The sequence below is a fragment of the Pedobacter hartonius genome (assembly GCF_900107535.1).
Lineage (GTDB): Bacteria > Bacteroidota > Bacteroidia > Sphingobacteriales > Sphingobacteriaceae > Pedobacter > Pedobacter hartonius.
The window spans coordinates 1-115,343 of record NZ_FNRA01000001.1 but is presented as its reverse complement, the minus strand read 5'-3'; the positions used below and the strand labels follow the sequence as shown (position 1 = coordinate 115,343).

At 41.9% G+C, this 115,343-nt stretch carries 110 protein-coding genes and 4 pseudogenes (1 of these 114 running past the window's edge); 54 read left to right on the top strand and 60 right to left on the bottom strand.

Annotated features, from left to right (window positions below):
- Together BLW16_RS00565 and BLW16_RS00560 are read left to right on the top strand one after the other, a co-directional pair.
- Nucleotides 1-1,219, top strand: the 3' portion of a protein-coding gene (locus BLW16_RS00565; RefSeq protein ID WP_090554185.1) for an N-acetylmuramoyl-L-alanine amidase. 239 nt of this gene lie to the left of the window's left edge; only the last 1,219 of its 1,458 coding nucleotides appear in the window; its start codon lies beyond the left edge, outside the window; it ends in the stop codon at nt 1,217-1,219.
- Nucleotides 1,216-3,447: an outer membrane beta-barrel family protein gene (locus BLW16_RS00560; protein WP_090554183.1), complete on the top strand. Its 2,232-nt coding sequence runs from the start codon at nt 1,216-1,218 to the stop codon at nt 3,445-3,447. Before BLW16_RS00565 ends, BLW16_RS00560 begins: the two co-directional genes overlap by 4 nt.
- A gap of 30 nt (nt 3,448-3,477) precedes the next feature.
- Here the strand turns inward: BLW16_RS00560 and BLW16_RS00555 are convergent, their stop codons facing one another.
- The gene (locus BLW16_RS00555; protein WP_090554182.1) at nt 3,478-3,912 is read right to left on the bottom strand and encodes a toxin-antitoxin system YwqK family antitoxin; all 435 of its coding nucleotides are present in this window, start codon (nt 3,910-3,912) and stop codon (nt 3,478-3,480) included.
- 214 nt (nt 3,913-4,126) lie between these two features.
- Between BLW16_RS00555 and BLW16_RS00550 the strand changes: the two genes are divergently transcribed.
- Both BLW16_RS00550 and BLW16_RS00545 read left to right on the top strand, forming a co-directional pair.
- Nucleotides 4,127-4,690 carry a YceI family protein gene (locus tag BLW16_RS00550; protein ID WP_090554180.1) on the top strand — a complete coding sequence of 188 codons (564 nt, stop codon included), beginning with the start codon at nt 4,127-4,129 and terminating at the stop codon, nt 4,688-4,690.
- 280 nt (nt 4,691-4,970) lie between these two features.
- A complete protein-coding gene (locus BLW16_RS00545; RefSeq protein ID WP_090554179.1) occupies nt 4,971-5,159 on the top strand; it encodes a DUF3606 domain-containing protein in 189 nt (62 codons plus the stop codon).
- Nucleotides 5,160-5,200: 41 nt separating this feature from the next.
- Here BLW16_RS00545 and BLW16_RS00540 read toward each other — a convergent pair whose 3' ends face one another.
- Nucleotides 5,201-5,458: a hypothetical protein gene (locus BLW16_RS00540; protein WP_090554177.1), complete on the bottom strand. Its 258-nt coding sequence runs from the start codon at nt 5,456-5,458 to the stop codon at nt 5,201-5,203.
- A 44-nt stretch (nt 5,459-5,502) separates the two neighbouring features.
- Between BLW16_RS00540 and BLW16_RS00535 the strand changes: the two genes are divergently transcribed.
- The 4 genes from BLW16_RS00535 to BLW16_RS00520 all read left to right on the top strand — a co-directional run bounded on the left by BLW16_RS00535 (nt 5,503) and on the right by BLW16_RS00520 (nt 6,654).
- Nucleotides 5,503-5,685 carry a hypothetical protein gene (locus BLW16_RS00535; RefSeq protein ID WP_090555158.1) on the top strand — a complete coding sequence of 61 codons (183 nt, stop codon included), beginning with the start codon at nt 5,503-5,505 and terminating at the stop codon, nt 5,683-5,685.
- Nucleotides 5,686-5,737: 52 nt separating this feature from the next.
- Nucleotides 5,738-5,875 (top strand): hypothetical protein, encoded by a 138-nt coding sequence (locus BLW16_RS23120; RefSeq protein WP_175470445.1) that lies wholly within the window; start codon nt 5,738-5,740, stop codon nt 5,873-5,875.
- A gap of 180 nt (nt 5,876-6,055) precedes the next feature.
- Entirely contained in the window at nt 6,056-6,385 is a 330-nt protein-coding gene (locus tag BLW16_RS00525; protein ID WP_090554174.1) for a hypothetical protein, read from the top strand.
- Between the two features lie 41 nt (nt 6,386-6,426).
- Complete coding sequence (locus BLW16_RS00520) at nt 6,427-6,654, top strand: hypothetical protein (RefSeq protein WP_090554173.1); 228 nt, start codon at nt 6,427-6,429, stop codon at nt 6,652-6,654.
- A 150-nt stretch (nt 6,655-6,804) separates the two neighbouring features.
- Here the strand turns inward: BLW16_RS00520 and BLW16_RS22895 are convergent, their stop codons facing one another.
- The 8 genes from BLW16_RS22895 to BLW16_RS00485 form a co-directional block, all read right to left on the bottom strand.
- Complete coding sequence (locus BLW16_RS22895; RefSeq protein ID WP_139298226.1) at nt 6,805-6,987, bottom strand: hypothetical protein; 183 nt, start codon at nt 6,985-6,987, stop codon at nt 6,805-6,807.
- A 77-nt stretch (nt 6,988-7,064) separates the two neighbouring features.
- Nucleotides 7,065-8,747 carry an arylsulfatase gene (locus BLW16_RS00510; RefSeq protein ID WP_245735090.1) on the bottom strand — a complete coding sequence of 561 codons (1,683 nt, stop codon included), beginning with the start codon at nt 8,745-8,747 and terminating at the stop codon, nt 7,065-7,067.
- A gap of 215 nt (nt 8,748-8,962) precedes the next feature.
- Entirely contained in the window at nt 8,963-10,513 is a 1,551-nt protein-coding gene (locus BLW16_RS00505; RefSeq protein ID WP_090554170.1) for a RagB/SusD family nutrient uptake outer membrane protein, read from the bottom strand.
- A gap of 27 nt (nt 10,514-10,540) precedes the next feature.
- Nucleotides 10,541-13,621, bottom strand: coding sequence for a SusC/RagA family TonB-linked outer membrane protein (locus BLW16_RS00500; protein ID WP_090554168.1), 3,081 nt, complete (start codon nt 13,619-13,621; stop codon nt 10,541-10,543).
- 306 nt (nt 13,622-13,927) lie between these two features.
- Nucleotides 13,928-14,896: a sterol desaturase family protein gene (locus BLW16_RS00495; protein WP_090554167.1), complete on the bottom strand. Its 969-nt coding sequence runs from the start codon at nt 14,894-14,896 to the stop codon at nt 13,928-13,930.
- Nucleotides 14,897-14,907: 11 nt separating this feature from the next.
- Nucleotides 14,908-15,093 carry a hypothetical protein gene (locus BLW16_RS00490; protein ID WP_090554165.1) on the bottom strand — a complete coding sequence of 62 codons (186 nt, stop codon included), beginning with the start codon at nt 15,091-15,093 and terminating at the stop codon, nt 14,908-14,910.
- Nucleotides 15,093-15,263, bottom strand: a complete 171-nt coding sequence (locus BLW16_RS23115; protein ID WP_175470444.1) for a hypothetical protein — start codon at nt 15,261-15,263, stop codon at nt 15,093-15,095. The genes BLW16_RS00490 and BLW16_RS23115 overlap by 1 nt, the downstream gene beginning before the upstream one ends.
- A 459-nt stretch (nt 15,264-15,722) precedes the next feature.
- Nucleotides 15,723-16,226 (bottom strand): RNA polymerase sigma factor, encoded by a 504-nt coding sequence (locus tag BLW16_RS00485; RefSeq protein ID WP_090554164.1) that lies wholly within the window; start codon nt 16,224-16,226, stop codon nt 15,723-15,725.
- Between the two features lie 630 nt (nt 16,227-16,856).
- On the opposite strand from BLW16_RS00485, the gene BLW16_RS23970 reads away from it, so the two are divergent.
- Entirely contained in the window at nt 16,857-17,105 is a 249-nt protein-coding gene (locus BLW16_RS23970) for a DUF72 domain-containing protein (protein WP_139298250.1), read from the top strand.
- On the opposite strand, the gene BLW16_RS00480 is transcribed toward BLW16_RS23970, so the two are convergent.
- The 5 genes from BLW16_RS00480 to BLW16_RS00460 all read right to left on the bottom strand — a co-directional run bounded on the left by BLW16_RS00480 (nt 17,102) and on the right by BLW16_RS00460 (nt 26,161).
- Nucleotides 17,102-18,010, bottom strand: coding sequence for a metallophosphoesterase family protein (locus BLW16_RS00480; RefSeq protein ID WP_090554162.1), 909 nt, complete (start codon nt 18,008-18,010; stop codon nt 17,102-17,104). The two genes, BLW16_RS23970 and BLW16_RS00480, sit on opposite strands and share 4 nt — an antisense overlap.
- A gap of 464 nt (nt 18,011-18,474) precedes the next feature.
- The gene (locus tag BLW16_RS00475; protein ID WP_245735089.1) at nt 18,475-18,957 is read right to left on the bottom strand and encodes a DNA/RNA non-specific endonuclease; all 483 of its coding nucleotides are present in this window, start codon (nt 18,955-18,957) and stop codon (nt 18,475-18,477) included.
- Between the two features lie 486 nt (nt 18,958-19,443).
- Entirely contained in the window at nt 19,444-21,510 is a 2,067-nt protein-coding gene (locus BLW16_RS00470) for a family 43 glycosylhydrolase (RefSeq protein ID WP_090554161.1), read from the bottom strand.
- A 19-nt stretch (nt 21,511-21,529) separates the two neighbouring features.
- Nucleotides 21,530-23,143 carry a RagB/SusD family nutrient uptake outer membrane protein gene (locus BLW16_RS00465; RefSeq protein ID WP_245735088.1) on the bottom strand — a complete coding sequence of 538 codons (1,614 nt, stop codon included), beginning with the start codon at nt 23,141-23,143 and terminating at the stop codon, nt 21,530-21,532.
- 9 nt (nt 23,144-23,152) lie between these two features.
- Nucleotides 23,153-26,161, bottom strand: coding sequence for a SusC/RagA family TonB-linked outer membrane protein (locus tag BLW16_RS00460; protein ID WP_090554160.1), 3,009 nt, complete (start codon nt 26,159-26,161; stop codon nt 23,153-23,155).
- Between the two features lie 204 nt (nt 26,162-26,365).
- On the opposite strand from BLW16_RS00460, the gene BLW16_RS00455 reads away from it, so the two are divergent.
- The gene (locus BLW16_RS00455) at nt 26,366-30,337 is read left to right on the top strand and encodes a hybrid sensor histidine kinase/response regulator transcription factor (RefSeq protein ID WP_245735087.1); all 3,972 of its coding nucleotides are present in this window, start codon (nt 26,366-26,368) and stop codon (nt 30,335-30,337) included.
- Between the two features lie 103 nt (nt 30,338-30,440).
- On the opposite strand, the gene BLW16_RS00450 is transcribed toward BLW16_RS00455, so the two are convergent.
- The 4 genes from BLW16_RS00450 to BLW16_RS00435 form a co-directional block, all read right to left on the bottom strand.
- Entirely contained in the window at nt 30,441-31,709 is a 1,269-nt protein-coding gene (locus tag BLW16_RS00450; protein ID WP_090554157.1) for a dipeptidase, read from the bottom strand.
- Nucleotides 31,710-31,769: 60 nt separating this feature from the next.
- Nucleotides 31,770-33,140: a hypothetical protein gene (locus BLW16_RS00445; protein WP_217631489.1), complete on the bottom strand. Its 1,371-nt coding sequence runs from the start codon at nt 33,138-33,140 to the stop codon at nt 31,770-31,772.
- A gap of 139 nt (nt 33,141-33,279) precedes the next feature.
- Nucleotides 33,280-34,368, bottom strand: a complete 1,089-nt coding sequence (locus BLW16_RS00440) for an acyltransferase family protein (protein WP_090554155.1) — start codon at nt 34,366-34,368, stop codon at nt 33,280-33,282.
- Nucleotides 34,369-34,541: 173 nt separating this feature from the next.
- The gene (locus BLW16_RS00435) at nt 34,542-34,949 is read right to left on the bottom strand and encodes a GNAT family N-acetyltransferase (protein ID WP_090554153.1); all 408 of its coding nucleotides are present in this window, start codon (nt 34,947-34,949) and stop codon (nt 34,542-34,544) included.
- A gap of 295 nt (nt 34,950-35,244) precedes the next feature.
- Here BLW16_RS00435 and BLW16_RS23965 point away from each other — a divergent pair.
- Nucleotides 35,245-35,535: pseudogene (locus tag BLW16_RS23965) on the top strand (hypothetical protein).
- 219 nt (nt 35,536-35,754) lie between these two features.
- On the opposite strand, the gene BLW16_RS00425 reads toward BLW16_RS23965, so the two are convergent.
- From BLW16_RS00425 to BLW16_RS23920, 3 genes are all read right to left on the bottom strand, one after another.
- Nucleotides 35,755-36,339, bottom strand: a complete 585-nt coding sequence (locus tag BLW16_RS00425) for an HD domain-containing protein (protein WP_090554152.1) — start codon at nt 36,337-36,339, stop codon at nt 35,755-35,757.
- Between the two features lie 152 nt (nt 36,340-36,491).
- Nucleotides 36,492-36,608, bottom strand: a complete 117-nt coding sequence (locus tag BLW16_RS23925) for a DinB family protein (RefSeq protein WP_139298224.1) — start codon at nt 36,606-36,608, stop codon at nt 36,492-36,494.
- Between the two features lie 21 nt (nt 36,609-36,629).
- Nucleotides 36,630-36,869, bottom strand: a complete 240-nt coding sequence (locus tag BLW16_RS23920) for a DinB family protein (protein ID WP_139298223.1) — start codon at nt 36,867-36,869, stop codon at nt 36,630-36,632.
- Between the two features lie 871 nt (nt 36,870-37,740).
- On the opposite strand from BLW16_RS23920, the gene BLW16_RS00410 reads away from it, so the two are divergent.
- The 3 genes from BLW16_RS00410 (at nt 37,741) to BLW16_RS00400 (ending at nt 44,000) form a co-directional block, all read left to right on the top strand.
- Nucleotides 37,741-40,965: a SusC/RagA family TonB-linked outer membrane protein gene (locus BLW16_RS00410; protein ID WP_090554149.1), complete on the top strand. Its 3,225-nt coding sequence runs from the start codon at nt 37,741-37,743 to the stop codon at nt 40,963-40,965.
- Between the two features lie 17 nt (nt 40,966-40,982).
- Nucleotides 40,983-42,692 carry a RagB/SusD family nutrient uptake outer membrane protein gene (locus BLW16_RS00405; RefSeq protein WP_090554147.1) on the top strand — a complete coding sequence of 570 codons (1,710 nt, stop codon included), beginning with the start codon at nt 40,983-40,985 and terminating at the stop codon, nt 42,690-42,692.
- 123 nt (nt 42,693-42,815) lie between these two features.
- Entirely contained in the window at nt 42,816-44,000 is a 1,185-nt protein-coding gene (locus tag BLW16_RS00400) for a cytochrome c3 family protein (RefSeq protein WP_090554145.1), read from the top strand.
- 36 nt (nt 44,001-44,036) lie between these two features.
- Here the strand turns inward: BLW16_RS00400 and BLW16_RS00395 are convergent, their stop codons facing one another.
- Nucleotides 44,037-44,984: a hypothetical protein gene (locus tag BLW16_RS00395; RefSeq protein WP_090554144.1), complete on the bottom strand. Its 948-nt coding sequence runs from the start codon at nt 44,982-44,984 to the stop codon at nt 44,037-44,039.
- A gap of 633 nt (nt 44,985-45,617) precedes the next feature.
- On the opposite strand from BLW16_RS00395, the gene BLW16_RS00390 reads away from it, so the two are divergent.
- The 3 genes from BLW16_RS00390 (at nt 45,618) to BLW16_RS00375 (ending at nt 48,894) form a co-directional block, all read left to right on the top strand.
- Entirely contained in the window at nt 45,618-47,282 is a 1,665-nt protein-coding gene (locus BLW16_RS00390; RefSeq protein ID WP_090554142.1) for an ATP-binding protein, read from the top strand.
- Nucleotides 47,283-47,294: 12 nt separating this feature from the next.
- Nucleotides 47,295-47,960 (top strand): response regulator, encoded by a 666-nt coding sequence (locus BLW16_RS00385; RefSeq protein ID WP_090554141.1) that lies wholly within the window; start codon nt 47,295-47,297, stop codon nt 47,958-47,960.
- Nucleotides 47,961-48,702: 742 nt separating this feature from the next.
- Entirely contained in the window at nt 48,703-48,894 is a 192-nt protein-coding gene (locus tag BLW16_RS00375; RefSeq protein WP_090554139.1) for a hypothetical protein, read from the top strand.
- 104 nt (nt 48,895-48,998) lie between these two features.
- On the opposite strand, the gene BLW16_RS00370 is transcribed toward BLW16_RS00375, so the two are convergent.
- Nucleotides 48,999-49,793, bottom strand: a complete 795-nt coding sequence (locus tag BLW16_RS00370; protein WP_090554137.1) for an SDR family oxidoreductase — start codon at nt 49,791-49,793, stop codon at nt 48,999-49,001.
- A 156-nt stretch (nt 49,794-49,949) separates the two neighbouring features.
- On the opposite strand from BLW16_RS00370, the gene BLW16_RS00365 reads away from it, so the two are divergent.
- Entirely contained in the window at nt 49,950-50,303 is a 354-nt protein-coding gene (locus tag BLW16_RS00365) for a winged helix-turn-helix transcriptional regulator (protein ID WP_090554136.1), read from the top strand.
- Between the two features lie 86 nt (nt 50,304-50,389).
- Here BLW16_RS00365 and BLW16_RS00360 read toward each other — a convergent pair whose 3' ends face one another.
- The 4 genes from BLW16_RS00360 to BLW16_RS00345 form a co-directional block, all read right to left on the bottom strand.
- The gene (locus BLW16_RS00360) at nt 50,390-50,677 is read right to left on the bottom strand and encodes a hypothetical protein (RefSeq protein WP_090554134.1); all 288 of its coding nucleotides are present in this window, start codon (nt 50,675-50,677) and stop codon (nt 50,390-50,392) included.
- A gap of 10 nt (nt 50,678-50,687) precedes the next feature.
- Nucleotides 50,688-51,281, bottom strand: coding sequence for a sigma-70 family RNA polymerase sigma factor (locus BLW16_RS00355; RefSeq protein ID WP_090554133.1), 594 nt, complete (start codon nt 51,279-51,281; stop codon nt 50,688-50,690).
- Nucleotides 51,282-51,490: 209 nt separating this feature from the next.
- On the bottom strand, nt 51,491-52,279 hold the full coding sequence (locus tag BLW16_RS00350) for an SDR family NAD(P)-dependent oxidoreductase (RefSeq protein WP_090554131.1): 789 nt from the start codon (nt 52,277-52,279) through the stop codon (nt 51,491-51,493).
- Nucleotides 52,280-52,477: 198 nt separating this feature from the next.
- The gene (locus BLW16_RS00345) at nt 52,478-53,194 is read right to left on the bottom strand and encodes a peroxiredoxin family protein (protein WP_090554130.1); all 717 of its coding nucleotides are present in this window, start codon (nt 53,192-53,194) and stop codon (nt 52,478-52,480) included.
- 156 nt (nt 53,195-53,350) lie between these two features.
- Here BLW16_RS00345 and BLW16_RS00340 point away from each other — a divergent pair, with 156 nt between their 5' ends.
- The gene (locus BLW16_RS00340) at nt 53,351-54,652 is read left to right on the top strand and encodes a spondin domain-containing protein (RefSeq protein WP_090554128.1); all 1,302 of its coding nucleotides are present in this window, start codon (nt 53,351-53,353) and stop codon (nt 54,650-54,652) included.
- A gap of 191 nt (nt 54,653-54,843) precedes the next feature.
- Here the strand turns inward: BLW16_RS00340 and BLW16_RS00335 are convergent, their stop codons facing one another.
- The 5 genes from BLW16_RS00335 to BLW16_RS00315 form a co-directional block, all read right to left on the bottom strand.
- Nucleotides 54,844-55,500, bottom strand: a complete 657-nt coding sequence (locus BLW16_RS00335; RefSeq protein ID WP_090554126.1) for a flavin reductase family protein — start codon at nt 55,498-55,500, stop codon at nt 54,844-54,846.
- A 1-nt stretch (nt 55,501) separates the two neighbouring features.
- Entirely contained in the window at nt 55,502-56,218 is a 717-nt protein-coding gene (locus BLW16_RS00330) for an SDR family NAD(P)-dependent oxidoreductase (RefSeq protein ID WP_090554125.1), read from the bottom strand.
- A gap of 115 nt (nt 56,219-56,333) precedes the next feature.
- Nucleotides 56,334-57,215: a hypothetical protein gene (locus BLW16_RS00325; protein WP_175470443.1), complete on the bottom strand. Its 882-nt coding sequence runs from the start codon at nt 57,213-57,215 to the stop codon at nt 56,334-56,336.
- Nucleotides 57,200-57,406 (bottom strand): hypothetical protein, encoded by a 207-nt coding sequence (locus BLW16_RS00320; RefSeq protein ID WP_139298221.1) that lies wholly within the window; start codon nt 57,404-57,406, stop codon nt 57,200-57,202. Before BLW16_RS00320 ends, BLW16_RS00325 begins: the two co-directional genes overlap by 16 nt.
- Before the next feature lie 188 nt (nt 57,407-57,594).
- Nucleotides 57,595-58,368, bottom strand: a complete 774-nt coding sequence (locus tag BLW16_RS00315; protein WP_090554120.1) for an AraC family transcriptional regulator — start codon at nt 58,366-58,368, stop codon at nt 57,595-57,597.
- Nucleotides 58,369-58,485: 117 nt separating this feature from the next.
- On the opposite strand from BLW16_RS00315, the gene BLW16_RS00310 reads away from it, so the two are divergent.
- Nucleotides 58,486-60,075, top strand: coding sequence for an MFS transporter (locus tag BLW16_RS00310; RefSeq protein ID WP_090555153.1), 1,590 nt, complete (start codon nt 58,486-58,488; stop codon nt 60,073-60,075).
- Nucleotides 60,076-60,135: 60 nt separating this feature from the next.
- On the opposite strand, the gene BLW16_RS00305 is transcribed toward BLW16_RS00310, so the two are convergent.
- Both BLW16_RS00305 and BLW16_RS00300 read right to left on the bottom strand, forming a co-directional pair.
- Nucleotides 60,136-60,957, bottom strand: coding sequence for a helix-turn-helix domain-containing protein (locus tag BLW16_RS00305; protein WP_090554118.1), 822 nt, complete (start codon nt 60,955-60,957; stop codon nt 60,136-60,138).
- Nucleotides 60,958-60,975: 18 nt separating this feature from the next.
- Nucleotides 60,976-61,722 carry an aldo/keto reductase gene (locus tag BLW16_RS00300; RefSeq protein WP_090554116.1) on the bottom strand — a complete coding sequence of 249 codons (747 nt, stop codon included), beginning with the start codon at nt 61,720-61,722 and terminating at the stop codon, nt 60,976-60,978.
- Between BLW16_RS00300 and BLW16_RS00295 the strand changes: the two genes are divergently transcribed.
- From BLW16_RS00295 to BLW16_RS00270, 6 genes are all read left to right on the top strand, one after another.
- Nucleotides 61,632-62,183: a C40 family peptidase gene (locus BLW16_RS00295; RefSeq protein ID WP_245735086.1), complete on the top strand. Its 552-nt coding sequence runs from the start codon at nt 61,632-61,634 to the stop codon at nt 62,181-62,183. The genes BLW16_RS00300 and BLW16_RS00295 overlap by 91 nt on opposite strands.
- Nucleotides 62,168-62,671, top strand: a complete 504-nt coding sequence (locus tag BLW16_RS00290; protein ID WP_139298220.1) for a hypothetical protein — start codon at nt 62,168-62,170, stop codon at nt 62,669-62,671. The genes BLW16_RS00295 and BLW16_RS00290 overlap by 16 nt, the downstream gene beginning before the upstream one ends.
- A gap of 241 nt (nt 62,672-62,912) precedes the next feature.
- Nucleotides 62,913-64,328, top strand: coding sequence for an aminotransferase-like domain-containing protein (locus BLW16_RS00285; RefSeq protein WP_090554112.1), 1,416 nt, complete (start codon nt 62,913-62,915; stop codon nt 64,326-64,328).
- 82 nt (nt 64,329-64,410) lie between these two features.
- Nucleotides 64,411-64,683: a helix-turn-helix domain-containing protein gene (locus tag BLW16_RS00280; protein ID WP_090554111.1), complete on the top strand. Its 273-nt coding sequence runs from the start codon at nt 64,411-64,413 to the stop codon at nt 64,681-64,683.
- Nucleotides 64,684-64,687: 4 nt separating this feature from the next.
- A complete protein-coding gene (locus BLW16_RS00275) occupies nt 64,688-65,365 on the top strand; it encodes a hypothetical protein (protein ID WP_090554109.1) in 678 nt (225 codons plus the stop codon).
- 370 nt (nt 65,366-65,735) lie between these two features.
- Nucleotides 65,736-66,335, top strand: coding sequence for a hypothetical protein (locus tag BLW16_RS00270; protein WP_090554108.1), 600 nt, complete (start codon nt 65,736-65,738; stop codon nt 66,333-66,335).
- Nucleotides 66,336-66,413: 78 nt separating this feature from the next.
- On the opposite strand, the gene BLW16_RS00265 is transcribed toward BLW16_RS00270, so the two are convergent.
- Complete coding sequence (locus BLW16_RS00265) at nt 66,414-66,635, bottom strand: hypothetical protein (RefSeq protein WP_090554106.1); 222 nt, start codon at nt 66,633-66,635, stop codon at nt 66,414-66,416.
- A gap of 244 nt (nt 66,636-66,879) precedes the next feature.
- On the opposite strand from BLW16_RS00265, the pseudogene BLW16_RS00260 reads away from it, so the two are divergent.
- A pseudogene (locus BLW16_RS00260) lies at nt 66,880-67,365 on the top strand (chemotaxis protein CheB); the annotation flags it as partial.
- 405 nt (nt 67,366-67,770) lie between these two features.
- Nucleotides 67,771-68,850, top strand: a complete 1,080-nt coding sequence (locus BLW16_RS00255; protein WP_090554103.1) for a sensor histidine kinase — start codon at nt 67,771-67,773, stop codon at nt 68,848-68,850.
- Nucleotides 68,851-68,950: 100 nt separating this feature from the next.
- Here BLW16_RS00255 and BLW16_RS00250 read toward each other — a convergent pair whose 3' ends face one another.
- Nucleotides 68,951-69,598 (bottom strand): PRC-barrel domain-containing protein, encoded by a 648-nt coding sequence (locus tag BLW16_RS00250; RefSeq protein ID WP_090554102.1) that lies wholly within the window; start codon nt 69,596-69,598, stop codon nt 68,951-68,953.
- A 283-nt stretch (nt 69,599-69,881) separates the two neighbouring features.
- Nucleotides 69,882-71,372 (bottom strand): PAS domain S-box protein, encoded by a 1,491-nt coding sequence (locus BLW16_RS00240; protein WP_175470442.1) that lies wholly within the window; start codon nt 71,370-71,372, stop codon nt 69,882-69,884.
- Between the two features lie 270 nt (nt 71,373-71,642).
- Here BLW16_RS00240 and BLW16_RS00235 point away from each other — a divergent pair, with 270 nt between their 5' ends.
- The 3 genes from BLW16_RS00235 to BLW16_RS00225 all read left to right on the top strand — a co-directional run bounded on the left by BLW16_RS00235 (nt 71,643) and on the right by BLW16_RS00225 (nt 73,448).
- Nucleotides 71,643-71,987 carry a hypothetical protein gene (locus tag BLW16_RS00235; RefSeq protein ID WP_090554097.1) on the top strand — a complete coding sequence of 115 codons (345 nt, stop codon included), beginning with the start codon at nt 71,643-71,645 and terminating at the stop codon, nt 71,985-71,987.
- Complete coding sequence (locus BLW16_RS00230; protein ID WP_090554095.1) at nt 71,956-72,543, top strand: PQQ-dependent sugar dehydrogenase; 588 nt, start codon at nt 71,956-71,958, stop codon at nt 72,541-72,543. Before BLW16_RS00235 ends, BLW16_RS00230 begins: the two co-directional genes overlap by 32 nt.
- A 167-nt stretch (nt 72,544-72,710) precedes the next feature.
- Nucleotides 72,711-73,448, top strand: coding sequence for a DUF3891 family protein (locus tag BLW16_RS00225; protein WP_090554093.1), 738 nt, complete (start codon nt 72,711-72,713; stop codon nt 73,446-73,448).
- Nucleotides 73,449-73,566: 118 nt separating this feature from the next.
- On the opposite strand, the gene BLW16_RS22875 is transcribed toward BLW16_RS00225, so the two are convergent.
- From BLW16_RS22875 to BLW16_RS00205, 4 genes are all read right to left on the bottom strand, one after another.
- A complete protein-coding gene (locus BLW16_RS22875) occupies nt 73,567-73,716 on the bottom strand; it encodes a protein-tyrosine phosphatase family protein (protein ID WP_139298219.1) in 150 nt (49 codons plus the stop codon).
- 177 nt (nt 73,717-73,893) lie between these two features.
- Nucleotides 73,894-74,439, bottom strand: coding sequence for a sigma-70 family RNA polymerase sigma factor (locus BLW16_RS00220; RefSeq protein WP_090554092.1), 546 nt, complete (start codon nt 74,437-74,439; stop codon nt 73,894-73,896).
- A gap of 569 nt (nt 74,440-75,008) precedes the next feature.
- The gene (locus BLW16_RS00210; RefSeq protein ID WP_090554088.1) at nt 75,009-76,073 is read right to left on the bottom strand and encodes a PAS domain-containing sensor histidine kinase; all 1,065 of its coding nucleotides are present in this window, start codon (nt 76,071-76,073) and stop codon (nt 75,009-75,011) included.
- A 36-nt stretch (nt 76,074-76,109) separates the two neighbouring features.
- Nucleotides 76,110-76,766 carry a response regulator transcription factor gene (locus tag BLW16_RS00205; protein ID WP_090554087.1) on the bottom strand — a complete coding sequence of 219 codons (657 nt, stop codon included), beginning with the start codon at nt 76,764-76,766 and terminating at the stop codon, nt 76,110-76,112.
- Between the two features lie 370 nt (nt 76,767-77,136).
- Between BLW16_RS00205 and BLW16_RS00200 the strand changes: the two genes are divergently transcribed.
- From BLW16_RS00200 to BLW16_RS00185, 4 genes are all read left to right on the top strand, one after another.
- Nucleotides 77,137-77,931, top strand: coding sequence for an SDR family NAD(P)-dependent oxidoreductase (locus BLW16_RS00200; RefSeq protein ID WP_090554085.1), 795 nt, complete (start codon nt 77,137-77,139; stop codon nt 77,929-77,931).
- Between the two features lie 316 nt (nt 77,932-78,247).
- The gene (locus BLW16_RS00195) at nt 78,248-79,312 is read left to right on the top strand and encodes a DUF748 domain-containing protein (protein ID WP_175470441.1); all 1,065 of its coding nucleotides are present in this window, start codon (nt 78,248-78,250) and stop codon (nt 79,310-79,312) included.
- Nucleotides 79,313-79,794: 482 nt separating this feature from the next.
- On the top strand, nt 79,795-80,589 hold the full coding sequence (locus tag BLW16_RS00190) for an alpha/beta fold hydrolase (RefSeq protein ID WP_090554082.1): 795 nt from the start codon (nt 79,795-79,797) through the stop codon (nt 80,587-80,589).
- Between the two features lie 18 nt (nt 80,590-80,607).
- Complete coding sequence (locus BLW16_RS00185; protein ID WP_175470440.1) at nt 80,608-81,642, top strand: PAS domain-containing protein; 1,035 nt, start codon at nt 80,608-80,610, stop codon at nt 81,640-81,642.
- Nucleotides 81,643-81,918: 276 nt separating this feature from the next.
- Here BLW16_RS00185 and BLW16_RS00180 read toward each other — a convergent pair whose 3' ends face one another.
- Entirely contained in the window at nt 81,919-82,269 is a 351-nt protein-coding gene (locus tag BLW16_RS00180) for a winged helix-turn-helix transcriptional regulator (protein WP_217631488.1), read from the bottom strand.
- A 137-nt stretch (nt 82,270-82,406) separates the two neighbouring features.
- On the opposite strand from BLW16_RS00180, the gene BLW16_RS00175 reads away from it, so the two are divergent.
- The 7 genes from BLW16_RS00175 (at nt 82,407) to BLW16_RS00145 (ending at nt 87,958) form a co-directional block, all read left to right on the top strand.
- On the top strand, nt 82,407-82,919 hold the full coding sequence (locus BLW16_RS00175) for a zinc-binding dehydrogenase (RefSeq protein WP_245735084.1): 513 nt from the start codon (nt 82,407-82,409) through the stop codon (nt 82,917-82,919).
- Nucleotides 82,920-83,357: 438 nt separating this feature from the next.
- Nucleotides 83,358-83,630, top strand: coding sequence for a PleD family two-component system response regulator (locus BLW16_RS00170; RefSeq protein WP_090554079.1), 273 nt, complete (start codon nt 83,358-83,360; stop codon nt 83,628-83,630).
- A 249-nt stretch (nt 83,631-83,879) separates the two neighbouring features.
- On the top strand, nt 83,880-84,254 hold the full coding sequence (locus BLW16_RS00165; protein WP_090554077.1) for a DUF892 family protein: 375 nt from the start codon (nt 83,880-83,882) through the stop codon (nt 84,252-84,254).
- 60 nt (nt 84,255-84,314) lie between these two features.
- Complete coding sequence (locus BLW16_RS00160; RefSeq protein ID WP_090554075.1) at nt 84,315-85,844, top strand: FAD-dependent oxidoreductase; 1,530 nt, start codon at nt 84,315-84,317, stop codon at nt 85,842-85,844.
- Nucleotides 85,845-85,901: 57 nt separating this feature from the next.
- On the top strand, nt 85,902-86,087 hold the full coding sequence (locus tag BLW16_RS00155) for a hypothetical protein (RefSeq protein WP_090554073.1): 186 nt from the start codon (nt 85,902-85,904) through the stop codon (nt 86,085-86,087).
- 375 nt (nt 86,088-86,462) lie between these two features.
- Entirely contained in the window at nt 86,463-87,101 is a 639-nt protein-coding gene (locus BLW16_RS00150; RefSeq protein WP_090554072.1) for a type IV toxin-antitoxin system AbiEi family antitoxin domain-containing protein, read from the top strand.
- On the top strand, nt 87,098-87,958 hold the full coding sequence (locus BLW16_RS00145) for a nucleotidyl transferase AbiEii/AbiGii toxin family protein (RefSeq protein WP_090554070.1): 861 nt from the start codon (nt 87,098-87,100) through the stop codon (nt 87,956-87,958). The genes BLW16_RS00150 and BLW16_RS00145 overlap by 4 nt, the downstream gene beginning before the upstream one ends.
- A 131-nt stretch (nt 87,959-88,089) precedes the next feature.
- Here BLW16_RS00145 and BLW16_RS00140 read toward each other — a convergent pair whose 3' ends face one another.
- The 3 genes and pseudogenes from BLW16_RS00140 to BLW16_RS23815 form a co-directional block, all read right to left on the bottom strand.
- On the bottom strand, nt 88,090-88,575 hold the full coding sequence (locus tag BLW16_RS00140; protein WP_090554068.1) for a hypothetical protein: 486 nt from the start codon (nt 88,573-88,575) through the stop codon (nt 88,090-88,092).
- A gap of 84 nt (nt 88,576-88,659) precedes the next feature.
- Complete coding sequence (locus BLW16_RS23600) at nt 88,660-89,286, bottom strand: zinc-dependent alcohol dehydrogenase family protein (protein ID WP_245735083.1); 627 nt, start codon at nt 89,284-89,286, stop codon at nt 88,660-88,662.
- 48 nt (nt 89,287-89,334) lie between these two features.
- Nucleotides 89,335-89,541, bottom strand: a pseudogene (locus BLW16_RS23815) (alcohol dehydrogenase catalytic domain-containing protein); the annotation flags it as partial.
- 248 nt (nt 89,542-89,789) lie between these two features.
- Between BLW16_RS23815 and BLW16_RS00130 the strand changes: the two are divergent.
- On the top strand, nt 89,790-90,137 hold the full coding sequence (locus BLW16_RS00130) for a winged helix-turn-helix transcriptional regulator (RefSeq protein ID WP_090554066.1): 348 nt from the start codon (nt 89,790-89,792) through the stop codon (nt 90,135-90,137).
- Nucleotides 90,138-90,284: 147 nt separating this feature from the next.
- Here BLW16_RS00130 and BLW16_RS00125 read toward each other — a convergent pair whose 3' ends face one another.
- From BLW16_RS00125 to BLW16_RS00115, 3 genes are all read right to left on the bottom strand, one after another.
- Nucleotides 90,285-91,115, bottom strand: a complete 831-nt coding sequence (locus tag BLW16_RS00125) for an Rpn family recombination-promoting nuclease/putative transposase (protein WP_090554065.1) — start codon at nt 91,113-91,115, stop codon at nt 90,285-90,287.
- A gap of 280 nt (nt 91,116-91,395) precedes the next feature.
- Complete coding sequence (locus tag BLW16_RS00120) at nt 91,396-91,941, bottom strand: dual specificity protein phosphatase family protein (RefSeq protein ID WP_090554063.1); 546 nt, start codon at nt 91,939-91,941, stop codon at nt 91,396-91,398.
- A gap of 2 nt (nt 91,942-91,943) precedes the next feature.
- Nucleotides 91,944-92,831 (bottom strand): diacylglycerol/lipid kinase family protein, encoded by an 888-nt coding sequence (locus BLW16_RS00115; RefSeq protein ID WP_090554062.1) that lies wholly within the window; start codon nt 92,829-92,831, stop codon nt 91,944-91,946.
- 647 nt (nt 92,832-93,478) lie between these two features.
- On the opposite strand from BLW16_RS00115, the gene BLW16_RS00110 reads away from it, so the two are divergent.
- The 3 genes from BLW16_RS00110 to BLW16_RS00100 all read left to right on the top strand — a co-directional run bounded on the left by BLW16_RS00110 (nt 93,479) and on the right by BLW16_RS00100 (nt 96,700).
- Nucleotides 93,479-94,333, top strand: a complete 855-nt coding sequence (locus BLW16_RS00110; RefSeq protein ID WP_139298218.1) for a helix-turn-helix domain-containing protein — start codon at nt 93,479-93,481, stop codon at nt 94,331-94,333.
- Nucleotides 94,334-94,408: 75 nt separating this feature from the next.
- Nucleotides 94,409-95,101, top strand: a complete 693-nt coding sequence (locus BLW16_RS00105) for a ferredoxin reductase domain-containing protein (protein WP_090554059.1) — start codon at nt 94,409-94,411, stop codon at nt 95,099-95,101.
- Nucleotides 95,102-95,140: 39 nt separating this feature from the next.
- Nucleotides 95,141-96,700 carry a DHA2 family efflux MFS transporter permease subunit gene (locus BLW16_RS00100; RefSeq protein ID WP_175470439.1) on the top strand — a complete coding sequence of 520 codons (1,560 nt, stop codon included), beginning with the start codon at nt 95,141-95,143 and terminating at the stop codon, nt 96,698-96,700.
- Nucleotides 96,701-96,763: 63 nt separating this feature from the next.
- Here the strand turns inward: BLW16_RS00100 and BLW16_RS23590 are convergent, their stop codons facing one another.
- The 5 genes from BLW16_RS23590 to BLW16_RS00070 all read right to left on the bottom strand — a co-directional run bounded on the left by BLW16_RS23590 (nt 96,764) and on the right by BLW16_RS00070 (nt 102,123).
- Nucleotides 96,764-97,315, bottom strand: a complete 552-nt coding sequence (locus BLW16_RS23590; RefSeq protein WP_245735081.1) for a hypothetical protein — start codon at nt 97,313-97,315, stop codon at nt 96,764-96,766.
- Between the two features lie 105 nt (nt 97,316-97,420).
- Nucleotides 97,421-98,194, bottom strand: a complete 774-nt coding sequence (locus BLW16_RS00085; RefSeq protein WP_090554052.1) for a molybdopterin-dependent oxidoreductase — start codon at nt 98,192-98,194, stop codon at nt 97,421-97,423.
- Nucleotides 98,181-98,879, bottom strand: a complete 699-nt coding sequence (locus tag BLW16_RS00080; protein WP_175470438.1) for a cytochrome b/b6 domain-containing protein — start codon at nt 98,877-98,879, stop codon at nt 98,181-98,183. Before BLW16_RS00080 ends, BLW16_RS00085 begins: the two co-directional genes overlap by 14 nt.
- 79 nt (nt 98,880-98,958) lie before the next feature.
- Nucleotides 98,959-99,762: a DUF1223 domain-containing protein gene (locus BLW16_RS00075; protein ID WP_090554051.1), complete on the bottom strand. Its 804-nt coding sequence runs from the start codon at nt 99,760-99,762 to the stop codon at nt 98,959-98,961.
- Between the two features lie 228 nt (nt 99,763-99,990).
- Nucleotides 99,991-102,123 (bottom strand): galactocerebrosidase, encoded by a 2,133-nt coding sequence (locus BLW16_RS00070; RefSeq protein ID WP_217631486.1) that lies wholly within the window; start codon nt 102,121-102,123, stop codon nt 99,991-99,993.
- 558 nt (nt 102,124-102,681) lie between these two features.
- Here BLW16_RS00070 and BLW16_RS00065 point away from each other — a divergent pair.
- From BLW16_RS00065 to BLW16_RS23100, 5 genes are all read left to right on the top strand, one after another.
- On the top strand, nt 102,682-103,206 hold the full coding sequence (locus BLW16_RS00065; RefSeq protein ID WP_090554048.1) for an AAA family ATPase: 525 nt from the start codon (nt 102,682-102,684) through the stop codon (nt 103,204-103,206).
- A gap of 371 nt (nt 103,207-103,577) precedes the next feature.
- Nucleotides 103,578-103,742, top strand: a complete 165-nt coding sequence (locus tag BLW16_RS23105; protein ID WP_175470437.1) for a hypothetical protein — start codon at nt 103,578-103,580, stop codon at nt 103,740-103,742.
- A 12-nt stretch (nt 103,743-103,754) separates the two neighbouring features.
- Nucleotides 103,755-104,252 carry a cupin domain-containing protein gene (locus BLW16_RS00060; protein ID WP_090554046.1) on the top strand — a complete coding sequence of 166 codons (498 nt, stop codon included), beginning with the start codon at nt 103,755-103,757 and terminating at the stop codon, nt 104,250-104,252.
- 31 nt (nt 104,253-104,283) lie between these two features.
- On the top strand, nt 104,284-105,105 hold the full coding sequence (locus BLW16_RS00055) for an SDR family oxidoreductase (RefSeq protein ID WP_090554045.1): 822 nt from the start codon (nt 104,284-104,286) through the stop codon (nt 105,103-105,105).
- An 81-nt stretch (nt 105,106-105,186) separates the two neighbouring features.
- Nucleotides 105,187-105,339 carry a hypothetical protein gene (locus BLW16_RS23100; RefSeq protein WP_175470436.1) on the top strand — a complete coding sequence of 51 codons (153 nt, stop codon included), beginning with the start codon at nt 105,187-105,189 and terminating at the stop codon, nt 105,337-105,339.
- Between the two features lie 260 nt (nt 105,340-105,599).
- Here BLW16_RS23100 and BLW16_RS00050 read toward each other — a convergent pair whose 3' ends face one another.
- The 3 genes from BLW16_RS00050 to BLW16_RS00040 form a co-directional block, all read right to left on the bottom strand.
- Entirely contained in the window at nt 105,600-106,031 is a 432-nt protein-coding gene (locus BLW16_RS00050) for a hypothetical protein (RefSeq protein WP_090554043.1), read from the bottom strand.
- A 243-nt stretch (nt 106,032-106,274) separates the two neighbouring features.
- Entirely contained in the window at nt 106,275-106,598 is a 324-nt protein-coding gene (locus BLW16_RS00045) for a nuclear transport factor 2 family protein (RefSeq protein WP_090554042.1), read from the bottom strand.
- 50 nt (nt 106,599-106,648) lie between these two features.
- Nucleotides 106,649-107,413 (bottom strand): SDR family oxidoreductase, encoded by a 765-nt coding sequence (locus BLW16_RS00040; protein ID WP_317039917.1) that lies wholly within the window; start codon nt 107,411-107,413, stop codon nt 106,649-106,651.
- 191 nt (nt 107,414-107,604) lie between these two features.
- On the opposite strand from BLW16_RS00040, the gene BLW16_RS00035 reads away from it, so the two are divergent.
- On the top strand, nt 107,605-107,961 hold the full coding sequence (locus tag BLW16_RS00035; RefSeq protein WP_090554040.1) for a winged helix-turn-helix transcriptional regulator: 357 nt from the start codon (nt 107,605-107,607) through the stop codon (nt 107,959-107,961).
- Nucleotides 107,962-108,344: 383 nt separating this feature from the next.
- Here BLW16_RS00035 and BLW16_RS00025 read toward each other — a convergent pair whose 3' ends face one another.
- Nucleotides 108,345-109,274, bottom strand: a complete 930-nt coding sequence (locus BLW16_RS00025; RefSeq protein WP_090554037.1) for a helix-turn-helix domain-containing protein — start codon at nt 109,272-109,274, stop codon at nt 108,345-108,347.
- Nucleotides 109,275-110,106: 832 nt separating this feature from the next.
- Here BLW16_RS00025 and BLW16_RS00020 point away from each other — a divergent pair.
- Nucleotides 110,107-111,033: a hypothetical protein gene (locus BLW16_RS00020; protein WP_090554035.1), complete on the top strand. Its 927-nt coding sequence runs from the start codon at nt 110,107-110,109 to the stop codon at nt 111,031-111,033.
- Between the two features lie 156 nt (nt 111,034-111,189).
- Here BLW16_RS00020 and BLW16_RS00015 read toward each other — a convergent pair.
- Nucleotides 111,190-112,436, bottom strand: a pseudogene (locus tag BLW16_RS00015) (IS256 family transposase).
- A gap of 139 nt (nt 112,437-112,575) precedes the next feature.
- Nucleotides 112,576-113,934 (bottom strand): amidohydrolase family protein, encoded by a 1,359-nt coding sequence (locus tag BLW16_RS00010; protein WP_090554034.1) that lies wholly within the window; start codon nt 113,932-113,934, stop codon nt 112,576-112,578.
- Nucleotides 113,935-114,067: 133 nt separating this feature from the next.
- On the opposite strand from BLW16_RS00010, the gene BLW16_RS00005 reads away from it, so the two are divergent.
- On the top strand, nt 114,068-115,264 hold the full coding sequence (locus BLW16_RS00005) for a serine hydrolase domain-containing protein (protein WP_090554032.1): 1,197 nt from the start codon (nt 114,068-114,070) through the stop codon (nt 115,262-115,264).
- The last annotated feature ends 79 nt before the right edge of the window (nt 115,265-115,343 follow it).

Here is a 115,343-nt window from a genome sequence, read left to right as displayed (position 1 = left end):
TTCACGCCCGATGGTGAACCGCCATGAGTATCCTGTCAGCATTCCGGCGCTGCTGGTATGTGGTTATATCTGTATTGCCTTTTTGTCTTTGGGCATGGGATTATTCCGCCTGTACCGGTTATTGAAATATATACGCACTGACAGCATTGAAAAAGATGGTCTGAAAATTATTCACAAGACAAATGGTTTTGTTAACTGCTCATTCTTCAATTATGTTTTTATTGACCCCCGCAACCTTACAGGTGCTGAAATGCAGATCTTGTTACACCATGAACAGGTGCATGCAAAACAATGGCATTCTGCAGATAAACTATTTCTCCTGCTTTGCCGCTCCCTGCTCTGGTTCAACCCGGTGGTTTATCTGTACGATCGTGAACTGGGAAAAGTTCAGGAATTTGAAGCCGATGCAGCTACTTCAAACCTGTCAGACGTAAAGACCTATGCAAGTCTGCTTATTAAACTATCCCATGAGAAAACATCTGTATTTACCCACAGTTTCGGCACTCATCCTGTGAAAGAACGTATTACGATGCTCTTCAATGCTTCTTCGGCAACATACTCCCGGTGGGCCTATATACTGATCGTACCGCTGTTATGCGGATTGATCTGGTTATTTTCGTTCCAGTATGTATACGCTGCACCATTGTCCGGGCCACCATTTACCCTGGTTCTTGATGCCGGACACGGTGGAACAGATAAAGGATCCGAATTTCAGGATATTGCTGAGAAGCAGCTGGCCCTCGCGTTAACGAATAAAGTAAAGGTGATGGCAGAAGCCAGAGGTATAACGGTCGTCAACACCCGTAATAAAGATGTGAACGTTTCCCTGAAAGACAGGGCGCAGAAGAACGGCGACCTGCTGATCTCCTTACATTGCAATACGGCGGCCGATCAACATCAAAATGGTATTCAGATCATGTCCAGCAGGCCGTCATCAGATCGCCTCAAATCAGCCAGGCTGGGAATGCTCAGCGATAAACTTTTCCAAAAGTTAAAAGATCTGGAAGGGATCAGAACTGATCAGCTATCTAAGGACGTTACCGGACTTTATCTTTTGGAAAAAAGTTTGGCCCCGAGTGTGTTACTGGAATTGGGTTTCATCAGTAATTCCGCAGACCGGGCTTTTTTGACCGACCCCGCCAGACAAGATGATCTGGCAGCTGCAATTGTTCAATCGGTTTTAGATTACCGCACCGATCTTATACCTCTGCGCAAATGACCTGCAAAAGCGGAGTGTTAACAGCTTTAGTCTTTTTCTCCTTACATGCGGTACATGCACAATCTCCTGCCCGGATGCAGAACGTAAAAGATACGTCTGTAATGAGCAGAGATACTTCAGTCCTTAAGCAGCTTCAGAAACCAGCCCTGAATTTAAAAGAAGTAAAAATCAGGAAGGCGAAACCGCTGATTGAAAAAAAGACTGACAGAATTGTTTTTAATGCCGAAAGCAGCATTGCCGGTACAGGCGCAGATGTTTTGGAGCTAATCGGTAAAATCCCGGGGTTAAGAGTTGTAAATGATATGATCTCCATTGTTGGCAAAGGCAGTGTGAATGTGATGGTAAACGACCGGCTGGTTCAACTTTCGGGTGACGATCTTGCCAGTTACCTGAAGTCCATCCCCTCAGATCAGGTTTCAAAGGTGGAGATCATTGCGAATCCCCCTGCAAAATATGATGCTCAGGGTAACAACGGACTGCTCAATATCGTTCTTAAAAAAGCAGTTAACGATGGCTTACAGGGTTCCGTTAATTTCGATTACAGCCTGGCAAGTTATTCTACTGTCGCCGCAGGCGGAAACCTGAACTACCGGAAAGATAAACTCAGTCTTTACACCAATTTTAATCTGCGTAAAGGCTACATTGCACCCAAAGAACTAACAGATGTGTTTTATCCGGGGCAAACCTGGAGTAGCTTAAATCAATACAGAAACTTTCGGACGGTTCCTTCCGGACAGCTGGGGCTGGACTATCAACTTTCAAAAAATACACTTGTTGGCGCCTCTTACAATGGTGGGAACACCCGTTTTCATTCAGATGAAAATATCAGGACCACGATAATGAACAGCAAGTTTCAAAAGTTGGATTCTACACTGGTGTCAGACGCAAATGCAAAAATCAGATCAGGCTTCAATGCGGTAAACCTGTTTCTGAAAAGGGTGATAGATACCTCGGGAAAGCAGGTTCTCATTAATGCGGACTGGTTTAAATACCACGATGATAAAGAAAGATTTTTTAACAACAATACGTATTTAAATGATGGAAGCCTTGCTGACGATTCCTTTGCACAATACCTGTCCGCCAGTCAGCAACATATAGACCTTTACACCCTAAAAGCGGATGCCGATCTGCCTTATCGTTTCTTCAGATTATCTTTTGGAACTAAATTTAGCTTTATCAGGAACAACAGTGATGTTTCATTTTATAAACGGCTTATGGAAGAGTATGTATCAAATCAGGATCAAGCCAATGTGTTTGATTATACTGAAAACACACAGGCCCTGTACATCAACGTAAATAAAACAGTTAAAAAATGGGCTTTACAACTGGGGCTGAGGGCAGAGTACACTCAGACAAAGGGGCTGTCATCTGATGAGGATCAAACGGACCGAAACTGGTATTTACAGCTGTTTCCGACAGCATTTTTAACTTACCGCTTAAATGAACTCAATACTTTTGCGCTGAGTTATGACAGGCGCATTAACCGGCCGATGTATAAAAAATTAAATCCTTTCAGGTGGTACAGTAATCAATATGCGTATGCGGAAGGAAATCCATTTTTGAAACCGTCTTACAGTAATAACCTGGAACTGTCACATACCTATGCAGCTGTTTTAACCAGTTCTGTATCTTTTGGATATACGAACAGTGGTTACAGTGATGTCAATTTCACTGATGGTCAGTCTAATATTCAGGTGCTTAAGCCTGTGAATTTTGTTACCGGGTATAACTACCAGTTTAGCAACTCCATTTCCCTAAACCCGGTCGCCTGGCTACAAAGTAATAGTCAGTTGAACTTGTTTTACAACCTGTCCAATTCGTCCCTCACTGAAACCAGTGCATCTTTAAAGGGTATTGGTGCATATTTTTCTACCAGTAACCAATTTTATTTCAATCAGGATAAAATGCTGTCGGGGGAGATAGGGTTCTGGTATCAGTCTGGTGGAATTGATGGGCTGCAGAAACTTGAAAGCCAGTACAATCTGGATGTTGGTTTAAGGAAGCTGGTGCTCAATAAGCAATTACAGTTTGCTGCCGGTCTTACAGATGTGCTGAAATCCAATAAATATAGGTATACCAGCCTTGTCAATCAGATTGAACAAAGTTATACAAATTATTACGATTCAAGAAAACTGCGTATAAGTATCAGGTATAATTTTGGCAACGACAGGGCAAAAGCAACAGCAAGAAAGCCCGGGAATGATGAGGAAATACGGAGAAACAATTGAAGCGTTTTCCACGCTCCCGCCGCCTGGTTTCTACTTCACCAAAATCTCCTCAGGATCGAGGTCTTTCCTGTAGATCCTGATGAAGTCCAGCCTGCCGTTTAGATCAAAGAACTCCCATTTTCCGATATAAAACCAATGTATATATCCTTCTTTTTCCATTGTTTTAACAGTTTTTCCAATTGAATTGATTTTTCCGTTCGGATAATAAAAGGTGGTGTAGCAGGTGTCACGCTTATATTTCTCTTTAGATAAAAGATGACCATTGGCATAGGTTTTCCATGTGCCTCTCTCAACACCCATTTTATAATACTGTACTCTTTTATATTCCACGGTATCAAGGTTCGTTTTTTCAACCCATTTACCCACCTTAATGCCATTTTTGTAGCGGTTGGTAGCGCAGCCGCAAATCATCAAAAATGTTATGCCTGCTGTCAGCAGCATTGAAACAGGATCTTTAATTTCCATCTGATTTTCTTTTATTCTAACTTACAACTAATGTGTTAGTTGTGCAACTATACAGTTAGTTTTCTTTTGTTTTTGTCCGGAATCATTGGAAGTCCTGTTTAAAGTATATCAATATACATGCGCTACAAGTCGGGAAAAAAATATCCCCATATTCGGGTGTTGTACAGAGGGGATAGAAGTTACAAATTTGAAATTCTCTTAAAAACCACAGCGTATGGCTACATGGAAGATAGATCCTGCTCACAGCACAGTACAGTTCAGGGTAAAATATCTAATGCTTACCGCAGTCACAGGATATTTCACAGATTTCAAGGTAGATGTTGAAAGCGAGGGCGACAATATCAGGAGTAACCCTGCTATTCATTTTACCGCCGAAGTTAACTCTATACAAACAGGTAATCACCAAAGGGACGGACATCTGAAATCAGATGATTTCTTTGATCCCGCAAAACATGAACAGATCAGGTTTAAAGGAACGGAGCTTGAACAGATTGGAGTTATCAAATACCCTTTTCCAATTGGCCCCCGTCAGAAAAGTTACCGTTTGCAAGGTGACCTGACAATCAAAGGGATCACCAAATCTGTTACTTTAAAAGTTGACTATGAAGGTCAGGTTACCGATAAGCAAAACCGGATCATCACAGGTTTTACGGTAACCGGAAAACTTTCGAGAATTGAATTTGGGATGAACTCAGCAGAGAAAACCGGTGCAGGAAAACTCGTTGTCAGCGACGAAATCCGTATCAGCTGCGATATTCAGCTGATCAAAACTGCCTGATGCGGAATAAACCTTTTTTACACTGTCATTCTTTAGCTACAGCATTTTTACTCCATAATCAGGATATGCATTTTTACACGATAACATGCTTAGCAGTGCTACAAGCAGAATAAGGTGGATATAGATTGAAATAATTTTTGTCATACATACAACTATAAAAAGTCCTGATTTATAAAATCACCTCTTTGGTAGCGTAAAGTGAAGGCATGAGCAGCGCCTTCTTCATTTCAAAACACTTTTACAATATCAGTTGTATTATAAATACCTAAATACTAAAACTATGGTACCAAATGGGAATAAGCCGGCAGGCACAGAAGAAAACCAGACGGGCAGAGAAGAGGGACATGAGTTCTCTTACCTGGAAAGTAAAATGAACATAGACCGGGCTGCAATTATGGAAGCGATAGACCAGGTCGGTAATGACAAGGCGAAGGTAGAGGAATACCTAACTAACACAAGAGGTCTTTAACAAGTCTTTACAATAAAGCCCTGCTACAGGGCTTTATTATTTCAGGCAACTCTGAAAGCATAACCGCTGATTTTTTTACATTTCTCTCTGTCAACGGCTAAAAAAAGCTCAGGCTGGAGCACGCTACGGCTTGATGTTTCTAAAATTGAGTAAGGAATAATATCACATCGAGTTGAGCAGGGAGGAGGATGCCGGCAGATGCTGCGCAGATTTGACTGCTCCGCAAGTTTATGACCTAATTGCTGATTGTAAGATAAAAAATCATCGCGGGTTTCAGCACCATGTTTTTTACTAAACATTGTATGAAACACCCTGTTATATCGTCTCATCTAAACTTAAGAAAATGGGATTATTCAAAACTATTTTTATCAGTGCCGCGATATACGGTGCTTATAAATTCCTGACAGAACCGGACGTTCTTGGTAATACCAGGCTTGATAAAATCAAAGAACAAATGCCGGAATTAATAGAAAAGGCAAAATTGGCTAAAGAAGACATATGGGCCGGACGAATGCCTCAGATCTAACATTCAACCGGATGAGCAAGGGTACTTGCGTTACAATATTTTATCAAGTTATATGTTCCGAGTACTAAAAACTTCTACAAAAATTGTCATCGGCGTGGTGCTCTTGCTTTTCCTGGTTTTTCTGGCATTACCTTCACTTGAAGGTCTGCCTTTTAAAAGAATGTCTGATTTTGATATGAACATCAGCTGACAGGTGTACCAAATCCTTTCCCCTTGGGTAAGATATAAACACCATATCGCAGGAATACTGCCTGCCGCTTGTAACAAAGCGCTGCGATTGCATTTGCTGGTTACTGATTAAAGACCGACTAAAAAATAAATCATAATTTATTTTAATTACTAAAAATATTAGCATATTTTTGCTGCCGTTATGCAAAAAGAATTCAACAAAAAGCTCAATATACACCTTAATCAATGGGTACAGAATAGTCAGTCTATTAGCTGGTCAGTAACTGGCCAGTCTTTTTTCAGTGTGCAGAAAGACAGCAATGTTGTAGTTAATTTCAACCTGCTGAGTGAGACGTACCGGAATAAACATATCGCCAGTCAGCCTGGTAGTTATTGCAATATGTTTCTTGCCGTACTACAGCCTTATCTGGCCGAGTTCCTTATTCAATCCGGAATCAGGGAATACCATTTTACTTTTTGTTTTCTAATGAACGGAACAGCCTTTAAAGACTGTTTGGTTACAGCCGCTTAATATCATTAGATGTCTAATAATAATTAGAAAGACGAGGTCATATGAAGGTTTATCATTATTCATTGCCTGATAGTCAGGAAGACATTATCATTATAGCACCAATTCAGGATGAGGAGGAATATCTTGTGGTATGGGAAGGAGAAGAATTAGGTTATATCTATCCAATCTTAAATAACGATACATTTTTTATCGATTGGAAGGGTAGCAATCCCATCCTCAATTTACTGGCAAAACAACTTGGGATATTTATCGAAGATTCTGGCTTATAACTGCGCCATTGCCAGCGATGCAATGGCGCAGAATATGGATAAAGATGATTTTATTTCATGGAATCTTTTCTGTTATCGTAGAACTCCAACAGTGGTCTTGTGGTAATTTTGTCTACCAGCTTTTTGTTCCGGCTGAAGTTTGCGCTTTTGCTACCCACTTGTTCCAGTAGCTGTAAGGCCTGGTCTGTCAGATACTGGAATATGTCCGTTTGTGAATTGCTCTGATGGGTTGATGAGCGCATGTAGCTCAATACCTGTGACTACTAACTGTTCAGTATTTCTTACTTCAGCAGCATACACAAAGGAGGGCACAACAGGTAGAATTGATGCCATTCCGGCTGAGCGTAAAAATGTTCGCCTTGAGAGTCCGTGGTCAGCATGATTTTTTTTGTATTCATAGGATGATATTATTACTTTATATAATTCTGATGTAGTCTCTGATTGTATACATCATACCAGTCAATAAACGGATATACATTGTTCTTTTTTGCCTGAATTTCGAAAAGTGCCTTCAGCTCTTTTAGTTTCTCCAGATTTTTTTTTGCCAGGTCTGTACGCTCGTTGAAATCGGTTGTCAGGTTATATAGCTCCCAGATATCTTCATCAAAGCTCTGGTCAGCTATAGTTTGACCGGCTTTGAAATTTCCGAGTTCAACGTTATCCGGATGATGGGCAGCTTCAGCTTTCCATCCGTTATTGTATACTGAACGTGCTCCGAAAATGTAAAAATGTTGTAAATTATGCTTTGAAGGTGCCTTCGCATCGTTAAACGAATATACCAGCGAGGTACCCTGCAGCGTATCCTGTTTGATACCGCGGATGTACTCAGGTAATTTTATTCCAATATATTCCAGGGTTGTAGGCAATACATCAATAACATGGCCATATTGGTTCCGGATGGCCCCTTTGTCTTTGATACCTTTAGGATAAAAAACAATCAGCGGGTTACGGGTGCCTCCTTCAGAATTGGCATCTTGTTTCCAGTATTTAAAAGGGGTGTTGGCGGCTTGCGCCCAGCCCAGGGGATAATTGGCGGCAGCTTCCGGAGTGCCGATGTCATCAATATCTTCCAGGTTTTTTTTCAGGTAGGCCTCTTCCGTAGCGGTTCTTGCTGAGTTCTGCGCATCAATTGTCCCGTAGACCGTACCCTCCTTGCTGGCCCCGTTATCACCAATAATCACAAATACCAAGGTATTGTCCAGCTGTCCGCTTTGTTTCAAATGGCCGATCAGTCTGCCCACCTCCTGGTCAGTATAGGTCAGGTATCCGGCATATACCTCCATAAAACGTGCGTAAAGCTTCCTCTCTTCGGGTTTGAGCGAACTCCATGCCGGAATCCTGGTATTACGTTCCGGCAATTTGGCATAAGCGGGGATGATGCCGAGCTTCTTTTGTCTTTCAATTACCTTCTCCCTGAAATCGTCCCATCCTGAATCAAACTGGCCTTTGTACAGATTGCTCCATTCTGTGGCGACCTGGTGTGGCGAATGTGTTGCGCCGGGCGCATAGTATAAAAAGAAAGGTTTATCGGGAGCCGCTTTATGCTGTCTGTTCAGAAAGCTGATTGCTTTATCAGTAATCTGTTCATTTAGGTGACGTCCGTCCGGTTTTACGTGTGCATTATCTTCTACCAGGTCTGGTTTATACTGGTCGGTTGCCGACCCCAGGAAACCAAAGAAATGGTCAAAGCCCTTACCCAGCGGCCAGCGGTCAAACGGACCTGCATCCGTAGCATCCTCATCCGGCGTTAAGCCATACTTGCCAACGGCAAAAGTATTGTACCCATTTTCGCGGAGTATTTCTGCTACAGTTCCTTTATCGGCGGGTATCCTTCCGTCGTATCCGGGGAAACCTGCAGACATTCTTACGTGCGAAAATCCACCTTCATGTACGTAATGATGGTTCCGCCCCGTCAGCAATGAGGCGCGGGTGGGGGCACAGATCCCTGCAGTATGAAAATTGGTATAACGTAACCCCTGATTGGCCAGGGTATCAAAATTTGGTGTTTTTATCAATCCGCCAAAAGTGGCGGATGCTCCGAAGCCTACATCATCAAGAATGATCCACACTACATTGGGCGCGTCCTTTGGCACTTTATGCTGCGGAGCGGGCCACCATTCTTTGGAATCGTTCAGCGTTTTACTACAACCCCGCCATAAGCGGCTGCCTGGTTGTTTTGTGCATTTCCCTGTGATATGAAGAGCAAACTGAATATCAAGGTTGCATAAATGCTCCTGTTTTGTATCAAAAGGGTGCCTGAGAGGTTTAAGTTTTTCATGGGATTTATTTTTTATAGTTATGGATTTTTTTATTGCCAGCCCGGGTTCTGGGTAAGTTTTCCGTTGCTGTTATCTATTTCCTGTTGCGGAATAGGGAACAAGTAAAATTTCCCCTTTGCACCTTTGCTCACATTGGTCTTTCCCACCTTAAGCAGGCTGACTTCCAGGATTCCGTTTCCTGCGGCATCTTTTTCCCTGATCAGATCAAACCAGCGCTGGTATTCAAACACCAGCTCAAGCCTGCGTTCCAGGTATACTGCCTCTCTGAACCCGGCTTGTGTGAGCCCGGCGAGCGCTGAAAGCCCGGCGCGCGCTCTTACACGGTTGACGGAAGCATAAGCTTTGCCCGACGGCCCGTTGAGTTCATTTTCTGCCTCTGCGTAGATGAGTAGTATTTCGGAGAACCTGATGATGGGTACGTTTGCGCCAGACTCACTTTCATTGGCTACTACAGCAGGGTCGAAATACTTATTGAAAAAAGGAATGGAGTCATTCGGAATACTGGCATCGTTCAGTCTGCCGTAATACAGTTTAGTAGAAGGACTCAGAAAGCTGGTAACAAAACTCACCCTCTTTCTTTTGTCGCTCGCTGCGTATAATTTATACACGCTAAAGAATTTATCGGTACCGCCGGGTTTGGTCGCGTCAGGAACAGTGTAAAACACTACCTGATTTGCATAATTTCCCTGTACGCCCGGAATACCTGTATAGATGGACCTTGGCGCTTCATTATTTCCCTGCCCCCCAGAGTTTGCCTTGAACTGGGCGGAGAAAATGTGTTCTCTTCCATTTTCTGAAGCGGGTAAAAAGACATCTGCGTAATTGCTAAAAAGATCATATCCATATGGGCCGTTGATCACCAGTTCAGCCTGGGTTACGGCCTTCGCCCATTTGGCCTGGGTAAGATAAACTTTGGCCAACAAAGAATTTGCCGCTCCTGCGGTAGCCCTGCCAAGATCGGCGCTGGTATAACTGTTTGGCAGGTCAGCTGCCGCCGAGCTGAGGTCAGTCTCTATCTGTTCATATACCAGGGCTGTGGGGGTTCTTGACACCTGCTGATCGGCTAAATTGATAGAGTTCTGGGCATGCAGTATCAATGGAACATCTCCATATAAACGTACCAGGTTGAAATAGTACAATGCCCTCAGAAATTTTGCTTCCGCTACCAGCCGTTTATTTAAGGTGGCATCAAAAGTGATATGCGGGATAGTATCAATGGCAATATTTGCTTTTTTGATAGCTGCATAATGCTGCTGCCAGATCTGCAGGACACGCAGTCCTGAAGATGAATGGCCAAGCACCGCCTGTGAACGTACATCTGCGTTGGTAGCACCCGGACCCGGGCCTTCATCATCGGCCATAAAATCCATTCCTGTGTTAAAAAGGGTATTGTACGGGGTTTGTACACTAGTGGCACCAGCGTTCAACAGTGAATATGCTGCGCTAACAGCGGCCTCAGCATCCTTCTGCGTTTTATAAAACTGATCGGCCGGTATGAATGAGCTTGGGTCTTCATTCAGTTTGGCGCAGGAAACAGCTCCGAGGGCAAATAGTATCATTAAGTATTTTAAGATTTTCATAATCGTATTTTTAGAGCTCAATTGATATTACAAAGTGATACCTATTCCGGCTATCAGGGATTTACTGTTTGGATAAGCACCATTATCTACACCTGCACCAATGGCAGATTGTTCATTACTGCTCACTTCGGGGTCGTAACCGGTGTATTTTGTCCAGGTAGCCAGGTTCTGTGCATTTACATAAATCCTGATCTTTTTAAAAGGAGAGCGGGACAATACTGATTGCGGGAAAGTATAACCCAGGCTCAGGCTTTTCAACCTCAGATATGAACCGTTTTCTATGAAACGGTCGGAAATTGTTCCAGCCGGATCCTGAAAAGCACTATGCACATCCGTATTGGTATTGGTTGCGGTATAACGGTTAAGAAGGGTAGTTGTAGCATTGGTATAACCGGTGCCCAACTCTAACACTGCCCTTTGGACATTGTAGATTTTATTGCCATAAGAACCCTGCAGGAATACGCTCAGGTCAATGTTTTTAAAGGCAAAAGTATTGGTAATACCTCCGGTAAATTTTGGCTGGGCATTACCGAGGATCAGCCTGTCTGATGTTTGTGTGATCTGGCCGTCGTGGTTAACATCAAGATAAGCCTGTCCTCCCACAGCTGTATTGGCCGCCGGAGTTAAAGCGGGCTGGCCCTGCTGAATCAGTCCGTTAGTTTCATAGCCAATGAAAGATCCTATAGGTTCGCCTACCCTGATGATGGAAGGTGAGGAAGAGTCCGGTATAAACTGTGTGATCCCGTTACCCCCAAGGCTAAGTACTTTGTTCCGGTTCACGGCAAATACAATATTGGTATTCCAGACAAATGGGCCGGTGAGGTTACGCGTAGCTAAACTGAATTCAAATCCTTTATTTTCCACCTCGCCTACATTTTCATACTGCTGTGCATTGGTGAGGGAATTGTTGGTGATGATTGTCAGCCCGCTGGTGGAAGGCATCGGCACATAGAGCAGCAGATTTGTTGTTTTTTTATAGTAAACATCTCCTGTTAAGGTGATTCTGTCCTTTAGCAGTCCGAGGTCAAAACCAAAGTCATACTGAGTCGTTTTTTCCCAGGTAAGATTTGGGTTGAACAGACTGTTCGGTGCGAAACCTGCAACGGTAGTGTTGCCAAAATTATAGCGGTAGTATCCCAGTTGAGAGTACGACTGATAAGCGGGGATATCACTGTTGCCTGTTTGCCCCGCACTGATCCTGAGTTTCAGTTGACTGATCTGGGTCACCCCCTTCAAAAAATCTTCGCTAGAGGCATTCCAGGCAAATACTGCGGAAGGGAATGAAGCCCACTGATGGCCGGGGGCGAATTTGGAAGACCCATCCGCCCGTATGGTTAAAGTAACCAGGTATTTGCTATCGAAGCCATAATTTACCCTTGCCAGGTAAGATTTCAGTGCCCAGGTATTGGAAGACGAAGCAGGCGCCGCGGCAAATCCCGCTCCTGATATGGAAGTGATACTGCCTGCGGACAGATTATTGTAAGTACTGTAGTCGCTTACAAATCCTGAGGAACCTGTTATTGCGCCTTCACCTTTAAATTGTTGCTGGGTAAAACCGGCAAGGATATTCACAGCATGGCGGCCTATTAGTTTATTGTAGGTAAGCGTATTCTCGTTGAGCCAGTTGGTAGAACTCAGTGTACCGGTTTCGCCAAGTCCGGCATAACCAGCTCCTTCATACACTGAAGCCGGCAAATAACGGTTTTGTTTGTTATTGATGAGGTCTATACCGGCCAGTAATCTTGCGGTCAGGTTATCGGTGATCTTGTAGTCACCCGAAACGTTGCCCAATACACGGGTTGTAGCCGTTGTATTGATCTGATTATACAGGGTATTTATGGGATTGCCATAAGTACCTTCAAATATATTTTTTACAAAGAAAGAACCCTCTGCGTTATAAACGGGTGTTGTTGGTGTCATCAGCAGGATCGCCGGAACTACGCCGGAGGGCGCAATCCGGGCGCTTGTGCGGCTGCCGGTAATAAAAGAAGATATCTTCAGTTTATCGTTATAATCGTGTTCCACGTTTACCCGGCCGGCATAACGCTCAAAATCAGTATTTTGTAAGATACCATCCTGCTTCATGTAGTTCCCGGAAAATGCAAGCCGTGTTTTATCGGTTCCCGAAAGGATGGATAAATTGTGGTTCTGCATGTAAGCCTTCCTGAAAGCTGCATCCTGCCAGTCTGTATCTGCATTGTAGGGATTCAGTACCGCTGTGGTTTGAGGAGCCTTTCCCGTATTCACCAATGCATCATTCCTGAGTGATATCCACTGATCAGTATTTAACAGGGATATGGTTTTGATCACTTCCTGCTGTCCATAACTCCCATCGTAATTGATAGAAGATACGCCTGCCCGGCCTTTTTTTGTAGTGATGATGATTACTCCATTTGCACCACGTGTTCCATAAATGGCAGTAGCCGATGCATCTTTTAAGACCTCAATGTTTTCTATATCCCCGGTATTGATGGCGGCCAGAGGATTGATCTTAGGGCCATTCGTTACTCCTGCATCGTTCAGTGAGTTGCTGTTGGAGGTCGGAAAACCGTCGATGATGTATAGCGGTTCTGCAACTGCGTTGATAGAATTTACTCCACGAATCTGCACGGTTACACCAGCACCGGGCTGCCCGCTTGCCTGCGTCACCTGGATCCCGGATACAGCTCCCTGCAGTACCTTGTCCAATGATGATACAGGTTGTTTTAAAGCTAAGGCAGGAACAGAAGCCACCGAACCGGTGATGTCCTTTCGTTTCTGCGTTCCGTAACCTACTACCACTACCTGATTCAGTTGATTCTGATCTTTCAGCGCAATTTCTACAGGACTGCCGGTAGCAATGTATCCCTGTTTTTCATATCCGATAAAGGATATGAGCAATTTGTAGGGAAACTTTTGGCCGGTAACGAAACTGAATTTTCCCTCGGTATCTGTTTGCACCATATGGGTTGTGCCTTCTATTCGAACCACAGCTCCTGGCAATGGTTCTTTTGTAGTGCCATCTATTACCCTGCCTACCAGCTTGGAATTGATAAGCGGAACTATTTGCTGAGCTGTAGCGATGAAAACGCTTAAGAATAACAATGAACTGAGTATGATTTTTTTCATATCGCCGTTTTATATAAGGGAGTTCTTAAAAAATCAGACGAATGATAAAGTGCGACCTTAGGTCGTTGTATGGGCCGGGCATAGGAGGGCCTATAGCCATTCCCGACTTTTGCAAAATTTTGCATAAATTTGAGTTAGTTTAAAATGACACCATAGAAACAGCTCCAGCATCACTTGATAACTGTTTCGTTGTTTTAATACTTAGGAGGGAAAAGCAATTGCTTTTCCCTTGTTTGAGATTGTTAATTACCGAATATTGCAAATCCTTGGTTTTACACTTCTGTATTATCCGTAGCGACAAAGCTTTTATTTTATTGGAATGGGTACCAGATCCGGTGTCCCCTGCACATCCTCTTTTGTTACAGGATCTGCCTTCAGCGGTCTGTACAACTGATGTTCCTGTAAGGGTACATCGGCTTTAACTACCGGTCCGTCGGCAGCCAGTTCACTACCAGGAACTTTAGATTTGAAGATTGGCCACAATAACTGCGCATACCATTGATCGCCTTCATAGTGGGAAATACCGTAGGCTGCAGGGTATTGCCTGGATATATGGGCTGTTCCAAAAATAACATCCCAGAGGAAAAACATATTTCCGAAATTGCCTTTGTAATAACCTATGCCATCATCTGTAGTAGCGGCATGATGTGCATGATGAGTGGCTGGTGTTGATATGGTTCTTTCCAGTACCCAGGCAAGAGGATGGAGTATTCTGTACTGATAAAAAGGTTTATCCCAGGGAATACTGGAATGTGCCAGTGTGGTGATGGTACCTTTGATGGCTCTTACCATGATGGCAGGGATACCCAGGCCAAGATACACCAACGCTGTAGTGAGGTAAGTTTGCGAAAAGAAGAGCGAGTAGATCAGGTTCTGCCTGCTGGCCATGGCCATTCCCATATAAGAAGCGGAGTGATGTGTTCTGTGGAAACGCCATAACCAGGGCACTTCGTGGTGCAGGCGATGGTACCAGTACTGAGTGAGGTCGTCTGCCACAGCGATAATGATAAATCCCCAGAAAAAGGGCACCCAGTTAAAAGTATCTTTAAGCCCTGGAAGCAGCTGCGGCAGGATAATAAGTCCGTAATAAGCAACTACAGGTCTGATTACCAATCGCGGGATCGTAAAGCAGGCAATATCCACCCATTTTTCATTTTTATTCCAGCGGTTTTTATATAGTCCGAAGGAGAATTCCAGTATTCCCAGGAACAGCACTAAAACGGAAAAGCCGTAGCCGTTTAAGTTTTCAATTATTTTTTTTATCGTTTCAATCATAGCCGTAATATTTAAGGTTGAGCAGGTTTATTTTTTGCGGAGACAGCTGAGGTTTTTGCCGGTTGTTTTTTCTCCCAGGGCCGCTGCCCGGTGAAATAGAACGTTACGAACATTAATAAGATGGGCAGGGCATAGAGAAAAAGGCTCAGTAACGCGTTTCTCACAATTCTTGATTGTGTAGTTTTTTCAAGTTTCATTATCTGGTTGAATTAGGTTGTTTAATAGCCGCCGAATCTGGCGCGTGATTTTCAGAAAGGAGTTTTTGGGTGAGCCACAGGCCTCCGAAGATGATAATAAAAGGTATTGTAGTGATAATAATACCCACCAATATCTTCTTGCCCAGCAAGGATAGGTCATTAATAGTCATGATATTTCAGATTTTAATAAAAAAATAGATCCAGACAGATCACGCAAATGGATACGTCCGTCCTTTGAATTCAGTTGATTTGGAAGATTAAAATTGTGCTACTGATGAATTGCAGTAGCTTTTGCTTACAGCTGGACTAACAGCAACAACAACAACACTGACCATCTGAAATGAGATCAGCAGTAAACCGAAGAGAGGCAAGTGAGGAAGAAGCGTCAGAATTGGTATACATTTTTCTATGTTTTAGGATAATTGATCTTTAATTATCTGTAACTGAGCACAAGATATAAAAATTTATAATTAAATCCACTATTTTAATAGACTTAATTTTAAATAATTAATTTCTTCTGGTTTTAGTGTACTAAAATCCAACTTTCTGAAGAATATAAATTAAAAAAGCCTCAGGTCTGATTATTCAGGACATGAGGCCTTGTAGAAACCGAATATCATCCTATCCGGCTAATTATACATTTTCAGCGTAGACTGTAATAGTTTCCTAGCCACATGAATCCTTGTTTTCACTGTGCCGAGGGGAATGCCGAGTTCCACAGCGATCTCACAATATTTATATCCTTCAAAGTATCTCAAAAAAGGTACGGAATAGACATCAGGTAACATTCTGAAAGCTTTATTGATATCTTCACTCATCAGCCGGTCAATTCCGCGGTTAGTTGCACTGCTTTTTAGTAATTGAAACGAAGTGAAATCCTCAGCGACATCAATGATCTTGTTACGCATAGTGGATTTGCGATAATTATTGATAAACGTATTTCGTAAAATGGTATACAACCAGGCCTGCATGTTGGAGCCTTCGGTATACAGGTTCGCATACCTGATCGCTTTAACAAATGTGTCCTGCACAAGGTCATCTGCATCGTCATAGTTTTTGGTAAACCCAAATGCAAAGTTAAAAAGCATCTGTTTGTGGGCAGTGATCTGATAGTTAAAAGGCATGTTTTCCATAGGTAGATAATTATTAAATGAACATGGGTAGATGTCACTATGAGATATCAACCTGTATACCAATACAGCGAAAAAGGTTGAAAGATGCATGTTATTAGTGAATTTGCCCTGTTTTTTTAATAAATTTTCAATTTTATCGTATCCGGCGCACAATGTTATGCCGGCATTGCATGTATAGGTGTAGGTATCTGACCGGTACGGGAAAAATATGGATACATATTGTGTTTTGAGGTGTATAGTAAAAGAACAGGTAATAAATACGTTTTAACATCGTAGTGTTACGGGTTTTTTGCGAATAAATACTGCATTTTAATTTTGTTTATTTGACATTATAATCCGGTCATGACCCGAGGTATGTTTTAAGGCCATTTATTTTCATTCCCTTTGATTTTTAACCTTCAGCGGAGCTGTAGCAATAATTGACTAGCGTCTGATCGGCATAAACTTTGGCATTTACTATTAAAAAGATGATGACGTACGATCAACTGAACAACGACAAGGTGGAATTGAATTATTTCTCTTATGCCTCCCAACAGCGTAAACGATAACATTGATGCTAATGAAAGTAGTGATGATTTACCAGCCGGTGACGATCGGGCTGTCAGATGAAAATGATAAAGCTTAGATAGTCTGTACTCTTCAAATTATTCATCTGCCCAACTGCAACATTTTGCCAAACAGCTTAAAGGCGGCAAAGAAATTAAAGAGGCATATGTATTTTTCAATAACGATATCAACACTTATACAGTATATAATGCCAGCGAATTAAACAAAATGCTTTTCAGCCAGCAAAATCTGGCGGATAATAACTTAAAATCTTTAATATTACAAACTACTCCTGCAAACGGAAAGAGGAGGACTCATGCAACGGCCAGCTAAACCTGGTAGTTCACATATCGTTCTTCAAAGCTTCCATCGGCAAACAGGTCTATTAGTCCGTAACCCGGCGCAGTTTCACGTCGGTTACCTTTCCACCATGCGCCGCTGACCGCTCCGTCGCAAATATAGGTAACGTTATTATACACAACTTTATCTCTCAAATGAATATGTCCGCTAAGGCAAAGCTTTACATTTGGATGCTGATAAAACAGCTTGATGATTTTCGAAGTGTCGGTATGCATATCCCCACCCAACATTGTCCATCTGTTTACTATATCATCCTCTATCATTAGTGTGGCGGTGAGGATCGGGATGTGTGACAGAATCAGCACCGGCATTTGTTTGTCTGTGGTTTCCAGTTCCTTCTTCAGCCAGTCAAACTGTTCATCGCCCAGTTTGCCAATGTACCAGGTCTGATCAATATCCAGGTGTACACTGTCAAGGACTATAAATTTCCAACCGCCCTGCTGAAAACTATAATAGGGTTTCGGCAGCTGAAGCTGGTTCATGGAATACTCCTTTCCATAAAATGTATGCCCTTTACTGTTTTCGTTCCACCAGATATCATGGTTCCCCAGACAGTATTTTACCGAAAGGCTACATTCTGATTTGATGATACTGTGGGTAAGTTTCCATTGTTCATCAATGGTATTCAGATTCTCTTTGTTCATATCAAATACCACATCTCCGCCATTGAGGATCAAATCAACCTTTGGCGACTGCTGCTGTACATGGTGCAGACATTTGACGTAATTACCCGGTGCTCCCAAATCATTTTTCAGATGTACATCGGTCAGATGGGCAATACGCAAAACGGGTTTTTCGGCGGCAAGCAGGCTTCCAACAGGCAGAGCAGTGCTTAGCACAAGGCCGCCCATGCTTTTTAATACGGTTCTTCTATTCATCTTTTTATCATTTTAAGGGTTTATAAAAAACAGCCGGCCATAAGTATTCCTATAGCTGAAATGCAGCAGTATCACCCACGCTAATCGCAGTTATCAGTTCTATATCGGATACAGGTTGAACAAGGGACATCTACAAACAAAATTATGGAGATTAATTCTGCGAATACATGGAAGTATGTTATCAAAATATTAATTTGTATGAAAGTCCTTATAGTGATATTTCTGATTAGAAAGAGAATGGCAATTACCTGATCGAGATAAATGTTATTACTGATCTTCAGAATGTGTATCTGGGGCTGCAGTCAGATGAGCCGTCCTTGCAAATTTGAAGATGCCCGGTCAAATCAGCCAAAATTTCATATTAGTTGTGTTAATAATCCATGCGGCAGCGCGTTAATTTTTGAACTGCATATATTGATGCAGTTCAAAAATTAATAATAGAAAACCGGTAGAACAAAGCAGATCTAATTTCCGGGATCTTTTACTTTCTCCACTACATCCTGTACTGCCTGCGGCAGACCTGACAGCAAATTATAGCCTGTCTGTGTCTCGATATTCCTAACCGTTACGATATACTGCTTCCAGCCGGCATTGATTGTATTTACATTTGGCGTATTAACGGCAATCACGCGTGTGCCCGATGCTATCCGGCTGATGTCATTATCCCCTGTAGGCATGATAACCGCAACTTTCCAAACGTTGGCAGGCACATTAATTTTTCCATTATCGATGGAGTTAACCACTGATGTACTTGCAGACCCGATTCCGCCGCTTCCGTAGCTACCCATAATGATATAGGCTTCGTTGCCGCTCAGCACTTGTGTCCTGATATAGCTTTCAAAAGACTCCCAAATTTTCTGATTGTTGTTCGGTGCCTGCGGGATCATGTTGGTCATCAGGAAAGTAGCCGAGTCTATCGCAATATCCAGGTTTAGTGCCTGATTCAAAGCCCTCGGTAATCGAATAAGGGGCTGCTGCGGGAGATGTGACAACAGGTGTTTCGGGATTGATGATTGTTTTCTTTGAGCATGCCGAAAACGATATTAGACCTGCAAGCCCGCAGGAAAGAATTATATTTCTGATAGTCATGTGTTTTGCAGTTAGTTTTCCCGGGAGGTGGAGATAGAATAATTTTCCGGAATTGACAGATGGGAGAAATATTTGCTTTGGTTATTGAATGTTATAGTTTAATACTATCACAAGAGTATAAATTTACCAGAGTAATATCATATTAAGTTATTGTTACCTTATGTGGTCGTAGGTGTTTCACACCTCAATGACGAAAGCTTTTAATTCTGACAATTTACCATCCTGAAATCTCCAGACGTCGCAGTAGACCTAACCTTCAGATTGATTTTATTTTGCATGCATATACCATTAACAATGAAAATTGTTGGTAGCAGCTTATTATAGGCAATGAGATAGGGATATAGTTAATTTATATCGGTTGAAAGTAACTGGAAACTGGAACTGTCTGCGGTTAAAATGGCAGGGGCACCAGGTCTGCTGGTAAATTTCATATGGATCAGACCAGTTTTTCTTGGAGATACCTGGTTGTTGGAAAAATGGGTGTGCATTACATACTGATAATTCCCGGAGATGTCTTTGAACAGATCACCATGGCCGGTACCATTATATTTTAAATTCTTTTTACTGATAATGGGGTTTCCTTCGTACTTGGTCCATGGACCTGCAGGAGATGGGGATATAGCATAACCTACTGCATAATCATTGCTTCGGAAATCGTTGGCAGAATATATCATGAAATAGTAATTGCCCTCTTTAACTACTGTAGGCCCTTCCGTTACCGGCCAGGGGGTATTTTCTGTATTCTCCCATTTGGCCGTACCTGAGATACATTCCTTAGCTGTACCAGGAATAACATCCTGGAGGTCCGGAGTCATTTCAGAAACAAAGATCCTGTTGCCTTCCTGTAATTTCACATGATAGAGGTATGGTTTACCGTTTGTGTCAAAAAACACAAACGGGTCAATCTGTTTTCCAGTTCCTGAAATGGCTTTAAGCTGTGTTTGGGTAAATGGACCCAGTGGGCTGGTACTTTTTGCAATTGCAATCTGTTCATTGGCCGTATAGGCCATATAGAACAGATTGTTATGTTTAAAAACCTGGGGTGCCCAGAATCCTTTGCTACCGTATGCATCTCCTTTAAAGAGTGCGTAACCATTTTTTTTGCCCACAAGTCCGGTCCAGGACTTAAGATCTTTGGACTGATATACCCGGAAGCCCTCATCACTGCTGGTCCCATAGAGATAATACATGCCCTGGTCATAAAATATAGTGGGATCTGCCTGATAAATTGACTGTGCCTGACGGGGCAGGTTTGCCTGATATTTTCCTTTGATCATCCAAACTTCCGAATGGGTAGAATACGCGTTGGTACTCGTAATGGCTATAATAGTGTCGTCATTCAGGATACACAAGCTATTCCATAAGCATGATTTATTATCGGGTATGATAAAAGGGATGGATTTATGGCTGAAGTTTTTAGCAGTATTGTCACCTACAACAACTTTCATATTGGCAAAGTCAATGTTGTTTACCCTGCCTTCTGTACCCTGATAGGAGAGGATGGTTTGCCCGGACTTCAGCTGTCGTAAAAAAGGAGCGCCAGCATAAATCCCGGCATCAATTTTTTCTGCCAGGGCATAATTCCTGTTTGGGCTTGCCGCGTTAACGGTAGTGGCCCAGTTTTCCGCCAGGGTATTTCTGATCGTGTAGGGCTTAAAGTTACCTGAGCTATTGTCCTCAATCGAAAATACAATATCCTGCCCGTTGTTGAGCAGTACAGGGACAGGCATTCCGTCCCGTTTAGTTGCACTGAAACTCACTGTTTGAGGTGTTTTAGTCCAGCTTAGCCCATTGTCTGAAGATCTGACCATAGATATATTCTGCTCGTTAGAGCTGGTATATGGGCCTTCGTTAGCAAAAAACAATTGGATTTCACCCGATTGGAGTTGTACTGCTGAAGGTTCCCAGCACCCGTTCTCAAACTGATAACCTGCTTCATAAAGAAGTCTTTCGTCGGTCCAGGTTAATCCACCGTCGGTACTTCTTTTCGTTTTAATGTTAAACTTCCTGGATGGATCAATCAGAGACGGCCTTCCGTTATAACAAGCCAGCAGGGAATGATCCTTTAACTCCAGGATATCCGGGACTGCCATATTAATGCCGCCGGCCTTGAGGGCAACAGAAATAGGGGCCGACCAGTTTGCCCCCAGATCGCTGCTGCGGGTCACCACTATATTGCCATCGCTTTCATAAATGCACAATAAGGATAGATCCGGACGCTGGATCATCCTTGCATAACCAGCATATTTATTGTCTGACGTACCGTTAGATACCTTTTTCAGTGTGGAGTAATCCCATACGATATCGCCTGTCGCCGCCAGTGTTGCTTCAGTACGAATTGTTTTTTTACTGCAGCCCATTATGGCGGTAGCCAGCAGTAGTAAAGAAAGGATAAGGTTTTTTTGTACCATATGGTTAAAATTTATTCGCTTAATAATTAGGGTTTTGCTTCAAATTGGTATTGTTCTCTACCTCAATCTGTGGTAAAGGCAGTCTGATATGTTTGCCAACTACAAAATTTTTGAAGTCAGGATCTCTTAAGGCCACCTCATTCACCCCTGCCTGTGTATCCAGGTCTCCCCAGCGTTTCAGGTCTGCCCATCTTACACTTTCTCCGCATAATTCCAGCAGGCGCTCAGTTTTGAGACGAGTTCTGAACAAGTCTTTATTGCTGCCTATTGCAGGATAAGCCAGTTCCAGGGTAGCCATATTTGAACGTTGGCGTACCATATTAACGTAAGTATAGGCCTGAGTAGTCTGTCCCAGTTCATTCAGTGCTTCGGCATACATCAGCAATACATCCGCATAGCGGATCACACGGTTATTGACCTGGTTAAAATAATCTTCATTGGTACGGTAATAATCACGGGAGTATTTTTTAAACCAGGCTTCATCGGCTCCCCATTGCCAGCTTCTGCCATAGGTTTTGTCGCCAAAGTCAGCTTCAAGTGCCGGGTAAAACAGGGTGTAGCGCAAGCGTGGGTCTATTCCTCCGCTTACTGTTTTTTCTTTTTTGAATTCGCCAACGGTCCAGTACCTGGCTTGTCCGTCCGACCATCCGATACTTCTCGGAGCAAAGAACTGGGCTCTTGTAGTTCCCAGATTAGAATTAGGCGCATCTCCCTCCGCAGTTTTATTGGCATCAGAAAACTGGATTTCAAAAACAGATTCTCTGTTGTTCTCGTTATCTGCCCTGAAATTCTCCTTGAAGTCTACCAAAGCATAATAACTTTTACCAGCACCTGTAACCAGATAGTCGAATGCGGTTTTTGCTTCGGTCCATTTGTGTTGTTGCATGAGTGCTTTGCCCAATAGCGCCTGTGCAGCACCTTTGGTTGGCCGGCCAATATCATCACCTGTCCATTGTTCAGGTAAATCGGCACTTGCTTCCTGCAGATCCTTTTCTACCTGCACCCAAACCTGTGCCAGGCTTGATGCTACGGGTAAATCGGTAGGCGTTTGTAAGGTAGTCACCAGCGGGAAATTTTCCCAAAGGACGGCACCATAATAGTTGTAGTAACCGCGTAAGAATTTAGCCTGCGCCAGGAGCTGTGCTTTCTTTTTTGCATCAGCAAACTGGATATCCGGTACATGGGTAAGTACCTGGTTGCACCTGAAAATAGCTTTATAGAAATCCCGGTAGGTATTTACGTTTCCTTCAAAAAAGTTATAATTTATGTACTGGAACCTGGTCCAGTCGCCCAGTTCAGTCCATGGGCTATTGCTAAAACCTTCATCCGAAGTAAGATCTAACCTGAAATAGATCCAGCGGTTCCAGCCACCGGTTTGAAAAAACATGGCGTATATGGAATTGACCCCTTTTTGGGCGTCAGTTTCCGTTTTCCAGAATTGATCGACTGTGAGTGTATTGGGATTGTCCTGGTTCAGGAGGCTTTTCTTGCAGGAAGCCACACCCATAAGCATGCCCAGAATGATGATTGTTGAAAGTGTCCGTTTCATCGGTATATGTTTTGTATTGCCGGTAAGCCTGTTGAAAGCTGTATTGATCGCTATTATGAAGCGGTAAGCTTTTGATTGTTTCATTTTCTTTTATTAAAAGCTAAATTGTAAACCTAAGGAAACTGATTTCAGGTTGGGAAAAGCACCAAAATCATATCCTTTTTCAAAGATGCTGTTGTTGCTGAATTCCGGGTCCAACCCTTTGTATTTGGTGATAGTAATCAGGTTCTGGCCCGAAAGGGTAATTTGCCCGTTAGTAAATCCGATTTTTGTTAACAGTGGTTGTGGAAGTGAATAGCTGATCCCCACATATTTCAACCTGACAAAGCTGCCATTCTCCAGCCACCTGTCTGTATCGCCGCGGGCATTGGTGGTACTGCCAAAAAATGCGCGTGGAACGTCTGTATTCGGATTTTCCGGCGTCCAGGGTTGTACGCCATGGCGGTAGTTGGAGTTATCTGAGAAATTATCCAGTACACTCCTCGGGCCGTTAAACACTTTGGCACCGAAAGATCCAAACCAGTCCATCGTCAATGAAAATCCTTTATAGGAAGCCCCCAGGTTTAAGCCCAGTTCGTATTTTGCCCATGGGCTGCCAACAATAACTTTATCTAGATTGGTAATAGCACCGTCTCCGTTATTGTCCTTATACCTCACATCTCCGGGTTTGGCGCCAGGCTGGATAACTATTCCTGCACTATTTTTATAATTCGCCACATCGGCATCACTCTGGAACAGGCCGTCAGTCTGCAGCACATACCACCTCCCGATAGCGCCGCCTACTTCCGTTACTGTATTGCCTACAAAGGTCCTGTTTTTATTATATCCAAGGGAGATAACTTTATTTTTCAGGGTAGTTAGATTGGCTGTAGCATTATATTTAAAGGCTTTAGTGTTGTTTTGGTAGGTAGCAGTAAGCTCAAAGCCGCGGTTGCCCAATGTGGCTCCGTTCACAAAAGGGTTACCGCCATCATTGCCCGTAGAGAGCAGCAGCGGATATTCGATCAGTACATCTTTAGTTTTTGAGATGAAATATTCTGCCGTAACGCTGAGTTTGTTTTGCAGGAAAGCTGCATCAAAACCATAATTCTGTTGGGTAACCTGTTCCCATTTCAAATCATTGTTGGCCAGTTTTACCTGAGTGGCCCCTTGTTGGAGGGCCTGTCCAGGACCAAAGGGTACCGTTGAAAAGGTATTAATGATGGCGATATAATCATAGGGACCGATATTGCTGCTGCCAAGGGTACCATAATTTGCCCTTAGTTTTAGATCGTTGATCCAGGAGGAGTGGAAGAACCCTTCTTTACTGATCCGCCAGGCGGCAGATACGGATGGGAAAGTGCCGTATTTATAATCAGGGCCGAACCTGGAAACACCATCACTTCTAATGACACCATTAACCAGGTATTTGTCGTCATAATTATATTCTACACGCCCGAAATAGGAGATAAGGTTAGTCTGATTGCGGAAACCGGCTGTCTGAGCCTCGTTTCCCTGATTAAGCACATCGTAATAACCCCCATTCGAATTGGCCAGGATATTCCGTTTGGTACCACTGATCTGTGCATATCTGTCTTTTTGATACGATTGTCCCAGCAGTGCACTAACACCGTGTTTACCAAATTTCTGGTTAAAATTCAAAGTATTCTCAATGATGACAGTGTTGGATTCTGCCCTGTTTTCGTTGAGGATTGCCGGATCATAGGGCTGGTTTAAGGTCCATGAACCTTCTTTTCGCAGATAAGTGTAATGGTCCCTGCTGGTTTCATAGCCCAGACTAATGCGGTATTTCAGGGATTTAAGCAATTGCAGCTCTGAAAATAAATTGCCCCTGATCCTTAAATTCTCGTTAGTGCGGTCCTCCAGTGAAGCAATTGCCAGGGGATTGGTACCGAATGTGCGCGCGGTATTTTCGTTTCCATAACCAAAACCACCAGGGTTGGCAGCATCATAAACCGGGATAGTTGGCAGCAGCCTGATCACATCTATCACCGGGTTCCCCGATATTTCATCGTTTTTAGCATTACTGATGGCCAGGTTTTCACCAATGGTGAAGATACCTTTGGTGCTTTTGGTATTGACCCGGAAATTATATCTGTCGAAACCCGTGCTGATCACCGCACCTTTATTTTTGAAGTAACCGGCAGATACGAAATAGGTGCCTTCTTTACTGCCGCCGGAAAAGTTCACATTGTAATCCTGTACCAGGCCTGTCTGATAGGCTACATCCTGCCAGTCAGTATTGATGTTCAGGTTGAGCTGTTGATGCCCGAGGTTTGCATTGTCATAGGCCATGAAATTAATCCTTGCAAACTCCTCAGTACCTGCCAGGTCGTATCTTGGAATGGTTTGCACCGTATTCTTTGCAGAGAATGAAACCTGCATTGGTCCGGCAACACCCTTTTTCGTGGTGATAATAATTACACCGTTTGCTGCCCTAGACCCATAAATTGCAGCAGCTGAAGCATCTTTTAAGATTTGGATGCTTTCGATGTCTGCCGGGTTAAAGTCGCGGTTAGCGGTAGTGATCAAACCATCAATCACATAGAGCGGGTTGGAGCCGGACAGATTTTTAAGTCCCCTGATCTGGATCTGTGCTTCGGAGCCGGGTTGTCCGCCACCTCTTACCTTAATCCCTGTTGCCAGTCCCTGTAAAGATTCTGCAACGGTAGTGGCTTGTCTTTTTTGTACATCAGCTACCTTTACAACAGAAATGGCACCTGTAAGATCGCTCTTGCGCTGAGTGCCATAACCTACAACCACCACTTCATTCAGATCGGCAGATTGGCTTTTCAGGTTCACATCGATCAGGGATTTGCCGTTCACAGGGATTTCCAGCGGGGCATAACCGATATAAGAAAATACGAGGATGTCAGTAGCGCCGTTGGTCACCCTGATAGTGTATTTTCCATCCGAACCGCTTACGGTAGCAATTTTGCTTCCCTTTATCTGTACGCCTACACCAGGCAGTGTTCGGCCATCGTCAACTATCGTTCCCGATACAATGGTTTGTGCAAACACTTTGGCATCTAGTGCAAATAAAAGTGTAAATAGCATGAAACAGGATTTCATACTCCCGTTCAAACGTAGAATTTTTTTCATACTTATTAAGATTTAATTTGGTTATTCCAGTGATAGGTTATGAACCTATAAATGGATTGTCTAAATAAGGAATTCAGATTTGATCAATCAGATCAATTTTTGTTCAGATCGTATCATTTTGCCTATTTATTGGCCAAATAACACGGGTGTTTGCTTTTATGAACTTAATTCTGTTAATTTTATCGGTAACCAATTTATAAACCCTTGAAAAAAATATTGTTGCTATTATTTGTGCTGCAGGCTATGTGTTATACCAGCAGTGGACAGTCTTATAACTTCAGACATTATGAAGTAGAAAACGGGCTTTCATATAATTCCGTGATCTCCAGCCTGCAGGACCAAAAGGGATTTTTATGGTTTGGAACCAAAGATGGCCTCAACAGGTTTGACGGCAACAATTTTAAGATCTTCAGGAATGACCCCGATCAGGCGGGCAGCATAGGCGACAACTTTGTCCGCTGTTTGTTTGAAGATCAGCAGCAGAACCTGTGGGTAGGTACCCGCAGAGGTATTTTTCGGTATAACCCCTTGCTTGAGACATTTAGCCTCGTCCCTTATACAAAAAACAAAGAGATCAGGGCTTTAAAAATTGATGCCAGCGGCAATATCTGGTATATAGCAGGTACTACATTATGCCGGTACGAGCAAAAAAAAGATCAGCTGACCGTTTATGACCATCACGAACATGCCCAGGTGACATCATTTGTATTGACTGCCACCGGCGAGGTGTGGCTATCAACTACTGATGGCTTTATCCAAAAGCTGAAGCGGGGGACTCAGTCTTTTACCAACTACAATGTTTTTAATCATTCCGAACCTGCCATATCCAACTGGGTCGAGAAAATATATGATACCGGGAAAGGCGTACTTTTAATCGGCACCTCCAATCAGGGGATAAAGGCTTTTGATATGAAGACTTTGGCTTATCAGGATATCTTAACTAAAAATGCTGACCATACCTGGATCTATGCCCGTGACTTTGCAGAAAAGGCAAATGGTGAATACTGGATCGGAACAGAATCCGGACTTTTTATTTATGAGCTTAAGACAGGAAAGACAACGAATTTGCGAAAACAAATCAATAATCCTTACTCACTATCAGACAATTCAGTTTATACCTTAACGCGGGACAAAGAAGGAGGAATGTGGGCAGGGACATACTTTGGCGGGATCAATTACTATCCCAGACAGCTCAGTGCCTTTGATAAGTTTTTTCCACAGGGGGGAAGTAATAGTTTAAGCGGGTATGCAGTACGTGAAATTTGTGCCGATCACAATGGGGATTTCTGGATTGGGACAGAAGACGGCGGCCTTAACCTGTTCAACCCAAAATCAGGTTCCTTCAAACATTTTGGGCCAGGCGGAACCCAGACCATTGGTACCCATTCCAATATACATGGTTTAATTGTAGTTGGCAATGAGTTGTGGGTAGGGACTTTTGAACAGGGACTTGACGTGTTTGATATCCGTACACAGCAGGTCATCAGGCGTTACCGTGCCGGTTCTGCACCCAATCAGTTGAAGAGCAATTTTATTGAGAGCATGTTGAAGACCCGCTCAGGAGATATTTTGATTGGTTCCGCCATCGGAGTTTACCGGTACAATAAATCCACTGACGACTTTAGCCTGATGAATGAAATACCCGGTAATTATCATTATTCATCTCTATATGAAGATAGCAATGGCACTATATGGGCCGGTACGCTGCGCGATGGATTATATTTTTATAATCCGTCTACTCAAACTTCAGGTGGGTTTAAAAATGATGAAAGGGATAAAAACAGCCTGGTAAGCAATGATATTAATGCGGTATATCAGGACTCACGCGGCAGTTTGTGGATTGCTACGGAAAATGGGCTTTGCCGTCTGAATGCGAAGGAACAGAATTTTGAGCGGTTTAGTACCAAGACGGGTTTTCCAAGCAGTGTTTTCTATAGTATACTCGAAGATAAGTCCCATAATTTATGGATCAGTACCTCACGCGGGCTGGCCTGTTACAACCCGGTTAAAAAAATGATCAGGACCTATACCAAAGCCAATGGCCTGCTGAACGATCAATTCAATTATAAATCTGCATTTTTAGATAGCAATGGGCGGATGTATTTCGGCAGTGTGCAGGGAATGATCAGTTTTCAACCGGAATTATTCAGAACAAACGATTTTGTAACCCCTGTGTACATTACCGGCTTCCAGATCTATAACCGGGAAATACAGATCGGGCAGAAAGGATCGCCCTTAAAGCAGTCCATTAATGCTACCAGGGAGCTCAGCATCAACCATGATCAGTCAACTTTTAGTATTGATTTTGCCGCTTTAGGTTACACTGCACCTAAAACGATTGAGTACCGGTATATGCTGGAGGGTCTGGATAAACACTGGACCATACTCAAGAGAAACAGAAAAGTTTACTTTACCAATTTATCGCCAGGGTCGTACCTGTTTAGGGTGCAGGCGGCCAATAGTGTTGGCAAGTGGAGCGGTCGGGATACCAGTATCAAGATTATCATCAAACCTCCATTTTGGCAAACAAACCTTGCCTATACGCTCTATCTGATACTTTTTATAGTTGCTAACTATTATTTTATCCGTTATTACCACCGTTGGGTAGAACAAAAAAATACGCGGCGGGCAGAACTCTGGGAAGCTAAAAAAGAAAAAGAACTGTACCAGGCGAAAGTTGAATTTTTCACCAATGTGACCCATGAGATCCGTACCCCTTTAACTCTGATCAGCGGGCCGCTGGATGAAGTGATCAGGAAATCCGATCAACAACCGGGAATAGCAGGAAACCTGGCCACGATGAAGAAAAATACGGAGCGTTTGATCGCATTAACGGATCAGCTGCTGGATTTTAGAAAAGCCGAGGTAAAGGGCTTTAGTCTGAATTTTGTTGACGTGAATATTAGCAGGCTGTTAAAAGATAACTATGAAAGATATCACGCCGCTGCAGTGGCCAGGGGATTACGTTTTACGCTGCAGCTTCCTGAGGTCCAGTTGCAGGCTTATGCTGACATAGAAGGGCTGAATAAGATATTGAGCAACCTGATTGATAATGGGTTGAAGTACGCAGCGAAGACCTTAATGATCAGCCTTAGCGAAGGCTCCGGAACATTTACCATTAACGTGAAAAGCGATGGCCTGCTGATCCCTGTGGCACTGCAGCAGAAGATCTTTGAGCCTTTTTACAGAATGAAGGAGGCACAGGATGAACGGGGGACAGGTATAGGATTGCCGCTGGCGCGATCCCTGGCCGAACTTCATGAGGGAAGCCTTACTGTAGTAGCGGAAGAGGGACGTTTGAATGTTTTTGTGCTGACCTTACCTTTGCACCATGACAGGGAATTCAACATCAACATGCAGATGGAGGACCTTACTGTTAGACCTGAACTGGTTCCCAAAGCAGATCACGATTTACCGGTTATCCTTTTAGTGGAAGACAATCTTGAGATCAGGAAGTTTATCAGCGAACAACTGATGAACGAATTTATGGTCATACAGGCTGCAAATGGTGAGGAAGCACTGCGTGTACTGGAGAAAACAAGCGTCCACCTGATTGTGAGTGATATCATGATGCCTGTAATGGATGGTTTTGCACTTTGCAAGGCTGTAAAGGATAATCTGGAATATACGCATATTCCACTTATAATGCTTACTGCCAGCAATTCACTACAGTCCAGGATTGAAGGTCTGGAAGTGGGAGCAGATGCATATATTGAAAAACCTTTTTCTCCGGCGCACTTAATTAAACAAATTTCTAACTTGCTGGCAAGCCGGGACAAGATCAGGAATTTTTTCGCCCATTCTCCCCTGATACATATTAAAAGTATGGCCTACAATAAGGCTGATGAAGCTTTTCTGGAGAAGGTTGCGGATTTTATCAACAAGCATATCGACAATAAGCTGAATGTTGACCAGCTGGCAGACCTGATGAATATGAGCAGACCTACATTTTATAGAAAGATCAAAACGATTTCTAATTTGTCGCCTTTAGACCTTATCAGGATTACCCGATTGAAAAAGGCAGCTGAATTGCTCAGTGAAGGTGTACACAGCATCCATCAAATCTCTACAATGACTGGTTTTGGCTCTCAGGCACATTTTGGAAGAAGTTTTATAAAGCAATTTGGTGTTTCACCGCTGGATTATGTGCAAGCAGGAAAGAAGGTAGGGGCATAACAGGATGCCCCATCACTTATTTCCTTCTGCGCGTCGGGTGTATTTTTATAAAGCAATTGTTAAAATTTCGTGACTATAAGGTTTTCAAATAACTTTTTTACCATTAACCCTCAGTTACCTGTCGTATCACACGCAGCCAGTTTAAACCAAGGATCTTTTTGATTCGCTGATCGCTGTAACCCAGCTTTTGCATTGCCATGGTCATTTGCGGGTAATCGCTGATGTCTTTAATTTCGTGTGGCAGTTCAGGGCCGCCATCCAGATCGGAACCCAAAGCCATGTGGTCTTCGCCAACCAGATTTACACCGTAGTCTATAACTTTAGCCAGCTGATCAACATGCATCCAATATTCTTCAGGGATGGTTCCTCTGAAATTTAATGGAACCTCCAGCGCCAGTGTCTTGTCAACATCTTCAATTGTCTGCTTGTTTGATCCCGGTACAAGGGATGCAGGCCTGGTTCCTTTTGGTACTGTAACCCTGGGGGTAGCCGGCGGTTTTTGCCAAGCCCAGTATTTTGGATTGTTGAAGAGGCTTCCGAAGTGAATACCAATCACACCACCTTTTGCAGCGATAGCTTTTGCTGCTTCGTCGCTAATGCAGCGGGGGTGGTTTACGATGCTGTAGAACCCGCCATGGCTGTAGATTACAGGATGTTTACTTGCCTCTACAGTTTGCAGGATTGCGTCATTAGATGCATGAGCTACGTTGATGACCATTCCAAGGCTGTTCATTTCGGCGATGATCTTTTTTCCGAGATCGTTGATTCCGCCCCAATAACTGATATCATTGCAGGCATCAATAAAGCCATTTGTAGTATTATGTGCGGTAAGCTGCATACCTCTAAGTCCTAATCGATGAAGTGCGCGGAGCAGGTCAATATCTCCTTCAAGATCATAACCGCCTTCCAAATCCAGGAAGGCTGCAATTTTGCCTTTTTTGTTGATGCGTGTTATATCAGATGCATTGAGTGCCAGCTCGATCACTGCATTATTCTTTTTGATCTGGTCCAGGGCCAGGTTTACCACCCGAAATGTGTTTTTTGTTTCAAATCTTCCCGGATAATAGTGTTCAGGGGTATAAACTGAAAAGAACATCGCGTCCACGCCGCCTTCTTTAGCCCTTGGCAGATCTACGTTCCCATCGGTATAACGCTGGCCGATATCAGTTTTCATCAGCAGCTCGCGGGTCATTACGTGTGTATGTCCGTCCATCACAAATGAATTGCGGTGCAGCGCAGGCATTGGTTTATCCTGAGGATTAAAAGGAATATTTTGGCCGGTGACAGGAGCGGCTAAAACGGATTGTATGGGGAAAAGCTTTCCGGCTATTGGTAATATTGTTAAGCTCTTAATAAGGTCTCTGCGTTTCATTAGATTATTGGTTCATTATTTTATCAGTTCATTTGGATTGTAGTCAGCCTGCTGTGGGGGCTATATATCAAAACCACGTATGTACGGAGTGTTCGGCGGCCTCGTCCCCTTGCTAAATTGCGCTCCCCGTGCTGAGCGGTATGTCATGTTCATAAACGGTGTCTCTATGCGGCGTCCAACGGCAGAATAACGGCCGTTCTCCCAGTTTGAGTCCATGTTGTAGGATACAATCCCGGTGGACAGCAACAGCCGTTCGGCATTGAATGGTTCCTTTTTGGTTACCATCATTTCGGTAATCCAGTGTGGCTGCGAGTTGGAGGCGTGGTACTGTGCGAATGGGCCTGGCCAACCCAGAATCGAGATTATCGTCGGGTCCTTATGCCCCTGGATTTCCGCGGCGTAGGTCCAGCCCACACCATGCCCAGAAATTACCGCTGCTTTTGTACCATCGTTATACTCTACTATACATACGTTTGGTGATTTACTCTCCTGAAAGTGCCCCGGTTTAAGGTCAAATTTTATCCTTACAGATTCGAGCAGCTTACCGGCCCAGGGATTACTTTCCACCCACTTCCATGTTTCAGGCCCACGGATACACTGTACTGACCTGACACCTGTTTCGCCATCCTTACGGCGTTCTACAAAAGCCTGAAGTACGTCTACACAATGGAATAGGGCTCCCTCATCGGCGGTATCCCCAACAACGATTGATGTTTTGATGTGCGTATCTATATCGAGTTCTACCTCAGGCGTGCGGTAGTAAGTTGGTATAGATGAACCTCCGGTCAATGGGAAATCCAGCTCACGGGATTTGTCAAACATCCACTTCGCTTCGTCCCAATTGTAGGAGAGGTGCTTGTCGTTAAAGATCGGTACCGAGCGCTTGCTCTGCTCGAAAACACGGACAACCTGCTGGTAGATCCACCAGCGCGGTAACATCCACTGACCTTTAAGATTGGTAGGATACTCCCCGTGTTCAGCAACTATGACTACGCCATCCACGGCGAGTTCTTTGCCCCCCAAGGTGACAGCCTCAGTTGCTGTTTTAAAGATCGGAATGTTTTTCGATTTGGCTATTTTCTGTCCCAGTCCGCTATCAGGAAGCTGGTGGATATAAATAGCTACAACCTCTACCCGCGATGGGGTGTGGGCACCATCCCACCAATAACCGTCCAGCAGCTTGGTGATGATCCAGTCGGCATGTGATCTCGGAGCACCCCAATAGCTAACCAGACATGCTATCCGGGGTCGTTTTGGCGCTGTCCCAGCAACAGCATCGGATGAAATGCCGGTTAAAGCTGCTATACCGGCCATCCCTGTTATTCCCAACATTTCACGCCTGCTGAAGAGAGGGTTTAACTCCATGATCTCATGAATTGAAAAGGGATCTGCCGCGCTGGCTGTAATGTTGTTTGGTTTCTTGGTCATCATGTTTATAGGTTCATTTTGGTTAAGAATGGATACGCCGAACTGTTGCTCCCGCTAAATCTAGGGAATTAATAGGAATAAATTCCTGCACCTTGCGTATCTTTTTTGTTCCAGCATCACTTCAGGGCGCTTTATTGCCTGGTTATGCTTTCTTTATTTTGGCATTAAAATATTTACGGATGGGCTGGTCTAAAAAGACCATGATGAGATAAGCCAGTCCGATCAATAAAAATAGAGATATAACAATGACAAGCACCAACTCGTTCATCTGCGGTTTTTTCATTTCTACATAACTTAAGAAAATCCAAAGAAATGGGTAGTGGATCATATATAAGGGGTACGAAATATCACCCAGGAACCTGCAGATTTTCTCATAACCAGCCTGCAAAACAGCTCCTGCACCCAATGCCACCAAAAGCGGGAAATATAGGATAGTAACAAGTAAGTCTATCAGCGGGTTAAATCGATCATTAAAAGGAATTAAAAAAGCGGCAGCCAGTAATATACACATAGCTATAAAACCCAGAGGCGATTTGATGATCCAGTTTGAGCGGTAAACCAGCATTCCGGCAAGAAATGAATAGAAGATCCGGGCACCGCCACCGAAAAAATTATCACCACCCCATCCCACTGCCAGATTCCCCGCATGGTGAGCCTCATAACCAAGTACAAGAACAGCAATGACCAAGAATACCCACAATAATTGATTCTTAACTTTATAGAGTATAAAAACATAAAAAATGTTCGCTATGTACTCCCAAAATAATGACCAGGTTGGCGGGTTAAGATGAAAGAGGTTAAAGTATCGTTCGTGTACGAGGGGGTATGGAATTAACAGCGCTGCAGATAAGAAGATCAGCAGCGTTTTGCCTAAGCCGTAGCCTTGGTATAGATTGCTAAAAGGATCGAATATAAATGTAAACAGCCCGAGCATTGCACCGATAACCACAAGTACGTGCAAACGGATCAGCCGTAATTGGATAAATCGTAAAATCCCTATATGTTCTACCTTACTGTCATAAGCGTAAGCAATAACAAAGCCTGACAGGCAGAAGAAAAAGTCTACTGCCAGGTAACTGTGTGCAATAAAATTATCTTTATAATCGGGAACGGCAAATTCCATAAAGTGGAAAATAACTACAGCAATTGCCGCAATTCCGCGTAATCCATCCAGGATTTTAAAATGTTGTTTGGTTTTTAGAATGGTCTGGTCAGTTTGTACGGCATCCATTTAGTTAGGTTAAAAATTAATCTTCAGTGGTTCTGCTGGCAGTAACTACTTCAATCAGTTCAAGGATCTGTGCTATCGTTGTATTTTTTTGATCTTGCTTTTTTGATCATCATGTGGTTCTTGCTGAAGACTTCGCTGTTTGTAAAGTGACGCTGGTTTTGGCAACCGAGACTTCAATGCTCAGTTCCCTGATAAATCCACATTGCTTTCGTTTCTCCTGCGCGCTCAAATCCACATTTTTCATAAAAGTCGATAGCCTTTCCATCGGCAACCAAAATCTGCTGGTGGAACCTACCATACTTTTCCTGAAATCTATTCAAAATTAGTTTTCCTACACCCATTCCCTGATAGTCCGGGTGAATAATAAGATGAGGGTAATAAACTACTAAATAACCATCAGAAAGTGCATTTCCTAATCCTATAAGTTTCTCTCCTTCCCAGGCAGTAACCAAAGAATGAGAATTTAATAAAGCATTAATAAGCTCGTTTGGCTTCTGGGCGGAAGACCAGCCGTTTGCATGGTAAATTTTTATAATGTCCTCTTGTTGAATATCCCTGGTTTCTTTAATTGTAATAGTCATGATTAGGCTATGGATAGTTGATCTTTAAACATAGGCAATCTGATTTATAAACAAAGCATATAATCAGTACAAACGGGCCGATCGCGATTATAACATAATTAAACGTTTATTATTTAACGCTGATCCATCTATTAACGCTATTTTCGGTTGCTTAAACAACGAGCTTATAAAAACCCGGCGGATAGTTTCTTTAACCTACGCGTTGATAGATCATATCCTGGACAAATATTTACTTATTTATACGATCAAACGCCACGACTAGGCTACAGTGGAAGACTTACAGCATACGATAGAAATGTTATTCTCAAAAAAATGGAACCTGCTTTTTGATGATGGTTTGTTTTACACTTTTTATGCACTGGTTTCCGCGAAAAGAAAATCAAGTTAAAGTATAAGGTGATTCTGGATTCACTCCGGGCGGGACTTGCCACGATGATTGAGCAGTGCAATTCAGGCGGACTAACTACAAGTTGCCGACCCGAAAAACACTGCAGATTTCATTTTTGTACTGGTAGACGGCGCCTATTTTTATCTGTCCCTGGAAAATGATAAGTTTGGCCTATGCAGAGCGGTTTGCATATTATAAGCAAAAGGCCTATGATGCGCTGGGGATGCTGCCGCTAGCGCTTGCCGGCCCAGCTGCTCCAAAAATGTCTTCCTAATGCAAAGATCCCGGTGAACATCCAAAGGAAGTTAGCAGCCATATTGGGCATATATCAGCAATTTGGAAAATGCAAAAATAGGCATTGCAGGTTAAGCCGGTATCAAATTTAACCTTAGGAGGACATATTTAAATCTATGGGTATTATTTTTTAAGAATTCCCTTTTCCACACTCTCGTCTATTAAATCCTCAGCGTATTTCCAGATCTGTTCTGAACCATCTTTAATGGCTATCTTTTTATCATAAACCTGCTGATATCCAACATTATATTCTTTCCAGGTTCCGCCATCGTTAGAAGTATTCTGCAGCAGGGGTTCAAACCGATCCATAGATCTGGCAAATTTCGCCTCCTCAGTTAAACCCTCTTCAAATTCAGACCAGATCGCTATAAATTCCTGGCCTTGTTCAGCTGGTAAAAGTCCAAAAATGCGTTGGGCTGCCAAAAATTCCTCTTCCGTATTTGTATGGCTCTTAGAAGTGTCGTAAATGAAAGTGTCCCCGGCATCAATTTCTACAATGTCATGAATCAAAACCATCTTTAAAACCTTCAGTACATCAACCGGCTTATTTGAATGCTCAGCCAAAACTATCGTCATCATCGCAAGATGCCAGCTGTGCTCAGCATCATTTTCGTGCCTGTCACTATTGAATAACCTCGTTTTACGCTGGATATATTTTAATTTGTCGATCTCCTTAATAAAGGCAACCTGATTTGATAAATTGTTCATTCTTTTATTTTTTTTAACACCAATTGTGTGCTATGGCATATTTTTAACTCTGGTAAATATAATCGGTAAATATAATTTAATTTATTTTTAACCATCCAATATAATGCCAATATCCTCCGGATTCAAAACACAGAGGATATTGGCCTTAAGTGTTAATATTGAATTTTCCTGTAATAGGTAAACAGATCAGTATTACACAGATCCGTAAAACCAGCCTGACGCAACAGTGTTACTAACTGACCACGATGATAAGTAGAGTGGTTAATCATGTGGGGGAATGTGTGCCAGAATTAGTTTTCTTGAGCATAGTGCTCGATGAAATCTTTTAAACTGGCTGATGTTATTTTCCAGATTGCTGTCAAGTCTTCCTTAGTGCCTTTAAATTCTTTAGATAAATAAACCGGATCGGTTTTATTTGTCCAGAAGTCAAGCCAGATTTTCTCTGCACTGGCAATATGAATTGCCGTTTGTTTGATGCTGCTGAAACTGCTGGTAATTACCTGGTTCCATTGCTGATTTGGTTTAACCATTCAATAGCAATGCCGTCTGCCCGGGTAATATAGCCTGCCAACTCTGTAAAATATTGTTTGTTCATAATTTTTCAATTGATTGATTTGTTCTTACTGTTTCTTTGGAATTAGTATTTGAATTGTTATTCAAAGGAATCCCGAAGATGGCTGGCACGAGATAGCATTACGTTCAAAAAGTATTACTAAACGTTCAATTTGATAGCTGATATTGCTTTGGTGTAATTCCATGTAATTCGATTCTGGCGTTCATACTCCCTACGTCATTATTATACCGAATAAATGAAATGTGGTCTTTTTCATTTTGTGACGAGGTGGTTTGGCCATCGGCAGGTATTAAAGACTTTTTCATAATAGGCTTACTATAAACTTTGGACATTACGAATTTACAATATTTCCGATTTACAAAGACGCTGGAAAAAAAACTTGTTTCAGGGCATCAAGAAATTTGCCGGGTGGTTTCAGGGATCTGCTATTTGGGTGGAAGCGCATTTGAAAGTCATATTTTATAGATTCATCTGCTGATCGGATAGGCGAATTGCCACTCTCAGGATTATTGCGAAAAAAAAATGATTCGCTAAGTGTTGTTTTTACACAATTGATTTATTACATTAGATTACCGTTTTAGTAATAACCCAGATATAACTTGTAATCCCGGAACTTTGTCATCACTGACACCAATACGGTAAATTACAAAATTTTTAGCTGTTGTTTCTAAATACGTATGCTGCCGTTTCCGTTATTTAATTATTTGCTGCTACATTTATACTATAAAATACAAATCACTATTAACTGTATAACCTATAAACTAAATTCCTTCATGATCTATGTAAATAAAAATTTTACACACTAACTTTTAACCAAATATATTCTTATGCAACGAAAACTACCACTTATCAAGGGGATGGGAATCCTTTTGCTCATGAGTCTGTGTTTTTCTTTTAACTTAAAGGCACAAACTAAAGTTACCGGAAAAGTCATCGCTGGCGATGACAAGTCTCCTGTTCCGGGCGCTTCCATTAAAATTAAAAATGCACCCGGAGGAACTAGCTCCGATGCCAACGGTATTTTTGCCCTCAATGTACCCGAAAATGCAGTTCTGGTTATTTCTTTTGTTGGTTACAACAATAAAGAAGTAACTGTTGCTGGCCAATCCACTTTAAACATCACGCTTGATCCTGTTAAAAACGACCTTACAGAGGTTGTAGTTACCGGTTACAGCTCGCAACGCAAAAAAGATTTAACGGGTGCCGTAGCTGTGGTGAACATTGCTCAATTGAAATCGCAGCCCGCGGCAAGTGCCATTGAATCACTGCAGGGTAAGGCAGCCGGTGTTGCCATCATTACTGATGGAGCCCCGGGTTCTACCCCGCAGATCAGGGTTCGTGGTACAACGACGATCAACAACAATGATCCATTGTATGTCATTGACGGTGTTCCTTATGAGGGAAAACTTTCCTGGTTAAGTCAGAATGATATTGAAAGCATGCAGGTGCTGAAAGATGCTTCGTCATCTTCAATCTACGGCGCACGTGCCAACAACGGGGTCGTGATCATCACCACAAAAAAAGGTACACTGGGAGCACCAAAAATATCTTTGGACAGCTATTATGGCATACAGACACCAAGGAAAGGTTCCTTTCCAAAAATGATGTCTCCCCAGCAATATGCCGACTATCTGTTTTTGGGCTACAAGAATGCTGGTTTACCGCCATCAACAGGTACCAACTATGGCACCGGCGCCAGTCCTACATTACCCACATACCTGTTGGCAGGAACTGCAACAGGGCAAAATATCACTGCAGCTGATGCTGACCCTTCTAAATACAATTACAGCAGGGATCCCAATACTTTCTATCAGATCACCCGTGCCAATCAGCAGGGAACAGACTGGTTTGATGAAATCACTGAAAGTGCGCCTACCCAAAGTTATCAGTTGAGCGCAACAGGTGGCGGCGAAAATGCCGTTTACAGTTTCGGAGGTGGTTACCTGAAGCAAAACGGAACAATCAAAAACACAGGGTTTACCCGTTACAACTTCAGGTCCAACACGCAGTTTACTGCGCTGAATAATAAACTGCGCTTCGGTGAAAACGCGCAATACAGTTATTCAGAAGGTTTCGGCTTTGGTGTTAACCCAAATGTAGCGGGAGAATACCAGGATGAAGGCAGCCCTATATCATGGGCTTACCGTATTCCTACGATTGTTCCGGTTTACGATATCATGGGTAACTTTGCAGGTAGCCGCGGCAGTGGTTTAGGAAATGCAGAAAACCCGGTTGCTGTTTTATACCGTGCTAAAGACAATATCAACAGAAGCAATTTCTTTTTTGGAAACGTTTTTGGTGAATATGATATCATTCCAGGCTTAACAGCGCGTACCAGCTTTGGTATCCGATATGAGAACTACAACGGACAGACCCTGCGTTATCCCAATCTTGAGTTTTTGGAGGGTAACAACTCGAATAACTTAAATGAAAACGAGGGGTATACCACAGAGTGGACCTGGACCAATACTTTAAACTATAAAAAGACCTTTGGCAAACACGTATTCAATATCCTGGCTGGTACAGAGGCTATCCGTAACCGTAACAGGCAGCTGAATGGGGGAAGAAATGATTTCTTCTTACTGGGCAGCCCGGATTATTATTACCTGAGTGCCGGCGCCTCAAATATCAGCAACAGCAGTACAGGAACTATCGGTTCACTGTTCTCTCTGTTTGCCAAGGCCGACTACTCTTTCAACGACCGTTACCTGTTTAGTGCTACGATCCGTCGTGACGGTTCATCCAACTTTGGCCCTGATAACAAATACGGTTACTTCCCTGCGGTAAGTGGTGCATGGAGAATCTCGGAAGAGGACTTCATGAAAGACAATACGCTCTTTAGTGATTTGAAACTGCGTGTAGGTTACGGACAAACGGGAAACCAGAGGATTCCGTCATTCAATTACCTGAACAGGTTCCAGAGTGCGATCAACAGTGCCGGTTATCCTTTAGGTGGCGGTAACAATGTAATCTCAGGAGTTTATCAGAATGCGTACGCCAATCCGGGAATCAAATGGGAGTCGTTAAGTTCAATTAACGTGGGTTTGGATTTCACTGTTAAAGGCGGTGTCTTAGACGGATCGGTGGATTGGTACAACAAGAAAACATCAGACGTGTTGTATCCGGTACCACTGCCTTCAACAGCTGTAGGGCTGGGAACTTCGCCCTTTGTGAATGCTGGTGATATCAGCAACAAAGGGATTGAGGTTAATTTAGGTTACCATGTGAACCGTAACAATGAAAACCCTTTTAAATTAGATCTGGGGGTAAACTTCTCCAGAAATGTGAATAAGGTGGTCAAACTGGCCGACGGTATCACCAAGCAGCCTTATGGTAACTTTAGAAGTTTAACCACATCGATCCTGCAGGAAGGTCAGCCATTTGGCGCATTTTATGGTTATCAGGTTGCCGGCATTAACCAGAATGCAGCAGACATCACCGGCAATCCGTCTTATACCGGTGCCAGGGTAGGAGGATTCAGATACCAGGACGTGAACGGCGATGGCGCGATTACGCCTGATGACAGAACGATCATCGGTAATCCAAATCCGGATTTCCTGTACTCGCTGAGCGTAAATCTTGCGTACAAAAACTGGGATGTGGCCATGTTCTTTAACGGTGTTCAGGGTAATGATATCTATGAGGCTACGCGTTATTTTACAGACTTCCCAACCTTTGACGGCGCAAGAAGTACAAGATTACTGGATGCCTGGAGCCCTACAAATACCAGCAGCATGATTCCTTCCCCTTATGTAGGAGTTTCTGACCTGGAGTATGCTTCTTCAAGTTACTATGTACAAAACGGAAGTTTCTTCAGGATGAAAAACCTGCAGATCGGTTACACCATACCTGTTAAAGTTTTTGGTACAAAATCGGGGGTAAGCAAATTCAGGATTTATGCAAGTGCGACCAACATCTTTACCATAACAAAGTATACTGGTCTGGATCCTGAGATCAGCCAGGAATCGGATACATTCTCAGTACCGGGATTAGACAGGGGTATTTACCCTTCTCCACGTCAGTACCTGTTAGGTCTTAGTGTTGGTTTTTAATTTTAAAAGATAAGAAAATGAAAAAGTATATATATATATCGCTCATAGCTGTCCTTTGCACCGTATTGTCGTGTAAAAAGGATTTTATTCAGGGAAACCCGCAGGGAGAGCTGATCACGGAAAACCTCACTTCACAGGATGGCGTGGAGGCTTTGCTGACCGGAGCTTACGGTCTGTTAAATGGTAACGTCAACGGAACCTGGGGTAATTATGGAGCGGCTCCCAGCCAATGGTTATTTGGCGAAGTAGCTTCAGACAATGCCCATAAGGGAAGTAGTAATGGTGACCAGCCAAATATGAACCTGATTGAGCAGCATTCGCCAACCAGTACCAATGATAACCTGGCCAATCTTTGGGACAGATGTTTTGAAGGTATCCAGCGCTGTAACAATACGCTGAGGGTACTTACTGCCTTACAGGCAGGACAGGGCAGTGTGAAATTTGACGATACACGCGCAGCCCAGATTCAGGCTGAAGCGAGGTTGTTACGCGCGCATTATTATTTCTTCCTGGTCCGTGTGTTTAAATCTGTTCCCCTGATTACAGAAGCGACTACAGAGCCGGCAGTAGATAATACGCCGGACATTTATCCTACTATCGTTGCCGATCTGACCTATTCACTGGCAAACCTGCCTGAAACCAAACCAAAAGGACAGGTGGGCCGTGTAGATAAATATGTTGCACAGGCTTACCTGGGTAAAGTGTTGCTCTACCAGAAAAAATATGCTGAAGCTTACACCCAGCTGAATGGAGTGATCACCGCTAAGGCGGATCTGGTTACAATGCCATTTGCAGACAACTTTGATATTGAGAAAGAAAATGGTCCGGAAGCTATTTTTGCGGTACAACATGCCGTAGGTGCTGATGGTACCGGTGGTGATAACGGAAACGTTGGTGATATGCTCAACTTCCCGTATGCGGTTGCATGCTGCGGTTTCTTCCAGCCAACGATTGATCTGGCAAATGCTTTTAAAGTGGATGCTGCCGGTTTACCGCTCCTGGACGGTTCTTACCGTACTAACCCTTATACATCTGATATGGCCTTAACGGGGGACGCAAAAACTAATTATAAAGTACCAACTACTTTGGCACTTGACCCGCGTATTGATTATACTTTGGGCAGACGGGGTGTGGATTACCGTAAAGGTTACGGTTTAATGCCGGGAGATGCATGGATTCGTGATGTGGGTAATGCAGGTCCGTTTGTAGTGGTCAAAAATGTACTGGACCAGACACAAATCACTTCGGGCACTGCACCCGGGCTAACGAACGTGACCGGGTTAAATGTAAACCTGATCCGTCTGAGCGATGTTTACCTGATGGCCGCAGAATGTGCTGTTGAAACGGGCGCCCTGCCGAGGGCTTTGGAGCTGGTGAATAAGGTGAGGGCACGTGCAGCATTGCTGCCGCCTAAAACTGTTGCAGGCGGTGCAGCTGCTGCAGCTTACAAGGTAAGCCCGTATCCATTGTTCCCAGGTGCGGATTATGCACGAAATGCTGTGAGAATGGAGCGCAGACTTGAGCTTGCAATGGAAGGACACCGCTTCTTTGACCTTGTACGCTGGGGTATTGCCAAGCAAACTCTGGAAAGCTATTTCAACTTTGAAGGTGGGTATTTCAGTTACCTGAAAGGAATTTCTATAGAAGCAAGGGATGAGTATTTCCCTCTTCCACAGGATCAGATTGACAGAAGTAAAGGTGTACTGAAACAAAGCCCAGGCTACTAGAAATTGAGTTAATTACTCTCTCATTAAGTTCCCCAGGCAGTTAATTTAACTGTCTGGGGTTTTTTTATGTTATTTTGGCTACTTTAGGTTTTAATTGCCAGATGCCAGCAATCAAATATTTTTATGGGCCAACGACGTTTATTTTTAGTATTCCTGATTCTGGGCATTTTCGTGTTTGCTATCGTGCAATGTACTCAGCAGGCAGAACGTAAAGACAGCCGGGGACCAGCGTACGCAGGCAGTTCCACCTGTAAAAATTGTCATCAGGATTTATCGGAGTCCTACACCCATAACGCGCATTTCAATGCTTCCAGAATGCTTACAAAGCCAAATTCTGCCGATAGCCTTCAACTACCGGACGGCGAGTTCGTTTTTAACCAGAACACAAAAGTCGGCGTTAAAAACCTCAAAGACGGGTTATACCAGTCTGCACTTGTTCATGGGCAGGCGATGAAAACTGAACATACTGATATGGTTTTCGGCGCGGGGATCAGTGCCTATACCTTTGCTTTCTGGTTCGGTAATAAGCTCATGCAAATGCCGCTAAACTATCTGACCAAAGAACATCAATGGGTAAATAGCCCAGGCTTCCCAACTGACCAGATTTATTTCGGGCGACCAATCGTTGCGCGTTGTCTGGAGTGCCACAGTTCATTTGTAAATCAAAAACTAGTCAAAGCCGGTGATTTTGGTGTAGAAGAAGAATTTGTTAAAGGGTCTCTTATTGCGGGCATCGATTGTGAACGCTGCCACGGACCTGCTGCCCAGCATGTGGAGTTCCATGAAGCAAACCCAACGGTGAAAAAGGCAACCTTTATGGTAAGTTATAAAGCTCTCGCCCTGACCAGAAGAATTGATATGTGTGGAGTGTGCCATTCCGGAACGGGAATAAAAACACTGACTTCCACATTTGCTTTTAAACCCGGCGATACGCTTAAAACCCTGCCTCAATACAACGTTTACAAGGGCGAGGATCCGGATGTTCATGGAAAACAGAAACAATTACTCGAAGCAAGCCTTTGTTATAAGGTAGGCAAAGCAGAATGTATCACCTGCCATGATGTTCATGATAATACCAAGAAAAGTGTAGAGATCTATTCCAATAAATGCATCAGCTGCCATCAAGATGTGGTGCATAAAACGGTGCCTGAGAAAAATAAGGCGGTACTTGCAAAGAACTGTATCGACTGTCATATGCCTATCAAAGAATCTCATGCGATAGGTTTCCAGATGAGCGGAAGTCAGGAAAAGATCCCTTACCGGTTAAGGACACATAGAATAGCAGTTTACAAAACGTTTTTCCAATAAAGCAACTGTGCCTGACAGATCTAAGGCGAAGCTTACTTAATGCTGAACAGTTTGTGTGATGCCCACCCCGTAATTATTATTTTTCAAGACATACTTTTCATAAATGTGAGCGGACATAGGTAATAATCTTTTACGATGATCTTCGGGGTTCTCACCTCCGGTAGTATAAAAGGTCACTATATTATTCTCCTTAGCGTAGTGAACCTTACCTATATCACTTCTTTTTATCACTGAGAGATTAGTTATCTTTTTAAAGTGAGCTGATCTGAAAGTATCCCGGGCTATAACCACAGCACCATCAACATGTTGTTCACAAGCTATTGGCTGATACCTGGCGCCATCCCAGTACATGCACTGATTATGTTGTAGTATTTGGTAAGTGATATATGAACTGACCACAACGAAGACTGTAGCTAAAAATGCTATAATCGCCTTGTCGAATTTTTTGGGCACGCCAAATTTGCCATTGCCATCTCTGTCAATATTTGGTGGGACCGGAGTCTGATCCTCGGGCTTTTCTGTGTCTGTGGGAGTTGGAATGTCTGGACTTTTCTCAGGTATTCCGGGGGACAGTTCTTTTTCAGGGGTTGGCAGATCCCGTTCCGGATTCGCCAGTTCATAAGCATCCACAGGAATAAATGGTCTGTGCTCAAAATCTATTAACCAGGCTAACAGATGAATGTTTCTTTCTGCAGTACCTCCCGTGCTTTTTTTTAGATAGTTGTTTAAGGGTTTAAAAACGTCAGGATCGGCATCCCTAAGACTTTTAAAGTAAGCTGCGGCATCCTTTCCCAGACCAAAAAATAATCTAAATGTTTCGGCATCCTGATCTGAATATCTGGTAGGAAACACATCTACACATTCCTGTTTCAATTTTGCCGGTGTATGGCGCTGCAGATAAGGAGGTAATTTACCTTCATTTTTCTTTTTTTCATAAGCCAGCATTACTGCCTTTTTATAATCATCAAACCTTTTCAAATCCATTGAGAGCTATTAATAAGATGGAATTTTCGGAATCTCACAGGAACTTTCGGAATTCCAAAGGAATCATTGGAATCTTCGGAATCCTCTGATAGATAATCAATTACATGCCCATATGTTTGCATTAGAAATCAGTTCGGGCTTTGATTCGCTATCAGGGTTTAAATGTACAAAACAGATTTCATAAAGAGATGAAGACGCGGTAGTTAATAACCGGTTTGGGAAGCAGTTACCAGCTCCCGCGTTCGAATCTCATACTTCCCAAAAATTTCAGAAGGCCTTCTGATTTACAATCGCAGCATCCCCCGCGAATGGTCGCGGGGAACTGCAAAGTATTTCATTTCTAAATTTTTGATTATGTTTTTCTATCACTTATTAATCGCGCTGATATTGGGACTGGGTTCCCCATCTGATGGTACCGTTAAAACTCAGGATGAACCACCTATAGGTGGTGATACTGGACACATACCTCCTCCTAAATAAGATCAGTAATTCTATAAACACATCAGCCAGTCGGGAATGCCAAAGAGGTATTCCTGACTGGCCTTTTTATGTAAGATTTTTTTTTAGTAAATACGGACAATTAATTGGAGGTAACGCCAGATTTATTATTTATTTTGGTAAAAAAAATAGCGCTTGAAATATCTTGGTCTGCTCTTATTTATCATTATTTTTCTTTCCTGCAGGAATGAAAGCCGGAAAGATCAGAAAGAGAATAATCTATTCTATGATCAGGCATTTGTTTACCGGGAAAGAGACATGACCGATAGCGCATTCTATTTTTTCAATAGAGCTAAAAATCTGTTTTTATCGCAAAAGGACAGCACGGGTGTCGCAAAGTGTCTGGTCAATATGGGCTTCATTGCCCTGGATAAAGGAGATAACTTTGGGGCACTGGAAATGTCGCTCAGTGCTAACCATTATTTTGACCCCGGTAATGAAAGCCAATACGTATATATCAATTCGAATTATAATAATCTCGGGATGGCTTCCCAAAATTTACAGGATTATAAAAGGGCTATCAAATTTTATGACCAGGCCATTGAGTTTTCAAGAGATTCACCACACCTACTCGTCAATCAGAACAACAAGGCAACAGTGTATACCTTGCTGAAATCTTACAAAGCTGCCCTCATCCTATACAATTCAATTTTGAAGGCTACGGATAGCAGTGATAAAAATTATGCCCGGGCCTTGACTAATGTTGCCCACACCAAGTGGCTACAAAACCCGGGGTATAATGCTATACCCGAATATCTGCAGGCGCTGCGTATCCGAAAAGAACAAAAAGATTTGTGGGGTCAAAACTCCAGCTACGCGCATCTATCTGAATACTACGCCAAAAAATCTACAGACTCTGCACTGTTTTATGCAAAGCTGAGGTATACCATTGCAATGGAATTAAGGAGCCCTGACGATCAGCTTGGTACATTAAAGAGTTTAATCAGGTTTAGCCCTACGGAAGACACGAAAAAATATTTTGAACGCTATCAGTACCTGGGGGATAGCCTGCAGACTGAAAGATGGAAATCTAAAAATCAGTTTGCCATGGTCAGGTACGAAACTGAAAAGCATAGGGCTGATTTTCTCAGGGCACAGGCAGAAAATGTTCAAAAGAAGAACAGGTTACTGATCGGTTACTTCATAGTTGTCATCTTGCTGCTGGTGTTACTCTCAGTCTTTCTGTGGTTTAGGAAACGAAACAGAATTCTGCGGCAGGAAAAAGAGCTGGAAGTTAAAAACACTGAGCTCAGGTATGTAAAAAAGATTCATGACAGAGTTGCCAATAAGGTATACCACCTGATGTCTGAGGTAGAGAATAACCCGGGGCTACATCGAAATGCGATAGCAGATAAACTGGAGAAGCTTTATGATATTTCCCGGGATATCTCTTATGACGGTAAGGGAGACTACAATGACGGGAATTATGCTGCTGAACTCTCCCTCATGATACAATCCTATTCTTCTGAAATGACGGAAGTATTGATTGTAGGCAATGACAATGAATTATGGCTCGATGTTGATGATGAGGCAAAGACAGAATTGTTTGTCGTGATGCAGGAACTGATGACCAACATGGATAAACATAGCAAGGCACAAAGCGTGCTGGTAAAATTCCTGCGTCAGGATTCGACCATAAAGGTTTCGTATTCAGATAATGGGGTGGGCATGAAGGATGCAATTAGCAAGAATGGTGTGAAAAATACGGAAAACCGTATTAAAAATATTCGTGGTACTATTACTTTTGAAAGTATACTGGAGCAGGGACTGGAAATTAACATTTCATTTCCCGTATCTTAAATTAACTGATCAATGTTCAAAAAAATACTCATAGCTGAAGACCACGAACACACAAATATTTCTGTGCGCAAAACTCTGGATGATCTTGGTGTTCCTCAGAGAGAGTTCAGATTTTATTGTGATGATGCCTATAAACTCATACAGATCGCCATTCGTCAGGAAAAGCCTTTTGATCTACTGATTACTGACCTATCATTTGATGAAGACAGCAATATTCAGCAAATCTCCGGAGGCAAAGAGCTCGTGAGAGCAGTGAAGGCCATCCAACCCGGAATAAAGATCATTGTTTTCTCCCTGGAAAATGATATCAGTAAAGTTGATGAATTGTTTGAAGAGCTTGGTATTGATGCCTATGTACGTAAAGCCCGCTACGACGCAGAAGATCTTAAACGGGCCATTGATGCAGTGGCCAACAATAAAAAGTATCGCTCTGCCGACCTGATGCGTCACAAGAGAGTGGAAAATTCTTTTGATTTCAAGGCTTTTGATATCGAGATCATCACCCTGCTTTGTAACGGAACGCCTCAGAAAAACATTCCCGCTTATCTGCAACAAAAGAATATTAAACCCTCAGGCTTAAGTAGTGTAGAAAAACGTTTGAATACCATCAAAACTTCGTTAAATATCTCCAACAATGAGCAACTCGTTGCGTATTGTAAGGATAAAAAGATTATTTAACCACTTTACGGATACCCGTAATCTGGGCATATTGTTCGCGGTACCTTTGGCACTCAGCCAACCAGCTATAAGATGATAATGAAGTATTATGTCAACAAACAGCCACAGGTTAACCGCGATTATGTGGTTCACCAGGAGGATTGCGCAGATCTGCCCACTGAAGAAAAGAGGTCATATCTGGGTGAATTCTCCTCTTGTTTCGGGGCAGTATTTGTAGCACGGCAGATTTATCTCACTGCTAATGGCTGTAATGTCTGCTCGGGTCTATGCTTTACGGGCTAATCACCGAAACATTCATCATTGACAGGCATTCCTGGCAGCTGTTACCAAATCGTACATCGATGACAGTATAACAATCGGGTTTACGCTCAATACGCTAACATCCAATACTGATTTTTTGAAAATATATCAGGCATTTAATCAGAAACATAGCATTGTGAAAGTCCACGACTGTTTATGGTTTCCCGTAATAATACCTCATCACAACCTTCTACTTTTGATCACATGAATACACTATTGCTCTCAGCATATCTCTTATTATATGGCGTCAGTTTCCCCGCTCCAAGGACTGTCTATATCTGTAACAATAAGCAGACAAAAAGATACCATTACTCTGCGACTTGCAGAGGGCTTAGTAACTGCCAATTCAAACTGTTGAAAAGTGATGAGGTAACAGCAAGAGCTGAGGGTAAGACTTTATGCGGTTGGGAGAGTAGAATGAATAATCATCAATCAAAACAGAATGGATTTTAAAGATCAAATAGCTGAACTGTCCTCCCGGGTGGAGAAGATGCTGCCACAGATACAAACCGGAGCAGCTACAAAAAATGCTTTAGTGATGCCTTTTATTCAAATCATGGGATATGAGTATCAACTTCTTCACTGTAGTTTCGCGGTTTGGAAAAAGTATAAACTGGTCTTTGTCACTATATAAAAATATCATATCAACGTCTTGACTAGCCATTACAGACCATGAATTTCTGATCAATAACGAAGATAGCGAGGCTACTTTTAAAATACAGAGTAGCCACGCTATAATTATGATACCGGAATATTACCGCCGTCTATCAAATAATTTGCACCAGTTAAATAGGCAGCTTTCGGTGACACTAAAAAACTAACAAAATCTGCAATCTCAGCTGGTTCCGACAGTCTTCCCATGGGTACCCCACCAATTTTGTCCATCATTATTTGTGTCATCTGCTCCACCGAGATACCAGCCTTATTGGCATAACTTTCTATAAATTTTTCCATCCCCTCCGTTTTTACAAGTCCTGGCGAAACTGCCAATACTCTTACACCTTTATGTGTGACTTCATTGGATAACGTTTTGCTATACGTAATCAGGGCAGATTTTGCTACACCGTAAACTAAGTTTGCTTCCCATTGTGGTACTAAGCCGCTTGCCGAAGATATATGGATAATCACACCGCTTTTCTGAGCAATCATCATTGGTAGTAAAAGTCTGTCCAAACGAACGGCAGACAAAAGGTTTACCCGCAGGTCCTTTTCCCAATGTTCATCGGTTAAAACACTGTAGCCACCACCGGGACTGTTCAAACCCCCAACGTTATTTATTAAAATGTCAACTTTACCAAATTCATCCACAATCTTTTTCACTAAATTTTCAGTGTCTCGAGCATCAGCTATGTCACCAGCCAGGAAATGATGATGACTATTTGGTTTCTCTACCTGGTTTCTCGCAATCACAATAACTTTAGCGCCTGCCTGCGTTAGCTTGTCGGCAATTGCCTTACCTATTCCTTTTGTTCCACCTGTTACCAGTGCAATTTTACCTTCAAGTTCATTGTTGTAATTCTGTTCGTTTTGCATTTGAATAATTTTTATCGTTAATGAAGCCTTTCTAAGATTATTTCTATGTTGAACCTTTAATCTTACGCAGGCTTGTTATTTGTTAAATATTTGACAAAATTATCTGGTTTTACTTTACTTTTGCTATTCGTTACCTTAAGGAAAGTGACTATTTTTATGGAATTACAAAAATGTGAGGCAGATTTATACGACCAGAATATGTTGGCGTTAAAGGATGCAATTGAGTTATTAAGTGGTAAGTGGAAGTTTTGCATCTTGCTGAACTTATACAATTTCGGCACCATGCGATTTAAGGATTTAATTGAAACTGCAGGAGGAATAACTCCAAAAGTACTTTCAAAGGAATTGCAGGAACTGGAGGAAAACTTACTCATTACACGTACGGTGAACAATACAAAACCAGTGACTGTTTCTTACGCTATTACCAGCCATGCCGTAGAAACCCAACCCGTTATTAATTCGTTAATTGAGTTCGGTTTAAAGCACAGAATGAAAATTAAGGCTAAATAAAATTGGGATAAGCATTAGATGGTGCTGATCTGCCACCAATAAGATGCTGGAAGTCTAAGAAAAATGATTCCGGTCCTTTATTATTATCAATTTTTCTCAAGTTGAGTGTTGATCCGCTTTTGAAGCTGCTCTTTAAATCCATCATCCAATTTCAATTCCGTGTAACCGGCCGTAAAAAGTTTCCTGGCCATCTGGTTAATGACCGCACTTTGCTGCATGAAGGTTACACAAATGGAACAACCTGCCAGGTGTATCTTTAACTCGATTTTTTCCCTTTGCGTTATTTGTCCAATTTGTTGCTTCTCTATTAAAAAAGTAGCCTTTCTGCAATTGTAGGCTATTTTTTTTAACTCCGATTCGTTTAATTCTTTCATCTGTATTGATTTAAATCCAGTTTTTTTGAAGGCAAGACCTCAAATTTACCTTAGTTCTGTGAATAATTACCCAAAAATTCGATGATGTGAGTTTCAATTCTCTGCAAATCATCTCTGTGGTTTCATCATCTATATGCTTCATGGAGAACACCGAAAACCATAATGCTGGTAGCTTTTTCATGCAAGCTTTCAATATTTTTTGAAATTCTTTATTCTCCAGGGCATCAGATTGTTCAATGCCGAGTTCAGCAGGTCTGTGCTGATCATTCCAATGGCCATCATTGGAATCGAAGAAATCGGTATCGTCAGCATTTATTGCATCAGCTCCTTTTGCAGGTCCGGTTGACCTCGACCGGTATACATCAACTATTTTGTTTTTTAAAATCGCCGTAAGCCAGGTCTTTTCAGTACTTCTTCCTTCAAACTTTTCCTTACGTTCAAGTGCTGCCAAAAAGGTTTCTTGTACCAGGTCCCTGGCCAAATCCTCGTTATTTATACGGAACGAGGCGTATGTGTAAAGGTAATCTGCGTACATGCTGACCCACATACGAGGGTTAACTGCGTCATTATCTATTGTTTCAATTTCCGGATCTTTTGTCAGCATAAGTAAATTTAATGTTCAACTTTGATTTCTGATTTCTTTCTCTTACTAATTATAACGGAGAATAATAACTCTTAGTCGGAAACGAGAAAGAATCCTTACAAATATTTTAAACTTTTTGTAAGGATTCTTTCAGATAGCCGACAAATACTTTTTAACCTGGGATTAACAAACTCCAGGCAGTGTAATTGTCTGAAGTTATCAGCAGTGCGCTACATAGACCGATGGTTTTTTGTCCTTGTCCTCTGTGCCTCAAAACCAGCGGCTGAAACCTGATCAATTTTTTCCGGCTCCAGAAAATTCGTTCTGATTTGATTTACTTTTTCTTTGCTACCCATGATGACATTGATTTCTTTCTGCATAAATCCTGTAATAGTTGCGATGGCGACATCTTCAGCAGTATCCATTTTATCCACTATAGCGGTCTTCATCATTTCGGTGTCTGTTGTTGAAGGATAAACCGTCATTACATGAAGCGGGTACTGATAAAGCTCCCTTCTCATGGCATCAGAAAACTGGCCTACGGCTGCTTTTGAGGCAGCATATACGCTATAAAAAGGCATCGCAACATAGCCGTAGAAGGAAGAAACATTTATTAGGCCTCCCTCACTGCTTTTTTGTAGAAGAGGCAATGTCTTTTTCGTTAATAAGATCAGGCCCGTGAGATTGGTATTGATCTGCCCGATAACATCTTCATCGCTCTGCTGGCTGAGCGGCCCGGCGCTAACTACGCCGGCGCAATTGATGAGGATATCGAGTTCCCCCCATTCCTGTGAGATAACCGCAACCGCTCTGTCCAGATCTGTAGCTTCTGAAACATTGGCCGGTATAGCAAGAATATTCACACCTATAAATTCGGCTTTCAGCGCCTCTAATTGTTCCTTTCTTCTGCCTATAACCGAGATGTCCTGCACGCCATGCTGCACGAGCTGACCAATAATTGCCTTGCCTATCCCTGCACTTCCGCCCGTGATTAATACCTTTTTGTTTTTTAGTTCCATGTTATTCAGTATAAAGTGTTTAATTATTGATAACTGGCAGCCGGCGCTTCGCCTGCCGTCCGGAGAGATGCGGCACTACACCTGTTTCCAACCGAGCCATGAGTCTGTTACATCATATATTTTGTCAACAGGTGAGCATGAACATGTGCATATTTCAGAACGTCGGAGTGAAGGCCTGCGGCGGCAACCACGCTTAGGTTAGATCTCTTCCCGGAGTGCGCCGGCAGCGGCCTTCAACAGGGGGGCACTTAACCTTTGTGTGATATCAGGATTGATGTACTCGAAAAGGATGTTTCCTTTTTTGTTTAGAATAAAGACGGATGGCACCGGCAAAAGCTTGTCAATATTTTTTCCTCCTGAGGTTTCCGGTAGAAACCTATCATAATTTTGAGGGCTTTTGAAGGCAATACCAAAGCGCCTGGCGGCATTTAGATCTGCGTCCGATAACAGGGTGTAAGAAAGCTTTTCCTTGTTCATTGTTTTATTAAGATTCTCCGGGCTGTCAGTACTGACGGCGATAACCTGATAACCCATTTTGATCAGATCTTTTTCGATCTCCTGTAATCCCGAAAGCTGTTTGGAGCAATAAGGGCACCAGCCTCCACGGTAAAAAACAAGAATCGTTGGCGTTTCCGATACCGATTTGTTTAAGTCGAAAATTTCTCCGGAAGATTTGCGCAGCTGCAAAACAGGGATTTGCTCGCCTGCTAACAAAGGACTCACATCTTCGGCCTTTAACGGGACACCTGCTGTCATCTTTACCGTATCTCCCATAACAGACATCTGTTGTACGGGTGTCAATGAACTGGTTTGAACTCCTGCGGCAGCGTCATAACTTAGCGCTGAAAAACTAAACAGGGTTAATGCAAACAACGAATTTTTCAACGTTGTCTTGGCGTTTCTTTTTTTTCTCATTGTCTTTTTAAAAGTTTAGTCGCAAATTCTTGTAAGTCCTTACAAAAAATATCATCTATTCATGTCTCCTTTTAGTTTCTGCAACATTTGTTTTTTTAAAAAATTATTGTAAGGATTCCTAGTCTGTCACGACAAACTCAAAAAATACTTTTATATATGAAAAGAAATAAAACTGCCTGCTGGGTAGCAACAGCGCTGTTACCTTTAACATTTGTAGCTTGTAAAAAGGACAACAAAGATACCTCATCAAATTCAGGTGGGCAATCTACCATCACCGTTCAAAACGTTCTACAATCAAAACCGCTTGTTGAGTCCGGAACTTTTCAGGGAACCGGAACCCCGCTCATATTGCCCGGACAGTCCGCCACTATCCAATTCTCCGCGGCTAAAGGCGAAGCTGTGACATTTGCAACAATGTACGGTGCGTCCAACGACTTGTTTTTTGCGCCTGATAATCCTGGTATTCAGGTTTATGATACCAAGGGTAACCCAATTGAAGGGGACGTCTCTGCACAGGTAAAGTTATGGGATAACGGTACGCGCATTAATCAAAAGCCCGGCGTGGCTGTAAATCATCCGGGATCGCCTGACAGTAAAAACATTACTGAAGTAACTGGCACAGATGCGCAGGGAAACACTTATTTGCCGGCCTCGAAACTGGTAAAGGCATCCCTTAAATACGATGGAAATTCTATATTCACCTTAACGCTTCAGAATACGTCTGGCGGGACGGCGAATGAAACTCCTTTAAGTCCGGGAGTTTGGGCCGTTTCATATATTGTTGGCGGAAATCTGGTGAACGCATCTCCTTTATTCATAAAAGATAAACCTACTGCCAACGGGTTAACTTCAATTGCTGAAGCGGGAGATAACGCACCATTGAGTACCTATGTAAGTAGTATTACGGGGATTTTTACCCCGCTTTCACCTTTTTTGGTGGTCGTCTATAATGGAATAGACAATCCTTTGTATAAAGTTGGGGAAAAAGACCGGAATGAAGGACTAAAGGAAATTGCACAAAAAGGTGACGATGCTGCTCTGGCTGCTTTTTTGAAAGGGAAACCTGGCATTAAATCAGTTTATGTGCTTGCAGCAGCAACTACCAATATCTTGCTTCCTGCAATCGGCGACCAACCGGGATCGAGCGTTTCGCAGGACATATCCGTTTCAAAAGGAGATCGTTTAGCCATTGCCACCATGTACGGATTCTCAAATGACTGGTTTTTTGCTACAGGCGCGGACGGCATAGATCCTTTGGAAAAAGGAGACGTTTCTTCAAGCTTTGCATTATATAACAACGGAACTGCTGTTGATGAACTCCCGGGTGCGGGTCTGACACAGTTCAATCTGGGCGGAACACCGCTTAGTGAAAGTGTACCTATTGCAGTAGTACCAAATCCTAATGCATTCACTAAATTACCTGCAATTACAGACATTGTGAAGGTTACCATAAAATAACTTTTAAAGTATAATCAGGCGACATCTTAATTGAGCGCAGAAGAATCAGGCTATATCAAATGGGGGATGTTGATCCCGTTCCAGATCAACATCCCCCAACTTGCTGCGCAACCGGAGCGCTGCAGGTCATGAGCTGTTAAGCCCGCCATTCCTGCACCTATAATGATCATTTACGCGTTTTTTTTCATCGCTTATATATTGGGGTTGGCATTCGCATTTAATACATGAGGTTCAACCTCCGGTTTGGCATAGGCCAGCTGTCCGAAGAGCTGCGGAAGGTAATACGTGTCTAACCCGGCGACGGTCATGGTTTTCGCCTTGCCGTGGTCAAGTGTACCATCTGATCCGATCAATCCTTCCGCTGTTAAAATGTGAACGATCTCGCCAATAACGAGGGTTGTACCGTTAATTTCCATTTCGATTATCTCGCGCAGTTCAAGTCCGATCTGTACGTTCGAGGCTTCCACAAACGGCGCTTTAAAACCATTAACGTAATGCTTTTTGAAATGACAGGTATCAAATTCAGAAACGCCGGACGGATAACTTGCGCTGGTTTGGTGTGCATGCATGTACCATTCGGGCAATACGTTATTGAGCGTATATTGTCCTGTGGATCTGATATTACGCAGCGTATCATTGTGCTCACGTTCAGGTCGTATCACCATGCCGATCAGGGGAGGGTTGGCCCCTAAATGGAAAACAGAACTGATGATGCACAAGTTGGTGATGCCCTCATTACTGGTTGTGCCCAATAAATTTAAAGCACGGTAACCTATGATGCTATTAATAAGGCTAGTACGGTAATTTTTTTCCAACTGATGGATCTGTTCACTTTTTATATTCTGCATCTTAACTTGTTTTTAATTTACCCAATCCCCCATCCAGGCCAATCACCTGCCCGGTCATCCAGCTGCTGTCTTCCGATAATAAAAAAGCGATCAGCTTACTGATGTCTTCAGGCTGGCCTATTTTTCCCAAAGGATGACGTTTAGCAGAGGCCTCCCGTTTTTCGGGTGTACTTAATAAGCTTTGGGCCAGTGGTGTATCTGTTAATGAGGGCGCCACTACATTCACCCTGATCTGCTGAAAGGCCAGTTCAGCAGCCAGTGTTATAGCCATTCCTTCAACAGCACTTTTTGCCGCTGCGATACTGGCATGATAGGGCATACCTGTGCGGGCAGCAACCGAACTGATCAAAACGATGGATGAGCCTGCGGCGTTCTTTATCGGCTTGAGGGCTTGCTGTATCATACGCGCAGCACCTAAAACATTCAGCTGATAATCCCGTAAAAAGTCCTCAGCAGTCAACCTGTTAAATGGTTTCAGGGTGATGCTGCCAACCGAATAAACCAGGCCATGCAATTGCTCAGGAAGGAATGTTTCCAGCGCATCCAGATTTTCTGTAACGTCGGCTTTTAAATAACTGACATCCTCCGGCCATTCAGCTGATGCCGATCTTGATACTGCATAGATGTTGGCTTTTTGCTGATGAAGCAATTTAACCAATGACAAGCCGATGCCGGAGCTGCCGCCGACCACCAGAATATTCTTTCCTTTAAAATCCATTATCAGATATACCTTAGAAATTCATTTTTGGTTTTTTTATTTTAAACCAGGGGGATATTGACCAGGAGCAGATCAAATGCGAAGCAGGGTCTTTTTACTTACTGATCAAAGCTGGTCACAGCTTTTCGATCGCGTATTTTACGAAAAGGTTGACCCAACTTCTATATCTAATTTCAATTTGTTTGACCATTAGGAGCATGGTTTCAGTCCCGAATTTTGAGATGGTGAGGCTATAAAGCTTTTCCAGGCTATGGTTAAGTTTAGCGTTATCATCCTCCCTGAGTACAATATCACGATAGGCATCAGGTTTTTCGAGCAATTTTTTAATGAAAAGTTCCGGTGACTGGTCAAGTAATTCCTTTGCATATAAAGTGATACATTCATAGTCTATCTTATCATCCAGATATGCTATCATCCCCTTCACATCGCCCTCTGAATGGCGCAGTGCCAGGGAAAAATCTGCGGACTTTTTGTCAAAAATGGCTAACTGTCTGGCATTGGCTAAAACCATATTTCTCCATTTCTTAAATTCGGCATCATGAGGAAGATGCGATACTACAAGTTTATAATCCTCAAAGTCTGGTGTTTTCAGTAATATTTTGGAAAGAATGAGAATAAGCTTTTGCTGGTCTTTTGTCTGGGTATAGATGTGTTTTAACCTGGAAATATAGCTCCAATCATACTCTCCGTTAGTGTTCATCTGTATCTGTTCATTGCAATACGATTCGGCCGTCCGGAAGTCGCCGATCTCTATCAACCTATCGATGAGTTCCAGGTTGTAGGTAAATGCATGCCTTATTGGCTGGAAAATATCTTTATAATCAACGAACTGCTGATTTGCAATGACTATACGTAGTAACAACTGCAATAATTCCTTTGAATCGTTTGTGTTTTCAGCTTTTCCGGATTGATAAACGCTGATCAACATGATGACAATCTCAGACCTCCGGGCAGGAGAACTCATGTTGAAGATCTGGACGATCAGGCGTTTCCACAATCACAGCTATGGGTGGTAACGGTATTTTTTTCCAGGGCCAGCCTCACATCGTAGCTCTTATCGAGTTCGTCAACGTAGGACTCGAAATCTCCAGGACTGATTTCGTCACATTCCCGCACCTGACAGCGTTGCGATCTTTTGATCGTTTCGATAGAAAGTTTTGCTTTGTAGTTTTTGATTGTGATTTCCATGTCCTTTTGATACTGGCCGGGCATCTAGCCCGTTTCAATTGCCCAGCACACAAGAATAGTTTTTTTGGTGACAACCAACAATGTGGTATATCAAATAGACCCCTTGCATCCCGCTACTTTTGAACAACGAGTGTAACCTTCATAAATCCGTGACGACTTAAAACCTTTAGAAAACCGCTTCATCGATTTTATCTAAATTCGGTTGGCCTCATTTTTGTCAACTGGAAAAAGGTGTTACTGAATGCTGAGATATTTGAATACCCAACTTTGTAAGCAATCTGGGTGACGTTAAGTTCAGTATCCTTCATCAGCTCCATTGCACGGATTATCCTCAGCATTTTGATGTACTGGATAAAAGATATATGAAGACGCTGTTGAAACAATCTTGTCAGGCTCCTCACACTGAGACCATATTTTTTAGCTGTATCTTCCAGCATCAGCGGTTCGCCTATTTTTGAGCGTAGATCGCTGGTAATCTCTTTCAGCCGCTGATCATCTGTAGTAGGTAAATGAATGGAGAATTTCTTAAGCTCTTCCCTGGCCAGAAGGTTTTTAAGCGTATTCAGGAATTCATACTCCCAGGAACCTGTAAAATATTCTCCCTGCCACTTTTTAGTGAAGGATAACATTTCTGACAATAGATTACTAACAGGGTAAATCCCCAGCTCATCATAAAAATCAGCCTTGCCGGTATCCGGGAAGTAAAAATTTATAATGTGTATATCCTTCGTATTGAACATAAGATTATGAAAATACTGTTTAGGGATCCATATATAGTGATTAGACGGGATATAGAAATCTTTCTCTCTGGTTTGAAGATAAGCTATGCCTCCTAATACCAGCAATAACTGCCCCTTATCGTGTTTATGGGCAGGCAACCGCTGTTCGTTCTGCTTGCGCATGACTAAAATCGAGTCCGGATTTTGGTCAACCGTCCGGATGAGCTCTTCTAAAATTTTCATTGGCCAAAATTAGCAAATCTTAGGCTAATTATATACAGTCCGGGCTTATGCCGACTGGTACTTTTGTAATGAAATTTTAAAAGTTACTGCACATGAATGAAGCTAATTTATCAGAAAATGGAAACACATAAAATCCCGCTTTTTAAGCCTTGGGTATCTGAATGGATGGCCAGGTCAGTTATATTCTCCATACTGATGACCTGTTTATACAGTTTTGCTTTCTATAGTAACCCTGCAACGGTTATAAGGTTCTATGGCATACAACCTGGCGATGTGGAGTACGGTGCTGTTGTGATCTATGGTTCTACTGTAGCTTTCCTGGCACTCGATTTTCGCATTGTAAAATATTTTGCGCCACGGAGATACCTTTTGACTGCGATTGCTATCAATTCAATATGCTCACTGGTTTGCCTTTACTCCGGAGACTGGTCGGTTTTCATCGTTTGCCAGTTTGTGCAGGGCATAACCTGTGCGCTAATGTCTGGTATAGTTTTGAATCTGGTGTTTCCGCGTTTGCATTCTACGCGGGCAAGGGTCATCGGTTATACCATACTGTATGCAGGAATACAGATATCTGCGCCTTTTTATTCTATTTATTCCAGTATGGTACTACACTATTTTGATTTCAATTGGCTTTTTTATGGTTCAACAATATTGCTGCTGGCCCTTACAGTTATCGTTCTTTTAACCATGAACGATTCAGCAAGATTCCATAAAAAGATTCCGCTCTATCAGGTGGACTGGATCGGTTATCTTTTGTATGTGGTATTCATTCTGACCATGGGATATATTTTAGTGTACGGACGGCAGCTGGGATGGTTTAGTAATAACCGGATACTTTTTCTACTTCTTTTTGTTGTATTGATACTGTCCTTATTTGTGATAAGGCAGTTGACGCTAAAGCGACCGCTAATAAACCTGGTGATTTTCAAGGAAAAGAACTTCATTATAGGTTTGGTGCTGCTCTTCACCTTTTATATATTCAAAGGCAGTACCGGACTTGCTTACGGCTATCTTGAAGTAATTTTGCAAACTGATCCCCTTCAAACGGTTCCCATATGGATTACTGTGATTTGTGGGACAGTCATCAGTATGTTTGCAACTTCCAGGTTCGTTTTGATGGGTTATAATCTGATGAGAATTATCTTGTTGGGTTTTGGAATAATGGCTTTATATTATTTATCCATGCTACATTTTGTTTCGGTTAAAGGGGAAACAGCAGATTTAATTCTTCCTTTGTTCATATATAGTGTCGCCACCGGTGTTTTGTTTGTACCCATCGTAGCCTTTACCATATCTGCTGCACCCCCTAAAATAGCTTTTAATGCTTCACTTATTGGCATATTTGCCAGATTTACAGGCTTTACCGCAAGTTTAGCATTCAATAACGAGCTTCAGGCATTTATACGGTATGCCGTCAGGAAAAAAGTGAATGAATCGGTTGATGAAATCAACGTAAAGTTATCAGGTACTTTAAAAGGCATTAATCAAATATATCTTCACGGGGGAAAGGATATATACATCACAAAAGATACTTCAGGTGGCTATTTAAATAAGCTTATCAAAGCGCAGATATTTGCCCGTGCCACGCATGATTATTATGACTGGATGTTTATCTCTGTAGTATGTGTCATGGGCGGAATTCTCATCTTTCCTCAAATTAAAAATGTAATACTTAAATTAAAGAGAGGCAGTATACCTTATTGACCCAGCTCTGGATCCTGAAGGCGATTTGATGGGCTATTTGTAATATCCGGGACGATGAAATTATGCTTTTGCAGATAACCTGGAAGGAGGGTAGCCAAACTGTTTTTTAAAAGCGTAGGAGAAATGTGATAAGTTTTCGAAGCCTACTTCCAGGTAGATATCTGCTGCTTTACGATTTTTAGCAGTTAATTGATGATATGCCAGTTCCAGCCGCTTTTGGGTAAGCCATTTTTGCGGTGTAGTGTAAAAGACCTTTTTAAAATCCCGTTTAAAGGTTGTTAAACTCCGCCCGGTAAGATAACCGAACTGGTCCATCGGCATATTGAACATAAAATTCCTTTCCATAAACTCGGTGAGGTTAATTTTGCCGGGTTCTTCAAAATGGCCTAATGCATTAAATAAGCTGATGTTTAGTTCTTTAAGTATAGAGATTGCTTCGGTAACCTTTCCCTCTGCAATATTTTCGGGTAACTGGTTATTCAGGTCGAAATACGGTAGTATAGAATTGAACAGGCTTTCTAATAATGGATGTGGCTCCAGCAAACTAATACCGGGCTTGCCACCATCGACGGCAGGTTTGAAATGATGTTTGGCAAAGTACTGTTGTACAGATTCGGGTGTGAAATAGATGGCTGCTGATTGATAAGGGCGGCCATCTTTGGATAATTTCATCACTTTAGCCAGTTCCAGGCGCGGAAAGAAAATGGTGTCGCCGGCAGTAACTATCAGCGTACTGTGGGGCAGGATGATCCGCATCTCGCCCGACAGCATCCTGATCAACGTGTTTTTTTGTACGACCAACTGATTGCCCTGGTGTTTTTCCCCGGTACAAGTTAAAAAAATACTGGCCTTTGAAACCGCTCGTCTAGTATGGCTGATCATCCTGCAAATTTAATAAAATTAATACTTACCAGGTATCATATTAGCCAGCATAGGTACCGGCGCCGGTTTAAAACCATTAATCTCCACACCGCCGTGCTGCATCATCGGTATCATCGTTGCGTATTCTGAAAGAAACGTTACCGGCGGGGCAGACAGCTGATCGAGTGAAGCAACCTCCTCTGCCGATAAATGAACATCTGCTGCGGCAATATTAGCATTCAACTGTTCCGTTGTGCGCACTCCGATGATGGTAGAAGTAACACCCGGCTTATTGTTTACCCATGACAGGGCAACTGCTGCTGTTGTAGTGTTGTGCACTTCGGCCAGGCGTTCCAATTCGTCAATAATACTCAATTGTTTTTCGGTAAGCTCGGCACCACCGTTGCGGTCAGTGAAACGCCCATCTACTTTACCCATATTTTTCCGGTTATATTTGCCTGATAGTAATCCACTTCTTAAAGGTGCCCATGGAGTGATGCCCAAACCCAGTTCCAACGCCATTGGTATCAATTCTTCTTCCACTGTGCGTTGCATGAGCGAGTATTCAATTTGTAGACCGATAAATGGTGTCCAGTCTTTAAACCAGGCAGCAGTTTGTGCCTGCGCTATTTTCCATGCGGGGGCATTACAAACGCCGATATAACGTATTTTGCCGCTTTTCACTGCATGATCTAATGAACGCATCGTTTCTTCCATCGGCGTTGAAAAGTCCCAGGAATGGATCCAGTAAAGATCAATATAATCGGTTTGCAGCCTGCGCAGCATCCAGGTTTACCATCACTGAGATTGCACGCAACGAAATAGGAGTGAGGGAGCTGACCGGGCATAATGACGGCCGGAGGGTTGAGGCCTACCTGTCAACTGTAAAGCTCCGGAAAGGGCAGCCCTGGTGTGCCGCATTCATCAGTTGGGTGTACGCAAAGGCGGGATTTCCAAAGCCAAGATCGGGCTGGTCTCCTGATCTCTTTCCTCCTTCCAGGCTGGCACGGTCAGCACTTCCGGGTAATGTGGCCGGAATCTATTTTCCGGATCTGAAACGTATAGCGCACGTTGGCCTGGTGGTGGAGCAAAAGGGCAGCTGGGTTTATACCATTGAAGGAAATACCACTGTAGAGGGTAATAGGGAAGGGGGTGGCGTATTTAAAAAAATAAGGCATATCAGAACCATTCACAGTATTGCCGACTGGGTAACGGAAAGGAGGACACCGCAATGGGAAAACAGATAATTCTATTGATTATACTCGTGATGAGCAGCTGCAGTCTATTCAAACGGAATACCAAATCGACAGATGAAAGTTTCAATGCGCGGAATTCCATAAAAGATTCAAACACAACAACATCATTTAGCAGGAAAAACGAGGGGAAGCAAATTCTCTTTCGCAGGGATTCTTCTGATGCGAACTACAAAATACATTTCTGGCCAAAGGGAACATTTCGCTTTTCTCCGGATGGTGTTTTCTCCGGAGAGTTTGACAGTATACTGATGGAAGGAAAACAAAATCAGCTGATCCATAGTGCCGGTGTGCTGAATTCCAGGGAGTTGGAACATGGAAAATCATCTGAAATTTTTCATCAAAAAGACCAGATGGAAGCTGGTGGAAAAAAAGTTATGAAAACTAAAATTCCAGACCTGAAGGTGTCAGCCATATTGTTCTGTCTAGTAATTGTATCAATTTATCTTGGATTCAGGTGGTTTTTTTCTTCTAAAAAGTAACGTTTTACAGAGTTTTTAAAATAAACTGTCACTTGATTCGGTTATATTAAAGTCGTTTTAAGAAACGCATGGAATAGAGTTAATCCACTATTTCATACATTAATTACCTTTTGAGAAACAACTGAAAGAACTGCTGACATAGTAGGATTTTAAAAAAATTTTAATAAATAAACCAAAATGATCGTTTTTGCAGATGCTAAACTGTCTATGTCGTATTAAATTTGACTTTAAGTTATTTACCTTGAAAAAGCCAACCAAATATTTAACCAGAATTCTAAATAATGAATTGACGGGCCGCGATCCATCACCGCGGCACATTGCCGCTATTATTGCAGGTATGGTAGTAAAACATCAGCTAAAACCAGGAGTGCAGCTTCCAACGCAGCGTCAGATGGAAATTGGCCTAAATGTTTCCAAGTCGGTTATCAGACAAACCTGGCATTTACTGCGTCAGCATTATATGATCATTGATACAAAGAAAAGTGAAGGCACTTATATTATACCCGAACTTTCCCGCGCACTGGAGAAAAGGACCAGATGGCTGATCAGTCAACTTAAGGTGCCAAATTATCAGGCAATGCTTGACAGGGAATATATACCAGGGTTTGACACCTCATTTAATCGTGAGGTTTCGAAGGCCCTTTCCCGGTCGGCCACCCTTCCTTTTTCCAGTCAGCGGCTTAAGGTTATTCCCGATCTGATCACCGAGTTGATGAGAGTGATGAGCAGGAAAATGAATTATCCTTTTACGGGTGAAGAACTTTACTATACTGGTGGGTATGTAGAGCTGATCAGTCATATTTGTGAGGCCTTTTCTTCTGCCAGAAGTATTGTGGCTATGATCGAACCAGCGTCTGGGATTGTATGGAATGCAATTACCAGGGCAAAACGCAAAGTTGAAATTCTAGGCGCGGATGGAGGCGCGGAGCTGATGGACAGATTGGAACTGCTGTGCCATAGCCGGCCTGTAGCGATAGTTTATCTGGGTGCTGCTCCTTATCCACTGCTTACTGAAAAAAGCCAGGCAGTATGGGATAGGCTTTCCGAACTGCAACAGCAGTATCGATTTAAAATATTGCTTGATGACAGGTATCCGGGGCTGGTTCCATGTCCAAATTTATTTGAAAGGATACAGCCCGGCAGCAACCGGTCAGTCATACTGGTCACAGTAGTTTCACTTCATTCGCAGTTGAGTGGGGTAAATGTTGTGGCGGCGTATAAAGAAGATATTAGCCGGATAAAAAAGATGTATAAAACGAGGCTGCAGCAGGTTGATCCTTCAATTGGCTACGGACTATTGGAGTTGCTAAAGAAAGGCCAGCTCAATCAGCACGAGCGTGACGCCTATATCGCCATACGGTCAATGGTGTCAGCGGCAAAGAAATTATTACAGGCGTCTGGCTTGTTTAAAACAGAGTTCATTCGCAACCAGCAAGGCTACTTTTTCTACCTGGAACTGCTTGATGGAAGCTTTCACAGAAATGTATATAAAAAATTTGCAAAGATAGACCTGTTTGTAATGGATCCATCGGCTTATAGATGTGGCCCGCCGTTCCAGAATGGCATCCTCATTAGCCTGGCGTATTATACGTTGGAATCTACTATGGTGAAGGATTTGAACAAACTCATTGTCAACATAAAGAATATGAAAAAATAATCTGGAAGTGTTAATGCGTGCGCACAAACTGGCATTCCGGATTTGATAAATAGTCTAATAATAACTTTAAAACTTAACAAAAATGAAAACTACTATTGCTCAAAAAATGGACAAGGTGCTTGAGGCCGTTTTAAAATTAGACGCCTCCGAACGGCACCGCAGGGAAATGATCGATATATGGAATAAAAAAGTACTTACCAACGCAGATTTTGCCTTACTCTTTCAAATCGACGTGCGGAGCTGCTACCGTTGGAGAAAACAAAAACACATTGTTTACATGAAAGTTTGTGGCAAGATTTACTATAGCTGGGAAGCAGTAATTGCATTAATGGAAGCTAAAAAAATAATCGAATAACACCATGGCTGCAACAAAATTTGAAAGCGGGGATGTGATCCCCGTACTGCTTATGGTGCTTGATATATGCAGCTATTTTTATTCCTGTGTAGCGTTAAAGTTTGCCATTAAGGATCATTATCAGGATTTAAGGGGATTGGTTCGATCTGATACGATGAATGCTTTGAATGCAGATCTGTTGGATTCCCTGGATGATGATCCGGTTATAATGATGATCGGCTCTTTGGTTGGCCACATGTGTGATACCAGGGACCGTATAGCAAACTTATACGGTATCAACGTGCATGAACTACTCACCAACAATATAAGGATTATGACTATAGGTGAAAATTTCTACTGGTCAATCATATGGGATGAATTCCCGGAGGAGGATGAAGAAGAAAACGATTATGATAGTAAAACCTATTATAATGCCCATGAAATTTATGTCATGTCGTTATTTGCTATGATAAAGGCGCTCTTGGAAATGCTTTGCAACGGAGAGGTAAATCAGGATAACTTCCTGGAACAGGAGGATTGTTATTACGAGTTTAATCTTGATGATCATCACGATCAAACACATATCCATGTAATTAACATTTTAATTGACTTTGATATTGTATTAAGGCAACATTTTGATGCCATCGCAGCGCATGAATTTAATTTGAAACACAATCAGAATGGCTTTGACGTTTCCAGCTAGTTCCTGCCTTAGAAAACATCCGAAAATTATTGTAATGCAATCCTAACGTTGTGACTTGTGGGCATATTGCGGTTGAAATAAATAAGGTCAGGTCAAAACAATTGACAACGCAGAGTGTTCTCCAATTCATAACTATTTACGTCTTGTTTGATAATTACTTACCCTTATCAGTAATGTCTACTGGTAAGGGTTTTTATATCTTTTCATCCAACTACAGATACAACATACCGTGCCCCTCCGTAATGGCCATTGATCTGGTTCATGATCTTACTCAAAAATATTATTTGTATTCATTCTTAATAGTGGTTATTATTCTTAGCTTTACTCACAGAATGATAATCATATTTTCAGGGAATTTAAATTTTAACAGATGAAAAGAGTAGCTGGTTTAGCTTTTATTTTTTGCTTTATTTTATTGGGTTGTAAAAAGGACAAAGGTGCCGCGCAGGACATTGAAAAGGCAGGCAGCAATAAAACAGACTATACGAAAGAGTCTATCAAAGCAATGGAAAATCTTCGTCCGAAACTTTATGGTACCTGGAGTATGGAAAAGATAACTGTAAAGCCGGTGTTAAGTGCAGCAGGCGAACTTGGTTTTAAAAGAGATACCACATTACTTAATCTGGCCAGTCTGAACATCGATAGAGTAGATTATTCTTCGCAACCTGGTAATCTTACCAGAAATGACGTTACAGGGATGCTGAAATTCAAAACAAAATCCTACCCCGTGGGATTCAGAATGTTGGCAACCCCCACCTGGATCACCGAAGGCATTGGGCCACAAACTTTTGCTCTTTTCGAATTTAGATTTCCGGTAGGATCTCACCTGACAGAGACTGAGGAAGCCTATCTCAGCAATCTTACACTGATCGGAGAGAATTATTCTATAAATATGAGTAAGGATGGCAAAACCATGATTTGGAAAGGTTTAAACAGGGCTATCGAAAGCATTGAATTTGTCAGGAAGTGACGGTTTGGTTGTTAATTCACACAATAGCTTACCCTCAGCTTCGGACATTGCTGTGAGTTTGTTCGACTCTGTGCTGGTTTATTCTGCAGCCAGCCCATCTATATAGGCGCCTATCAGAATGACGTAACGCTGCTCCAGATAATCTTCTGTACGCTGCAGCCACTGGTTGCCCACTTTGTACAGCATGATTTCTTTACCACCTGAAAAAGATAGTTTCCATACTCTCAGTTTTTTAAAGGTAATGGCGATGATCTGGATGACTTGCGTAGTGCCATCTTTTAACCTGATTTTGTAATTCATTGTGATTATGGTAATCCGTTACCGGCGTCTGGAACTCTAACGCATCAAAGTCATATATCTTACAGGCTCCTATGTCCTACTTCAGAAACTTTTAGCTATATGGCTATTTAAATCTTAAACAAGCTGGTTTTTGCTTTGTTAACTTTTTGTAATTTTAGCATATTAATAATGAACAAGTTGTTTTTTACAGTAGGTATAGGCGCTTCAGCTGGTGGTCTACCTGCGTTAATTTGAATTCTTCGAACAGATTCCGGCAAATTCCAAAGCGGCCTTTATCGTGGTTATGCATCTGGTACGTGACCGCCGTAGCGCTCTTGACGATATTTTATCTAAACATGTTTTGCTTCCAGTAATCCGTGCCGAATATGGTATGGTTTTGCAGGCTGGAAAAATTTACTTGATTGTAGAAAATACAACGCTGACTGTTGAAGATGGGCTGCTCAAAGTTAAGGAGAGGGATTCTTTACCTATTAACTCTTCCGTAAATATATTGTTTAATTCCCTTGCTGATGATTTCAGAGAAAAGGCTATTGTTATTATTTTATCCGGTGGCGGGGATGATGGGTTGAAAGGCGCAGAAAAGATTGAAGAAATGGGTGGAATGGTGTTGGTTCAAGATCCTTTTTCTGCTGAGGTTACTGGAATGCCTTATTCAGTGATAAGGGGTAATCATGCAGCTGCAATTTTAAAACCTGCTGCTCTTGCGCGATTGATAAACAACCTTGTGTAGAATAAAAATTAATAAATTATATCTCGGATCTTGGCACAATTGGTGTTCATATCTTATTGTCAGAATAATAACTTACATGAAAAAACTATACATTTTGCTGGCACTTGGCGCTAGTCAAATGCCTGTATATTTTATTAAAGAAATCTAAACAAAGTGTATAGCTGTATGTTTATCAAATCTCATCAGTGAATGATGCGTTTAAATTAATTAATGAGGCCCTTACCAGCGGATGCTGATAAGGGTTTTTTATGCGATTGCAATTGGAGTGATGTCATGTGCTACCCTTGGGCGGCTTTTTTCGTACCCATATACGCAGTTATAGGTAGCGGTTGAGGCGATGCACATAACCAAAGGTTTATTGTTACCTTGCACGAGGTTATTTTCAAGCACCTAAATTATTGGATAATGCAAAGTAAAAGCGAACAAATCAATACGCTGACCGAACACAATGATGAACTCGAAAATTATTTCCGGAATACCATCATTCCTCAGCTTTTTGTTGATTCCCAGCTAATCCTTCGAAAGTTTACGCCCCCTGCTATGAAGCAGTTTAATTTAAAAGCTGAGCATATTGGGCAACCGCTGGCCAATGTCAAAGAGAATTTTAGGTTTCCCACCATCCTGGACAATATCCAGCATGTGATAGACTCCAGTGAGATTCTGGAAAAAGAAATACAAACAACCGACCGCCGGTGGTATCAAATGAATGTATTGCCTTATATCGTTCAAAAGAACAATAAAACAGATGGTGTGATCATCACCTTCATAGACATCACTGCGCGGATCAGAGACCTGAAAGAGCAGGAAAAACTGATTGCCGAGCATGAACTGTTAATGGATACCATTGCCCATGACATTAAAAATCCTTTGACATCGCTCTCGCTGACCATAGAAATGCTTAAAAAGCTACCTGAAAAAGGTATGGCGAAGCTTCCGGCAATGTTGGGAACGGCGGAGAGTAGCCTGATGAAAATGAAGGATATTATTGCTGATCTGGTGCAGAACCGCTGGCAAGGCCAGAGATACCTTGCAGTAGAAGAATTACTTGATCTACAGAATATTCTCGAAGACGTCAGGCTGACTTTGGCGGCTCAGTTGCAGGAGTCAAAGGCGGTCCTGGAGGTAAAAATCGGTATATCTGAAATTACTTTTGCCCGGCGCAAGCTTCGGAGTATTCTTTATAACCTGGTTAGCAACGCGATCAAGTACAGTTCTGCGGACAGAATACCACACGTACAGATCAAATCCATGGAGCAAGACGGATTTATGGTCATTAGTGTTTCTGATAATGGAATCGGCATTGACAAGCAGCATCTGAATACCATATTTGAAAAATATCAGCGGGTTGCAAGTAAAGCAGAGGGCAACGGTGTAGGGTTGTATTTAGTTAAACAAACGTTGGAAGCAGCCGGCGGAAAAGTAACCGTAACCAGTAAGCTGGATGAAGGTTCGGTGTTCAGTGTCTTTTTAAAATTGACTGAATAGACATTCCATTACGCTCTTGACTTCTTTAAGACCGATGCTGCCTTTCTTCAGGCGATTGTCTTCGTTCATGATTTTATCTTCAGCTTGGGGCGCCAACGGATCATATTCCAAGACTGTCCTTTATTGCATTTGTGGAAAGGTCTATTTCAAGTGAGGAATCATGCAATTTCATTTCCGTTATACGCTTAGGCGAAAGGATTATTTTCTTGCCCGGAAACCAATTTCCTATATAGACGATCAGAAAGCTAAGGCTCCACGTCCTTTCATCTACGATGAAATCCTCTACTGTACCAATATTGCCGTCTGTGGCATGAATTTCATATCCGGTAACATCATCTGTACTGAGCAGATGCGGATCTGACGACTGCTGATTTGTATGCTGTTCTGAAACCCCTGCGCCCCCATAAAAACCGGCTCCCCGGCTGCCATAGTGTTGCCAGGTATAATGCTCATACAACTCGATTTCCTGTTGTCTGGAAATAGTTTGCTCAGTATCTACATCAGGACTGTTTTGGATCTGCCCTTTGCTGAGGTTTACAGGAAATACTTTATTTTTCCAATCCGGCATTTTTAAGGCTGTGGGAGAAATAAGTACTTTACGGCCTGATAGCCATCTTCCTGTTTTTACAACAAGGTAACGGATGGTCCAGGTTTCGTGATCGAAATAGAATTCTTCTACTTTTCCAATTTCGTCATCAATGGCACCCACGGTAAAACCTACTAAGCTATTTACTGTATGTTGCATCATTTTTGAATTAATTCTGTATAAATGAATAAAAGTTAAGTAATCAGGCTCTGATCTCTATATTTTCTCAACCTTTAACAACTCATTTATAAAACAATTTCTCTTGCAGCTAGTTTTCTTAATTTTGAATTCGGGGTATAAATCAAACATTGCGCTATTTGTTGATTCAAACCATAGTGAACAGAACCAGGTCAATAGGGTAAAGTTTACTGAAGCCAGGCTGGCGCGACAGCGTTATCAATTATCCGATGGTAAGTTGCTGCAGGAAAACGGAGGCAGTAAAAGCTTAACCTTCCTGTATTTTTAAAGAAAAGTGAAAAGTTGATCCCGTTTCTTCTTTACTTTCAACTTCTATTTGGCTGTTGTGGTAGCGCAGAATTTCTGAAACAAGGTACAGTCCAATCCCGAATCCTGTTACGCCGTTTAATTTTTCGTTGTTAACTCTGTAAAAGCGTTCAAATAATCTCTTCTGGTCTGCCTTGCTGATGCCTATGCCCTCATCACTTACAAATATCTTTACCTTTCCGGCCTGCTTCTCGCAACCAATAGTGATTGTTCCCCCCATAGGGGAATATTTAATCGCATTGCTTACCAGATTCATTAAGACCTGTCCGATCTTGTCGCGATCGGCGTGCAGGTTAATCGCTTCACAATCAAGTAGCTTTATCGTATGTTTTGAGGTGAGCAAGTTGGTATCCCCGGCAATTTCCTCTACTAATGGGCGTAACTCAAATGTTTCGTTATGAAGGTTTATCTTCCCATCTTCCATTCTCGCCATATTTAAAAAGTCATGGATCATCGAGATCATCTTTTTCGCTTGAACCTCAATCCTTGTGATTATAGGCAAACTCAGATCCGTACCATCTTTTTTTGAATTTTTGATCAATAGCTGAACATAGGATGTGATCGCGGTCAAAGGCGTTTTCAGCTCATGGCTGACCATCGACACAAAATCATTTTTCCGCTGTTCCTCCTGCTTTTTTTCCGCAATATCCCTCGCTATAGTAGATAAGCCGACCATGTCGCCCTTCGCGTTCCTGATGGGTGATATGGTTAGGGATACATCGAGTACATTGCCGGTTTTGGTAAGCCGCTTTGTTTCAAAGTGCTTTACCTGGTCGCCGCTCCGCAACCGGGACAGGATGTGGAATTCTTCATCCTGGCGGTCTGATGGTATCAAACTTTGGATCGGATGTCCGATTATTTCAGCATCTGTATATCCAAACATTCGTTCTGCCGATTCGTTCCAGCTGGTTATGGTCCCTTCTAATGTTTTACTAATGATAGCATCATTAGAAGAATCTATAATAGCTGCAAGCTGCGCCAGTTCGAGCAACAGCTCCCTGTTTCTTTCTTTCTCTTCAATGATTGCCGTAATATCCCTGGTGAAACATCGGGTATGCACAAATTTGCCGTCCTTCCTCAGCACATTTGAACTGATCAGTACGTCCTTGACCGATCCGTCCTTGCACTTAAGCCTTGCCGAATAATTTTGAAGTGTTTCATTGTTGATCAGGCGGGTCAGGATATCATTTATAACCTCCTGGTCAGCATGAAAATTACTGATCGGAAATCCGATATATTCTTCTTTTGTATATCCGAAGGTATCCAGTTCAGCTTGATTCGCCCATATAATTATCCCTTCACCATCAACCCAGTGAAGGGGCAGTGAAGCATTCTCAATAAAATCGGTTAGCTCTTCAACCCTCAGTCTCAGTTCTTCATTTTCTTTTTCAGATTGGGCAAGCTTTTCATCAAGGTTCTTTATATCTTTCATAGACGTAGCAGAGCAAAGCATTTGCTTATCGCATCATTCCAGGCTAAAGATAGCGATTATAACACCATGTGTATTCGAATTGATTATTGAATATTTCATTTAAACTTGAATTGGCTAAACCTAACATGCGCGAGCCCGAATGGCGCGCTCTGTTGCTAGTCATCATTCCGGTCAGACCTGGGTACTTAAAGATCAGGTACGCATTTTAATAATAGTTTTTTGAGTTAAACAATTCCCTATTGGGATAGTTATAGGCTCAAATTTGCTTATATGAAAATCATAACAATTTGGTTACTATTACTTATTTCCGTCAACACTCGCGCACAAATAGCCATCAACGAAAAGGATGTAAACTTTGACCTTCGCATTGTTGCAGATAAATTGAGTGATCCCTGGTCGGTTGCTATAGCACCCGATCAATATCACTTTGATGGGACACAGCAAAATAATGACGGTGGAGAACCAAATTCAGGAGGGTATTTTTACAAGATCAGAATTGTCAGATATAGTTATGACCAGGTATCAGCAAAGCTGATCACTCCTGTAATTATATGCGATAGCATCCCGGGCAGCAGTGACCATAATGGTGGAAGACTCGGTAATCGGATATGCTGATGGAAACTATGATGGCCTTGCAGCATCCGTATCAACAAATACAGGCCTGCCTGGTATGTGGCATACCACTTATCCGTTAATAGGTAGCGAAATACAGAACGCAAGGGCGATGGGCCTCAATTACCGCAACCCGGTTGTGAGCCTTGATCCCGCTCAGCCTGAGACAATGAAAAAACTCTTTCGGTCAATTATCTCCACAAAAGATCAGGAATGGGATTCTTATGCGCCTTCAAGTATAGCTGTATATACTTCGTCAGCTATTCCTGGCTGGAAAAATTCTGTGCTCATCCCTACTTTAAAAGTCGGAGCCCTGTTGCGGATCAAACTTGATACCGCAGGAAATAAAGCTGCCAGCAATATTTACAGTTATGTGAAAGGAAATGTTCGCTACAGGGATATTGCCATTTCTCCTGATGGGCTAAAAATTTATCTGGCTGTAGATAGTTCTTCAGTTACATCGGGACCATCAAAAGAGAATCCACAGCAAATATCTTATCGGGGATGCATCATAGAGTTATCCTACAAAAGTATACACAAAGGGCCAGCGAAATTATGAGATCGTCAAGATCAGGTTTTCTGTACGCTCGGTAGTATCATTCATTATGGAGAACTTGGCCTATCTCCGATCCTGTGAAGATTGACGCAGTGTATACATCAGCAGATGGATAACCGAATACTGCAGAGCGAGAGGACATCGAAACAAGTTCGCCCGGCAATTGTTCAATGAGGACTAAAGGAAACCAGATGATTGTCAATTATACAGAATCGGGATGGCAAATCATTACGCAGCGCTCGCATGGCTTGCTTGCTGCGAAGATTTGCGCGCACTGGAGAAAAGACCGGCAGCCGGAACGGTGGGTAGAGACGCTGATCGCAGCGGCCGAGCACGATGATGTATATAATGAGTGGGAGAATGAAGATTTATTGAATGAGACCGGAGGACCGGTTAATTTCAAGCAAACAGGTTTTAAGCTGGAATATGGCAAGCGGCTGATTGATATGGCTGAGACCAAAAGCGCCTATATCGCGTTGCTGATTTCCAGACACATCCAGTTTGTACATGGTGAGGATTCGAAGGCAAAGACGTTCATCAGCAGTTTGAAAAAAATGGAGAGAAACTGGCTGGAGGTGGCGGGAGTGAATAAGGAGGAGGTTGACCGCGCGTATAAACTGGTGGAGTTTTGTGATGCGTTTTCGCTGTTAATCTGTCAGGGACTCGTGCAGCCTGAGGGCCGAAAAATAGAGATCGGCAAAGGGCCGGATGGCAGGGTATACGAAATGCATGCTTCTGGTGACGATTTGATGATCGAGCCCTGGCCTTATGATACTGATTCAGTTGTCCTGAGCTGGGAATCAAGAACCCTGTCCCAGCTGACTTTTAAAAATGCGGATGCATTTCGAAAAGCGGTTGTTGCAGCAAATCCGGTGACACATCAACTTAGACTTCTCAAATGTTCGTAATGATAAAGTAACCAGGTGAAAGCCATGTTAAGAATATATTCCATACTATTTTTTGCCAAAGTTGGTGAACCACAATGGTCAGCACAATCCCAAATAAATTTATCTACACCTCATTTTCTTATCCAGTACCCTTAACCAGCACTTTTATATCCGGGGGCGTATTGTCTACCGTAGGCAAATGCAGGCAGCTGAATCCTTCGTACTGGGCCTCGCTGTACACAGAATGTTCGCGCATGTTGATGATGGCGGTAATGCCCAGGGCCTTCATTTTACGCAGGCCGACCAGGTTATATGCTTTTGTTAAATAATCTTAAAACATATGTGTTAGGCACAGGGGTTTGGGAGGGAACATTTCACTGGAAACTTTACCAGCTATTAACCTTGATAGTTACGCCGACAACTGTAAAGCTACAGCCTATAAGACAGTTTAGCCAAATGATCAGCTTCAGGATGCAAAGGCGTCACTTATGCCTGATCGTGTGTTCTTCTTTGCGTACATTTTTAGTTTGGATTTTAAAATCTTTCGCGCCATATGAATGCGGGTCTTTACCGTTCCAATCGGAATGGAGAATTCCTCTGCGATCTCCTGATATTTATAACCTTCAAAGTATCTCAGAAATGGTATTGAATAATCTTCCGGCAGCATACTCAACGCCTTGTTAATATCTTCGTTAATAAGCGTTTCAACGCCGGCATTTGTAGTGCTGCTTTTAAGTAACTGATGTGAATGGTAATCCTCAGTTACGGTAAAAATTTTGCTGCGGGTAGTGTTTCTCCGGTAGTTGTTAAAATAGGTGTTTTTTAGGATGGTATATAACCAGGCTTTCAGGTTTGTTCCCTCATTATATAAATTGGCGTATTTGATCGCTTTTACATAGGTGTCCTGCACCAAGTCATTCGCGTCATCCAAATTTTTAGTGAAGCTGATTGCAAAGTTGTGCAGGTTTGTCTTGTAGGTAAGGATACGATAGTCGAAAGGCATGTTTTCCATAATAATCACTGATAGATTTAAGTGTATGATAATACAAATGAGTTATCAACGCACGTACCAATGCCAAACATTTTTGTGATGCCAGTTCTTAATTCTGCATGCCTTTGATTGCGGCGGGGAATCGGGAAACTAGATAAAGCGTGATTTTATGATCATTGAGTGCCTATTTTGCCCCGGATAAGTCATTATTAATCCATTCATGACAAAGACCGGAGATTAAGCATTTCTCACAAACACTTGCAAAGTTGAGATTTGAGCAGTTGCGATTTTTATACATTGTCTGTTATTTATGTATTATAATCTGACAGACATCAAATACGTTTTGGGAAACGTACTGTTACGCAATTTTGATGTTTAAATACCGGATTACGGACCTTGGTTTCCTTTTATTTGTAATCTTTATTCTTAGAAACAGCACTGATGAGTGTGTATAGGCAATTGATGAATAGTCGTATTTCTGACCACAGGTTTTGTGAATTGGTTTGACAATTGCGGCATAGGTTTTGAAAAAAGTAAACATCAAAATTGAACTGAGGATATCGGGTCAAATTCGATGTTTGCTATAATATCTATTTTGGAAGTTCTATATAAAAAGTGGTTCCTTTGTTCTCTTCAGTTTCAAACCAGATCTTTCCGCCATGCCATTCAACGATGCTTTTAATAATATACATACCCAATCCAGTTGAATGTTCGCCATTTAACCCCGTTCTCCCGGCATCTGTAAATTTATCAAAAAGCGTTGCCTGGTATTTTTTCGGGATACCTATACCATCGTCTCCAAGACTTAGGACCACATGTGTACCTGTATCCCTGATATCCAGATGGATATTACCGCCATCCCGGGTGAATTTCAGTGCATTGGAAATCAGGTTATTAATCACCTGCATGAACTTGTCCTCATCCAGATCTATGTAAATATTACTCTTATTGGATGTCCAGGAAAAATTTGTTCTGAGCTGAATTTGCATAGCCAAAAAGTCTTCGGCTGCCAGGCGGGTTTTTTCAACCAGTTCCACCCGTGTCTTCATCAAACGCAGATCGGCGCTTTCGCGAAACTCACGGTCAATAAAATCCCGGATCAGCCTGATGCTGCTTTTACTGATTTTACTGATCAGGTCAATATATTGATTCACTTTAGGGTTAGTGTATTCTGAGGTTTCTCTGCTGAGCAAATCCGACAAATTCTGTATCGTACCAATAGGTCCTGCCAGATCGTGCGTTATCACTGTGAGGATGGTGTTTTTTTTAATATTGTGATTATTAAGGTTCTCCATATTTTCCTTATATACACTAATATCCTCAGCTTGCCCTATAATCAGCTGTTCCTCTTCTTCACAAATAAGGTATGCTTTGATCCTTAGCCATAGCTGATCTTTTATAGGTGTGATTCTGCATTCAAGGTCAGCAACCTGCTCGCCATGGATACAATCATTGATCTTGGAGAGCAGGTAACCCCGGTCATCAGCATGTATGGCTTCCAATATCTGATCTTTGTCGATGTCTATAGAATCCGGTCCAAAGAAAGAAAGACAAGCAGCGTTCATATAGGTGAATTTAGACTCCTGCAGATTAAAGATGAAAAAAAGATCATTAGAACGTTTTGCGAAACTTTCGAAAGGATTGGTGTTAGTCATATAAAAGGATTATTAATATTATCCGATATCAGAAGGTTAACTGATAAGGCCATGCATTACTGCAAATTTTATAAGTTCGGCTGAGTTGCGGCATTGTGCTTTGCCGATCAGTGAACGGCGGTGTCCTTCAACAGTTCTTTTGCTTAAGAAAAGTTTTTCCCCCATTTCGCTGTTCGTCAATCCCTGTGCGATCATGTCCAGCACCTGGATCTCCCTGGAATTAAATTCCAGATTTACAAGCTCGTCTACCGGTTGCTGCACGTTCTGTAATTGCCGGATAGTCAATTTATGTGAGAGGTTGGCACTGATGTACTTACCACCATTACGGATATGATTTATTGCAAACAGCAATTCTTCGGAGCTGATATCCTTGGTCAAATAACCTTCAGCACCGTTGGAGAATGCTTCCGAAATGGATTTATTATCTTCCAGCATCGTCAGAAAAATTACGCCGATAGCGGGGTAATTTGTTCTTATTTCTTTCAAAAGCTCCATCCCGGACGTGTCCGGCATATTTAGGTCGGTAAGGATCAGGTCTGGCAATTCCATATTGTTCTTCAAAATACCGAGAACCTCTGCGCCGGAAACTGCTTCAGCGATAACGGAGATCTTTGGGTCAGTTGCCAGTAATAGTTTTATTCCGCAACGCACTAAATTGTGATCCTCTGCGATAATAATTCTTATTGAATCCATTATGATTAGCTCTGGTTTTAAGTAAGTAATAATACAGTCTTACACTGTCTTGTTTTAACGTATATATACGTATTTATGTTTGAATTTTTTGCCATTAACGCAGGAATATTTGAATTATCATCCCGTAAATTCAGTTTTTCTTTCCGTGATATCAGGATTTAACAGTATCAACCGGTGAATTACAATACCCTAGGAAACACACTTGTATAAAATGATTAAACTTTTTTGGCACAGGAGTGTTCGCACAATTACCTGTCTAAAAAATGATAATCTATGAAAGCAGCAGTATTTCACAACCTGGAGATATCAGCTATACAGCGTAAATGTAGTTCTAAGCCTTAACTTATTAAACAACCTTAATTCATCTACTATGGAGAACACAAATAAATACGCCTTGATCACTGGCGCAACCAGTGGAATAGGTTATGAACTTGCTAAACTTTTTGCCCGTGACGGTTACAATCTGGTGATTGTAGCCCGCGATCAGGCTGAACTTGATGCTAAATCAGCTGAGCTGGAACAGCATATGATACGTGTCATCACTTTTGCCAAAGATCTTTTTGATCCGGAACAGGCCTTTGGCTTGTATGCCGACCTGCAGGCGCAGGGTATCCATGTTGATATATTGGTTAATAATGCCGGGCAGGGTGTGTACGGAGAGTTTGAAGATACAGATATAGACCGTGAACTGGACATCATTCACCTGAACATATCTTCTTTGGTTGTTCTCACGAAGCTCTTCCTTAAAGAGATGACTTCACGAAACTCGGGTAAGATCTTAAATATGGCCTCTATTGCGAGCAAGACTCCAGGTCCGTGGCAGGCAGTCTACCATGGAACAAAAGCATTTGTGCTGTCATTTACCGAAGCTATCAGGGAAGAGCTGCGCGATACGAAAATCACAGTTACCGCGCTGTTGCCTGGACCTACCAACACCGACTTCTTTACTAAAGCAGATATGTTAGACAGTAAAGCGGTGCAGGATAAAGATGCACTTTCTGATCCGGCAGATGTGGCCAGGGATGGCTACGATGCCCTGATGGCTGGCAAGGATAAGGTCATTTCCGGTTTCAAAAATAAAGTTCAGACAGGTATGAGTAGTTTGACGCCAGATAGCCTTGTTGCCCATCAGATGTATGAACAGCAAAAACCAAAAGATCAATAGTATTAAAAAGATATTTACGAGATCTTAAAGGGAGAAGAAAGCCATGATGTATCGGAACTAACAGAAGAAATGGAGTTCCTGGCCAGGATAAACAGCCGACAAGCAAAAGAAATACTGCGGTTACAGATGAAAGTAATTGAGTCTGATATAATTTTTAAAGTTCAACAAAATTGAGAATTTATCTCCCGGACAAAATCCTATTCCGTTTTCATGCGCTAACTGTTGCAATCAAGCGCATTAATTGATCCAGCAAACAAAAAAAAGTAATAAACAATGTCGGTTCTTTTTAGTTTAGATGAGGTCTAAGATCTTCCATATGAAAAAGTTTGCTCCGCAGATTAAACGTTATTATCTTATCATTGCCGTTGTGGTTCTGGCGATATTTGCTTTCCGTTTAGCACTTCCCAATATCGTTAAGAATTATGTTAACAAAAAACTAAATAACCTATCTGGCTATACTGGCCACGTAGATGATATTGATATCAGACTCTTACAGGGCGCTTATGTGATAAAAGGTTTGGTACTGAAGAAGAATACCGACCCTGCAAAGTACCCTTTCCTAACGATTCGCCGAACTGATCTTTCTATTGAATGGAAAGCGATCTTTAAAGGGCGCCTGGTGGGTGAGGTAATCCTGGATCACCCTGTTATTCATATTTTATCCAGTGAGAATTTATCAAAAGAACCTTCAAAAGAGAGCTGGACTAAAACTGTCAAGGCGCTGATGCCAATGACCATCAACAAACTTCTGATTACTGAAGGTAGGTTTGCATATGTTGATAATGAAAAGAAGCCACATACCAACCTGCATATTGATCATATGCATTTGACTGCGACGAATCTGGCGAACGTTGAGAAAGCGGCCGATCCACTTCCATCTAAGGTGGACCTTACAGGGACATCTATTGGTGGGGGACAGTTAAAAGCAGATATGAAAGTTAATGCCCTGAAAGATATCCCTGATTTTGATATGGGAATGCAGCTCAGGGGGGTTAACCTGCTCAGCTTAAATGGCTTTTTGGAAGCCAATGTGAAATTCAACATTGAGAGAGGCAGCATAGATATTTTTAGCAAGCTTAAACTAAAGAATTCACAGATAGATGGATACATTAAACCATTTATAAAAGATCTAAAGGTCCTTAAGGTTAAAAAAGACATTAAGAAAAAAGGCGGCATTCTGCGCGTAGTCAAAAAGGCGGTTGTTGGTCTGTTTGCAAAAGCGGTAACCAATCCCAAGACCCAAAAAATAGCTACAGTGGTACCGATTAAAGGGAATATCAATGATATGAAATCGAGTGGCTGGTCAACATTTCTTGGTGTTTTAAAAAACGCTTTCATCAAAGCGTTCCGGGAAAGCATTGCAGGAGATGTGCCTGGGTAAGAACTGAAAGTTGTTTGCTAAATCTATCTTTAAGTTTTCAATGTCAGCAAGAACGCCTGAGTTTCCAAATGCTTTTGTAAGTTCTTCTTATTCAGTACCGATCTTTTTACGTATGGATGTACGGTCAGAAAATAATGACAGTAGTCATGGAAATGATGAGATCCAAATCAAAGTAGTTTTAGTATATATATGATAGTTTAGGCTAAAAGCAATTATCAAACCGAAACTAAATATTAATTCGCAGAGCATCAGGTTCAGGGAAGTTCAGCCAGCTGGTATTGTGATGATGAGCCTTAAAACTTTATGCATTTAAGCACTTTGCAACAATGACACTGCGATGTGTGATTGTTGGGCGTATATGATTCTTTTTTAAAAGTTTATATTAATTTAGCAGAGATAGATTTTCAGCATACAAAAAATTGATCTGATGATATGCCAATACATTGTGAAAGTCGCATCGCTACTGTTAAATACAAGGTAAGATGAAGACAACGGTTACATTTAGAAATAACGTAAAGATCATGGGTGAGGGTACCGAGACCTTACTTTTTGGTCATGGATTCGGGTGCGACCAGAATACATGGAGATCTGTAATTCCGGCTTTCCTGAAGGAATATAAAATAGTTGTTTTTGATTATGTTGGAGCCGGTGGTTCGGATTTGACTGCTTATGATGATGAACGTTATAGTTCTTTAGATGGATATGCCAATGATATCATTGACATCTGCACTGAGCTTCAACTTCATGATGTTACTTTTATTGGTCACTCTGTGAGCAGTATGATTGGCGTGTTGGCAATAAAAATGGAACCTCAGTTTTTCAAAAAGATTGTATTCATTGGGCCATCTCCAATGTACATGAACGAGGAGGGGTATAAAGGAGGAATTGATGCAGGCGACCTGGATGATTTGCTGGACGTAATGGATAGCAATTACCTGGGATGGTCCAGAATGGTTGCGCCTTTAATAATGGGTAATGAAGAAAAACCAGACCTTGCAGAAGCGTTAACCGCTAGCTTTTGTGCAACTGACCCGGAAATTTCAAAAAAGTTTGCCCGTGTAACGTTCATGTCAGACAACCGCAAGGATTTGTCCTCACTTACCATACCTAGTTTAACTATCCAGTGCGAGGAAGATTTCCTCACCTCAAGAGAGGTTGCAGAATATATTCAGCAGCATACGGCTAATAACACGCTTATCATGCTGGAGACCAAAGGCCATTGCCCACATTTAAGTGATCCGAAAGGGGTTGTCAGTGCGATGAAAGGTTTTATATAAGATTTAATGAAAATGAATATGCTCAACGATAATCTTACATCTGACTTCTTGTATGATAATTTGCCCGGCGGGTTTATATCTTATCAGCCGGGTGGAAAAATACTACGTGTCAACGAAACCTTGTCGAAATGGCTTTGCCTAAGTATTGAAGAGATCTACCAGCTCAATTTTCGGTCTATACTCAACAAGGCGTCCGGTCTCTACTATAGCATGGTAACCGATCCTCTTTTAAACCTGCAAAGCACTGTTAATGAGATCAGTCTTACCTTTAAGTCATCACAGGGAGAATTCGATGCACTGCTTAACGCAGTAAGTTATAAGGACGACCAGGGCAACCTTTTTTTAATTAATGCAACGGTACAAAAAATAACGGATAGGAAAAGCTACGAATTGGCATTGCTGCTGGAAAAGAAACATGCTGATGAAGAGAGGAGAAAGTTTGAGTTTTTGTCTAACACAGTGCCCAACCAAATTTGGAACATTGCTCTTGATGGGGAGTGTATTTACATCAATAAAAAAGTTAGAGACTATTTCGGCGAACAACCAATGAGTTTCTATACTGATTTTGGCGGAATAGCTGCGGCCGACAGGGAAAGGTGTCAAAGTACATGGCAAAGGTGTCTGGAAACCGGAAAAAGGTTTGAGGAAGAGGTCAGGCTGATAGGTGTAAGTAAAAAAGAAGAATGGTTTTTCATCTGTATTGAACCGTATTTAAACAGGCAGGGATACATTGAATCCTGGTTTGGTTCAGGTACAAACATCCACAAGCAAAAGACTTTGCAGATTGCTAATTATTCTTCCTTCAAACTTAGTCTTAGTAGCGCCAAAAAAACATTGGATGAAAACAGGCAGCTTTTTATCAATATGGCACTAAACCACTCTCACATGGTAAGAAAGCCGCTGGCAAATGCACTGGGTTTACTACAATTACTGGAAGATGAGGACTTGCCGGAAACGAGTAAACATTTATTTAATATGTTGCAATTAAGCATACAGGAGCTGGATGAAATGATCAAAATTGCTTCCAACCCATTAAGAACGCAAACTAACTAAGAGACTGCGTACTCGCTGTTTTTGTGCTTGAGCTGGGTGCCAACGACCTATGGCGAGGGCTTGCGCCTGCCGGAACGCAGCGTAATCTGCAGGCTATCATTGATCTGGTGAAGGATAGGTTTCCTTCCGTTAAGTTGCTGCTATTGGGGATGCAGCTGCCGCAAGGGTCTGGCCGGTTCTACGACCTTTGTTGTAAGGTGATGTTTTTACTCTGGTTAAGGGTAAACTGCTCAAACCATAATGATTTATCGTTCTTTTATGCTATCAATTGTACCCTTAGTTCTGGTTCAAAATCTTCACACGGTGCGCACGACCCCATGAGCGTAATTCAATCATCAGGTTTTTTAAAGTGCGCCCGTAATCTGTAATTTGATATTCAACGCGGGTGGGAAATGAGTTGATTACCGTCCGGCTCACCAGTTGGTTCATTTCCAGGTCTTTTAGTTCCTTTGATAATGTTTTATCTGTAATGCCTGGTATCTCGCGGGCCAATTCTTTAAAACGCTTACTGCCGAAAGAAACCGCAATGATGTGAAAAAGACCAGGAACAGTTCTGTTCGGTAAGCCCGGTACAAACCTACGGCAGCAAAGGCCATGACGGATTAACAACGTATGGCGGGTATTCAAACGTTATTGTAATTGATGAAAAATTCACGCACCTGATATCAAACAAGATTGATCTGGCAGCTAGCGCACCGCTTTTATGCGCCGGGATAACCGCATACTCACCATTGTGAAAATGGAAAGTCGGCAATGGGCACCAATTGGCTGTAGTAGGTTTAGGTGGATTGGGACACATGGCTGTTAAATTTGGTGTCGCCCTTGGTGCTGAGATTACTGTACTAAGCACTTCTGAAACCAAGAGAGATGACGCGAAGCAACTTGGCGCGCACCATTTTGTTGTAACTACTGATGCAGATGAACTGGCGACAGTTAAGGGGAAATTTGATTTTATACTGGATACCGTTTCTGCCAGTCATGATCTAAACCTTTATTTAACCTTGCTCAAATCAGACGGCGTACATATTTGTGTTGGCATTCCCAGTGAGCCATTTTCTCTTTCGCCTTTTTCACTGCCTTCAGGTAATAAGGTGCTGGCGGGTTCAGGTGCTGGAGGCTTAGCTGAAACGCAGGATATGCTGGATTTTTGCGCAGCACATGGTATTGTTTCTGATATCGAATTGATCGATATTAAAGATATTCATTCATCCTTTGACCGTATGATAAAAGGTGATGTAAGGTATCGCTTTGTGATTGACATGTCCACGCTTGTTTAATATTTATGGTGAACGGCGGGAGGCTGCATAATTGTGTTGTGAACGCAGAAATGGGCATGTTACTGAATTAAGTCTTGGATTGGAGCCCGGTATTTCACCGGGCTCTTTTTATTTAACCTGTTTTTTAAACCTCCAAAAATTGTTCTTTAAGCAGTTTTATAGTGATTTTATGAAATATTCTCATATGCGAGAGAAGATTTAGTTCGCCAAAAGTTGATGTGTAATTATAATTATTTGTAAATCAAATATTTGTTATTGTGATTCGTTCATTTGTGCAATGAATTACGGTTGGAAATTTGTTGAGTCTGTCTTTAAATATCATAATTTTTTGATATTAGTTTTATTATAAAACGCCATTTTGATAAATCGGGTGTTAATTGCCGTGATTCGGCCCGCTATCCTCGTTTGGTACTGTAATCATTAAGCTTACCGGAAGACGTGATAGCGTTATTGTCAACTTTTAAACCCAACCTAATTCTGACAGATAATCTGATCGGTCTGGTACAGGCTGCTGAAGTAATCAAAGAAATTAAATCTTTTGTTCATTTTAAAAATATTTCCTTTATCCTCTGCTCCGGTCATGTTGATATCAAAAGTATTGCGCTTGAAATGTCTGCGAATGCCTATTTAGAGAAGCCATTTGACCTGATTGAACTTTATTGTATTATCGATACAGTACTTCAAGGGTCAATCAACTCTGCCATCGAATAATTCTGCACTTCCGGTAACAGTACGAAGAATAAATCCATACTGAAAGAAGAATCCACAGCTTCGGTAAAAATTGTACCGCTATGCCAGTTATCCCGAAAAAACAAATCAGGCAAAACCATAAGAGAGAACAAAGATCAGTCGTATTGTCGTGATGGCTGGTTTAAGGTTCCGGATCTTCCGGTTAATTGAAATTTCTAAAAACCATCTTTTAATGAAGGTGTTCTTGAGTAAACCTTTGAAATTTTAATTATGGCAACACATAACACCAATCAGAACATGCCCAACGGGCACCAGTACGAATTATTTGTGGAGGTAAGAGATATTTTAGGTGCAGAAAAACAATCGCTAAAAGGCTTGAAAAAACTGCCTGCGGCAGCCGGGAGCGAAACGTTGAAGACAGCTTTTGAGACGCATTACGCGCAAACCGAAGGGCAGATCGAGCGATTAAGACAGGTATTCAGTTCCATCGGGCTTTCTGCCAGGGGTAAAAAATGTAAGGCGATGGAAGGCTTGCTGGAAGAGGCGGATGAGATCGTAGAAAGCTTCCAGGATCAGACGGAAGTGCTGGACGCTGCGCTGATTTCGGCGGCTCAAAAAGTGGAGCACTATGAGATTGCCGGCTAGTCCCGTGTTTATGGGATCTTTTGTTTCGTGGCGGGCATACTTAAATAAAAGGATAAAATCATGAAAAATAGTAGAGAAATAAATCCCCGGGACAGTAACTCGGAAAGTCCCTGGCAAAGTGTAGTGTCTCCGGATGCTGCGTTTGCGCAGGTTACAGATGCTTTTGATGTGATCATTGTAGGTGCGGGAATCACCGGGCTTACTACAGGACTGCTGTTGCAGAAGGCAGGTAAGAAATGCCTTATTCTGGAGGCCGGCAAAGTCGGCTTCGGCACGACCGGAGGTACAAGTGCGCATCTGAATACCTTTTTTGATGCGACTTACCCCGAAATTGAGCACGATTTTAGTGTACAGGCGGCAAGGCAGGTAGCTGATTCGGGTAAAGATGCTATGGGTATCATCACTGCTTTGGTCAAAGAATATGGAATAGATTGTGATTTGGAATACAAGGATGCTTACCTGTTCTCAGAAAATGAAACGGAGACCGATCAGCTTCTTGAAATCCTGGAAGCCTCCAGGCGGGCGGGGATCGACGTATCGGAGGCTAACCACAATGACCTGCCGGTGCCCTTTGAGAGATCCCTCCGTTTCACCCAGCAGGGGCAGTTTCAGCCCCTGAAATATATCAACGGATTGCTAGCTGCTTTCAGGCAGTTGGGCGGAGCTATACTGGAAAACTCTTTTGTAACGGAGCACAAAGAGCTGGATAATGGAATGGAAGTGCTGGCCGGTGAGCGCACTTTCAGGGCAGCACACCTGGTTTATGCCACACATATACCACCGGGGATTACTGCTTTCAGTTTCCGATGTGCGCCCTACCGCAGTTATGTGCTGGGGCTGCGACTTAAAGACGGCAATTATCCAACCGGCCTGGCCTATGACATGCAGGAACCTTATCATTATTTCAGGACACATGTGGTTGAGGGGGAGCAGATCCTGATCCTCGGCGGAGAAGACCATAAGACCGGGCATGATGATCCGGAGCAGGCATTTGCAAACCTGGAGAAATACGCCCGTGAATACTACCAGGTAGAATCTGTCGTGTACCGCTGGTCCTCCCAATATTACATTCCGGTGGATGGTTTGCCTTATATCGGGCGCCTGGCCGCTTCAGGAGGAAATATTTATATCGCAACGGGATTCAATGGCAACGGGATGATGTATGGAACTTTATCCGGGAAAATCCTCACTGACCAGATTTTGGGAATTGAAAACCTTTACGGAAACCTTTACACCCCATCCCGGCTGAAACCTGTCGCAGGCTTTTCTGAGTTTGTTAAGGAAAATGCGGACGTGGCCTGGCGCTTTGTCGCTGACCGATTTGGGGCTGAGGAACTGGATAAGCTTTCGGAACTCCAAAAAGGCGAGGGCAAAGTTGCCGAGTTTAAAGGTGAAAAGCTCGCCGTATATAAAGATCAGCAGGGCAAAGTGACAGCACTGCATCCGGTCTGCAGCCATGCGGGCTGTATCGTGAATTTTAATGCAGCAGAGCAAAGCTGGGACTGCCCATGCCACGGTGGACGGTTCGATATTTCCGGAAAGGTGATGTGCGGGCCGCCCCGTAACGACCTCTCGCAGATTGATCTGTAGTGTTAGTATATGCAAACCTTTGTACTTGCTGGCTGTTAACTGTAAAAACCTTAGGTCATGGAAGAAAATTTAAACAGTGCGTATCCGGAAGAGATTAATAAGGCGGATGCGCAGCGCGATGCGCTGTCCGAACTGAAAGAAAAGGTAAATGTTGACCAGTCAGCTATCGATGAGGCCCGTGCTGCAGTTGGAGATGATGAAGATAAGATCAGGGAATACCTTATCAATAACAGGGGACTTTAACAACTGGTTTATGCACTGCAATCAAAATCCTTCTTTATTCATGAAGGTGTAATAGTTTACAGCTGAGATTGATTGTTGCCCTTATGGGGAACTGATAAAGTGCTATCGAGCTGGCACATTCCAAGTTAAAACTCTGTTATTATCTAATTGTGATGAAATGTCTATTACCTTTGTGGGATCAATGGTATTATCATGTAATTAAAATCTTGCTGCAGTTTTATTAATGCCCCAACTAGCAAAAATAGTTGTTAAAATATGGAAGGATAAACGGATATTAGCCGTTTATCCTGTTAAAATTTTGCATATATAAATATTGTATGTATTATTGACATAAGATAAACGAAAATAAACCGTTTATCTTTTTGATATTTTACAATGGATATTCAAACAGCACTAAGAGAGTTATCTAACCAACCGCTGACCCATCAGCTTTTGGCCGACCTTTTGAAAGACTATAAACGACCAAATGATAAGATATTATCTTTGAAAGCAGATAATCTTATTGAACCGGTTAAAAAAGGACTTTATATAGCAGGTCGGTCTCTTAGCGCTGAACGACCTGAAAGCGCACTGCTTGCCAACCATATACTCGGACCAAGTTATCTTTCAATGGAAAGTGCACTCGCCCATTACGGGCTAATCCCAGAGAAGGTTTTTGCGGTCACTTCAATGACTACAAAAGCCTCGAGGAAATTTCAGACCAACATTGGATTATATATCTATACCAACTTGTCATTGCCTTATTATGCATTCGGTCTTGCCACCGTGAGCCTATCCAAAGACCAGCAGGCCATAATCGCAATCCCTGAAAAGGCACTATGTGATAAAATAGCTACAACAGCAGGCATAACCTTAAGAAGCCAATCTTCTGCAAGGGACTATGTTTTTGGAAACCTGAGAATGGAGGAAGAAGATCTAGCTGAGTTTGATCTAAATGCTATGTCAAGCTGGCTGGAAAATGCACCTAAAAGGGAAAGCCTGGAAATGCTGATTAAAATGATCGAAAAAATATGATAAAGGAATGGCTCGAAGATTATCATCCCGCAAACAGAGAGGAAGCTAAAGATGCATTGAGGGAAATTATGCAGGAGATTACCCTGGCTGGACTTAACCGTGCCGGTTTTTTTGGAAAGGCGGCATTCTATGGAGGAACTGCTCTCAGGATATTCTACGGGCTAGACCGGTTTTCAGAAGATCTGGATTTTTCGTTGCTTGCCGTTGATACGAATTTTTCGCTGAAAAAATACCAAGATGCTATCATAAATGAGTTTGCCGCACTAGGAATGCAGGTATCTATTTCAGAAAAACAGAAGGCAGCGAGGAGCAACATCAACTCAGCATTTCTAAAGTCGGAAACCATTTGGAAGGAACTTGTGTTGGAGGGTGTCATCCCACAGAACGGACTTAAGGAAGTAGCCAGTATCAAAATCAAGATAGAAGTGGATAAAGAGCCGCCATTGGGGTTTTCTACCGAGGAAAAGTTATTGCTCAAGCCTTTTTCGTTTTACGTGAAGTGCCTGTCGCTTCCTGATCTTTTTGCCGGTAAGATGCATGCATTGCTTTTCCGCAAGTGGGGCACGAATGTAAAAGGGCGGGACTGGTATGATATGGAATGGTACATTAAAAAAGGATATCCCCTCAATCTTGACCATTTTTTGCTAAGGGCGATAGATAGCGGTGACTGGAAAAAAGAGACCATCAACGAAGAAGAGTTCAGGAAATTATTGAGCGAAAAGATCGAAAGTGTTAAAATGGACTTTGTAAAAGCTGACATCTCCAGATTTATAAAGGATCAAAAGGTACTTGAAATATGGTCCGCAAGCTATTTCCACGACCTGATTGCAAAACTAAAAATCAATATCTCAAGTTAGCTCTGGAACCGTGGAATCTCCTCCATTCACGGATATGCTATGCTCCCATCATACCTATATCAGAACGTTCAATGAAACTGCCCAATCGGCTATTCTATTTGGTTCTTTAGGTTATTGCAATCAGCGTACCATCATCGCAGGGGCCATTTGCCATAATAAGCGATCACTTTATAATTATTGTTTATTTTGCCGAATATAAATGCAAAGAAGCTTTCGCTTCCACCATTCCTGCCGGGATATTGGCTATAACATTCATACATTTTGCTTCCGGGGTCTGTTGCCTTTCTAAGTGCAGCATAATAACTATCTTCATTTGCGGCTATTTCGCTGAGCGCCTCTTCCCCGAGCTTTGGTAATATCCTGCCGACATCGGCATTAAAAATGTCGTTCTTATAGCATTCCAATTCCTGTTTGCCAATGGGATCAGCCGGCAGTTCCTTACCATTACCCGGGTCGGCTTTGCTGGTAAAGAGTGGGAAATGCATCATGTTACCAGCTTTCACCAGGTTCTTTTGAAGCACAGCGGACTGAAAGCTTTTCAACGCATCATGAAATGCTGCCTCATCTCGTTTGGTTTGAGCAGATGCTGTAGGCGTGAAGCACACGGCTATAAACATCAAAATGCATTTCAGCAGTAGTTTTAAGGAGGGTCTATAACAGCGGTGAACCATAATATTCAGCTTACAAGCCACGATGCGGGTTTATTCTAATTCGATAACTATTTTTCCAAATGCACCCCTGGCTAAATGACCGAGCGCTATTGGAAGGTCAGCAAGCGGGTAGGTGGTTTCAATGACGGGCTTCAGCCTCGTACGGTCTACTGCACGAATTAAATTCTCCAGACCCCGGCGTGAACCTGTACCGATACCATGTATCGTAATATCTTTAAGCATTAATGGCATTGCAGGAGCAAGTAAATCGAAACCGTCCAAAGCACCGATCTGGCAGATGTGTCCACCAACGGCAGTTAGTTCTACAGACTTTCCCAAATTTCTACCACCGATAACTTCCAGGACAACATCAACCCCACGGTCATTGGTGATATTAAGTACTACTTCCATCCAGTCATCCCTATCCTTATTTACATAATGATCTGCACCTAGTTGTCTTGTCCGTTCCTCATTTTTAGCACTGCCGCAGACGATCGTCTCTGCCCCCTGCGCCTTAGCAATCTGGAGACCAAACAACGCGACTCCGCCTGTGCTGGGGATCAATACGGTATCACCCGCGCGGACACGCGCCCGTTCTGCGAGTGCAAACCAAGCTGTCAAACCTGCAACCGGAAGAGTACTGGCTTCTGCGTTTGTGAGGCTCGACGGCGCTTTCACAAACCATGTTTCAGGCAACACTATATACTCTGACAACACTCCTGGATAATAACCGCCAAGTGTGCGGTAGAAAGGTAATCTGGCATTACCCGGCCTAATGCCATCAATCCAATCTGGTGACGCTGTAGAAATTACCCGGTCACCGATAACTAAACTGGTAACACCCTCGCCAAGTGCAACTACCGTCCCTGCCAAATCGGATCCGGGAGTAAAAGGAAAATTAAGCGCCAGGCTGCGTCCTGTTTCTATCACCATTTTGTCGCGGTAATTTAGAGCAACCGCAGCAACTTTCACCAAAACTTCTCCTTGTCCTGCTTGCGGTATAGCTACATTTCGTAATTCAAGGTTATCATGTCCTATAGCATCCATCTGCCAGCTTCTCATTTTTTTTCCTTTATATTCCATACTATTTTTACCAAAGTTGGTGAACCATAATGGTCAGCACAATCCCCGATAAATTTATCTATACCTCAAATAATACGAATATTGCTTATTTTTGACATATGGCAACATATGTACGTAAGATTCCGATACTTGATTGTGGGCATGAATATATACGAAAGATACTGCACGGCAGGTGGAAAATAGCGCTGCTTATACGCATATCCGACGGAATTACACGCCCGGGGGAAATATCGCGCAGTATTCCTCAAGCCACACGTCGTGTTCTTGACGCCCAGCTTGGCGAACTGTTGATGCACAATTTAATAAAGAAGGAGGTTTACAACGAAGCCGTACCACATGTCGAATATCTGTTGACGGATTTGGGACAATCTCTCATGCCGGTAATTAATTTGATGGGACAATGGGGAGAAGATAACATAGAAACCTTAAAAAGCGCTGTCAAATAGATTTCTTAGCAACTAATTTCTGGGCCGGTATCAATGAGTGCATGGCCGTAATAGCCTCTTTAAGTTCGGACACATTTTCATAGATCAGGCCAAGATCAAGCGCATCTACAAAACCTGCAACTGTTGAGCGTACTTCTACCAGCTTTGTTACAGCTGTTTTATTTGCTGATCAGACAAATTGGTTGCAGCTTTGATTCTATCTATAGAAAACCCTAGATTTTTCAAATTACTGGCGACTTCTAGTTTGCCTTCCTGTTTGCCTTCTCTCTTTGCAGTTTGAAGGATAGCATAATGATCCCACTCGATCTTCTGTTGGATTTCTTCTTGTGTTCTTTCCATGTCTGTTAGAATTTCTGCAGTTTTAAAAAAATCTTTAAATATTTCCTCATTAAATGTCCCGGGAATTTCAGTGAGCTGGCTCATGTGTTTTAATGCAAACAGCCATTTATCCAGTCCTGTGATCAGTTCATTTTCACTTTTAGTAAAGTTAAGTAATTCTATAAAAACAAAACGAATTTTATCGTAAAATTCTTTGCTGCTCATACTGTCTCTAAGAGCTATGTCGTGAAAGTATTTATTTGTGTCCTTACCTTCCAAAGTGAATTTTCCAAGGATGGCAATAACGTGTACTGCTTTGTAACCATATTCCCACTTCCTGCCTTTCTCTGACTGGCTGCTGATTTGACGGGCTGCGTAATATACAGCCCGGTCTTTAAAGTAATCTTGTTTTACCTGCTGGATTTCTACGAGAAAAACCTCACCGTCTTTACCATGACACAAAACATCGAATATGACGATGCGTTTATCCTGGGATTCTCCCTGATTTTCGGGATTACTATATTGTAGGTCTGCAATCTGTTTGTTGCCTGGCAAAAGTTCATTTAGAAAAGCAATCAAAAATCGTTTGTTTGATTCTTGTCCAAACAACTTCTTAAATCCATAATCCAAAAGGGGGTTGACATATCTTTGTATTTCCATTAGTATATAATTTAAACCTGAACGCAAATATAGATTGTATTATACATTAAAAAAATAAATTTATTCTTAATAAGTAATTATTCTTTTCACAAAGAAATTATGAAATTGTATAGCAGAGCATTTTTCTGCAAATATTTACACGAATTAGTAACTGTTGTGATTTTGAAAACTGAGTACAGCATGTAAACCATGATATTCGCAGATCTTAATAGATCAGCCCTGCTTATTTGAGAGGATAAACAAGGTCATTATTCTGGATAGGCTGAACCTATCCAGCAAATCAATCCTTGATCTTTTCTTGTTCCCGGTAGAATTTTTCCAGATCTTTTAGTCTTTGGATTTGAGAAGGACGCGGATTAATGAATGTCCGAACTTTTTTGATCAGCATAAACGCGTCATCAAAGGTTAGGCCGGTCTTGAGCAGGTAAGCGATGGTCATAGTGGGCCCGCGTCCAAGACCCTGGCGACAATGGATGTATACTTTACCGCCTTTTTTGATTTCCAGATCTGCAAAATCAGCACCCTTAACCAACACTTTTATATCCGGGGGCGTATTGTCTACGGTAGGCAAATGCAGGTAGCTGAACCCTTCGTACTGGGCCTGGCTGTACACAGAATGTTCGCGCATGTTGATGATAGCGGTAATGCCCAGGGCTTTCATTTTACGCAGGCCGACCAGGTTATACTGGCTGCCAAGAAAAAGACTGGCAGTGATCTGACATCTCTTTAAGGTGGGCATACCCATAACCACCCGGTAAAAGTTATCGTAGACCCTATGGGTAAATATAACAATGAGCGAAAATAAACTTCTGATTTTAGCAAACATAGTTAAAGGCTTAGCTTCGGTACCATGATCCTAATGGATGCCGGCACTACGGAAATGGTAATTTGTCTCGCTGTTTCCTTACGGTCATCACATATCAGGCTGTGCGTTTGATCCATATTGATCACAATCCGTTTGCATTGCCAGTGTACGAGTGCCTCTGTCTTGTTTTGTAATAAAGTGCTGCTTGCAACTTTAAGCACAGACAGCAGGCTGGCATCTTTCATCAGGATCACGTCCAGCAGACCATCTGTAATACTGATACCAGGTTGCAGGGCAAAATCACCAATGCCAATATGGCCCGAGTTGGTGACCGTCAGTGACACCCCGCTTTCCTGAAAGGCTTTTCCATCAATCTCCAGGCGGTAGCTGGCAGGTTCAGCCAGGGCCAGAGTTTTAAGGGCGGTGATTCCGTAAGCGAGCTGTCCTACACTGTTTTTAAGATCCCTGTCAGCCTGCAGCACCATATCCGCCATAATGCCGATATTCACCCTGAGCAAAAAAGGTTGATCATTGAACAGTCCCATATCAATAGACCGCATTTCATAATCCTTACCGGTGAGGACTGCTAATGCGGCTTGGGTATCCAGCGGAATTCCCAGCTCTCTGGCCATTACATTGGCAGTTCCCCCAGGGATAATGGCCAGTGGCGTTTCACTGCCGTGCAGCGCAGCTGCAACTTCAGTTACGCAGCCATCCCCACCATATACAGCAACCAGGTCCGTTTTACCAATTAATTCACGGGCAATTTCAGCAATACTTTTGTCCTTTTTGGTCAGGTATACGTCCCATTCGATGCCCATGCCATCCAGTGCCTGGTTGATAAACAACAAGATGGCTTCCTGTTTACCGGAGGCCGGGTTGATGATAAAGCAAATGTGTTTAATCTTCATGGTATTGGCAGGTCTGCTTAACAGTTTTCCGTTCTACCAACAAGTCACATGGCAATAGGTTTATTTCCCTGGGTTATGCTTTTGTTAAATAATCTTAAACTTATGTTTTAGTTCCAGGGGTGTAGGAGGGTACATATCATTGGAAATTACTAGTTATCTTACTGTTTGCATTTTGCTCATTTGCTTCAGCAGCCTCACTCCCTAATTGGTTTCAATAGAAAGTACAGTAAAAAAGGATGTTGTCGTATACATCACTAGAACAGGTCATAAGTATCATAGGTCTGATTGCAGATACCTGAGACAAAGCAAAATAAAATCCACCAAAAAAGAAGCGGTCAATCAGGGACTGACAGCATGCAGTGTTTGTAATCCTTAAAATTCAAAGATGACAACAACTTTAAGAAAAACCTGCATCATACTGATCACGATTATTGTTAACACCAGAACATGTGAGTAAGATCAGAAAGTTCGATAACTGACCACAGTTCCAAAATCAATGTTTGCCGAAAATCGTCCTACCATTACCGAATTTAGTTCGTTGGGATTACGGACATTAAAACCGATATTTGTCACAACGCTAAGTAGGATTATTATTGAAGATCAATGGTATATCCAGAATAGCTAACAAGGAAAATACGAAATGCCAAATGACTCGAATCCCTGTCCATATCTTGAAAGATCGTACCGATCTTGGCTTTCAGCTTAAGAACTTTAGTAAGGGCTCCTACAACGAAGATGATGAAAAAGTAAATGGTGTCCATAGGGATGACCATTACATTTTTTTTGTGCTGGAAAAGGGCAGCGGTATGATCAACATAGATTTCAAAGAGGTGGAGATACCAGAAGGTAGTCTTTATTATATCTTACCAAGTCAGGTACACCAGCGTATAAGAACATCCGGCGCCTCAGGTTGGTTTATTGCCGTCGAGACCTCACTGCTGCCGCCAGAATGTCGCAGCGTATTTGAAGGACATCTCTTTTTGCAACGGCCGTTCAAGCTGAAAGAATCTCACCTGGATCGTTGCAACCAGCTGTTGCATTTACTTTTTCTTAAATACCGGGAAGAGCGGACCAACAATTTCAGCATAATGGAACTACATAGTCTTGTCAGGTCATTTCTGGCTATGGCGGCAGGATGCTATAACAGCGGTGAAGGGCTTCATGATAAGATTTACCGTCCTGCTCAGATAAGCGCCCATTTCAGGAAATTACTGGCCGAGGATTTTAGGACAGTGAAAGGCCCTGCGGAATATGCCACCAAATTAAATATTTCAGAAACTTATCTAAGCGAAGCCGTAAAGAAAACCACTGGTTTTCCGGCAAGTTACTGGATCCATCAGGAAGTTATAATGGAGGCGAAGCGTCTTTTGTATTACAGTAATCTGACTGTGAAGGAGATAGCTCATGATCTGGGGTATGCCGACCATTCTTATTTTTCCAGACTATTTCGTAAAACGACTGGTAGCACTGCTAATCAATTTAGGGAGCAATACCTAAAATAATCCTACTATTCCATAAATACATCTATTTCTTCTGATCATCATACACTGTTCCTTTGTGCTATTAAAATTGAACACATGGAATCGTCTATTCTACACAAAATAAAAAAAGGCCTTACTGATATCGTAGACCATCATTTGCTAAAACACGGAACAGTGCTTGATGTAAGAAAGTGGCCGCGTTCACCTATGATTGAGGTAGATCTTCACCTGCCGGAATCAGATATGCGTTATTGGAACGAAGTGCTTTATATCAAATTTAACGTCGGTAGCTTGATATTCAGAGATTATACACCATTTGGCTGGGACGCAGAAATATCTACATGCTCGCTGCTGATTGACGCCGGGCATGACGGTCCGGGCAGCAGGTGGGCGAGATCACTGCAAAAAGGTGACTGTATCGATTATCTTAAAACTGATAGTACACACCAATCGCCGCATCTGACCAACCTGGTGGTCGGCATTGGTGATAATTCCAGCCTGGGACATCTGTTCGCTTTACAGCATCTGACCTTACCTGCGACCCGTTTCGACAGCGCCGTACTGACTGACAATGGCCAAACCGGAGATTTATTATCTTCTTATTTCAACCGGCCACCGGTTCCCTGCGCATCTGAGTCCGAACTAATAGAATGGCTTTCAGTTCAGGGTTTTTGTAATGATCACACCTCCTTTTACCTCACCGGGAATGAGGGATTGGTGGTTCGACTCAGAAAAGCCCTTAAGAACCTCGGCTATTTTGGTATCAAAGCAAAGGGCTTTTGGTCTTGATCAGCACACAATCCCCTTATTCAAAAATTTATATCTATTATGGAAACCGGTTTTAAAAAATGGGTGATCGTGGCTACTATTATTGTTGCGGCAATCATCGAACTTATCGACACAACCATTGTAAATGTGTCCATCAATACCATGAGTGGCAATCTTGGCGCTTCCCTTGAAGATACCGCCTGGGTGATCACCTCATATGCTATCGCCAACGTGATCGTGATACCAATGACAAGCTTCCTGGCAGAAAAAATTGGCAGGAAGTCTTACTATATAGGCTCGATCCTGCTCTTTACGCTAGCCTCGCTATTTTGCGGGCTGTCAACCAACCTTTGGATGCTCGTGTTCTTCAGGTTTCTGCAGGGCGTTGGCGGAGGAGCCTTATTATCTACTTCTCAATCGATCCTGTACGATACCTTTCCGCCAAATCAGCGCGCGCTCGCCAGCGGTATCTTTAGCCTCGGCATCATTATCGGCCCTTCTATCGGCCCGGTGATGGGCGGCTACATCGTTGACAACCTGTCGTGGCAGGATATTTTTTATGTGAATATCCCCATAGGTTTAACTGCGGCATTCCTTTCTTACCTCTACCTTAAGCCTTCAAAACCGGCGAATGACGGCCGCCGGATAGACTGGCTCGGGATAGCTTTACTTACAGCTGGAATAGGATCTTTGCAGATCGTGCTGGAGAGAGGGCAGACCGATGACTGGTTCGGCGCCAATTACATCATCGTTTTAAGCCTTATCGCAGTGGTGTGTATCACCTTACTGGTCTGGTGGGAACTGCGGATCAGCAACCCGATCATTAACTTGCGCGTGCTCAAAAGCCGTACCCTGGCGATCTCGGCTATTTTGACCTTCATTTTAGGCTTTGGGCTATTTAGTAACCTTTTTGTGTTTCCCTTATTTTCACAACGTCTTATCGGGTATTCAGCATTTCAAACCGGGATGATGTTATTACCTGGCACACTTATCGCCGCATCGATCTCACCATTTCTCGGTAAGATGATGCAAAGCGGTGTCAAGCCGCAATACCTGGCTTTCGGCGGATTCCTGCTATCGGCATTGTTCGGCTTGCTGATTTCAAAGGCAAATTTAGAAACGGGCAGCGATTTTTTCATGATCCCATTGTTACTTAGAGGACCAGGGGCGTCTTTGCTGGTTGTACCACTTACAGCGCTTGCCGTGTCTGACCTTAAACCTGCCGATATCCCACAAGGTGCCGCACTTAACAACATGATGCGTCAGATGGGCGGTTCATTCGGAATTGCACTGATCAATACCTATATCGCCCACCGGGCGGCCTACAACCGCAATGCGCTGATTACGCATGTAACCTCTTCGGATGCTCTTACTGCGCAACGCATGCAATTGTATACCCGGAACTTCATGGACCATGGATCAACTTATCTTGAAGCAACCAAAAAAGCATTGATCGTACTTGAATCCACCATCGTCAGACAAACTACACTGATGAGTTATATGAATGCATTCTTGTTAATAGCCGTACTGAATGCTTGTTGTATTCCATTAGTATTGATCACGATAAGGAAAAAGCGCGCTGACAGACCGGCTGGAACTGTAACTGTTTCAGATCATTGACAGGGTTACCTTAGAATCGGCTGGAGCGCACAGAGCCGAGCCAGGTCAGACGGTTTCCGCGGTTTATTTCCAGTCTACCGGAATGTTGTTTTGTTCTGCAAAGATTTTTCCTTTTGCTAATAGTTCTGCATATCTTGACTCAAATTCAGCGCTATATTTTTGTTCGACTGCGTTTAGTATCTCATCTTTCTGTGCCTGCGGTGCCTTATTGTCACAGAGTCTTGCATAGGCAGTATATTCATTTTTATATACTGGAATTACAAATTTGTAAAGCGCTATCGCTTTTTCTTTAATGCCCTTTCTGCTGTCATCACTCGCTGATAAGGCCTCGATGTCTTTGAGTGATTTCTCCATGTAAAGGACGTTATTGTTGACACTGGTTACCGCTTCGTCGCCTTTCTTTTTGCTTGACGGTATATCGGGAAACTCTAATGTTTCATCACTGATGTGTTTTGCCAGTGTTGACGTGCCGAAGTCATTGATGGTATTGGTATTCAAAACAGCAACGCCAAAAAATTTATCTGCAGGTTCGGAGCAGGATTGGAAAAATAAGCTGATCGTAAGCAACAGGGCGATAGACAGGGGTGTTTTACGGGCATTTATTGAATAAGGCATGATGAAATATTTAAAATAATTTACCAATCAATAATTAAGCCTTACTTGCTAAAAAATTTGTGTGTACCATCTATAAGGTTGATTGTCTGACTTGGTTAAACCATTTTACAACCCTGAATAATAATCATATCCCTGCTCAGCCCAGTAATCCTTGGGACGAGTATTGCTGAACGTAATGGTGCCGATCCGTTTAAGATTTTTGATACCGTATTTAACCGGGATGATGAGCCGTAGCGGCTGCCCGTGGTTACCGTTTAATAGTTCATCATTCATTTGATAAGCGAGCAACGTTTGGGGATGTAATGCGCTCGGCATATCTAAGCCCACATAATATTGCTGATCAGGTGTTTCCATACCCACATACTGAGACTTAGCTTCGGCTTGCAGGTTATAGTGGTTGATAAAGTCTATGAATCGCACCCCCGCCCAATGCGATATCTGGTCCCAGCCCTCCACGCATTTAAAGTCGTAAGTGATTTCCGTTTTTGGTAACTGCATAATTTCATCGAGTGTGATCTGTAACACTTCACCCGAGTTTCTTTTGACCTGGAGCTTCCAGTTATCAGGCGGCATTTTCCCTTCCGATCCTATATCACTGTTATGCCGGATCACTTTGGCGGCCATTGATCTTGGATAGGTTTTTACCAGGTTGCTTTCGTTAAAAGTCAATCTCCTGAAGAAAATTTCGGTTTTATTCAATGCCCGGCGAAGCGGCTTGTGAGCACCTGCCGTGATACCGGCAGTTTCTTCGGGCGAGGTATACAGCCAACGCCAGCCACCGTAAGCCGACGCACCCAAAGCGCCGAACACGGTGAAAGAAAGAAAGTTTCTCCGCTTGATTTTCTGATCGACCGTCAGTTCTTTTTTAAGCTTTTTCATCTTTATTGGGTGTTTCTTTGACTGGAATAGGTTGTTCTTCAATCACTTCAAATCCAGAAATAACTGACCTGAAGTTGTTCCAGCCAGCCAATATTACCTGAACAATATGTATGACAAAAAATAATACGTAGCCAATCGTTAATGCAAAATGCCAGATACGCGCCAAATGATAGCCGCCACAAAGCCAGGTTAAATAGTAAAACTGTACCGGTTTATAGATAGCCAGCCCGGTGATCACCGAACCGGTGCCCATCACAAAAATGGAGGTGTACGCAATCCGTTGCGCTGCATTATATTTGTCCTGTGGCGGGGCCATCTTGCGGATGTGCAGATCGTGCAGTACCACCAGCCAGGCCTCTTTAAAGGAATGCCGGTTGGGCAGCAGCTGTCGCCATTGTCCGGATATAATGGTGTATAAGGTGTAAAATATTCCATTCAGTGTAAAAAACCACATGAAGAGGAAGTGGAAAGCCATCCCTTCTGCCAAGCGGGAAGGAATGTGCAGCAGGTCATAATACCAGTCTGGAAAAAATTTTATGAGGGTGTGCCCGAAGAGGGTAACGGAATATTCATCATTGGCCCAGTAGATCAGCATCCCGCTCCATATCATTATGGTAAGTACAGGAAAATTGACCCAATGGGTCCAGCGCATTATAAGCGGATGTTTCTCTTTAATAACTTTCATGGTATCAGCTGGAGATTATATTCAATAGCGGAGTGTTTAAAATAGCAATGGACTCGAAACCCATTGCTATGTCTATGAATTAATTGGAGGCCTGAGCGCTCATTACTGATGGAAATTCAGCTTTTGCAGCCCCTGTGATCTCACCATTCGCTTTATTCTGCACAAAGCCGATCAGCTCCCATTTTTTCGGATCAAACCCCGGGGGCAGGCTGATATTATCTGACCCATCTTTGGAATTGTTTAAGGCAATAGTTTTCAGCTGAGTTACTATCTGAACATGAGATAAGGTACGACCAGCGTTTTCACCTCTTTGTACTTTTGTAGCGGCGTTCTTTTGAACCAGGGCGATAATCAGGACGGAGTTATCAACTGCGCCGGTAGTATAATGTATGGTGGCTTTGTCACCATCGACTTTAATATTATTCAAAGCCAGTTCATCCTTTTCAGCGATTTTCAGGTCAGATTTGATCGCATTGCGCAATGTTCCTTCTTCCGAGCCCACAAATTCTTTACGGCCGTTTACCACGATCTGCGGCGTGTAAACAGAAGACAGATTCAGCCAATCAGCATACTGTCTCTGCCTGGCCGAATATTCCGGGCTGCTGAAAACGTCTTTCCAGCCCAACCGGTTCCAGTAGTCCACATGGTAGGCCAGTATATAAACCGGTTTATCGGTCACTTCCTTTTCCACACGAGCTACCAGCGCATCTGCGGACGGACAACTGGAGCAGCCTTCGGAGGTAAACAGTTCGATTACTGCAAAACCTTTTCCGGGTGTTACCGCTTTGGTCAACTTTTCTTTTTTAATAGCGGTAAATGCCTGAGTCACCATTGCTGCCATTCCGAGGCAGGCAACAGCTATAAATATTTTGAATGATTTCATTTTTTTACTGTTAATAATTGAATAACCTCTTTAAGCAGTTGGTCGCCATAAAGATCAATTCCTTACAATAAAAATTAAATTTTACCAACTATATCCTTATCGTCGCTATTCATTATCAAGTAAATACATCAACCTTCTAAATTTATATGCTAAATTAGTATGTGACCACTTTCCATGGTCTATTCCAAGATCAAATAGACGAATTATATATTTTTTTTCAACTTACAATCATTTCTGAATGTCTCTATACATTGGTTTAATATTGCTTGAAGAAATAGTCGGAGTTGGAGATTCTGCTCCAGGCGCATCGATTAAAACATTATCAAAGTATGGCGTACTCAGTTTCGTTTCTCCGCCTAATGCTAACAGTCCGGCCATTCCGTGTGAATAAAGCGTGTCTGTTACATTCAATACAGGCTTACCATCCACGAGTGCCGTTATTGCAAATCCTTTAAAAACAAGTTTCAAATTGTGCCAGGTGCCTGGTAAAACGTTAGCAATTTTTACAACTCCAAGAATCTTTTCTCCTCCCTCGCTGTAATCCTTACCCGCCTTGATAATTGCTTGTTGTTCGGCATCGCCGACAGGTTTATTCTTTTCCCTTTTGCCACGACTTACTACCAAACGGCATTGGCCATCACTTCCGAGTTGCAGGAAATATCCTTTTGGAATGGTCCCATAGCCGGAGCCGACATCATTGACGCGACCCATGACACCCGCTGTATCGCCCTGGTTCAAATATACATTTGCGCCAATTTCGTAGTCCTGCCATTTATCATCTCCTAAAATTGTGTAAGCCTGCCAACCAGGTGCCCAGGAAATCGGCCGCACTGGAACTACCTGACGCAGGCACTTTCCTTTGTTATCAGGACGTTCTGCTAACTCGAAAGTTCCGTAAATATCGGCAAAATAATGAGGCAAATACCCATATTGCTTAGGTGAGACATATTCATCAAACGTTTCATAATATGGGAACGGGAATTTTTTTTCTGTCGGTATTTGTGTAAATGATCCCTTTTGCTGACCTGTAGTTGTAGAAATAGAATAAATAGATTTTGGGTCAAGGGTAATTGTGTAAGAATTGTTTTTAGGTGTAATGTCAGCCAGCCGTACAAACTGTTCTCTTTCGTTACTTCGCCAAACGCAAAGCTTACTGGCAGACAGCGCCCCACTAATGGTAAAAGTAGCTGTCTGGTTAATTTTGGCATCCTTAGTTTCAAAAATTACGCTATAATCTTTACTTGGCGATTTAAGTGTAACATAGGTTCCGCCACTATTAAGTTTGCCACTCGCCCCATTTAAATATTGCCAGCCAATTTCAGCAAATTGCCCATAATGTGCATATCCCCACAAAGCCTCACGGGTTCTATAAAAACCACTCCAGGGTGAATTGGCTATCATAGCTGCGGGTGTTTCAGCATAAGGTTCAGTCGGATAAACAGAACCAACCAGGTACCAGTTTACGATTTTAGTAGCGCCGCTAATTATAAAGTTTTCATTAAAAGATTTCACAAGGGTAATTTCACAATCAAATCCTTCCTTATAGGTATGTTCTTCTGTGTTCCAGATTGGTTTGTTCAGCCTTTCGCTTAATTTTTTTACCTCTTCAGGCGTTGCTACTTCGGACATGGTATGGTTACCTATAACGGCTACAGCATTGCGTAATTCCAGATCAGTTTCAAGATCTTTTACCCAGTCAAACTTATCCTTTCCCCAGTTGTCAAAAGCATGTATTTTAACATTCTGCAATCCGCTTGCATCAAGGGTTTTTCTGAATCTTTTAACAAAGTCGATACTAACTCCTTTTTCATTACGGCAACCTATGGCATCAAGCGTCAACCCGTAAACTGATTTTAGCCCTTGTATCCATTTTACATAATAGTCTGCCATATCCTGCGACCAAAAAACACCGTTGCCAACCCAGGCAGGGGACCCCCATGCATTTGCATCAAGTGTTATTTTTTTATTTCTTTTTTTTGCTTCACTCATTAGCCACCATTCGTACCCGCGATTAAAGTTCAAATCATCTTTAGTGTGCATATGGCTTGGTTCAGATCCCTGTGTAGAATTTCCATCCCCCGGAACTTCAACCATCAGTGCATTCATTGATGCACCGAACTTCGGTTTAAATAGTAAATCCAGGACCTGATTACGCTGTTCTTCGGGATAATCTTTTAACAATACAGAAGTAGCTCCGCCGCCGCTAACCGCCCCTACGCCATCAAACCTTTTACCGCCTGCGTTGCCATTTAAATGTACATTTTGTGCATTAGCACTTATTGGCGATAGGTTTACCATAAGGTAAAGAGCCAAATAAAGTCCTTTACTACCCAGTTCTTGTGATCGTATATTTAATTTCATAATTGATAGTTGATAAATATTATATTGTAATTGTCAATTATTTATCTGATAAATGCGTGTTTTAATACATAAAGTATTAGCACATCAATTTGTTAAGCTTGATTAAAAATAAATTTAAAAGTAGAAAATTTAACTGTTGACATCCTCCCTGTAAATTTAGCCATTGTAAATTAGAAAATTTAGGCTATTGTGATTAATAAAAAAGTAAAACTTGTCATGAAAAAAGTTGGGCTTTTTTTAACCCTTTTTACTAAGCTTATAGGTGCCTCTGCAAATTCAACCATTTGCTCGTCGGTTAATCCTTGCTTTTTTATCAATCTTGTAATCTCGTCTTCTTTTGCCTCCTTTCAAGGCAAGTCTTTTGCCAAGCCTTCTGGTCTTTAATCGTCCTTGCGTATCATTATTTCTGTATTGTTGTTGTCTGTTAATAAATTAGTTCTTTTGCTCAAAAAATAATATCAGTTTCGTGAAATTAAAAATTTATATAGCAAAAAAGAAATTTCATGATGATCTGTTCTTTCTCAGTCGAAAGTTGCCTTTCGAGTATTATTTCAGTGAGTGGTAATTTCCATAGCGGGACTTAATCTTAAACTCAATACCGGACTGAATATTTTGATCGGCAAGAACGGATCTGGAAAATCAAATTTACTGGAATCGCTCAATGATGCACTGTCAATTTTTGGTTTCAGAAGAGCTGGTTTTAAGTCGGCAGTCCTGCAATTTATGGCGGACAATGGGGAAAAGATTACAATGGAGTTGGATAAGCTTTCCAAGATGCCGGATCCAGATTTTCTGGACGATAATGATGTTATTGAAGATTTTGACAGTAGGATCAAAACCGCAATAAGGATCTATCGTGATGGGGAAAAAATATATGATAACATTAGCAATATCTTGCCTAGCGCATTGGTAAGAAGAGTATCCCCGGGTTCTCTTTCCATGATATTAAGAAGACTTGATTACAATCACCTTGTGCCCAAATATTTGACGTTTCAGATTCCCCAGACGTTGGACTGCATTGATATAGCTGGTCATGTGACTGTAGTTTTGAATCTGATGGAGATGTGTCGTGGTCTGAGTTGAATACCCTTCAGCTTGTTGAAGACGCTTTTCTTACGCTTGAGGCGGAGACCGGCTATGATCAGGAAAACGTCAAAGAAGTGAACAGGTAGAGAACCCACTCTCCAATTGCACTGAACCATCTTGAAGCAGATGAGCCGGACAGGATCCTCATTGCTAAATCTGACCTGAAAAAGGGCTCCCAGATCCGGCATCCAGGCTTATTACAGAAGAAGAAAGGCAGGATTAATATGGACCGGAGCGGACAGTTAAGTGATTTTTTTGGATGCTGTCAGATTTAGAATAATGATCAAAATTGGCGTTGTGGGAGAAGGTCAAAGGAATTTCATTTCAAAAAGTGCCAACTTGCAATCATAACTCGCAATCTTGACGGTTTGAGGACTCAGAATAAAAAGATCATGGAGCTGAACAACTGGTTTGCAAAAGTAAATAGCCGCATCAGTAACAAAGTTGTTTTTTTGCTCAATATTTTTGAACTTGAAGCCCTGATCATGGCAGTCATCGATACATTGGATCTAATTCAAAAATATTGTAACTAAAAACAAAATTATATGGAAACCTCAAAACCATCCCCGATTACAGTAGACCCTGAAGGTGGTGAAATTTTATCAGTAGTAGGCGGTAACTACCGGATACTTATTTCGGGCAGACAAACCAACGGGGCATTTGCGACTATTGAAATGCTGGTACCTCCTCAAAACGGCCCAGGGCCGCATTCCCACGCCAACTTTTATGAGTCCTTTTACATCGTCGATGGCGAAGTGGAAGTTCATTCCGAAGCCGGGGTCTATATTGCAAAAAAGGGCTCTTTTGTAGTAGTGCCTGAAGGAGGTATAGTACATTATTTTAAAAATGTAAGCGATAAAATGGCTCAATTGCTTTGTTTAGTTGTCCCTGCCGGGCTGGAAGAGTTTTTTGAAGAAATTGGCGATCCCGTTGCTGCCGGAGAATTTCTCCCACCACCAATGGATCCTGAATCTATTAAAAACTTATATGCCATTGCGCAGAAGCATGGACAGGTATTGTACCCGCAAAACTTCCTCGATTAGAAATTTTCAAAATAACTTAAAATTACATGGTATGTCAGATAAAAAAGTAATACTGATCACCGGTGCTTCATCCGGAATTGGAATGGCAAGTGCTGTATTCTTTGCCAAACAAGGGTGGAATGTTGCCGCCACAATGAGAAATCCAAAATCTTTGAAGGAGTTTGAAGACTATACTAATATCAAATTATTTGGACTTGATGTTACAAGTGTTGACAGCATAAAGAATGCGGTGGAAGACGTTCTTAAAACATATTTGAGAATAGACGTGCTTTTTAATAATGCCGGCTATGCGCTCGCAGGGCCTTTTGAAGCGATATCTGATGAGGAGGTAAGAAAACAATTTGAAACGAACCTATTCGGCGTGATGAATGTCACCCGGGCTGTTTTACCGCATTTCAGAGCGCAGAAGTCAGGCATAATTTTGAATACCACTTCATCAGGCGGAAATTTGACATTTCCACTTTACAGCATATATATCAGTACTAAATGGGCATTAGAGGGTTTTATGGAAGCATTGCAATATGAGCTAAGGCCTTTCAATATAGTGGTTAAGAATCTTGCACCTGGTTCTGTTAAAAGTGAGTTTACAAATAGCACCTCTTTTGTTTCCAATTCAGTCTATGATAAATATGCAAACAAAGTTCAGGGCAACATTATAGCTAGTTACCAAATGGCACCTGATGCTGATACAGTAGCAAAAGTAGCATTTAAAGCCGCTACTGATAATAAAATTAAGTTAAGATATCCGGCGACTATGCAAGCAAGAATGGGTTTCTTCTTACGATGGTTACTTCCGCTGCAAATATTTAATAAGATGGTTGCAGCCCCGTTTGAAAAGGATACTGATAAATAAAATTCGTTAATAAGTCAGGTGTTTTGCAATTAACCACCTGGCGCTCAATTACTGGCATACTCCTGTGTTCTACCTGGGTCAGTGTTCCGAATGCAGGAAATGGATATGGGGCTTGCGCTAATGAACCAGTATGCCGAAACCTTTGACGTTTCAAGATATGAAGACACCTATCATAAAAAGCTGTTGAAGCTGATTGAGTGCATCATGCTGCCTGCTTTTACCAGGTTCTTTTGAAGCACAGCGGACTGAAAGCTTTTCAACGCATAGCGAAATGCGGCCTCATCGCGGTTAGTCTGAACAAATGCTTGATGGTTAAAGCAAAGTACTATAAACAGCAAGATGCCCTTCAGCAGTAGGGTTACGGAGGGTATATCATAGCGGTGAACCATGATATAAGCTTTAGTAGGTAACGGACAAACTTCGGGAAAGTTTTTACCTGGAAATGAAGAAGACAACATAGAGTATTAGGCCGGCGTAAAGGATGAATGCGCAAATTATTTAGGGGCCTTCTTCTTTTTCCTTGAATTCTTGATCCGGTATTCCAACAGGTAGAGCCTGGTTTGCCATTGCTCCAGTATCTTATCATATTTTTTTGGAAGTCCGCTCGGCTCAAGCATCCCAAGTAGGCTGGCGAGTTCCCGTGTACTGTCTGCTTTTTGCCTGTTTTCTTTCAGCCATTCCTCTTGCCTGGATTGTGCCGCGCTTTGGTATTCCCCGATAGCGGTTTTAATCAATTTTACCTCTTCTTCCTTTGATCTGATTTTCCGGAAGAGTATCATTTGCCTGTTCCATGCATGGGAGTTGGATGGGTCGGTTGTTACAGATTTTCCATAGAGCTTCAGTGCCCCCTGTATATCTCCGGACTTTTCAAGGGCAAGTGCAGAATCGAACTGCTGTTTGGACTTTATGCTTTGCTTTACTGGCATCTAATGAGTTTGAACAAATGGCCAGCGCTATTGTTTTGTTACAATCAACGGTCGCCTATAAATATGACATCCTGGTCCACTGTTGTTCAGTGTAATGTAAATTGAGTTCAGTTGCTATTCCTTTCTGCAAATTCTGCGATAAAAAAATGCCGGTTTCTTTCATGATAACGGCTTTTTTGTATAGCTATGTCAGGACGATACGAAGGAGAGTTAAAAAAGGAATGGCTGTATTAGCCATCCTGCTTAGCCAGTTACTCTTACCGAATGTATTAAACCATCAAAAATTTCTAAATGATAGTCCAATACAATGGGGCTTCCTTCAAAGTTACCCTCAACCTCCACTTTAAGTATGCTTTGCGAGCCATTTTCCTGAAAGTCAAGCGGCTCCATCGTAGCGCCGTATCTTTCGTTAGCATCTGCAATCCATTCTTCTATTTCTTTCTTTCCGTTATGTGTTTTGCCATCATCATAGACAACTGCAGTTTCGGAAAAACAATTTGCGTAAGCAACACTGTCGAAATTGTTTTGTGTCCTTACTAATTCTGATATGATTTTTGGTAAGTTCATCTTTTTATGTTTTTAAGGTTATGAAATAGTGGGTACAGTTCCACCGTCGATTATATAATTTGTTCCTGTAAGATAGCTTGCTCTTGGTGAAACCAAAAGCCAACTAATTCCGCAACTTCTGATGGCTCTGCGGGTCTTCCATACGGAATTCCTCCCAAGGCATCCATTACGCCATGTTGCGCCTCTTCAACAGAAATTTTTGAGTTTCTGGCAATTTTACCCAGCCAAGCTACAGATGCTGTGGTATTTATCCATCCCGGTGAAACGGCTAGCACGCGTACGCCCTTTGGTGTAACTTCATTTGACAAGCTTTTGCTGTAGTTAAGCAATGCTGCTTTTGAAGATGCGTATGGCAAAGTAGAATCGTACAGTGGTAATTTGCCCTGAATTGAGGCGATGTGAATGATAACACCATCTTTACGATCGATCATCTGTGGTAAAAATCCCCTGTCCAAACGAACCGGAGTAAGTAAGTTTGCCTGTAGTGTTGATTCCCAATCTCTATCACTTAGTGCATTAAATCCACCAGCAGGGGTTGTCGATGAACCAAGGTTGTTAACCAAAATATCCAGCCTTCCATAAGTCGAAAGCACCTCGCTTACCACTTTGTTTGACCCTTCCGCCGTACTTAAATCGGCAGCAATGAAATGTAGTCTGCTGTTTTCAGTTTCCGCTGCATTTCTTGCGGAAATAATTACCGTTGCGCCAGCCTGTAAAAGTCTTTCTGCTATAGCCTTTCCCGCGCCTTTTGTACCTCCTGTTACCAAGGCAATCTTGCCCGATAACTCATTGTCGAAATTAAAAGTTTGTTCCATTTGAACCTCCTGTTTTCAAGGCATTCTTGCCTGTTAAATAATTGCTAAAGTTGAATATTTCCTTCATTGTCTTTCATTGTGGTACAAATTTAGAAAGTATATAACCTTTTGACAATGAGGGAAAATCGAATTGCATAGGGATAATTTTCTCCCCTATTGTACAATTTGGAACATTGAATTAACTTTGCTAAATGGGCGAGAGAAAAATACCTTTGAATCTGAATTGCGGACTTGACCTTATTGGCGAAGTTCTCTATGGGAAATGGAAAGTTCGTTTGTTATGGTTTATAAATGAGGGGTATAAACGTCCCAGCGAATTGCAACGTAAAATTTCGGATGCGTCAAGAAGAGTTTTGAATATGCAATTAAAGGAATTGGAACAGCACGAATTGATTACAAAAGTTATCTATGCAGTCGTTCCTCCAAAAGTCGAATATAGTCTTACCGATTTCGGAAAAACTCTAATTCCCATAATTGCTGCACTGGGTCAGTGGGGCGATGATAATGAAACAAGATTACGATCTCTTATATTAAAAGAAAATGCGTAAGCCATCCAATACAAACTGGCCGGCAGAGTCAATTTGATGCAGAAATGGATAATTCTAAAATTCCAGGCCTTGTTGTTCCGGCAAAGGTATGGTTTATAGGTAAGAATGAAGTTCAAGTTACTGAAGAAGTCAAGGATTTTAACGGTCAGAGATCTCATGAGCTAGAAGAAAACCTCCTCATTATGAGAACAGTAAATACTACCAAACCTAATAATGGTATCTTACAGTATTGCAGATTATGCTGTTGAAGCCGAGCCGATTGTCTATGCCCTTATAAATTTCGGACTTAAACATAGAATGAAGATTAAGAAAAAGTAATGGAACCGTCCGGTGAGGCCATCAATAAATACACGGGAATGGTTTGTGGATTTATATTTAAGATATTAAAGGCTGTAACTTTTTCTAAACTCAGAGGGGGTAATACCGATATTTTTTTTGAAGAAACTACTAAAATTGGGTTGCTCTGCAAAGCCGATGGCGTAGCCGATATTTTGGAGGGTCCAATCAGTCTGCAGTAATAAGATTTTACTCTCTTCCAGTAAGCGGTGTTTTATATGTGTGCTTACGTTCTGACCGGTCTGTTTCTTTAGAAGGGCATTGAGGTGATTCGGATGTATATTCAACTGATCGGCAAACTCTGCCGCCGTTTTTATTTTTATTGACTTTTCAAAATTCAGATCTGAAGTTTCCTTCTCCAGTAACTCGAAGAAGTCATATACTTTATGATATTCTGAGGTAACAGCGGTGGTAACTGGGTGCTTAGCTATTTTACTAGCTTCTATCATTAAGAGTTGCACGTAGGCCTGCAAAGCATCTTCAGTAAAGGTGCCGGTGTTTTTCTCTTCGTTGTCCATGATCGAAAAAATGCCATTGATGGTATTACTCCCGTCTTTCGTTAAACTGATTACACTTTTAATATTGTCTTTAAAAAAACCATACTTGTCGATCAAGGCTTTTAATGTAGAGTTTTTCTCAATAAAAGATCTTTTGAAAATACAGAAATAACCCTTCGATACCATACTTAAGGTCAGATTTTTCCACGAGATAATACTATTTGGATGAACGAATAAGAGGGTAGGCTCCTCAATACTGTAGGTATTCATGCCGATCGTAAATAAGCCCCTGCCGGCGTTTAAGAAAATGATTTTATAATACTCTCGCCTGTTAGGGGAAAGGTAACTTTTACAAACCGTGTCTTCCCTATTAAAAACCTTGATATTCCAATTTTCAAAATAATCCCTTCGAACGGGTAATATATCCGGGATGTCCTTGAGTAGTTCTATAGTTTTAAAATCTGTATGGATAGCCGACATGTTATATAATATTGATATTTTAGCAAATTAGCTTCATAGGGAAATGTCTGGGCCCGGGGGGAGATCAACAAATTAGATAATATCCCGTCTGATCCGAATAGCCATTTCTTAGGTTATTGCATTTTAATAATGCCCCCGCTAAAAATTTCTTAATGGCTGCTGGGTCAAAGGTACCTGAATAAGTGCGTAAAGCAAAATGATTTTCTGCCTATAGCGGTCATAACTTAGTGGCGTACTTAATTCAAATATGATGTTGCCATTACTACAGTTGATCACTGAGATTCCACGCGTTATAGAAACCGGGGGGTAGCAGCCTGTGGTGGTACCTGGCAGTGACGTTGAAGATTACGTTTGTAAATATGATTACAAGATTAAGTTAATACAGGAGTCTATAGCTCATCAATGGTTTCAAAGCCGGGATTTACCGTCTCTTCCAGTTTGATATCTTGAGTTGAATAAAATGATTGAACTAGCTTGGTTGAATTATATTTAGATCCAAGATAAGCTGGAGAATTCAGGGAACAAGCAGATAGACATAAAACAATCACTAAATTAAGAGGTAAAGTCATTAATTTCATAATATCTAATTATGTGAATGGCGAGATAAGAACAAAGCCCATACAAACAAAACATAAGTATAATGAGTAAGCTCCTACCTTGTCAAGAAAGGGTCCTTCTATGGGATAGCATACCAAGAAAAACTTATTACAAATTCGAATTTTGTTGTAATTAGTGAGAATTAACCGAACCAATTATTTACTAAAAAAATTGTTCGGTTATAAAATGAGTAAAGAAGCAATTATTTCTTAAACTTGGCATTAAGTAATCCAGTATGAAGACCTTCATTTTGTCCATCCTATTTATCTTCCCGTTTGCAGCTATAGCGCAACGAACATTTAAGTTCTCTTTAATTAACGCCGAAACTGGTAAACCAATGGCTAAAAAATGGGTAACTATTCTAAAAGATAAAGATCGATGGATAAATTTTGTCCATTCAGATTCTCTGGGTATCGTTACCTTCTCAACTAGCAACTACGATTCTACGGCTACTTATCAGGCAGAAATTGTAAACCGCTGGGAAAATTCAGTGCAAGCTGGTATGTTTGATATTACCGGAATAAAAAATTCCCAACCCGTTATTAAACTTACACCGGCGGCTTATTCAATGCCGTATGCTTGTGGTACAAGAATGTATTCCGGCTACCAACCTAAAGAGCCATATTCGATAAACGAATTACCTCATCATATACAAGTCAAAGTTAAATCATACTTATCATCACGAGTGGGAAAAGATTTTTGTAAAAAACTTCTACTTAATGGGGGTCAGATAGTTGATATCGAAAGGCTATATGCTGTTAATCCAAGTGCCAGATCCTGGGAATCAGTTCCTCCAATCTACTCTTTATGCTTTATGGTATGGGACCGCCTAAAACGTTCCAGCTCCTATAATTTTATCCTGAACCTTAATCAAAAAGGCACGCTATTGGGAATAGTTGAGTTACCAGATATCAAACACAATTCTACTAAAGGTAAAATAATGACAATGGATGATGCAAAGAAAATTGCACTAGCAAATAGCTTTTATGATAAGTATACAAAAGTAAATTCATGCTATTACAAGAAAATTGATTCTATTGTTTGGGTATTTGAACAACAAGAACCTGGAGAAGGCACTAGAAATTTAACCAAACTGTTGATTAATGCTCACACAGGTGCTATTGTAGATAGGGTTACTTCTAAAGTTGAAGTGATGTATTGATGAACTTATCTAAACTAATGGAATTATAACATAAAATGAGTATACTGTGAAAAACTACTCTTTAAATTACTGATTATCAAAAAACGGTCTATTTCAAGACATCAAGGGAGTGTAAAGTGAACTGTGTCAACACCACTTTTTCCTAGGTGGAGGCGATCAGCCTCCACCTAGGAAAAAGTCGCCGAAGGCTTTAAGCCGTTCCCCAAATTTAATGTGCAACTGCGACATTGTCAAGCCCCAGTTCCACATCGGCATCGTCCACTTTTTAGAAAAGTCCCTGTAGGCCAGATACACGAGTTTTAACAGTGATTGATCTGAAGTGAAAGCGCCCTTTGTTTTCGTGATTTACGAATCTGTCTGTGCATTCCTTCGATTGCATTAGTGGTGTAAATCACCTTTCTGATTTCTGCCGAATATTCGAAATATGTAGAGAGGTTCGTCCAATTATCCAACCAACTCTTGACTGATAACGGATACTTCTTACCCCATTTATCTTCGAATTCTAGGAGCTTCTCATATCCTTGTTCTTGGTTAACGGCTTTATAAACAGGCTTAAGGTCAGCAACAACGGCTTTTTTATCTTTCTCAGGCACGTAACGTAGACTGGTGCGGATCTGGTGAACAATGCATAACTGAACCTGCGTTTTTGGAAATACAGATGCGATAGCTTCAGGAAAACCTTTCAATCCGTCGATGCAGGCGACCAAGATGTCATCAACACCCCGCTGTTTCAAGTCAGTGAGCACTGATAGCCAGAATTTAGCACCTTCATTTTCTGATAAGTATACACCTATTAAGTCCTTTCTTCCGTCTCGATTTACGCCCAGAATATTATAAACCGCACGAGATTCAACGCCGCCACTTTCGCGCACTTTATAATGCATGCAATCCAGAAATACAAAAGGATAGACCGCTTCCAATGGTCGGTTCCGCCATTCATTCATTGCCGGAATAATTCTATCTGTGATGTTGGATATCTCTGTCGCAGAAATATCCATAGCATACATTTCCTTTACATAATCAGAAATGTTGCGAGTACTCATTCCACGTGCGTACATCGCTATTACGTTGTCTTCCAGTTCCTCTGTGATGATTAACTGGCGCTTAGCGACAATTTTCGGTTCAAAAGTACCATTGCGATCCCGCGTGCTTTCCAGTTCAAATTCTCCGGACTGCAAACTGCGCACATTTTTCTTAGTCCTTCCATTACGTCGGTTGGGATCATCAGTAGCCTTGCTCTCCTGGAGATGGTTATCCAGCTCTCCCTCGAGCATGGATTCCAATAAATGCTTTAACATTGGGGCGAAAACACCATCGGTGCCACCCATCTTCTTGCCTTGATAAAGGCCTTCCATTGCTTCATTTTTGAAGCGCTCAAAATCGAATGGTTCTTTATTTTTCATCGTGTCCTAAGTATCACTAATTTACTTATTTTAACTCTAAATTTTTAGAGTTGACACAGTTCACTTTACAGTCTCGACATCAACAGATAACTCTGAAATATTAAAAACCTTATCGTAGTAAAATACAGTCCTTAGCTTTCTAATCGATTGTTCGTTGATATACAATCCCATCTTTAATGATTATTCTGTCAGAAAGAAGATTGTTGGCACTATTAAAGGGGCTTCTATGCCAAATGAGCAAATCAGCTTGCCTGCCTTTTTTAATTATCCCAACTTTTGAATCGATGCCTAAAGCTTGCGCTCCGTTGATTGTACAGATTTGCAGTATAGAAGATATAGAGAATCCACTTTTGAATAACAGTAATTGTTCCCCTTGAAGTGACTTTCCACCATTTGCCATGTCTGTTCCAATCCTAAGTTTTATTCCTTTCTCTTGCATCTGTTTAACGTACTTCATAAAAGTTTCAAAGTTTTGCTTAGTCCTGGCTTGTTGTCTTACTAAAGACACCGCATCTCCGGGAGAACCGGACTGGAATAATTCAGCTAAAATATTTATGCTAGTTGAAAATGTAGCATTTTGGCTTGCAAGCTTATCTATCAAAATATTAGTTTCAGTCTTTTTATGTTCGTCGATATATCTGAACATTTCCAGGAACATTTTAAGTATATCGGACTGTGTTTTCACTTCTCTATAATGCTCAGTAAATTCTGTATTAAAAGCATCCCAGTCTTTTTTCTCTTTGATCACACTATAAGCGATGGTGACCAGATGTTCATAATTTTTTAACCCGATATCTAAAGTTTGATCCATAGTCATGACGTTCTGGTCAATATGACCATAGACCCTCATTCCTAAACTATCTGCAGTTTTAAAGGCAATTTTAAACTCGGGATCTCTTAACCTCCAATAGAGTTTAATATGTCTGATGCCAAGTTGGTAATACGCTTCAATTTTCTTCTTTGCAGCTAACGGACTATCAACCACCACGTGACCTATATATGTAGGCCTGTCTTCTTTCGAAATAATGGCTGCTCCAGCTGTGTAAATATTTATATGATTTGGGAGCGGGTTGATTGACCATTGCAGGAGAGGCGTTTGCCACTTTTCAGGTTGTCCCATGATCATAACGGTAGTAATCCCATATGGAAGATATGCATCAGTTAGGCGCTGTCTGTATATATGCAGCGAATCTTTCACTAGGTATTCAGGTGCTTTATCATAATCCCCAAAAACATCAGTGGGATGGATGTGTGCATCAATAAAGCTTGGGGTTACTAGTTTTCCTTGCGCATCAATCGTTTTTAATGCGGCGAAACTGTTGGTATTTTTAATAATGTCGGCAATGATGCCGTTTTTAACGAGGATGACCTGAGCTGGGCCTACTATTCCTGTTTTAACGTTAAAAATTTTTGCGTTTTTTATGGCTAGATCATATTTTTTGACTTGACTGAAAGAACTGAAGCCGAAGAATAAGCAGAATATTGTTAAATATTTCATGTAGTTATAAAAAGATTAAATGCAGATGTACCTTTCTTTATTATGGAAATATGACACTTGTGCATCATATATAATATGACCATTGAAATCTCAGTGCCTAACAAGAGCTATTTATCTTAAAAAATTAATAACAATGATGAAAATGATCTGGATTACATTATTTTTTGGAATAACATCTCTAAACTCTTATTCACAAAAACTAAATGTAATTAAACTTGACAGTTTATTGCAAGCTCTGAGCGAAAAACAATTATTTATGGGAAGTATTTCCATTTCAAAAGATGGAAACTTAATCTATTCCAAGTCAATTGGTAGAGCCGATATCGCAGGTAATGAAAATTCGTCCTATAAAACGAAGTATCGGATTGGGTCTACTACAAAGGTTTTTACTGCTGCATTGGTATTCAAATCGATTGAAAATAACAAACTAGCTCTGGATCAATCCATTGACAAATTTTTTCCGACTATTGAAAATTCCGAAAAGATAACAATAGAGATGTTATTGAAGCACCGAAGTGGAATTACTGAATTCTTAAAATCAGAAGAGTTTGCCAATGGCTATACTGAAGCTAAATCTGAAAAGGAAATGATTGCTATTATAAGTAGGCTTAAAAGTGACTTTAATCCAAATAGTAAAGCAGATTACAGCAATTCGAATTATTATTTATTAACCATAATTCTTGAAAAAATATATAAAAAGTCATACCCGGAACTCTTAGACGAACAGATCATAAAACCATTGCAGCTAAAAAACACGTATTTCGGAGGTAAAATAAATTTGCGAAATAATGAATGTTACTCTTATTATTTTACAGATAAATGGGAAAAGGACACGGAGGGAGATACATCTGTTCCACTAGGCGCAGGAGGAATTGTATCAAATCCAAATGATTTGATTGTAATTATTGAAAAACTATTCAATGGAGAAATAATTAATCTTAAAAGTTTAAAAATAATAACGCAAATTCAAGATAAATATGGAATGGGTATTTTTGAACTCCCTTTTTATGATAAAAAAGGATTTGTGCATAGAGGTTCTATTGATAGTTTTGGTTCTATTATTTCTTATTTTCCTGATGAAAAACTTGCTATTGCCATAACATCAAACGGTGCGATTTACGATAAAAAAAAGGTATTGATTGCTGCTTTAAGTAACTACTTTAATAAACCGTATAAAATCATATTTCAGCCTTTTAGACCAAGTTCAGAAGACCTAGAAAAATATTTAGGAGCTTACACGAGTTTATCTTATCCGAGAACAATAGCCATAACAAGGAACAACACCAACATTCTTGCTAATTTTAGTGATGAATCTGGGAGTGTAAAGTGAACTGTGTCAACATCACTTCTTCCTAGGTGGAGGCTTCTTCAGCCTCCACCTAGGAAGAAGTCGCCGAAGGCTTTCAATC

Excerpts from the sequence above, each read along its gene's own strand:
- BLW16_RS00560 (WP_090554183.1), top strand. The coding sequence starts at position 1,216 with ATGACCTGCAAAAGCGGAGTGTTAACAGCTTTAGTCTTTTTCTCCTTA.
- BLW16_RS00555 (WP_090554182.1), bottom strand. The coding sequence starts at position 3,912 with ATGGAAATTAAAGATCCTGTTTCAATGCTGCTGACAGCAGGCATAACA.
- BLW16_RS00550 (WP_090554180.1), top strand. The coding sequence starts at position 4,127 with ATGGCTACATGGAAGATAGATCCTGCTCACAGCACAGTACAGTTCAGG.
- BLW16_RS00545 (WP_090554179.1), top strand. The coding sequence starts at position 4,971 with ATGGTACCAAATGGGAATAAGCCGGCAGGCACAGAAGAAAACCAGACG.
- BLW16_RS00540 (WP_090554177.1), bottom strand. The coding sequence starts at position 5,458 with ATGTTTAGTAAAAAACATGGTGCTGAAACCCGCGATGATTTTTTATCT.
- BLW16_RS00535 (WP_090555158.1), top strand. The coding sequence starts at position 5,503 with ATGGGATTATTCAAAACTATTTTTATCAGTGCCGCGATATACGGTGCT.
- BLW16_RS23120 (WP_175470445.1), top strand. The coding sequence starts at position 5,738 with ATGTTCCGAGTACTAAAAACTTCTACAAAAATTGTCATCGGCGTGGTG.
- BLW16_RS00525 (WP_090554174.1), top strand. The coding sequence starts at position 6,056 with ATGCAAAAAGAATTCAACAAAAAGCTCAATATACACCTTAATCAATGG.
- BLW16_RS00520 (WP_090554173.1), top strand. The coding sequence starts at position 6,427 with ATGAAGGTTTATCATTATTCATTGCCTGATAGTCAGGAAGACATTATC.
- BLW16_RS22895 (WP_139298226.1), bottom strand. The coding sequence starts at position 6,987 with ATGGCATCAATTCTACCTGTTGTGCCCTCCTTTGTGTATGCTGCTGAA.
- BLW16_RS00505 (WP_090554170.1), bottom strand. The coding sequence starts at position 10,513 with ATGAAAATCTTAAAATACTTAATGATACTATTTGCCCTCGGAGCTGTT.
- BLW16_RS00500 (WP_090554168.1), bottom strand. The coding sequence starts at position 13,621 with ATGAAAAAAATCATACTCAGTTCATTGTTATTCTTAAGCGTTTTCATC.
- BLW16_RS00495 (WP_090554167.1), bottom strand. The coding sequence starts at position 14,896 with ATGATTGAAACGATAAAAAAAATAATTGAAAACTTAAACGGCTACGGC.
- BLW16_RS00490 (WP_090554165.1), bottom strand. The coding sequence starts at position 15,093 with ATGAAACTTGAAAAAACTACACAATCAAGAATTGTGAGAAACGCGTTA.
- BLW16_RS23115 (WP_175470444.1), bottom strand. The coding sequence starts at position 15,263 with ATGACTATTAATGACCTATCCTTGCTGGGCAAGAAGATATTGGTGGGT.
- BLW16_RS00485 (WP_090554164.1), bottom strand. The coding sequence starts at position 16,226 with ATGGAAAACATGCCTTTTAACTATCAGATCACTGCCCACAAACAGATG.
- BLW16_RS00480 (WP_090554162.1), bottom strand. The coding sequence starts at position 18,010 with ATGAATAGAAGAACCGTATTAAAAAGCATGGGCGGCCTTGTGCTAAGC.
- BLW16_RS00470 (WP_090554161.1), bottom strand. The coding sequence starts at position 21,510 with ATGGTACAAAAAAACCTTATCCTTTCTTTACTACTGCTGGCTACCGCC.
- BLW16_RS00465 (WP_245735088.1), bottom strand. The coding sequence starts at position 23,143 with ATGAAACAATCAAAAGCTTACCGCTTCATAATAGCGATCAATACAGCT.
- BLW16_RS00460 (WP_090554160.1), bottom strand. The coding sequence starts at position 26,161 with ATGAAAAAAATTCTACGTTTGAACGGGAGTATGAAATCCTGTTTCATG.
- BLW16_RS00450 (WP_090554157.1), bottom strand. The coding sequence starts at position 31,709 with ATGAAACGCAGAGACCTTATTAAGAGCTTAACAATATTACCAATAGCC.
- BLW16_RS00445 (WP_217631489.1), bottom strand. The coding sequence starts at position 33,140 with ATGATGACCAAGAAACCAAACAACATTACAGCCAGCGCGGCAGATCCC.
- BLW16_RS00440 (WP_090554155.1), bottom strand. The coding sequence starts at position 34,368 with ATGGATGCCGTACAAACTGACCAGACCATTCTAAAAACCAAACAACAT.
- BLW16_RS00435 (WP_090554153.1), bottom strand. The coding sequence starts at position 34,949 with ATGACTATTACAATTAAAGAAACCAGGGATATTCAACAAGAGGACATT.
- BLW16_RS00425 (WP_090554152.1), bottom strand. The coding sequence starts at position 36,339 with ATGAACAATTTATCAAATCAGGTTGCCTTTATTAAGGAGATCGACAAA.
- BLW16_RS23925 (WP_139298224.1), bottom strand. The coding sequence starts at position 36,608 with ATGATTAACCACTCTACTTATCATCGTGGTCAGTTAGTAACACTGTTG.
- BLW16_RS23920 (WP_139298223.1), bottom strand. The coding sequence starts at position 36,869 with ATGGTTAAACCAAATCAGCAATGGAACCAGGTAATTACCAGCAGTTTC.
- BLW16_RS00410 (WP_090554149.1), top strand. The coding sequence starts at position 37,741 with ATGCAACGAAAACTACCACTTATCAAGGGGATGGGAATCCTTTTGCTC.
- BLW16_RS00405 (WP_090554147.1), top strand. The coding sequence starts at position 40,983 with ATGAAAAAGTATATATATATATCGCTCATAGCTGTCCTTTGCACCGTA.
- BLW16_RS00400 (WP_090554145.1), top strand. The coding sequence starts at position 42,816 with ATGGGCCAACGACGTTTATTTTTAGTATTCCTGATTCTGGGCATTTTC.
- BLW16_RS00395 (WP_090554144.1), bottom strand. The coding sequence starts at position 44,984 with ATGGATTTGAAAAGGTTTGATGATTATAAAAAGGCAGTAATGCTGGCT.
- BLW16_RS00385 (WP_090554141.1), top strand. The coding sequence starts at position 47,295 with ATGTTCAAAAAAATACTCATAGCTGAAGACCACGAACACACAAATATT.
- BLW16_RS00375 (WP_090554139.1), top strand. The coding sequence starts at position 48,703 with ATGGATTTTAAAGATCAAATAGCTGAACTGTCCTCCCGGGTGGAGAAG.
- BLW16_RS00370 (WP_090554137.1), bottom strand. The coding sequence starts at position 49,793 with ATGCAAAACGAACAGAATTACAACAATGAACTTGAAGGTAAAATTGCA.
- BLW16_RS00365 (WP_090554136.1), top strand. The coding sequence starts at position 49,950 with ATGGAATTACAAAAATGTGAGGCAGATTTATACGACCAGAATATGTTG.
- BLW16_RS00360 (WP_090554134.1), bottom strand. The coding sequence starts at position 50,677 with ATGAAAGAATTAAACGAATCGGAGTTAAAAAAAATAGCCTACAATTGC.
- BLW16_RS00355 (WP_090554133.1), bottom strand. The coding sequence starts at position 51,281 with ATGCTGACAAAAGATCCGGAAATTGAAACAATAGATAATGACGCAGTT.
- BLW16_RS00350 (WP_090554131.1), bottom strand. The coding sequence starts at position 52,279 with ATGGAACTAAAAAACAAAAAGGTATTAATCACGGGCGGAAGTGCAGGG.
- BLW16_RS00345 (WP_090554130.1), bottom strand. The coding sequence starts at position 53,194 with ATGAGAAAAAAAAGAAACGCCAAGACAACGTTGAAAAATTCGTTGTTT.
- BLW16_RS00340 (WP_090554128.1), top strand. The coding sequence starts at position 53,351 with ATGAAAAGAAATAAAACTGCCTGCTGGGTAGCAACAGCGCTGTTACCT.
- BLW16_RS00335 (WP_090554126.1), bottom strand. The coding sequence starts at position 55,500 with ATGCAGAATATAAAAAGTGAACAGATCCATCAGTTGGAAAAAAATTAC.
- BLW16_RS00330 (WP_090554125.1), bottom strand. The coding sequence starts at position 56,218 with ATGGATTTTAAAGGAAAGAATATTCTGGTGGTCGGCGGCAGCTCCGGC.
- BLW16_RS00320 (WP_139298221.1), bottom strand. The coding sequence starts at position 57,406 with ATGGAAATCACAATCAAAAACTACAAAGCAAAACTTTCTATCGAAACG.
- BLW16_RS00315 (WP_090554120.1), bottom strand. The coding sequence starts at position 58,368 with ATGAAAATTTTAGAAGAGCTCATCCGGACGGTTGACCAAAATCCGGAC.
- BLW16_RS00310 (WP_090555153.1), top strand. The coding sequence starts at position 58,486 with ATGGAAACACATAAAATCCCGCTTTTTAAGCCTTGGGTATCTGAATGG.
- BLW16_RS00305 (WP_090554118.1), bottom strand. The coding sequence starts at position 60,957 with ATGATCAGCCATACTAGACGAGCGGTTTCAAAGGCCAGTATTTTTTTA.
- BLW16_RS00295 (WP_245735086.1), top strand. The coding sequence starts at position 61,632 with ATGAACGCATCGTTTCTTCCATCGGCGTTGAAAAGTCCCAGGAATGGA.
- BLW16_RS00300 (WP_090554116.1), bottom strand. The coding sequence starts at position 61,722 with ATGCTGCGCAGGCTGCAAACCGATTATATTGATCTTTACTGGATCCAT.
- BLW16_RS00290 (WP_139298220.1), top strand. The coding sequence starts at position 62,168 with ATGGGAAAACAGATAATTCTATTGATTATACTCGTGATGAGCAGCTGC.
- BLW16_RS00280 (WP_090554111.1), top strand. The coding sequence starts at position 64,411 with ATGAAAACTACTATTGCTCAAAAAATGGACAAGGTGCTTGAGGCCGTT.
- BLW16_RS00275 (WP_090554109.1), top strand. The coding sequence starts at position 64,688 with ATGGCTGCAACAAAATTTGAAAGCGGGGATGTGATCCCCGTACTGCTT.
- BLW16_RS00270 (WP_090554108.1), top strand. The coding sequence starts at position 65,736 with ATGAAAAGAGTAGCTGGTTTAGCTTTTATTTTTTGCTTTATTTTATTG.
- BLW16_RS00265 (WP_090554106.1), bottom strand. The coding sequence starts at position 66,635 with ATGAATTACAAAATCAGGTTAAAAGATGGCACTACGCAAGTCATCCAG.
- BLW16_RS00255 (WP_090554103.1), top strand. The coding sequence starts at position 67,771 with ATGCAAAGTAAAAGCGAACAAATCAATACGCTGACCGAACACAATGAT.
- BLW16_RS00250 (WP_090554102.1), bottom strand. The coding sequence starts at position 69,598 with ATGATGCAACATACAGTAAATAGCTTAGTAGGTTTTACCGTGGGTGCC.
- BLW16_RS00240 (WP_175470442.1), bottom strand. The coding sequence starts at position 71,372 with ATGAAAGATATAAAGAACCTTGATGAAAAGCTTGCCCAATCTGAAAAA.
- BLW16_RS00235 (WP_090554097.1), top strand. The coding sequence starts at position 71,643 with ATGAAAATCATAACAATTTGGTTACTATTACTTATTTCCGTCAACACT.
- BLW16_RS00230 (WP_090554095.1), top strand. The coding sequence starts at position 71,956 with ATGGTGGAAGACTCGGTAATCGGATATGCTGATGGAAACTATGATGGC.
- BLW16_RS00225 (WP_090554093.1), top strand. The coding sequence starts at position 72,711 with ATGAGGACTAAAGGAAACCAGATGATTGTCAATTATACAGAATCGGGA.
- BLW16_RS22875 (WP_139298219.1), bottom strand. The coding sequence starts at position 73,716 with ATGAAGGCCCTGGGCATTACCGCCATCATCAACATGCGCGAACATTCT.
- BLW16_RS00220 (WP_090554092.1), bottom strand. The coding sequence starts at position 74,439 with ATGGAAAACATGCCTTTCGACTATCGTATCCTTACCTACAAGACAAAC.
- BLW16_RS00210 (WP_090554088.1), bottom strand. The coding sequence starts at position 76,073 with ATGACTAACACCAATCCTTTCGAAAGTTTCGCAAAACGTTCTAATGAT.
- BLW16_RS00205 (WP_090554087.1), bottom strand. The coding sequence starts at position 76,766 with ATGGATTCAATAAGAATTATTATCGCAGAGGATCACAATTTAGTGCGT.
- BLW16_RS00200 (WP_090554085.1), top strand. The coding sequence starts at position 77,137 with ATGGAGAACACAAATAAATACGCCTTGATCACTGGCGCAACCAGTGGA.
- BLW16_RS00195 (WP_175470441.1), top strand. The coding sequence starts at position 78,248 with ATGAAAAAGTTTGCTCCGCAGATTAAACGTTATTATCTTATCATTGCC.
- BLW16_RS00190 (WP_090554082.1), top strand. The coding sequence starts at position 79,795 with ATGAAGACAACGGTTACATTTAGAAATAACGTAAAGATCATGGGTGAG.
- BLW16_RS00185 (WP_175470440.1), top strand. The coding sequence starts at position 80,608 with ATGCTCAACGATAATCTTACATCTGACTTCTTGTATGATAATTTGCCC.
- BLW16_RS00165 (WP_090554077.1), top strand. The coding sequence starts at position 83,880 with ATGGCAACACATAACACCAATCAGAACATGCCCAACGGGCACCAGTAC.
- BLW16_RS00160 (WP_090554075.1), top strand. The coding sequence starts at position 84,315 with ATGAAAAATAGTAGAGAAATAAATCCCCGGGACAGTAACTCGGAAAGT.
- BLW16_RS00155 (WP_090554073.1), top strand. The coding sequence starts at position 85,902 with ATGGAAGAAAATTTAAACAGTGCGTATCCGGAAGAGATTAATAAGGCG.
- BLW16_RS00150 (WP_090554072.1), top strand. The coding sequence starts at position 86,463 with ATGGATATTCAAACAGCACTAAGAGAGTTATCTAACCAACCGCTGACC.
- BLW16_RS00145 (WP_090554070.1), top strand. The coding sequence starts at position 87,098 with ATGATAAAGGAATGGCTCGAAGATTATCATCCCGCAAACAGAGAGGAA.
- BLW16_RS00140 (WP_090554068.1), bottom strand. The coding sequence starts at position 88,575 with ATGTTTATAGCCGTGTGCTTCACGCCTACAGCATCTGCTCAAACCAAA.
- BLW16_RS00130 (WP_090554066.1), top strand. The coding sequence starts at position 89,790 with ATGGCAACATATGTACGTAAGATTCCGATACTTGATTGTGGGCATGAA.
- BLW16_RS00125 (WP_090554065.1), bottom strand. The coding sequence starts at position 91,115 with ATGGAAATACAAAGATATGTCAACCCCCTTTTGGATTATGGATTTAAG.
- BLW16_RS00120 (WP_090554063.1), bottom strand. The coding sequence starts at position 91,941 with ATGTTTGCTAAAATCAGAAGTTTATTTTCGCTCATTGTTATATTTACC.
- BLW16_RS00115 (WP_090554062.1), bottom strand. The coding sequence starts at position 92,831 with ATGAAGATTAAACACATTTGCTTTATCATCAACCCGGCCTCCGGTAAA.
- BLW16_RS00110 (WP_139298218.1), top strand. The coding sequence starts at position 93,479 with ATGACTCGAATCCCTGTCCATATCTTGAAAGATCGTACCGATCTTGGC.
- BLW16_RS00105 (WP_090554059.1), top strand. The coding sequence starts at position 94,409 with ATGGAATCGTCTATTCTACACAAAATAAAAAAAGGCCTTACTGATATC.
- BLW16_RS00100 (WP_175470439.1), top strand. The coding sequence starts at position 95,141 with ATGGAAACCGGTTTTAAAAAATGGGTGATCGTGGCTACTATTATTGTT.
- BLW16_RS23590 (WP_245735081.1), bottom strand. The coding sequence starts at position 97,315 with ATGCCTTATTCAATAAATGCCCGTAAAACACCCCTGTCTATCGCCCTG.
- BLW16_RS00085 (WP_090554052.1), bottom strand. The coding sequence starts at position 98,194 with ATGAAAAAGCTTAAAAAAGAACTGACGGTCGATCAGAAAATCAAGCGG.
- BLW16_RS00080 (WP_175470438.1), bottom strand. The coding sequence starts at position 98,879 with ATGAAAGTTATTAAAGAGAAACATCCGCTTATAATGCGCTGGACCCAT.
- BLW16_RS00075 (WP_090554051.1), bottom strand. The coding sequence starts at position 99,762 with ATGAAATCATTCAAAATATTTATAGCTGTTGCCTGCCTCGGAATGGCA.
- BLW16_RS00070 (WP_217631486.1), bottom strand. The coding sequence starts at position 102,123 with ATGAAATTAAATATACGATCACAAGAACTGGGTAGTAAAGGACTTTAT.
- BLW16_RS00060 (WP_090554046.1), top strand. The coding sequence starts at position 103,755 with ATGGAAACCTCAAAACCATCCCCGATTACAGTAGACCCTGAAGGTGGT.
- BLW16_RS00055 (WP_090554045.1), top strand. The coding sequence starts at position 104,284 with ATGTCAGATAAAAAAGTAATACTGATCACCGGTGCTTCATCCGGAATT.
- BLW16_RS00050 (WP_090554043.1), bottom strand. The coding sequence starts at position 106,031 with ATGCCAGTAAAGCAAAGCATAAAGTCCAAACAGCAGTTCGATTCTGCA.
- BLW16_RS00045 (WP_090554042.1), bottom strand. The coding sequence starts at position 106,598 with ATGAACTTACCAAAAATCATATCAGAATTAGTAAGGACACAAAACAAT.
- BLW16_RS00040 (WP_317039917.1), bottom strand. The coding sequence starts at position 107,413 with ATGGAACAAACTTTTAATTTCGACAATGAGTTATCGGGCAAGATTGCC.
- BLW16_RS00035 (WP_090554040.1), top strand. The coding sequence starts at position 107,605 with ATGGGCGAGAGAAAAATACCTTTGAATCTGAATTGCGGACTTGACCTT.
- BLW16_RS00025 (WP_090554037.1), bottom strand. The coding sequence starts at position 109,274 with ATGTCGGCTATCCATACAGATTTTAAAACTATAGAACTACTCAAGGAC.
- BLW16_RS00020 (WP_090554035.1), top strand. The coding sequence starts at position 110,107 with ATGAAGACCTTCATTTTGTCCATCCTATTTATCTTCCCGTTTGCAGCT.
- BLW16_RS00010 (WP_090554034.1), bottom strand. The coding sequence starts at position 113,934 with ATGAAATATTTAACAATATTCTGCTTATTCTTCGGCTTCAGTTCTTTC.
- BLW16_RS00005 (WP_090554032.1), top strand. The coding sequence starts at position 114,068 with ATGATGAAAATGATCTGGATTACATTATTTTTTGGAATAACATCTCTA.